Consider the following 115,099-nt stretch of genomic DNA (forward strand, 5'->3'; position numbering starts at 1 on the left):
CCCAAGCGTGCGGTGATCCGCTCGACTTCCTCCTGAGCCACCTGCCGGCGGGCTCGGATCTTGTCGACGACATCGGCCGGCGCCTTGGCCAGGAACGCGTCGTTGCCCAGCTTGGCCGAGGTACCCGCCAGTTCCTTCTGCGCGGCGGCGAGATCCTTTTCGAGCCGGCGCCGCTCGGCGGCCACGTCGACGGTGCCCGAGGTGTCGACCTCGACCACGACCGTGGCATTCGACAGGCGCACCTCCACCGCGGCAGAGGCCGAGAAATCCTCGGTCGGCGGTGTCAACCACGCCAGCGCGCTGACCGCCGGCACGTGCGCGTCCAGGCCTGCCGCGCTGATCTGAGACAGCCGCGCCGGGACCCGTTGCCGGTCGGCCAGGCCCTGGTCGCTGCGGAATCTGCGCACCTCGGTGATCAGCTTCTGCATGTCGGCGATGTGCTGCGCCGCAACGGGATCCAGGCTGATGCCGCTGGGCACGGGCCAGTCGGCGATGACCAACGATTCCACATGTCCCGGCGCTTCGCTCGCCCCGGTCAGGGCCTTCCACAACACCTCGGTGACGAACGGCATCACCGGGTGCAGCAGCTTGAGCAGAGCGTCGAGGACGGCGGCCAACACTGCCGTCGTGTGTGAGATCCCCTCGCCGAGTTGCACTTTGGCCAGCTCGACATACCAGTCGCAGAACTCGTCCCAGGCGAAGTGGTACAGCGCCTCGCACGCGCGGTTGAACTCGTAGGCGTCGAACGCCGAATCCACCTCGGCGCGAACTTCTTCCAACCGGCCCAGAATCCACCGGTCGGCGTCGGTGAGCTGCTCGGCCGGCGGCAGCGGCGCCGGGGCGGCGCCGTTGAGCAACGCGAACCGGGTCGCGTTGAACAGTTTCGTGGCGAAGTTGCGCGAGGCGCGGGCGTGGTCCTCACCGATCGACAGGTCGCCGCCCGGGCTCGCGCCGCGGGCCAGGGTGAACCGCAACGCGTCGGCGCCGAACTTCTCCACCCAGTCCAGCGGGTCGATGCCGTTTCCGCGCGACTTGCTCATCTTGCGGCCGAACTCGTCGCGAATCAGGCCGTGCAGGAAGACATTCTGGAACGGCACCTGCGGGCGCGCGCCGCCGGCGGCACCGCCGGTGATCGCCGGGTCATCACCGACGAACGTGCCGAACATCATCATGCGCGCCACCCAGAAGAACAGGATGTCGTATCCGGTGACCAGCACAGTCGTCGGATAGAACTTCTCCAGTTCCGGGGTGCGCTCGGGCCAGCCCATCGTCGAGAACGGCCACAGCGCCGAACTGAACCAGGTGTCCAGCACGTCGGGGTCCTGCTCCCAGCCCTCGGGCGGCGTCTCGTCCGGCCCGACGCAGACGAACTCGCCGTCGGGTCCGTGCCAGATCGGGATGCGGTGACCCCACCACAACTGCCGGGAGATGCACCAGTCGTGCATGTTGTCGACCCAGCCGAACCACCGCGGTTCCAAGCTGGCGGGGTGGATCACGGTGTCGCCGTTGCGAACCGCGTCGCCGGCCGCCTTGGCCAGGGCGTCGACCTTCACCCACCACTGCAGGCTCAGCCGCGGCTCGATCGGCTCCCCGCTGCGCTCGGAGTGCCCGACGCTGTGCAGGTACGGACGCTTCTCGGCGACGATGCGGCCCTCGGCCGCCAGCGCCTCGCGCACCGCGACGCGGGCCTCGAACCGGTCCATCCCGTCGAACTGCGTGCCGGTGTCGGTGATGCGGCCTTTGGTGTCCAGGATCGACGGCATCGGCAACTGGTGCCGGACCCCGATCTCGAAGTCGTTGGGGTCGTGCGCCGGGGTGACCTTGACTGCGCCGGTTCCGAATTCGGGATCGACGTGCGTGTCCGCAACGACGATGATTTCGCGGTCCAGGAACGGGTGCGGGAGGGTCTGGCCCACCAGATGACGGTAACGGTCGTCGTCGGGGTGCACCGCGATCGCGGTGTCGCCGAGCATGGTCTCCAGCCGCGTGGTCGCCACCACGATGTGGGGTTCGTCGTCGGACAGCGAGCCGTAACGGAACGACACGAGTTCGCCTTCGACGTCCTCGTATTTCACCTCGAGGTCGGAGATCGCGGTCTCGAGCACCGGCGACCAGTTGACCAGCCGTTCAGCCCGGTAGATCAGCCCGGCGTCGAAAAGACGCTTGAAGATGGTGCGCACGGCGCGCGAGAGGGTTTCGTCCATGGTGAACCGGTCGCGGCTCCAGTCCACGCCGTCGCCGAGGCGCCGCATCTGCGCACCGATGGTGCCGCCGGACTCGCGTTTCCAGTCCCACACCTTCTCGATGAACAGTTCGCGGCCGAAGTCCTCTTTGGTCTTGCCGTCTGCGGCGAGCTGCTTCTCCACGACCGTCTGGGTGGCGATGCCGGCATGGTCCATCCCCGGCAGCCACAGCACCTCGAAGCCCTGCATGCGCTTGCGGCGGGTGAGGGCATCCATCAGCGTGTGATCGAGCGCGTGGCCCATGTGCAGGCTGCCGGTGACATTGGGCGGGGGCAGCACGATCGAGTACGCCGGCTTGCTGCTGGCCGGGTCGGCGGTGAAGTACCCGGCGTTCACCCAGCCTTCGTAGAGTCCGGTTTCGACCGCCGCGGGATCCCACGTCTTGGGCAGGGCATCGAGACCGGGGTTGGTGAGAGGCTGGGAGGTCACCGAGCCATTCTAGGAAGGCTGCGGGGTCAGAGCCGAGAGACCTCCAACGACACCCCTGCGGCCGGGAGACGCGTCAGCAGCGCATCGCCCATCGCCGAGGCCGGCGTCAACACTCCGCGCAGGTCAGAGAGCTTGTCGCGGTCCAGCGCCAGCGCGAGACCGCTCTCAGCCAGCAGCACCGAGGTGGCCTTGTAGCCAGGGTCGCCCTGTTGGGACATGGTGGCGCGGTAGCGCGCGCCGCTCGAGGTGGTGGTGTAGGTCTCCACGGTGTAGTGGCCGCGCTCCCGGGTCCGCTCGTCGGGTCCGGTCCCGGGTTTGGGCAGCACCCGCTCGAGCATCCCGCGCGGTACACGGTTGAGGAATCTGCTGCCCAGGCCCATCGTGGCGACGTTGCCGCCGGTGGCCATCGCGGCAGCGACGGGCGCGACCACCGACCGTCCGGTGCTCATCTGTTCGGCGTACTCGAATCGTCGTCCGTACGGGTACTCGAGCAACGCGTTGGTGCGCCGCACGATGCGGGTGTTGGGCAGCGCCATCGGGAAGGCTCCCACCCAGTAGCCGTCGAGTTCGGGCGCGATCTCGCGGCCTCGCCGCCACCGCGCGTCGGGCTGCGCCCCCAGCGGCGGTTCGGCGGCCCGGTCGGGGGTCAGCGTGTACGGGTCTTCGAGCAGCCGCCGCGCTTCCTGGTCGAGCGACGCTTCCCGGGCCAGCTCGGTCATGGAGGCGACGGTTCCGCCCGACACACCGCCGGCGAACCGGCGCACCACGAGGTTGGTGTCCTCGAGTTGCCCGGTGCCGTCGCGCTCGGCCTGGCGGTACAACGCGAAGACTGTCAGGTCGGACGGGATGGAGTCGAAGCCGCACGAGTGCACGATGCGCGCGCCGGTGTCGTGGGCCTGCTTGTGATAGGTGTCGATGCACCGCCGGATGAACAGGGTCTCGCCGGTGAGGTCGGCGTAGTCGGTCCCGGCCGCGGCGCACGCCGCCACCAGCGGTTCGCCGTACCGCAGGTAGGGCCCGACTGTGGTGACCACGACACGGGTACGCGCCGCCATGTCGGCCAGAGTGGACGGCTGCGACGCGTCGGCGGTGATCAACGGCCAGTCTTGGGCCTCGGCGCCCAATGTCTCCCGGACCGCGAGCAGCCGGTCGGCGGAGCGCCCGGCCAGCGCGATCCGCGCGCCGTGCTGGGAAGTCGCGAAGTACTGGGCCGTCAGTTTCCCGACGAATCCGGTCGCGCCGTAGAGGACTATGTCGAATTCGCGTTCGTCAGCAGCCATGTGTTCGACGCTACTCCAGCATTTCCGGCCACCGGCAGTCCTTCTGGCCGAGGACATGGCCGGCCAGAAACGCCAGCACCACCTGGTACCAGAGCTTGGCGTGCTGCGGTTGCAGCACCCAGTGGTTCTCAGACGGGAAGTAGAGGAACCGGTGGGCGGTGGTGCCGTCGTCGGCGGCCGGCAGCCCGGACGCGCTGAGCAGTTCGTACCAGAGCCGCAACGCCTCGCCGATCGGCACGCGGTAGTCCTTGTCGCCGTGGATCACCAGCATCGGGGTCACGATGTCGGCGACATATTGGTGCGGCGAGTTCTCGGCGGCCATCGCCGGTGTCATCTCGCGTGCCCACCAGTAGGCGCTGTCGGTGGTCGGCCCGAATTGGTCGAGCGCCCACAGGCTGGCGTGGGTGACGATCGCGCGGAAGCGGTCGGTGTGACCGGCGATCCAGTTGGCCATGTAGCCGCCGAACGAGCCCCCCATCGCAGCGGTGCGCGTCGCATCGACGCCGGGATGCGCACAGGCGGCGTCGGTGGCGGCCATCAGGTCGTCGTACGGCGCCGCGCCCCAGGCACCCCAGCCGCGCTGGATGAACCGCTGGCCGTATCCGGTCGACAGCGCCGGGTCCGGCAGCAGGACCGCGTAGCCGGCGGCGGCCATCACCCAGGGATTCCACCGCCAGTGCCAGCTGTTCCAGCTGCCCAGCGGTCCGCCGTGGATCCACAGCAACAGGGGCGCTGGTGCCTCGCCGTGCGGCAGCACCAGCCAGGAGCGGACGACGTGTCCGTCGGGAGTTTCGGCGGTCACCTCGGTCAGGCTGCCGGGCAGGGTCGGCGGGTCCACGCATGGAAGCACCGTCACCGAGCCGTCTGCGTCGATGCGCACCGGGTGCGGGGGCGCGGTGTAGGAGCTGCGCAACGCGTACAGCACGCCACCGGGTGCTGCGCGCACGTCGGTGTAGGTGTGGTCGTCGGCGACCAGCGGCTGCACTGCCCCCGTCTGCGGATCGACGGTGAAGATGGGTCCGCGGCCGTACTCGTCAGCGGTGACGATGAGCGACGACCCGTCACTCGACCAGGTCACCGAGGTGGGCCAGCGGTCCCAGTCGCCGGTCAGTTCGACGGGAGCACTGTCATCGAAGCGTTTGAGCCACAGAGTGATTCGCGGGGCCTGCTGCGGGGTCGAGATGGTCTCCCGGGTGTAGGCGACGGCGGCCCCGTCCGGTGATATGGCCGGCGCGGCCATGTCGGCCTCCGGGTCGTCGACCACGGTGACGCGGTCGCCGGTCGCGAGGTCGATGCGGACCAGGATGCTGCGCTGCGCGGCACCCGGCGCGGGTCGGCGCCACGTCGTCACCAGAAATGTGCCGTCACGGCTGACGTCGACGTCCGCCTCCCGCACAGCGTCACCGGCATCCGGTGTCAGGTTCTCGAAGTCCCCGTTGTCATCGGTCCGGAACAGGTGCGCGCGCCCCGGGCCGAGGTCGTGGTCCCAGTACCGCACCGGATAGCCGCTGTGCAGCAGGGCCGAGACCTTGTTGTCTTTGCGCAGCGTGCGCCGCCGCTCGTCGTCTCCGAGGGTTGTCGCGCCAGGAAGCAGCGACGAACCGATCACCAGGGTCGGCGCGGCCTGGGCCGGCAGTGCACGGTCCACACCGCCGGGAAACGTGGCCTCTTCGCGGGCTTCACCACCGGTGGCGGGTAGCCGCCACAGTGAGCGGGGCGGGGCGTCGTCGTCTTCGTCCGAGCGCACCGCCAGGAAGAGCAGGTCGTTGCTGTCGGTGAACTGCGGTGCGGATTCCCCTTTGGCGCCGTAGGTGATTCGGCGCGCGGGTTGCCGTCCTGCGGGGTCGAGCTCCCAGATGGCACTGCGGAATTCGGTGCGCTTGTCGTTGAGTTGCGACACCGTGGTGACCAACCGGCTTCCGTCGGGGGACACGGCCAGGCCCGCCACCCGGGGTAGGGCCAGGAAGTCGTCGAGCTCATGGAACGGGGTGGCGGCGGGATCGTTCGCAGCAGGGGCCATGAGGATTTCGTAACACATTGCCCGGCATCACTTCACACGAAGTTAACGCACCTTGACCGGTGGGACACATTCGCGGGGTTAGCGTCAGCGTCGTACACCGTCAGTACCTCGAGAGCACTGCGGATAAACCGCGCTCTCGGCAAACCCCACAGCCCCGCCGGAGGTCCCCATTGACACCTGAAGTCGAGGACGCCCTTGCGTCCATGACGGCAGTCAACAACGAGTTCTTCTACTGGATGTCCATCGCGTTGATGATGCTCATCCACGCCGGCTTCCTCGCCTACGAGGTCGGGGCGTCGAGGTCGAAGAACGTGCTCGCCACCGCCATGAAGAACCTCTTGGCGCTGGCGACGATCATCGCGTCGTTCTTCTTCGTCGGCTGGTTCCTCTACAACGCGATGCCCAGCGGTTTCATCGAGTTCAACGACGCCGCCAAGGCGGCGCTGCCGTGGAGCGACAACATGGGCCCCAACCTCGAAGACCAGGCCAGCGGCATCTTCTGGGGTGCTTTCGCGTTGTTCGCCGCGACCACCGGTTCCATCATGTCCGGCGCAGTCCTCGAACGTATCCGGACCAGCGGCTTCCTCGTGCTGACGGTGATGGTGGGGTCAGTGACCTGGATCATCGGCGCGGCGTGGGGCTGGCACGGCGCCGGTTGGATGCTGACAAAACTCGGGTTTCACGACGTCGGCGCCGCAGGATGCGTACACATGATCGCCGGTTTCGCCGCGCTGGGCATCCTGATCAACCTCGGTCCGAGAATCGGCCGGTTCCTCCCCGACGGCACCGCAGTGACCATCCGTCCGCACAACCTGCCGCTGACGATGCTGGGCTTGATGCTGATCTTCACCGGCTTCTTCGGATTCCTGATGGGCTGCGTGATCTACGCCGGCGACGGGTTTTCGACCATCTATGCCAGCCCGACGACGCTGAGCGCGTTCGTCTTCAACACCCTGATGGGCTTGGCGGGCGGCATCATCGGTGCGTACCTGACCTCCCGCGGTGAGCCGTTCTGGACGATTTCGGGTGGCCTGGCCGGAATCATCGGCGTGGCATCGGGTATGGACCTCTACCACCCGGCGCTGGCGTTCGTACTCGCACTCGGCGCCGGCGCACTGATCCCCTACCTCGGCAAGCTGCTGGAGAAGTTCCGCATCGACGATGTCGTGGGCGCAGTGGCGGTGCACGGCGGCATCGGGCTGTACTCGGTGCTGATGGCCGGCGTGTTCCTGTGGGGCTACCCCAACACCGGTGGAAATCCGTCGATTTCGCTGTGGGGCCAAGCGGTCGGTGCGCTGGTCTTCGCGGCTCTCGGCTTCCTTCCGGCCTATCTCGTCTCGCTCGGTCTGAAAAAGGTGGGGTTGCTGAGGATTCCGAAGGAAGTGGAGGCACAGGGGCTGGATCTGAGCGAAGTGCCCGCAACACCGTATCCCGAAGGCATCCCGGTGACGGTCATGCCCGTCAACGGAAGCAAGGCGATCGTCGGCATGTTGGAGGTGAAGTAAGTGTTCAGTCCGATCGACAGCTACGAGGATGCCGGCGTCGTGTTCACCTTCGGCGGCCACTCGTTCGGCGTGTGGTTCTGTTTCCTGCTGGCGGCGCTGTTGTTCGTCGGGTTCTTCGTGCGGATGATCATCCACGAGAGCAAGGCGTACAAGGCCATCATCGAGAACCAGCCGGTGGAACCGGGACCGGCGGCCGAAGGAGAGCCGACCACCTACTGAGCAGACGCGAAATCGCCCAGATCTCTTCGGATCTGGGCGATTTCGCGTCTGCTCGCCAGTCAGTCCGGACCGGTGTTGCGCAACCACGCCACCGCCCGGTCGCGGTAGCCGATGATGCCCTTGTACTCGGCCATGTCGTCGGGCAGGTCCGCGAGCACCGCTGCCGTACGCTGCCGCCACGGCTCGTGCAGGGCGAGGTCGGCCAGCGGCAGCAGATAGGTGCGGATGAGAAAGCAGATCGACCCGGACTCCGGCAACCGGATCAGATGCTGGACCTCCACCCGCAGATGCACCAGTTGCCCGAACCGCTCGTCGGACACCGACCGGATCGCCGTCCGGTCCGGGCCCCACTCGGGATAGCGCTCTGTCGAAACATCGAGGCGCCGACCGATCGTCAGGGTCCAATTCGTGCGCCGATAGGTCTCCCCCGGTTGCAGGCGCAGCAGGAACTCCCGCGCGCGGGTGATCACACCCGTCTCCCGCAACCGCGGCACCGGTCCGTGAATCTCCAGGAACGTCATCCCCACGTCGAATCCGAACGACCAGTCGGCCGCGAACGTGACCACCCCAGCATCGCCGAACAGGTCACCGTCGCGCTGATCGAGCAGGACGATGTCCTCCTGAACCTGACCGGCGATGTAGGCCAACGGCGGCGCCGGCAGGGTGTCCTCGTCACCGACGACGAAATCCTGGACGATGCCCAGTCGTTCGTTGCGCCACCGCCATCCTGAACCGTGCCGTTGCAGCGACATGGTGTCCGGATACGCTGCGGCCATCTCCCGCATCAGGTGCAGCATCGTGTCCCAACACGCCGGTCGCATGTGCGGCAGCACCGTGCACCTCGTGGGATCCGCTGCCAGAATTGCTGCACGCTCGGCCAATTCGGTTTCGTATTCGCTGTCGATGTCGACGACCCGCTCTCCCCAGCGCCCAGCCGGGGTGAGTACTGCCGCACCGGCCGGCTCGACATTGGTGCTGTAGCGGTACTGGTCGGCGGTGAAGGGAAACGGGAACGCCTCGCACAGGTCGGCGGCGGAGATCACAGGGCCAGCTCCAGACTGCCGCCGTGCGCCCGGGACACGCAGGCCATCATCACGTTGCCCACCTCCTTCTCGTCATCGGTCAGATACAGGTCGCGGTGGTTGATGACGCCGCGCACCACCGGGATTCGACATTCCCCGCACACACCGCGCCGGCACAGGCTGGGTACGGCGATGCCACGGCTTTCGAGCGCGTCGAGCAGCGACACCCCGGAGTCGACGGTCAGCGCCGTCCCGGTGGACGACAACCTCACCTCGAACGGTTCGCCCGGATCGAGCGCATCGGCGCCGAAACGCTCGACGTGGATGCGGCTCTGCGGCCACCCGTGCATGGTCGCGGCCGCGGTGACAGACTCGATGAAGGCGGCCGGGCCACAGACATACAGGTGGGTGCCCAGCGGTTGATCCCCCAGCTCAGCGGTCAGCTCGGCGAGGAACGATGCGCGGTCGGTGTGTATCGACGCATGCTCGGTGAGCCGGCGAGCCGTATCGGCATGAACCCCACGGCCGGGGCGATGGAGGTAGAGCAGACGTGCGTCGTGTCCCCATCTCCGGGCAAAGCGGAGATGCGAGACCATCGGGGTGATACCGATTCCGGCTGCCACCAAGAGGTGACGGCGGGCGCGGAGCACCGGAGCGAACGCGCTGCGTGGTGGCCGTGCGAGCACGGTGTCTCCCACGGTGAGCTCGTCATGGATCCAACGCGATCCGCTGCGCGAGTCGTCGTTCCCGCTGCGCAGTACCGAGATGACATAGGCCGCTGGCGCGGTCCCGTCACCGGTCAACGAGTACGCGTTCGCGGGGGCACCCGGTCCTCCGCATTCGATGACGATGTGGCTGCCCGGGGCGAACGACGGCAGGGCAGCTTCGTCGGCATGGGTGAGGGTCAGTGTCCGGACTGCGTCGACGGAGTCGTCGATGGCCGCGACGGTGAGTTTCAGAGTGCTCACAGCGCGACCTGCTCTTCGGCGTCGAGCATGTACCCGAGATGGGCGCCTTGCCGACGCGAAACATGGTAGTGCACAAACAGATTGCGAGCGCACCCGTCGCAGACCACGACCTCTTCCACATCGACGACGGCGACGGTGACGGTTCGACAGTGGGCGCACTGGACGGCGCGGCGGTTGGTCTCGGTGGTGGCTACGGTGATCTCGTCGTCGGCCACCCCGGCGGTGACGGCTTCGGCGCGCACCTTCAGGCACGCGTGCGCGGGGCCCGCGACCATCAGCCGCCACCCCACCCGGGCAGCGGATGAGTCGGCGCGCAGTACCTCGCAGGCGGCATCGCCGCCGTCGTCGGCCAGTTCGTATATGCGCCCACGGAAATCGACTGCGCTGTCGCCGATTTCGCGCTGCCACTGTCGCGCCACCTGGATTCCGTCGGCGCCGATCGCGATGATCGTCCAGCTCCGACCGGACAGGTCAGCGGCGGGGCGACTGGTGGTCGTCGCCCAGACGGGCACACTGGTCAGTTCGAGCGCAGGTCTCACGACTCCTCCGGAACACCGACAGTTGACATGGTTGCCGTTCAGGAAACCAGCGGTGCGTTTCGTGTGGATGACCGTGCTGTCTCATCCGTTTGACGGTTCGACTGGATAGGGTCCGTGCCATGGCAGCACGGATTGTCGTCGTCGGCGCGGGCATCGCTGGGTTGACGACGGCGGTGGCGCTGCGTCAGGCGGGCCACGAGGTGTCGGTCCTCGAGCAGCGCACGGACCTCAGCAGCGGAGCGGGGATCAGCATCTGGCCCAACGCGCTGGCCGCGCTGGACGAGCTGGGCCTCGGTGACGCCGTGCGCGACGCCGGCGGACGGGTCAGTGCCGGCGCGCTGCGGTGGCGCGACGGGTCGTGGCTGCGCCGACCGGCTGCGCAGCGCATGGTCACCGCCCTCGGGGAACCGCTGGTGGTGATCCGTCGGGCGGCGCTGACCGACATCCTGCGCGCAGGCCTGCCCGAGGACGCGGTGCGCACCGGCGTGTCGGTCACCGGGGTGACGCTCACCGAATCATCGGTTCGGTTGATCACCGCCGACGGTCGCGTCGAGCATGCGGATGCCGCGATCGGGGCGGACGGCGTCGGTTCGGTTCTCGCAAAGGCACTCAACGGACCACTGCGCAGCCGTTACGTCGGCTACACCGCCTGGCGCGGGGTGGCCGCCCATCCCCTGGATCCCGAGCTGTCCGGGGAGACGATGGGTGCGGGCGCCGAGTTCGGTCACGTGCCACTCGGGGACGAGTACACCTATTGGTTCGCGACCGAGCGGGCGGCGGAGAACAGCAGCGCCCCTGAGGGAGAGCTTCCCTACCTGCGCCGCAAGTTCGCCGGATGGGCCGACCCGATCCCCGCGCTGATCGACTCCACTCCCCCTGCCGACCTGCTGCGCAACGATCTCTACGACCGCGCTCAGGCGCGGCGATGGGCGCGCGGACCGGTGGTCCTCGTCGGCGATGCCGCCCATCCGATGCGACCGCATCTCGGCCAGGGTGGTTGTCAGGGCATCGAGGACGCGGTGATCCTGGCCCGCTTCGCGGCGCCGGGGACCGATCTGCCGGTGGCGTTCGAGCGGTTCGCGCGGTTCCGGCGGCGACGGGTCCTGCCGCTGGTGCGGGAGTCGGCGTTGATCGGACGGGTGGTGAACCTGCGGCCCGCGGCGCTCAGCGGCGCCGCCAGTCGCGCGTCAGCCCTGATTCCCGAGGCGGTGGTGACTACTCATCTGTCGTCCATCGCGGCGCGGAGAGCGTTCCGGCTGCCCACGCCGGCGGTCGTCACCGGGCAGCGCGGGGCATGAAGATCGCGGTGCACATCTTGCGCAGATCCACGATGCCGCCGAACACCGAGGTCGGCATTCCCGCACACCCGTTCGCGCGCACCGGGGTGGTGGCCGGCGCGGGCGCCTGATTCCAGCCTGCGGCGGTCAGGCCTTTCGGACCGCACTTCGGCCAGGCTTTGAGGCCTTGGGTACGCAGGACGTTCTCCGCCACGCGGATCTGCTCGGAGCGCGTGGCCGTCGCAGGGTTGCCCTGGCCGCCGTTGGCCGCCCAGGTGGCCGGCTTGAACTGCAGGCCGCCGTAGTGGCCGTTGCCGGTGTTGACGGCCCAGTTGCCGCCGGACTCGCAGTGCGCGATGGCGTCCCAGTTGACCGAGTCAGCGTGGGCGGTGGCCGTGGAATCCCCGAGGGCCATCGGAACGATGGCGAACGCTCCGGAGAGTGCGGTGGCCATGAGGCCCTTCGTGACAAGCTTTCTGATGTTCATCGTGCGGTCCTTCCCCGACCGTGTGACTCAAGGTCCGCGAGTGAGGTGGTGTTGCGTTCTCACGCTGCGGTTGTCCGGTCTGTCGGGTGACTCACATCACGTGTTACCTGAGGTGCGAAAGTTTTAGGCGTTGCTTATCTGACATAAGAGACCACTGAGAAACAAGAGGCGGTGCCGGCGTGATGCCGGCACCGCCTTCTTGTTCGCGTCCGCTGAAAAGATCAGCCGCGCGAGCCGCAGGTCGGCCATGCACCGATGCCCTGCGTCTGCAACACATTCTCCGCCACCCGGATCTGCTCTTCACGGCTGGCGTTGTGCGGCGAACCCGAGCCACCGTTGGACTGCCAGGTGCTCATGGTGAACTGCAGTCCGCCGTAGTAACCGTTGCCGGTGTTGATGGCCCAGTTCCCGCCGGACTCACACGCGGCCACCGCGTCCCAGTTGACGCTGTCCGCGTTGGCCGTTCCCGCCGCCAGCCCGGTCACCAACGGCGCCACAGCGAGGGCGCCCGCGAAGGTGGCCAGTCCAAGGGTCTTGCGGATGTTCTTCAACTTCGATCCTTTCGCCGAGCGCATGCCAACGAACGGCCGCGCACATACGCGGTCCGCACTGCCTGTCCTCAGGCCTGTGGTCAGGTCGCGCCGTCTCGGTCAGGCGCAACTGGGTGGGTCGGCAACCCGCCGGGCCTTCAGGTCCGACGCCGCGGAGGCTCACAGCCACTCGCGGTGCCCCACACACGCTGGTTCGTGGTTTTGGGTTATTTGCTCTTGTTTGAGCCGGTTTGGACCGTACAAAGCGTTCGAAGCAAAGTCATGTCGGCCTCGACAGGTGTCACGTACAGATCACGGAATGATCACGACCGAAATAGAGACATGTCTCCGCTGGTCATCGCCGGGTTTTACGCGACCGTTCGTTTCGGTACGGCACCCCATCAACGTGACTCAAATCACGGCCGAAATGTGAGCCAGCGCACGCTTGATCATGGCGAAATGCGGCTAGCGGCACCCAAAACACCGTCGTGCACCCGAAAATCACGCGCCAGAGAGCCCCGCTCGGCAGACGATGCGGTTCGCTGAGACTCCATCGATGTCATCGCGAAATCTGTTGCGGGCCATCGCTTCCTCGACGCATGAGAACGAGTTCCGTTGGTGCGCCGACCGTTTCGATATTCCGTTCGCCACATCGGTGGTCATCGTCAACGCGCAATTGCGCTGTCGGGCACGACTTCATCACTCGTCTTGGACTTCCCGGCCTCGCCGAACTCCAGCAGGGCGAGCACGAATCCCATTGCGGTACAGCGGTATTCGACCGTACGCTTAGCTCAGAGGCGGGACCAACCTCCAGACGCTCCGCACGCGGCCTGGAGCAGATTATTTCGGAAACATCTCGACAGTATTTACCATACTAATTCGCAATTTGGATGACCGAATTCCGCCATTATTGAATTTCTAATTTGCTAGGTCAAGCTGGGAGGTTCGACAGCGGCGAGATCCGCCGCGGTGTTGACGTTGGTCAAGGCCGGCTGCTCGGGCAGCACGATGCGTTGGGTGTCGACACGATCGACCAGTGAGCGCATGCTGCGGTGCCCCGCGTCGATGAGGTCGGTCACCGTAGCGCTGAGCGCGGTGCGATAGATTCCGGCCAGATAGTGGTCACGACCGTCCCAGGGCAGCACCGCGTCGACACGCAGGCGACGGGCCGGCTCGCTGAGGACGTCGATGATGTCAGCGCTCAGCAGCGGCATGTCCACGGCGCAGACGAAGGCATACTCGAGACCCGCCTGTTCGGCAGCGCGCAGGCCTGCGCCCGTCGCCAGCAGCGGGCCGACGCCGCGGACCTGATCACGCAAAACAGACGCGGCGGGCAGCTCGGGCAGGGCCTGGCCCGGAGCGGCGATGACGAAGACGGGGCTGCAGCGCGCCGCGACGACGTCGACCACGCGCTCGACCATCGTGACGCTGCCCGATGAGGTGGCCACCGGAAGGGTGGCTTTGTCACGGCCCATGCGCCTGGAGGCGCCCCCGGCCAGCACCACGGCGGCCAATGGCAGCGAGGACGTCACACGGTGACGTTAACCCACCGAACCGCGTTGGGACGTTAGCCGATCAGTCGACCGTCCACGTGTCCTTGCCGCGCAGCAGCGCCTGCAGGGCGCCCTGGTCGTGTGCCCGGGACTCGCGCGCGGTGGCGATCTGCTCGCGGGCGGCGTCATCGTAGGTCGGCTTGCTGACCTGACGGAAGATACCCATGACCATGTGATCGAGGTTCTGCTCGCTCAGCCGCGACAGCGCGAAGGCGTATGCCGGGTCCTCGATGGTGGCGTCGTGCACCACGATCTGGTCGGCCGGCACGTCGGCGGTCTTGGCGATCTCCAGGCCGAACCCGGACTTCACCACGGCGTACGCACCGTCGGTGCCGAACGTGATCGGCTCACCGTGGGTGAGGTTGATCAGCCGGTCCTCGGCACCTTCCTTGCGCAGCGCGTCGAAGGATCCGTCGTTGAAGATCGGGCAGTCCTGCATGATCTCCACCAGGGCGGCGCCGCGGTGCTGTGCGGCACCGCGCAGCACCTCGGACAGGCCCTTGCGGTCGGAGTCCAGCGCGCGACCCACGAACGTGGCTTCCGAACCCAACGCCAGCGACACCGGGTTGAACGGATGATCCAGCGATCCCATCGGCGTCGACTTGGTGACCTTGCCGACCTCAGAGGTCGGCGAGTACTGACCCTTGGTCAAACCGTAGATCCGGTTGTTGAACAACAGGATCGTGATGTTGACGTTGCGACGCAGCGCGTGGATCAGGTGGTTACCACCGATCGAGAGGGAGTCGCCGTCACCGGTGACCACCCACACCGACAGGTCGGGACGCGCCAGCGCGAGCCCGGTCGCGATCGTCGGGGCACGCCCGTGGATCGAGTGGAAGCCGTAGGTCTCCAGGTAGTACGGGAACCGACTCGAGCAGCCGATGCCGCTGACGAACGTGATGTTCTCGCGGCGCAGCCCCAGCTCGGGCAGGAAGTTGCGGATCGTGTTGAGGATGACGTAGTCACCGCACCCCGGGCACCAGCGGACTTCCTGGTCGCTGGTGAAGTCCTTGGCCTTCTGCGGCTGGTCCGTGGTGGGCACCAGGCTGGTCTTCGTCAGAGGCGTCAGACCCAGGTCTCGATGGTCGTGGCCGATCAGGTCAGTCATGCGTTCGCTCCCACACCCGTCGCATCGGCAGCGGCAGCCGGCACCTCGATGGTGGCGGCGGCCAGCCGTGCGAACTTGGCTTTCTCGTTTTCCTTCTCCCCGAGCGTCCCCTCGAGTGCGGCATCGATGATGCCCTCAACCTCGTCGGCAAGGAAGGCCATGCCTTCGACCTTGGTCACCGACTGCACGTCGACGAGGTACCGACCGCGCAGCAGCAGGGCCAGCTGACCCAGGTTCATCTCCGGCACCACGACCTTGGAGTACTTGTTGAGCACCTCGCCGAGGTTGGCCGGGAACGGGTTCAGGTGCCGCAGCTGCGCATGGGCAACCTTGATGCCCTTGCGCCGGGCGCGCCGGCAGGCTTCGCCGATCGGGCCGTAGCTGCTGCCCCAACCGAGCATCAACAGGTCCGCATCGCCGGTGGGATCGTCGACCTCGAGGTCGGCCACCTTGATCCCGGCGATCTTCTCCTGGCGCAACCGCACCATCAGGTCGTGGTTCTTCGGCTCGTAGGAGATGTTGCCCGAGCCGTTCGCCGACTCCAGGCCGCCGATGCGGTGGGCCAGACCGGGTGTGCCAGGCACGGCGAACTGACGGGCCAGCGTCTCCGGGTCGCGGGCGTACGGCGCGAAGGGCTCACCCTCCTTGGCGAAGGTGTGCTCGATGGCCTCGTAGTCCGTGATGTCCGGAATGCGCCACGGCTCCGAACCGTTGGCGATCGCGCCGTCGGACAGGATCATCACCGGGGTGTGGTAGTTGATCGCGATCCGTGCGGCCTCCACCGCGATGTCGAAGCAGTCCGAAGGCGACCGCGGAGCCAGCACCGCGACCGGCGATTCGCCGTTACGCCCGAACATGGCCTGCAGCAGGTCGGCCTGCTCGGTCTTGGTCGGTAGGCCGGTCGAGGGTCCGCCGCGCTGCACGTCGATGACGATCAGGGGCAGCTCGGTCATCACCGCCAGGCCGATGGCCTCCGACTTGAGCGAGATGCCCGGACCCGACGTGCTGGTGACGCCCAGAGCGCCGCCGTAGGAGGCGCCGATGGCCGCGCCGATGCCGGCGATCTCGTCCTCGGCCTGGAACGTCATCACATTGAAGTTCTTGTGCTTGGACAGCTCGTGCAGGATGTCCGACGCCGGTGTGATCGGGTAGGTGCCGAGCACGACCTGCAGGTCGGCGAGCTGTCCGGCCGCGACGATGCCGTAGGCCAGCGCGGTGTTCCCCGAGATCTGGCGGTACTCGCCGGTCTTGAGCCGGGCCGGCGCCACCTCGTAGGTGGTGCCGAACGCCTCGGTGGTCTCGCCGTAGTTCCAGCCGGCCTTCAGCGCCAGCACGTTGGCTTCGGCGATCTCCGGCTTGCGGGCGAACTTCTCGCGGATGAACGCCTCGCTGTGCTCGAGTTCGCGGCCGTACATCCACGACAGCAGACCCAACGCGAACATGTTCTTGGCGCGCTGGCCGTCCTTCTTGCTGGCGCCGATGGACTCGACAGCGCCGAGCGTCAGCGTGGTCATGGCGACCGCCTGCACGACGTAGTCGGACAGCTCATCGTTCTCGAGCGGGTTGGCGTCGTAGCCGACCTTCGCCAGGTTGCGCTTGGTGAACTCGTCGGAGTTGGCGATGATCAGCCCGCCACGCGGCAGGTCGGATACGTTCGCCTTCAACGCCGCCGGGTTCATGGCCACCAGCACGTCGGGGCGGTCGCCCGCGGTCAGGATGTCGTAGTCGGCGATCTGGATCTGGAACGACGAAACGCCCGGCAGTGTGCCCTGAGGGGCGCGGATCTCTGCCGGGTAGTTGGGCTGCGTCGCCAGGTCGTTGCCGAAGAGTGCAGCTTCCGAGGTGAATCGGTCACCGGTCAGCTGCATACCGTCGCCGGAGTCACCGGCGAATCGAATGACGACCTTTTCCAGCTTCTGCCGAGGCGCTCGGGACGCGCCGCCGTTCTCTCCCACTCGCCTGCCTTCCGTTGCTGCTCGGCTCAAGTTTTTGGCAATTGCCCATCGAGTCGCAGTCACTGCGATGCGCCGTCGTGTGGACCGCACCAGAGTTTGGTGTCACTGCCAGTACCGATTATGGCACTTCTTTAAGGCTGCCCTATACCGGACGCGCCCCGGATTCGCCGGTGGCCACTACCCAAACACACTGTTCAATGGGCATCCTGCACAACACAATGAGACAAAAGTGTGTTGTTCGTCACGTCGATGCGACACGTCGTGTGGATGCGCATCTCTTAGAAAACGTTACCTGCCAGTAGGCGGCAGCCGGCGCCTTCCCAGCAGGTCGCAGGCTTGCCGGCCCGTCCTGCCCGGCGGGCGTCGGCAAATCTCAGGACGGATCCGCCTGCTCGACGACCACCGTCCTGCGCTCGTGCCAACGCAGCCGCAGGAGCAACAGTCCGCGGTGCGCACGCCATCCCGCCGACAGCGGATCGCGCCACACGGGCACGTTCGCGGACGAATCGAGGTCGCGGTCCATGCCGTTCATTGTGCCGCGCAGAGGTACGGGCGGCCTTGCGAGCGCGGTCACAGGAGGGTGTCGGACCCATGAACATTCGTCGGTGCGGGCGGACGCCACAATGGACGCATGCTCCCCAGCCACACCATCGAATCCGACGCGAGGATGCGCTAGATGGGCCGCGTGACGGCACGCCGGCGCATTCACCATGTCACCGCCGATACCGCCGTGGCCCGCCCCGAGACACTCGTGGTCGAAGAACCCTTGGAGATCCGCGTCAACGGGGCCCCGATCACCGTCACCATGCGCACTCCCGGGTCGGACGTCGAACTGGCACAGGGGTTCCTGCTGACCGAGGGCGTCGTCGGCCGCCGTGAGGACATCGCGTCGGTGCGCTACTGCCGCGGCGCCGTGGAGGACGGCTCAGGACTGTCCCAGAACACCTACAACGTGCTCGACGTGACGTTGGCGCCCGGCGTGCCCCCACCCGCGGTCGACCCGACCCGCAACTTCTACACGACGTCGTCGTGCGGCGTCTGCGGAAAGGCGTCGCTGGACGCCGTCGAGCTGATCAGTCGGCACTCCCCCGGCGACGATCCCGCGACGGTCACCGTGGAGACTCTGGCCGCCCTACCGGACAAGCTGCGGAAGGCCCAGAAGGTGTTCGCGGCCACCGGAGGCCTGCACGGCGCAGCGCTGTTCACATCCGACGGCACCACGCTGGTCGTCCGCGAGGACATCGGCCGACACAACGCCGTCGACAAGGTCATCGGCTGGGCACTGGAGCAGGGACGCATCCCACTGGCGGGTGCCGTGCTGCTCGTCAGCGGTCGCGCATCCTTCGAGCTCACCCAGAAGGCGGTGATGGCGGGCATCCCGATCCTGGCCGCCGTGTCGGCGCCGTCCTCACTGGCCGTCGACCTGGCGGCTCAGTCCGGTCTGACGCTGGTGGCGTTCCTACGCGGCGAATCGATGAACGTCTATACCCGGGCGGACCGCGTCGCGGTCTGAGGTACCAGACGACGAAAGTGCACCCACCGTCGTCAGCCACCGGGCTGAGCGACGATCAGTGCACCTTCGCCTGAAAAGTCGTCGTCAGGCGGTCTTGTCGCGACGCTCGCTGCGCGACGGCTTGCGCGGCACGATCGTCGGCAACACGTTGTCCTCGACGGTCTCCTTGGTCACGACCACCTTGGCGACGTCGTCGCGGCTCGGGATGTCGTACATCACCGGCAGCAAGACTTCCTCCATGATGGCGCGCAGCCCGCGTGCACCCGTGCCGCGGTGAATGGCCTGATCGGCGATCGCCTCGAGCGCGTCCTGGGTGAACTCCAGCTCCACACCGTCCATCTCGAAAAGGCGGGTGTACTGCTTGACCAGCGCGTTCTTCGGCTTGGACAGGATCTGGACCAGCGAGTCCTTGTCCAGATTCGTCACCGAGGCGACCACGGGCAGACGACCGATGAACTCCGGGATGAGACCGAACTTGATCAGGTCCTCGGGCATGACCTCGGCGAAGTGGTCCTGCGTGTCGATGTCGGCCTTCGAGTGCACCTCGGCGCCGAAGCCCAGGCCCCGCTTGCCGACGCGGTCGGACACGATCTTCTCCAGACCGGCGAACGCCCCGGCGACGATGAACAACACGTTGGTGGTGTCGATCTGGATGAACTCCTGATGCGGATGCTTGCGTCCGCCCTGCGGGGGCACCGACGCCTGCGTGCCCTCCAGGATCTTCAGCAGCGCCTGCTGCACACCCTCACCGGAGACGTCGCGGGTGATCGACGGGTTCTCGCTCTTGCGGGCGATCTTGTCGACCTCGTCGATGTAGATGATGCCGGTCTCGGCGCGCTTGACGTCGTAGTCGGCGGCCTGGATGAGCTTGAGGAGGATGTTCTCGACGTCCTCACCGACGTAGCCGGCCTCGGTGAGTGCCGTCGCGTCCGCGATGGCGAACGGGACGTTGAGCATCTTGGCCAGCGTCTGCGCCAGGTAGGTCTTGCCGCAGCCGGTGGGGCCGAGCATCAAGATGTTGGACTTGGCCAACTCGACGGGCTCCGAGCGGGAGTCACGCGACTTCTCGCCGGCCTGGATGCGCTTGTAGTGGTTGTAGACCGCCACAGCAAGGGTGCGCTTGGCCGTGTCCTGGCCGATGACATAACCCTCGAGGAACTCCCGGATCTCGGCCGGCTTCGGCAGCTCGTCGAGCTTGACGTCGTCGGCGTCGGCCAGCTCCTCTTCGATGATCTCGTTGCACAGGTCGATGCACTCATCGCAGATGTAGACACCGGGGCCGGCGATGAGCTTCTTCACCTGCTTCTGACTCTTGCCGCAGAACGAGCACTTCAGCAGGTCGCCGCCATCTCCAATGCGTGCCATGGTGTTGGGGTCCTACTTCCTGTCGCCGTCGATTGTCCATCGTTTCGGTGGCGTGCACCGGGACGTCTTAGGTGTTGCCTCGACGCTACCTGCTGTCTCCGTCGCTGTGCGACCGATAACCCGAATAGCGCCGGTGGTATTCAGCTGTGGTGGCGACAACATATCGCCTGATCCATCCGGGAGGGTCCTGCAACGCACACCGTGTCTCTGGCGTGTCGCCGCCGTTACCCGACCGAGAGTACCCAAGCGGGCAGCGACCACCCGGCAAACGGTTCTGTGATCGCCGGTGGCCGTCGGCTCGGTCGGCGATACTCTGCGGCATGACCACCCTCGCCGACGCCTTCGCCTTGGCCCGCAACGACAACGGACTGGCCGTGGTGTCGACGCTGCGCGCGGACCTGACCATCCAGTCGTCACTGATCAATGCCGGGCCGCTACCTCATCCGTCGTCCGGCGAGCCGGTCCTCGGATTCGTGACCTACGGCCGGGTGAAGTTGACCAACCTGCGGTCGCGCCCACAGATCACCGCGACGTTCCGCCGGGGCTGGCAGTGGGCCGCCGTCGAGGGCACCGCCGAACTGGTCGGCCCGGACGACCCGCAGCCGTGGTTGGTTTCCGACGACGCGCTGGCCCGCCTGCTGCGGGACATCTTCACCGCAGCAGGCGGCACCCACGACGACTGGGACGCCTACGACCGCACGATGCGCGAACAGCGTCGCACGGCCGTCCTCATCACTCCGACGAGGATCTACAGCAACGGGTGACCGGCGGCGTCAGGCCTTCTGGGCCGACAGCTTGCGGTAGGCGAGCACCGTGTCGATGATCCCGTACTCCTTGGCCTGCTCGGCGGTCAGGATCTTGTCGCGGTCGGTGTCCTTGCGGATCTGCACGGGGTCCTTGCCGGTGTGACGCGCGAGGGTCTCCTCCATCAGCGTCCGCATCCGTTCGATCTCCGCGGCCTGGATCTCCAGGTCGGAGAACTGACCCTGGATGACGCCGCCGAGAGCGGGCTGGTGGATCAGCACGCGGGCGTTGGGCAGCGCCAGGCGCTTGCCCGGTGTGCCGGCGGCCAGCAGCACAGCTGCGGCCGAGGCCGCCTGCCCGAGGCACACGGTCTGGATGTCGGCGCGCACGTACTGCATCGTGTCGTAGATCGCCATCAGGCTCGTGAAGGAGCCGCCGGGTGAGTTGATGTACATCGTGATGTCGCGGTCGGGATCCAGCGACTCGAGCACCAGCAGCTGCGCCATGATGTCGTTGGCCGACGCGTCGTCGACCTGCACCCCGAGGAAGATGATGCGTTCCTCGAACAGCTTGTTGTACGGGTTGGATTCCTTGACACCGAAGCTCGAGTGCTCGATGAACGACGGCAGGATGTACCGGGCTTGAGGCATCATTTCAGGGTTCATTTGTCGAGTCCCGCTCCTGGTCCTTCGCCGTTGACGCTGGCGCTGGTGATGATGTGGTCGACGAAGCCGTACTCGAGGGCCTCCTGCGCGGTGAACCAGCGGTCCCGGTCGGAATCAGCTTCGATCCGTTCGATGGTCTGTCCGGTGAACTCGGCGTTCAGACGGAACATCTCTTTCTTGATCTGGGCGAACTGCTCGGCCTGGATGGCGATGTCGGCCGCCCCGCCGGTGATGCCGCCCAGCGGCTGGTGCATCAGGATGCGCGCGTGCGGCAGGGCGTAGCGCTTGCCCTTGGTGCCCGCGGCGAGCAGGAACTCGCCCATCGAGGCGGCCATGCCCATCGCGTAGGTCGCCACGTCGCACGGCGCGAGCACCATGGTGTCGTAGATCGCCATGCCGGCGCTGATCGAACCGCCGGGCGAGTTGATGTAGAGGTGGATGTCCTTGGTCGGATCCTCCGCTGACAGCAGAAGGATCTGCGCGCACAGCCGGTTGGCGATGTCATCGTCGACCTGGGAACCCAGGAAGATGATGCGCTCAGCCAGCAACCGCTCATACACCGAGTCGACAAGGTTGAGGCCCGATGAGGCGCCACGCATGTCCGTCACGACTGGATACCTGCTTTCTGTGTGTACTTCCGACGCGGTGACCGGTCTTACGAATGACACTAACGAACGCGCGCCGCCGGGGAGTCCCCAGACGTCGCGCGTTCGCTCAGAGCATCACTTGGTGTCGTCGTCTGCCGCGGCGTCCTCGGCGGCGGTCTCCTCGGCCGGCTCTTCCGCGGCAGCCTCGTCGGCAGCCTCATCCTGCTCACCCGACGGGCCGAAGAACTCTGCGGTGTCGATCTCGTTGCCGTCGGTGTCGGTGACGGTCGCACCGTGCACCACCGCAGCGACGGTCAGGCCGCGACGCACATCGGCGAACATCGCCGGCAGCTGATTGTTCTGCTGCAGCACCTGGATCAGTTGCTGGGGCTCGAGGCCGTACTGCCGCGACATCAGCACCAGGCGCTCGGTGATGTCGTTCTGGCCGACCTGGATGTCGAGCTTGTCGGCGATGGCGTCCATGAGCAGCTGGGTCTTGATCGCCTTCTCGGCGTTGGTGCGGTTCTCGGTGTCGAACTCCTCGCGGCTGCTGCCCTGCTCGGCCAGCGCCTCGGCGAACTTGTCCTCGTCATGGTCGAGGTTGTGGATCGCGTTGTGCAGCGTGTCGTCGATCTGCGCCTGCACGACGTTCTCGGGCAGCGGCACCTCGGTCTGAGCCAGCAGCTCTTCGATGGCCTTGTCGCGGATCTCCTCGGCCTGCTCGACCCGCTTGACCCGGCTGACCTTCTCGCGCAGATCGGCCTTCAATTCGTCGATGGTGTCGAATTCACTTGCCAGCTGGGCGAATTCGTCGTCGAGCTCGGGCAGCTCGCGCACCTTGACCGACTTGAGGGTGACGGTCACCTCGGCTTCGCGGCCGGCGTGCTCGCCGGCCACCAGCGTGGTGGTGAAGACCTTGCTCTCGCCCTCCTTGAGGCCGACGAGCGCCTCGTCCAGACCGTCGATCAGCTGCCCGGAGCCGACCTCGTGGGACAGCCCCTCGGTCGCCGCCTCCGGGACGTCCTGGCCGTCGACGGTGGCCGACAGGTCGATCGAGACGAAGTCGCCGTTCTCGGCGGCGCGCTCGACGCCGACGAGGGTGCCGAAACGCTTCTGCAGCGACTCGAGCTCGGCGTCGACGTCCTCGTCGGAGACGCTGATCGGGTCGACGCTGATCTTCAGCGCGGACAGGTCCGGCAGGTCGATCTCGGGACGGACGTCCACCTCGGCGGTGAACACCAGCTCCTCGTTGTCCTCGAGCTTGGTGATCTCGATCTCGGGCTGGCCCAGGGGCTGCAGCGACGACGAGCTGACCGCCTCGCTGTAGCGGCCCGGCAGCGCGTCGTTGACGACCTGCTCGAGCACCGCGCCGCGGCCGACGCGCGCCTCGAGCAGCTTGCGCGGCGCCTTGCCCGGGCGGAAGCCGGGCAGGCGGACCTGCTTGGCGAGCTGCTTGAACGCGCGGTCGATCTCCGGTTCGAGTTCGGTGAAGGGCACCTCCACGTTGATGCGAACCCGCGTCGGGCTCAACTTCTCGACGGTGCTCTTCACGTTGCTTACTCCTCTATGTCTGTATGGCGGATGGTTCCGGTCGGGGTGACAGGATTTGAACCTGCGGCCTTCCGCTCCCAAAGCGGATGCGCTACCAAGCTGCGCTACACCCCGGTCGCCGCTGCGTGCAGCGTTTGACCACCCGGCGATACTACGGCCTGAGCACCGCGCAGCCATATCCAGCCGGGTCGGGACCCTGACTGGATTTGAGTTGAGTCGGCCGGTACAGTCTGCCGGTACTGTCAGCTGGCAGTACATGCGGGCGTAGCTCAATGGTAGAGCCCTAGTCTTCCAAACTAGCTACGCGGGTTCGATTCCCGTCGCCCGCTCCAAGTGGTCGCGTGACTCAGCGACCGCATTTTGCGGCACGTCTGCGCCAAACTCTGCGCCGCGCCCGTCGGCGCACGTCGCGGTGGCCGTCGAAGTTCTCCCGAGCCGGCCCGGTCCGCCGCTGCGTACGGCGTCGCACCACGACCCTGCACACGGTGCCGGCCGAAGCCGAACCAGGGCCGGTCGACCCCGCCCGGAATCCCCGGCCTGACTGCGGGCTGCGTCACTCCCGAACAATTCGACCACCCCGGATGCGGATATGTCGCCCTCGGGTGGGTAACCGGGACCGGACCGAACGCTGCCGAGGGGAGGATGTGTGCACGATCATGTGGCCGAGCTCTCGTTCTTCGGTATCGGCCTACCCCAGCTGATGGCCACCGGCGACGTCGTCTCGGTGCGCTTCGGCCCCGGCGACGTCATCTTCGGCGACGGTGACGACACCGGACGACTGTTCCTCATCGCGGCCGGACGCGTACGCATCGGCCTGCACCGCGCCGACCGCGAGTGCTTGTTCAGCGTGCTCGGCCGCGGCGAGATCTTCGGCGAAGAAGCCGTGTTCGACCCCGGCCCGACGTGCACGTGCGCCACCGCGATGACCGAGGTCTACGCATTCTCGGTGGGCCGCCGGGCGATCATCTCGCTGCTGGTCGCCAACCCCGCTGCCGCGCAACAGATCATGCGGGCCATGGCCCGGCGCGTCCGGCGGCTGTCGGGCAACATCACCGACACCGTCTACGCCGACGTCAGCGCCCGCGTGGCCAAGCAACTGCTCGCACTCGCGCAACGGTTCGGCACCCAGGAGGACGGCGCGATGCGGGTGCCGATGGAGCTGACCCAGGAGCAGTTCGCCCAATTGGTCGGCACCTCAAGGGAATCGGTGAACAAGGCGCTGTGCGAGTTCGTCGAGCGCGGCTGGATCAGCACCCACCGCGACGCCATCGTGATCAAGCAGTCCGAACCTCTGGCCACCCGCATGCAGGGAGCCCGGCGACCCGGTCGACGCAGTCGACAACCCGAGATGGCAGGAAGGTGATCAGGTGCAAATCGAGGTGACGTTCGTCGGCAACGCGACGACGCTGATCCGGTGCGGCGACATCACGTTGCTCACCGACCCGAACTTCCTGCACCAGGGCCAGCACGCTTATCTGGGCTACGGGTTGGTGTCCAAACGACTCAAGGCGCCCGCACTGACGATCGACGAATTGCCGCCGCTCGACGGAATCGTGCTGTCGCACATGCACGGTGACCACTGGGACCGCGTCGCCCAGAAGAACCTCGACCACGATCTACCCATCATCACCACTCCGCATGCGAGAAAGCGTCTCCACAAGAGGGGCTTTCACCGAGCCCATGGTCTGCAGACGTGGCAGGAGCACAAGGTCCGGAAAGGCGACGTCGCCCTGACGATCACCGCGTTGCCCGGACGCCACGCGCCGACGCCGCTGAATCGTCTTCTGCCTCCGGTCATGGGCAGCATGCTCGACTTCGCCTCCGTCGACGGAACCCGCCGGCGCCGCCTCTACATCTCCGGGGACACTCTGCTGATCGACGAACTCGCAGAGATTCCCGTGCGCTTCGAGTCCATCGACGCCGGTGTCCTGCACCTCGGCGGCACCCGACTGCCGGCAGGCAATCGGCTGCCCTTCGGGCTGACCGTGACCATGGACGGCCGCCAGGGAACGGAGCTGACGGCACTGTTGGGGCTGCCCAAGGTGATTCCCGTCCACTTCGACGACTACGGGGTCTTCGCCTCCCCCCTGTCGGATTTCATGACGGCGATGGCCGACCGCGGTCTCGACGACCGCATCGTCGAAGTCGACCGCGGCCAGACCATCACCGTCTGAGACAACTCAGGCGCGCGGCCCCGCGGCGCCCGCGCGCCGGGATGTGGTGTCACGGGTCAACGCCACCCCGAGGCCGATCATCCCGATGGCCAGACCCAGGTGCAGCCAGTTGTCGGCGGTGTTGACCGGGACGAAATTGGCGCTGCTGTCATGGTCGATCACGAGCCCGTAGAGGAAGAGCACGAGATAGATCGCGCCGCCTCCGATGAGGTACAGGCGCGCGGCCGAGAACGTGCGCGCCATCAGGATGCCCGCGACCCCGAACAGCAGATGGACGATGTTGTGCAGCACCGACACCGCGAAGACCCCGAGGAGCATGGCGCCCGAGTGGTGACCGGCGAAGGTCAACTGGTCGTAGTTCGTGGTGATGCCCGGGATGAATCCGAGGACACCGACGAGCAGAAAGACTGCGCCGACGACGAGCGCGGCGGTCTGCACCGGCGTGCGTGCAGTCGCCGCTCCGGTCCTACCGCTGGTTCCTGGTATCGACATATCTCCTCTTTTCGTCGCGTCGTACTGGAACGGTCGTCCAGTCACGCGGCGAGCTACCCACTGTCGGGCTCACGAAACGCGCAGAGCGTCATCGAGGGACGAACGTCGGTACGCTGGCAACCATGAACGGCGTGCTTCTCCTGCTCCTGGTCCTGGTCGTGGCAGCGATCGGTTACGCCGTCTACGCCTCGTCGAAGGCGTCGGCGCGGCGCACGGAGTCGGCCCTCGCCGATGCGAAGGCCGACGCGCGCCGACTCATCGAGCGACTCGGTGGTCAGGTGTTCGCGCTGACGGGCACCGACGAGGCGTCCAAGCAGGCGCTGGCCGACGCTTCGGAGCGCTACACGGCCGCGTCGTCGCAGATCGAGCAGGCCGGCACGGTGCGTCAGGCCGAACTGGCCAAAGAGAGCGCCGTCGAAGGTCTCTATTACATCCGCGCGGCCCGCACCGCGATGGGACTGGACCCCGGGCCCGAATTGCAGGCCTTGTCCGGTCAACGCACCGCCGGCGCGGTCACCGAAGACCGCAAGGTCGAGTTCGAGGGCCGCCAGATCGAGGCCTCCCCGACGCCGTCGCAGCGCACCCCGAACTACTACCCCGGTGGACGCGTCGCGGGCCGCCCGGTGCCTGCAGGCTGGTACTCGGAGCCGTGGTGGAAGCCGGCGTTGGTCGCCGGGGCCTGGGGTGTGGGTTCGGCGCTGCTGTTCAGCAGCCTGTTCGCCGGCATGGCCGGTGTCGGCTACGACGCGCAGGCGTTCGAGAGCGGCTACGGCGACGGCTTCCAGGACGGGCTTGACCAGGGCCAGCTCGACGGAGGCGGAGATGCCGGCGGCTGGGATTCCGGCGACGGCGGCGGCTGGGACGACGGCGGCGGTGGCGATTTCGGTGACTTCGGTGGATTCGGCGACGCCGGTTTCGGCGGCTTCGATTTCTAGGGACTTCTAGGACCTCTGGAATGTAGAGGGCCGCGGCCGCGTCAACTCTGACAGTTGGGGCACCAGAACAGGTTGCGCGCCTCCATGACCGTCGTCCGCACTGGTGTGCCGCAGACACGGCACGGTTCGGTGGCGCGGCGATAGACGTAGGTGCGGGGCCGACCCGGCCGATAGGACGGTGCGCCGTGGTCGTGTTCGGGCTCGACCACCACGATCTTGCCGCGCCGCACCCCGACTTTCATCAGGGCCACGAGATCGTGCCACAGTTCGTCGAACTCATCGGCGGTGATCGTGGTGCCCGGCCGGAACGGATCGATGCGGTGGCGGAACAGCAGTTCGCTGCGGTAGACATTGCCGACACCGGCGAGCACCGTCTGGTCCATCAGCAGGGCACCGATCGGCCTGCGAGACTTGCTGATTCGGCGGAACGCCAACGACGCGTCGGCGTCGGGGCGCAGCGGATCGGGCCCCAGCTTGGCGACGACGTCGGCCACCTCGGGCTCCTCGATGACTTCGCAGACCGTCGGGCCGCGCAGGTCGGTGCCGTACTCGGCGCCCACCATCCGCATCCGCACCTGGCCGACCGGCAACGGTTGGGTCCCGTCCTCCGGTAACGGCCACTCGGTGAAGGATCCGTACAGACCCAGGTGCACATGCACGACGCGGCCACCGTCGTAGTGGTGGAACAGGTGCTTGCCCCAGGCGCTGGCACTCTTGAGCACCCGGCCGTTGACCGCCGCCGCACCGTCGCCGAACCGACCCTGGGGGCTGGACACGATCACCGGCGCGCGACCGAAGCGGCGCTGGTGCAGCCGGGCCAGCCGGTGCAGCGTGTGGCCCTCGGGCATGCCTAGGCGCCGGGCACCGCGGGCGCGACGTGCGTGGTCTCGTACTCGGCCAGGATGTCGATGCGACGTTGGTGACGCTCGGCTTCGGACCACTGCGCGGCCAGGAACGCGTCGACGATGGCCAGCGCCTCCTCGGTGGAGTGCATGCGGCCGCCGATGCCGATCAACTGGGCGTTGTTGTGTTCACGCGCCAGCGTCGCGGTCTCGGTGCTCCACGCCAGCGCGCACCGCGCGCCGGGGACCTTGTTGGCCGCGATCTGCTCGCCGTTCCCCGAGCCGCCGAGCACGATGCCCACGCTGCCGGGATCGGCGACGGTCCTCTCGGCGGCGGCGATGCAGAACGCCGGATAGTCGTCGTCGGCGTCGTAGTCGAACGCACCGCAGTCGACGGGCTCGTTTCCGGTGGCCTTCAGATGCTCGATGATGGCCTGCTTGAGCTCGTATCCGGCGTGGTCGGCTCCCAGGTAGACGCGCATGGCGACACCCTACCCACCCGTGGTGCACGCCCGAGGAGGCGTCCGGCTACTGCGGTACCGAACCCGTCAGTCGAACTGCGGGCGTTCGGTCCTGGTGCGCTTGAGTTCCCAGAAGTGCGGATACGACGCGAAGGTCACCGAGGCGTCCCACAGCTTGCCGGCTTCTTCACCGCGCGGAATCCGCGAGAGCACCGGCCCGAAGAACGCGACTCCGTTGACGTGGATGGTGGGCGTACCCACGTCCTCGCCGACGGGATCCATGCCTTCGTGGTGGCTCTTGCGCAGCGCGTCGTCGTAGGTGTCGGTGGTGGCGGCGTCGGCCAGCTCGGCGGGCAGGCCGACCTCCTCGAGCGACTCTGCGATGACGCGCGTGAAGTCCGGCTCGGAGCTCCCGTAGCCCTGGTTGTGGATCCGGGTGCCCATCGCCGTGTACAGCGATCCGAGCACCTGCGGGCCGTGAGCCTGTTCGGCGGCGATCGCGACCCGCACCGGCGCCCACGCCGCCTTCATCTTCTCCTTGTAGTCCTCGGGCAGGTCGCGTCCTTCGTTGAGCACCGCGAGGCTCATCACGTGGAAGTTGACCTCGATGTCGCGCACCTTCTCGGCTTCGAGGATCCACCGCGAGGTGATCCACGCCCACGGACACAGCGGGTCGAACCAGAAGTCGGCGCGGGATTTCTCAGCCATGCGGGTCCTTTCTGCGAAACACATCGAAACGGGTCTGTGCGGCACAACTCACGGGGCATAACTCACGGGGCCCGTCGTGTCTTCCCGTCAGAGGCTAGTGTTTACGGGCGTGGCACTTCCTAATCTGACGCGCGAACAGGCCGCCGAACGGGCCGCTCTGGTGACCGTCGACCGGTACCGGATCGAACTGGACCTCACCGACGGCGACGGCAAGCCCGGCGAGCGGACGTTCCGCTCGACGACGACCATCGAATTCGACGCGCTCGCCGGTGCCGACACCTACCTCGACCTGGCCGCCGCGACGATCCACCGCGCCACGCTCAACGGCGTTGACATCGACGTTTCCGGTTACGACGAGGCCACCGGCATCCCGTTGACCGGGCTGTCGAAGCGCAACGTGGTGGTCGTCGACGCCGACTGCCTGTACTCCAACACCGGCGAGGGTCTGCACCGCTTCGTCGACCCGGTCGACGACGAGGTGTACCTGTACTCACAGTTCGAAACCGCCGACGCCAAGCGGATGTTCGCGTGTTTCGATCAGCCTGATCTCAAAGCCACTTTCGAGGTGCAGGTGCTCGCCCCGGCGCACTGGGAGGTGGTGTCCAACGGTGCGACCACCGCGGTCACCGACGACGGCCCGGCCAAGCGGCACACCTTCGCCGTCACCCCGCGGATGAGCACCTACCTGGTGGCGCTGATCGCCGGGCCGTACGCGCGGTGGGACGACGTCTACACCGACGAACACGGCGAGATCCCGCTGGGCATCTTCTGCCGCACGTCGCTGGCCGAACACATGGATGCCGAGCGGCTGTTCACCGAGACCAAACAGGGATTCGGGTTCTACCACAACAACTTCGGCATCCCGTACGCGTTCGGCAAATACGACCAGCTGTTCGTGCCGGAGTTCAACGCCGGCGCGATGGAGAACGCGGGCGCGGTGACCTTCCTCGAGGACTATGTGTTCCGCAGCAAGGTCACCCGCGCGTCCTACGAGCGCCGCGCCGAGACCGTGCTGCACGAGATGGCGCACATGTGGTTCGGCGACCTGGTCACCATGCAGTGGTGGGATGACCTGTGGCTCAACGAATCCTTCGCGACGTTCGCATCGGTGCTGTGCCAGGCCGAGGCCACCGAGTACGACCAGGCGTGGACGACGTTCGCCAACGTCGAGAAGTCCTGGGCCTACCGTCAGGACCAGTTGCCGTCGACGCATCCGGTGGCCGCCGACATCCCCGATCTGCACGCGGTGGAGGTCAACTTCGACGGCATCACCTACGCCAAGGGCGCCAGTGTGCTCAAGCAGTTGGTGTCCTATGTCGGCCTGGAGCCGTTCCTGGCCGGGCTGCGGGATTACTTCCGCGACCACGCATTCGGCAACGCCACGTTCGGCGACCTGCTCGGGGCACTGGAGAAGTCGTCGGGCCGCGACCTGTCCGGGTGGGGGCGGCAGTGGCTCAAGACCACCGGCTTGAACACCCTGCGACCCGAGTTCGACGTCGACGAGCAGGGCCGCTTCACCCGCTTCACCATCGAGCAGGGCGGCGCCAAGCCGGGCGACGGAGAGACCCGCGTGCACCGGCTGGCGGTGGGCGTCTACGACCAGGACGAGTCCGGGAAGCTGGTGCGCGTACACCGCGAGGAACTCGACGTCGAAGGACCCAGCACCGATGTGCCGGGGCTGCAGGGCGTTCCGCGCGGCAAGCTGGTCCTGGTCAACGACGACGACCTGACGTACTGCTCGCTGCGCCTGGATCCCGAGTCGCTGCAGACGGTGTTGACGCGCATCGCCGACATCGCCGAACCGCTCCCCCGCACCTTGGCGTGGTCCGCGGCGTGGGAGATGACCCGCGACGCCGAGCTGCGCGCCCGCGACTTCGTCGCGCTGGTCACTTCCGGCATCCACGCCGAGTCCGAAGTCGGTGTCGCACAACGGCTGCTGCTGCAAGCGCAGACCGCTCTGGGCTCCTACGCCGACCCGGAGTGGGCGCGGACGCAGGGTTGGCCCGCCTTCGCCGACCGGTTACTCGAACTGGCCCGCGCCGCCGAGCCCGGTTCGGACCACCAGTTGGCGTTTGTCAATTCGCTGTGCACCTCGGTGCTCGCCCGACAGCACACCGAGGTGCTCTCGGCCCTCCTCGATTCCGATCCGGCCGAAAGCGGCTTGGCCGGCCTGACCGTCGACACCGACCTGCGGTGGCGCATCGTCACCGCGCTCGCCCGGGAAGGCGTCATCGACGCCGACGGTGCCGCGACGCCGACGATCGACACCGAAGCCGACCGGGACCGCACCGCCGCCGGCCGGCGCCAGGCCGCAGCAGCTGCCGCGGCCCGACCGCAGGCCGCGGTCAAGGACGCGGCGTGGGAGCAGGTCGTCGAGGACGACACCCTGGCCAACATCACCGCCCGCGCCATCATCGGCGGGTTCGTGCAACCGGGCCAGGGCGAGCTGCTGGCGCCGTTCCGCGACCGCTACTTCGGCGCCATCTCCGGCGTGTGGCAGCGCAGGTCCAGTGAGGTCGCGCAGACCGTCGTGATCGGCCTCTACCCGTCGTGGGACATCAGCGAGGACGGATTGGCCGCTGCCGATCGCTTCCTGTCGGACCCGGAGGTGCCGCCCGCGCTGCGCCGGCTGGTACTCGAAGGACGCGCCGGGGTGGAGCGGTCGCTGCGGGCCCGGGGCTTCGACGCCGGCTAGTTGTTCCGCGAGAGCGCGCGTCTGCCGGCGACACGCCGCTCCGGCGCCGGCGTCAGCGCGCGCTCGTCACGGTCCCTTACGCTCACGCGGTGGTGGTCAGCAACAGTCGTCGGGCACGCGCCGCACGTCGGCGCAAGCGCCGCGTCGCGGCCGTCGTCAACGACCTCACCGACGACCAGTGGTCGAGAATCAAAACCGCCTGGGACGGGTGCGCCTATTGCGGCACCACGGCGGGGGTGATGCAGCGCGACTGCGTCATCGCCATCTCTCGCGGTGGGCGGTACACGGTGGACAACGTGGTGCCGGCCTGCGGCTCCTGCAACGCGAGCAAGTGCAACGACGAAGTCACCGGCTGGCTGCGCCGCAAGCGTCTCGACGAACGACGGTTCCTGGAGCGCTACGTCCGTATCAGGGCCGAACTCATGACCGCAGACGACGAAGGTGCAGTCCCGGTAGCGCCGCCGTCGGGCCCACTACCGTGACTGCACCTTCGCGAAAACTCAGCGCGGAGCGACGCCTGCCGACAGCACCCGCACGCCGCTGATCAGACCGTCGATCAGGTTGCCCTCCTTGAAGGACGCCGCGGCGGCCGACACGCCCAGCGGAGCGGCCTCTTCGATGCCGCGGCCCTTGACCTCCGAGCCGTAGACGACCTCGATGGCACGCTGGTTCGGCGACACCGCGAGCAGCACGGCGTTCTCCGGCGTGGGCACGCGCGCGAGGATCTCGCGTGCGGTGGCGGCGGTGTCGGCGCCCAGGTCGCCGATGTACACCGCGAACCGGGCCCTGGCCGCGCGCGAACCGAACTTCAGCGCGTTGTCGAGCATCACCAGATCCTTGGTCGGGAACGGGTAGTGCACCGACAGCTCACCCGGTTCGGTGACCGCGGAGATCCGGCCGCTGGTGGTGACCACGGCGCCGTAGGGCAGATCACGCTCCCGCACCTGGGCCGCTGTTGCGGCCGTCGCTACCTCACCACTTGCCACTTGCGCCACCTCCGATGGTCAGATGCGAACCGTGTCCGCCGTGCCCGTGCGCGCGCGGCTCCTCGGCCGCCCACAGGATCGGGTCGTGCGTCCACCGCTCCGACATGTCGTACGTTGCCGGGTGCGGATCCTTCTCGCGCCAGATGAACAGCGCCAGCACACCGGCCAGGGCCAACGGGACCAGCACGAAGCTGGCGTTGATCAGGGCATCGTTCACGAGCAAACCGTATCTCACGGCCCGTTCAGGCCGCGCCCTCACCCAGATATCGCGCCCACGCGGGGTCGAGTTCCTTGATCGTCGACAGCAGCCGCCAGTGCTGGCCCTTCGGCGGCATCGGTGCCGCGCGCAGCGTCCAGCCCAGCTCACTGAGCAATTTGTCGGCTTTGCGGTGGTTGCAGGCCGAGCACGCGGCCACGCAGTTCTCCCACGAGTGGCCGCCCCCGCGGCTGCGCGGGACGACGTGGTCGACGGTGTCGGCCTTGGACCCGCAGTACGCGCACCGGAACCGGTCCCGGTGCATCAGGGCGGCCCTGGTCATCGGAACCCGGGCCCGGTACGGCACCCGGACATAGGTACGCAGCCGGATGACCGACGGGACCACGATGGTGCGGCTGGCCGAGTGGATCACCGGACCTGTCGGGTCGTCATGCACCACGTCGGCTTTACCGCACATGAGCATGACCACGGCGCGACGCATCGGCAGCGCGGTGAGCGGTTCGTAGGTCGAGTTGAGCAGCAGCACGCGCCGACGCCCCCAGACGGAGGGCTCGTGGGTGGGTGCGGTCAGCAATTCGGGAGCAGGGCTGACGCTGTGGAGCGCGCGCGCCGCGGTACCCGCTGTCGGCCTGGATGAGCCCGCCGCGACCCGGTGGTGCCGGTGGCCGCGACCGTTTTTGCGCTGCGCCATACGTCCTCCGCCCGACAGTCCACCACGGATGTCCTGGCTTCGCACGACATTTCTCATCATGTGCGCTGGTCAGTCCGGTGAACTTTTCGTGACCACGTCTTGTCCGGGGGCGATGGCACGCACGTGACGCCGTTGCGGACATGACCCACAATGGTGGCAATGGATGCAGTCGAAACACAGCGATCGTTCTATGAGGCCGTCGGCGGCCATGAGACATTCCGCACCATCGTCGCGCGGTTCTACCAGCTGGTACGGGAAGACGAGATCTTGCGTCCCCTCTATCCGGACGACGATCTCGACGGCGCCGAGGAACGTCTGCGGATGTTCCTCGAGCAGTACTGGGGCGGCCCGCGCACGTACTCCGATCAGCGCGGCCACCCGCGGTTGCGGATGCGTCACGCGCCCTACCGGATCGGTTTCCTCGAACGTGACGCATGGCTGCGCAACATGCACATCGCGGTCGCCGAGATCGATGCCGCCACGCTCGACGACGCTCATCGCCGCGAGTTGATCGCCTACCTGGAGATGGCGGCCGAATCGATGGTCAACTCACCGTTCTGACCGGTCAGCGCAGCACCAGCGCCGGGTCGCCGCGCCGGCGGTAGACGGTGCCGAACCGGGCGTCGACGCGTAACCACGTCGGGGTCACGCGGACCCGTACGACTTCCCGGTCGCGGCCGACCGGGACGAATCCCATGCCGGTCAGCGCGAGCACACAGCGCATCGGGACACCGACGGTGTCGGCAGCCGAACTGACGTGCACCACGTCCTGGTCGAGCAGTGACGTGGGGGGTCCGTGCGGGCCGGCGTGCTCACGGGCCAGCTGGGTGCCGCGCTGGGCGAGTTCGTGCACCACGTCAGCGGGGATGTCGTCGAGGTGGACGAATCCGGAATCGGGCGGCAACGCGCCCCGCCACGCCGAGTCCATCGAGAAGCCGGGGTCGACGTAGCCGTCGGGGGTCATGGCCGCCATCCCGGCCGAGAGGGCGTCGGCACCGACGCACAGATCCGCCGGGCGGACCCGGCCCGCCAGGACGCGGCTCGCCAGCACGTCGAAACCCGTTGCCACCCAAGCCACCAGCACGTCCTCGCCGCGCTGGCGCAACCGGATCACCGCGGCGTCGTCGAGCCGCCGGGCCCGATCGGTGAACGTGGCCAGGTCCTCGCGCTGCGCCTGGGGCGACTGCGGCCCCAACCACAGGCCGCGCTCGCCACCGGTCATCGGGACCAGCGTTGCAGGTATTCCCGCTGACGGTCCGAAAGCCGCTGCAGCCGTTGCTCTTCGATGTGCACCGCAGCCAGCTGGGTGTCGGCGATGACCGCCGGCCGGGAATCCGGAGCCGCCCCGACCGAGCGGACCTCGTAGCCGATGGTGAAGTCGACGGCGCGCACCCGTTTGGCCCACATCGTCACCTGCAGGGGCGAGTCCACCAGCCGGAGTTGCGCCTTGTAGGCGATGTTCACCTCGGCGATCAGCAACCCGATCGTGGTGATCTCGTCGCCGAAAGGTTCACGCAGGAACGGGATCCTGGCCTCTTCGAGGATGGTGACCATCGTCGCGTGGTTGATGTGCTGGTACATGTCGATGTCAGACCACCGCACATGTACCGGCGCTGTGAAACCCTGCTGATCGGTCACCCACTCGTTCCTGTTCCACTAGTCCTGGTCATGCTTCGGATCTGGCGCGCGGCCACGGACAGCGTCGCCAGGTCGTGCTCACCGCCTTCGTACAGCTGGGTCAACGTGCGGCGCGCGCGGGTGATGCGGGAGTTGTTCGTCATCTCCCATTCGGCGATCTTCTCCTCGCCGCTCTCCTCGGGTTCGCCCACCCCGAGCACGTCGAAGGACAACGCGCGCAACGACCCGTAGATGTCGTCACGAATCGCCAACCGCGCCAACGAATGCCACCGGTCGTCACGGGACAGCCGCGACACCGCGGTCAGCAACCCGTCGGTGCCCAGGTGATCCATCAACGCGAAGTAGGTGTCGGCGACTTCAGCGGGATCGCGCTCGAGGATGTCGGCGATGTCGATCACGTCGAGCAGGCTGAACTGGTAAAGACCGCTGGCCACGGTGTAGGCCAGGTCCTCGGGCACACCTTCGGAGCCGAACTCCTCGGCCTCCTTGGTGACGATGGCCTTGTCGTCGCCGCGCAGCCACTGCGGCATCTGCGGCGTGAGCCCGGCGACCTTCTCGGCGAAGCGGTTGATCTCCGCGCCGACGGCCAACGGCTGCGGGCGGTAGTTCAGCAGCCAGCGCGCCGACCGGTCGATGAGCCGCCGCAGGTCCAGCGTCATCCGGTCGGTCACCGCGACCGACACGCCCTCGGCGGCGGTGGCGCGGATCTGCCGCCACACCCGCCCGATCCCGAAGATCGCGTCCGCGGCGACGAAGCTGCGGACCCCGTCGACGGACGTCACGCCGACGTCTTCGGTGACCCGGTAGACGTAGGTGATGCCGGCGGTGTCGACGACGTCGTTGACCAGCATCGTGGCCACCATCTCCCGACGCAGCTGGTGGGTCCGGATGTCGGCGGCGAACTGGTCGCGCAGCCGCTCGGGGAAGTAGCTGGGCAGCCGCGAGATGAACACTTCCTGGTCGGGCAGGTCACTGGCCAGCAGGTCGTCTTTGAGGGCGAGCTTCACGTGCGCCATCAACGTCGCCAACTCCGGTGAGGTGAGCCCCAGCCCGGCCTCGGTGCGACGTTTGATCTCCTTCTCCGACGGCAACGCTTCGAGGTCACGGTTGAGGCCCCGCTCGGCTTCCAGTTCGCGGATCATCCGCGCGTGCACCGACAGCATGCTCGCGGCGTTGGCCCGGCTGGTCCCCATCAGGTCGTTCTGACTCTCGTTGTCGGCCAACACGAGTCGGCCGACCTCGTCGGTCATCGACAGCAACAGATCGGTGCGCTCGTCGGCGTCGACCTTGCCGGAGGTGACCAGCGAGTCGATCAGGATCTTGATGTTGACCTCGTGGTCGGAACAGTCCACTCCGGCGGAGTTGTCCAGCGCGTCGGTGTTGATGCGACCACCGCACAGGTCGAACTCGATCCGGCCCAACGAGGTCACCCCCAGGTTGCCGCCCTCCCCGACCACCTTGGCGCGCAACTGGTTTCCGTTGACGCGCACCGCGTCGTTGGCCCGGTCGCCGACGTCGGATTCGGTTTCGGCCTTGATGTAGGTGCCGATGCCGCCGTTGAACAACAGGTCCGCCGGGGCTTTGAGAATCGATCTGATCAGCGCCGGGGGTGTCAGCTCTGCGGTGTCGCTGTCGATGCCCAGCGCCTCGCGCGCCTCGGGGCTGATCGTGATGGACTTCTGGTCGCGGCGGTACACGCCGCCTCCGGCGCTGATCAGTGACGGATCGTAGTCCTCCCAGCTGGAGCGCGGAAGGTCGAAGAGACGCTTGCGCTCCGCCCACGACGACGCCGCGTCCGGGTCGGGGTCGATGAAGATGTGGCGGTGGTCGAACGCGGCCAGCAGCCGGATGTGGCGCGACAGCAGCATGCCGTTGCCGAACACGTCGCCGCTCATGTCGCCGACGCCGACGACGGTGAAGTCCTCCGACTGGGTGTCGACGCCCATCTCGCGGAAGTGGCGCTTGACCGACTCCCAGGCGCCGCGGGCGGTGATGCCCATCGCCTTGTGGTCGTAGCCGACCGAGCCGCCGGAGGCGAACGCGTCACCGAGCCAGAAGTCGTAGGACTTGGCGACCTCGTTGGCGATGTCGGAGAAGGTCGCCGTGCCTTTGTCGGCGGCCACCACCAGGTACGCGTCGTCGCCATCACGGCGCACGACGTCGTCGGGCGCCACGATGGCTCCCGAGGCCTTGTCGACGTTGTCGGTGATGTCGAGCAAGCCCGCGATGAACAGTCGGTAGCAGGCCACGCCTTCGTCGCGGGTGGCGTCGCGGTCGGCGGCCGCGTCCCCGGTCGGGGTCGGGGGCCGCTTGACGACGAACCCGCCTTTCGCGCCGACCGGCACGATCACCGCGTTCTTGACCGCCTGAGCTTTGACCAGTCCCAGGATCTCGGTGCGGAAGTCCTCGCGGCGGTCGGACCACCGCAGCCCGCCGCGGGCGACGAAGCCGAACCGCAGATGCACACCCTCGACGCGCGGCGAGTACACGAAGATCTCGAATTTCGGCCGCGGCAAGGGCAATTCGTCGATCAACTCAGGGTTGAGCTTGAACGACAACACGTTCTGGGCCCGCGCCGAATCAGGATCGGTGATGAAGAAGTTGGTCCGCAGGGTGGCCTGCATCATCGAGGCGAACGCTCGCAGCACGCGGTCGGCGTCGAGGCTGACCAGCGCATCGATGTCGGCGGACACCGCGGCGGCGGCGGATTGCGCGTCGCGGCGGTTGGCCTCGCTGCGGTCCTGGTCGGCCGGCGCGAACAGCGCCTCGAACAGCTCGATGAGCGACCGCGCCGTGCCGGCGTTGTCGTTGATGACGGTGGCGATGTGTGTCTGGCTGTAGGAGAACCCGGCTTGCTTGAGGTATTTGGCGTAAGCGCGCAGCACTGCGACCTGCTGCCAGTGCAGACCCGCGCGCAGCACCAACTCGTTGAAGCGGTCGATCTCGGCGTGTCCGTGCCAGATCGCGGTGACCGCGTCGGCGAACCGCTGCGCCGTTTCCTGCCGCTGCGGACCCGCCGCGATCTCGGGAATGCCGTGGTGCGGAGAGATGCGGAACTGGTAGATCCAGATATCGAGCCCATCGGGACGGGTCACGGTGAACGGGCGCTCCTCGAGCACCACGACGCCCATCGACTGCAGCATCGGCAGCAGTTGACTCAACGACGCCGAGCGCCCGCCGAGGTACCACACGAGGTGACTGACACCGTCGTCCTCGCTGTCGGTCAGCACCAGTTTGACCGAATCGTCTTCCAGCGCCTCGATGATCGCGATGTCGTCCAGCGCGCGGGCCGGATCGAACGCCTGCTTGTACACCTCCGGGAACGCGTTCGCGTAATGTTCGGCGACCCCTTGGGCGACGGTGCCGTCCTGTACCGCACCCAGCAGCCGATCGGCCCACGTACGGGCGGCTTCGGTGAGCATGCCTTGGATGCGGACCTGGTTGGTGTCCGACATGTCGATGTCGCCGGGACGCGACCCCTCGGGCAGCCGGACCGTGAAATGCACGACCGCCCAGGGCGATTCACTGACCCGGGCGGAGTAGTCGATGCTCTCGCCGCCGAGCTCGCGGACCAGGATGTCCTGCATCTGCAGCCGCACGGCGGTGGTGTAGCGGTCACGCGGCAGGTACACCAGACATGACACGAAGTAGCCGAGCAGATCGGCACGCATGAACAGCAGAGTCCGACGCCGCGAGCCCAGGTCGATCACGGCCATGGCCATCTCGAGCAGGGACCTCGCGCTGAGCGCGAAGAACTCCGACCGCGGGATGGTCTGCATGACGTCGAGCAGCAGTTGTCCGGGGTGCCCGGGTTCGCGGTGGGCCATGGCCAGCGCGTCGTTGACGCGACGCGAAACCAAGGGGATCTCGAGCACATTCGCGTTCATCGCGGCGATGGTGAACAGCCCGACGAAACGGTGTTCGACCGCGACGGCGTCGTCGCCGGCGCGCTGTTCGCGCACGACGACGATCTGCGGGTAGGCGCCGTAGCGCAGAAAGCTCGGGATGGTGGCCTGAGCCAAGGCCAGCAGTTCGTCCTTGTGGGTCAACTGCGGCAGCACGTCTTTACGCATGCGCAGCACCCCCAGCCGGCTGGCGGGGTCGACCGATGCGTCACCGTTGTGGACGTCGCAGCGCTGGTAGCCCAGCAGCACGAAATGTCCGTCGACGAGCCAGCGCAGCAGCGCGGCGACGTCCTTGCGGTCCGGGCTGGGGAACCGGCTGCCGTTGTCGCTGTCGAGTTCGGCGGCCAGGCTGCGCAGCGCCGCGCTCATCTCGGTCGCATCGTGCGCCACCTGGCGGGCGTCGGTGAGCACCCGGGGCAGCAGCCGCTCGGCCTCGGCCAGCGCCCGCCGATCCACCGATCCGGCCAGTTCGACGTGCACCCACGCCTCGTCGACGCCGTCGCCGAGAGCGTCCTGCGACGCCGGCACCGCGTCGATGAGCGCACCATCGGTGTCGCGGCGGACGCGGAACACCGGGTTCATGGTCGCGGTGTAGGCGACACCGATGCGGTGCAGCAGCACCGTCACCGAGTCCATCAGCATGGCGGCGTTGTCGGTGATGATCTGCAGGGCCGGACCGAAGTCCCGCTCGTCGTCGCCCCCGTAGAGATGCACGAGGGTTTCGCCACGCGCGCGGCGCTGTCCGAGGCGGCACTGGGCTGCCACCAGCGCCGGGGCCGCCGGCTCGGCGGCCGTGGCGCGGCGTGCGGATCCGGTGACCGAGGCGTCGGCACCGGGAGCACCGCCGCGCGGTCCCCGGTAGGTGTCGAGGTAGGCCGGTAGCAATCGTTCGACCAGGTTCGGGTCGGCTTCGAGTGCCGACGTTTGGTCAGCGGTTCCGGACTTCAACGACATGCGCCGCTCCTGACTCTGCACGTGCGCACCTGACGTCGTTGTCTGCTACAGCGCCAAAGCGGTTCGCCGTTAGCCCGTGCGCACGACGAGCCTATCCCCGGGTGAGCTTGCGGTGGGTCACCCGGTGCGGACGCGCGGCTTCCGCACCCATGCGCTCGACCTTGTTCTCCTCGTACGCAGCGAAGTTGCCTTCGAACCAGAACCATTTGGCTTCGTTGTCGGAGTCACCTTCCCAGGCGAGGATGTGCGTGCAGGTGCGGTCCAGGAACCAACGGTCGTGGCTGATGACCACCGCGCAACCCGGGAAATTCTCCAGCGCGTTCTCCAGCGAGCTCAACGTCTCGACGTCCAGGTCGTTGGTCGGTTCGTCGAGCAGGATGAGGTTGCCGCCCTCTTTGAGCGTCAATGCCAGGTTGAGCCGGTTGCGCTCACCGCCGGACAGCACGCCTGCGGGCTTCTGCTGGTCGGGGCCCTTGAACCCGAACGCCGACACGTAGGCACGCGACGGGATCTCGTTCTGCCCGACCTCGATGTAGTCGAGGCCGTCGGAGACCACTTCCCACACCGTCTTCTTGGGGTCGATGCCGGCGCGGCTCTGGTCGACGTAGCTGAGCTTGACCGTCTCGCCGACCTTGACCGTGCCGCTGTCGGGCTGTTCGAGCCCGACGATGGTCTTGAACAGCGTGGTCTTGCCGACGCCGTTGGGGCCGATGACGCCGACGATGCCGTTGCGCGGCAACGTGAACGACAGGTCCTTGATCAGTTGCCGTCCGTCGAAGCCCTTGTCGAGGTGCTCGACCTCGACCACGACGCTGCCCAGCCGGGGGCCGGTCGGGATCTGGATTTCCTCGAAGTCGAGCTTGCGTGTCTTCTCGGCTTCGGCGGCCATCTCTTCGTAGCGCTGCAGACGGGCCTTGTTCTTGGCCTGACGTGCCTTGGCGCCCGACCGCACCCAGTCCAGTTCGTCTTTGAGGCGCTTCTGCAGTTTCGCGTCCTTGCGGCCCTGCACGGCGATGCGCTCGGCCTTCTTCTCCAGATAGGTCGAGTAGTTGCCCTCGTACGGATAGGCGCGGCCGCGGTCGAGCTCGAGGATCCACTCGGCGACGTTGTCGAGGAAGTAGCGGTCGTGGGTGACGGCCAGGATGGCGCCCTTGTACTCGGCGAGGTGCTGCTCGAGCCACAGCACGCTCTCGGCGTCGAGGTGGTTGGTGGGCTCGTCGAGCAGCAGCAGGTCCGGCTTGGACAGCAGCAGCTTGCACAGCGCCACGCGGCGTCGCTCACCACCGGAGAGGTGGGTGACCGGCTCGTCCGGCGGCGGGCACCGCAGCGCGTCCATCGCCTGTTCGAGCTGGGAGTCGATGTCCCAGGCGTCTTCGGCGTCGAGCTCCTCCTGGAGCTTGCCCATCTCTTCCATCAGCTCGTCGGAGTAGTCGGTCGCCATCAGCTCGGCGACCTCGTTGTACCGGTTGAGCTTGGCCTTGACGGCCACACCTTCCTCGACGTTCTCGCGGACGGTTTTGGTCTCGTCGAGCTCGGGCTCCTGCATCAGGATGCCGACGGTGGCGCCGGGTTGCAGGAACGCGTCGCCGTTGTTGGGCTGGTCCAGTCCGGCCATGATCCGCAAGACGCTCGACTTGCCGGCCCCGTTGGGACCGACGACGCCGATCTTCGCGCCCGGAAGGAAGTTCAGCGTGACGTCGTCGAGGATGACCTTGTCGCCGTGCGCCTTGCGGACCTTCCGCATCGTGTAGATGAATTCGGCCATTGCCTCGGATGTCGCCTTTCTCGATCCCGCTCATGCAACCGCGGGATCATCTCGGACTCTTGTGCGATCGTCGGGCCCCATCCTAGGCGTGGCCGGCGCTGTGCCGAAGCGGCGGTGCGTGCGCCTACGCGCTGCGCGCCAGCTCGCCCCCGACCTGGTCCGATCCGTCGTCGACGTCCTCGTCCGACACGGTCCCGTCGACGCCGTCGGACGACGAACCGTTCGCAGCCATGGCGGCGGTGTCGTCCTCGGCGGGTTCGGGGTGCCTGCGCCGGTCGATGCTCGCGATGCACCGTGCCAGATCCGGTCCCACCGAGGTGGCCCGAATCTCCAACGAGGACCGCCTGTTGCCGTCGCGGTCCTCGTATTCGTTCGTGTACAGGTATCCAACAACGATGACCGCGTCACCCTTCCCGAGCGCGGCGCCGGCGCCGGTCACCAGCCGGCCCCAGCAGTTGACGGTCGCGTACAGCGTGTTGCCGGGCTCCCAGCTGCCGTCGGCGGCGCGGCGTCGCGAGTTGCTGGCAACGCGGAACTTGAACAACTGCTGTTCGCCGACCCAGCGGCGATCCGGCGTGGTGATGATGGTGCCGACGACGGTGATGGGCGTCTCGAACATGGCGGGTCCTTCCGATCTCTTTGGCAGCGGATCCGGCACGGCGCCCGACCCGTCTATTGACACCTGCCATTGACCCGCACCGCACCGACAGCGGTGGTCACCTCCGCGGTCGCACACGGCGGACCTGTGGATGGCCGCGGCTCTGGGGACAACCGAGCGTGCGGTCAGTGCCCGGCGCGGTCGCGCCGGGCCAGCTCGGCCAGCATGTTGTTGTAGGCCGCCAGGTCGGCGTCCTCGTCGCGGTCGGCGGCACGATCGAGGCGTTTCGCGGTGCGCTGGTCGCTGCGCCGCCACTGCACGAACAACGCGATCAGCACGATCATCAGCGGAGCTTCACCCGCGGCCCAGGCGATGCCGCCGCCCAGCCGCTGATCAGCCAGCAGGTCGGTGTGCCAGGGCAGCTGCAGCGACCGGTAGAACCGCTCCCCCAACACCGTCTGGGTGCCCATCAGCACCACCCCGAAGAACGCGTGGAACGGCAGCGAGGCGAACACCACGGCCAACTTCGCGATCGGCGGCAGCGGACGCGGCGTCGGGTCCACCCCGATCACGACCCAATAGAACAGGTAGCCGCTGAGCAGGAAGTGCACGTTCATCGCGACGTGGGCGGCGTGGCTCCCACCGGTGGCGTCGTAGAGCCCGCTGAAGTACAGGCCGTAGAAGCCGACGATGAACAGCGCCGTCGCGACGAACGGATTCGTCAGGACCTTCGAGAATCGGGAGTGCAGCGCGGCGAGCAGCCATTCCCGCGGACCCGGCGGGTCGTTGCGACCCGCCGCGGGCAGCGCTCGCAACGCCAATGTCACCGGCGCTCCGAGAACCAGCAGGACCGGTGCGAGCATCGACAGCAGCATGTGCGCCACCATGTGCATGCTGAACATCGCCGGCATGTAGCGCCCGATGCCCGACGACGTCGCGATCAGCAGGACCAGGCAGCCCAGCAGCCACGCGGCCGTCCGGCCCATCGGCCAGGAGTCGCCACGCCGACGCAGCCGGCGCACCCCGGCGAGATAGACGAGGGCTGCGACGATGGCCGCGGTCCCGAGCAGCACGTCGAAGCGCCAGTCGGTCACCATGCGCCCCCACGTCGGTGGGCCGGCCAGGTCATAACCGATCTCGACAGCGGGGATCGACAGGTTGAAGTCGGTCGGCGCGGGCGGCGGGGTCCGGCCCAGGGCCACTGCGACACCGAAGGTCAGCGCGAAGAGCACCGCTTCGACGATGGCCAGCCGAAGCAGCGGTCCCCGGGCCTGCGGGTCGCGTTGCACCGCGGCGACCCCGGTGCGGCGCTGGCGCCAGCCCAGGTAGCCCAGCACGGCCAGCGCGGCGACCTTCGCCAGCACCAGTGCGCCGTACCGCGTCGTGAACAGGTCGGCGGGCTCGATCCGAACCAGCGCGTTGATCACACCGCTGAACGCCATCGCCACGAAGCACCACAACGCCACCGCCGAGAAGCGGCGCGCGGCCACGTCGGCGTGCTCGCCGCCCCGCCAGGCATGGGCGAGCAGCGCCAGCAGCCCGCCGGCCCACAGTGCGCCGGCGATCATGTGGATGAGCAGGCTGTTGGTCGCGACGTCGTGAGAGCCGCCGGCTGCCGAGTGCCCGGTCAGCACCAGCGGCAGCAGCGTCACCAGTGACGCGGCGAACAGAATTGGCGTCCAGGACCACCGCAGGACGGGCACGGCGACGACGCAGACGATCGCGGCGAACAATGCCGTCCACCGCCACGCATCGGCGACCTCGATCAGGTCGGCCACCGCCCAGATGTCGGCGGGACTGAGCCGCGCCGACAGCGGTTGACCACTGACGTCGGACACCGTGAGCGCCACCATCAGCACCGCGCACACCGCCCACAGACCCGACGCGACGGTGGCGGTGCGCAGCGCCCGGTACCCGGAGGCGTCGAGCACCCCGTTGGTCTGCGGCGGTACCAGGAACGCAGCGAACAGGAACGAGCCGACGGCTGTGACGGCGGCGATCTCGCCGGCGGCCCGCACGAACGGCAGGCCATAGGTGGTGATGGGGCCGGGGTCGGGCAGTCCGGTCGCGGTCAGCGCGTCGGCGAGCGACAGCGCCGACAGCGCCGCGGCGGTGACGCCGGCGAGCACCGCGACCCCGTAGAGCAGCGTCCACAGCGGGGCTTTGACACCACGCGCTCGCCCCGGCCGGCTGGTCACCTGCCCAGGAGAAGTCATGCTTCCCAGCGTATGGCCTCGGCGGGGGCGTTTTCTCAGACCACCTGGTGGCGCTCCTCACGGCGGCGGCGCTCACGAGCGAAGAACTGCTTGCGCGCGTAGCGGTCGACGGTGTCCATGTCGGTCAGGATCCCGCGCAACTCGCGGCGGAACGCCCTGCGGCGCTCGGCCAGGTCGGCGGCGGGCGCCAGAAGGTCCTGGTCGGCGGCCACCTGCCGGGCGGTCGCGAACAGCAGCGCCGACACCGCCTCGGCGCTCTGGACCAGGCCCTGCGCGATGTACTGCTGCCCCAACCCGAGGGCCTTGGCGGTCAGATCCTTCTCCGAGATGTCGACGTCGGCGTCGATGAGCGCGTCGGCGACGATCTGGTAGGCCTCGAAGAACGGCCGGATGAGTGGCCCGGCGATCGCGGGCCGTTTGGCCCGCAACAGCGCGTCGATGCGTTCACCGCCGGCGGCGACGTCGCTCTCCCAGTGTTCGTAGGCGTCCATCTCGGCGGCGACGTGCTCGCGATACGCGGCGGAGTCGGCGAAGTAGAACTCGAACTTCAACAGATCACGCAGCCGCATTACCTGGTTCCAGAAGGCCTCCACCCGGTCGCCGTCGGCGTGCGCGGCGTACGCGAGCGCGAGTTCGGCCAGCGACGTCTCGAGAAAAGCGTCGATCATGGAGTTGCGGTAGAACGCGGCTTCGAGCTCGTCCTGCGGGGCGATGTGCCACACCGGTTCGCGGCCCCCGTCGACCCGCGTGACGGGGTGCCCCCCGGACAGCGCGTCCAGCGCGGCGCGCACACCCTCGGGCGCGCGCAGCCGCAACGCGCTGTTGGTCATCGGCGTGTGCTTGCGTTCCAGGTAGTCCAGCGAGTCCTGCAGCGTGTGGTGCACCTGATCGAGGGTCAACGCGATGCCGCGGGTGCTCAGCAGCAGCCCCGACACCAACGCCGTGGCGTTGACCGGGGTCACCTGCAGGATCCGCCAGGCCACTTCGAAGGCCATCTTCTGCAGCGCCAGGCGCTTGCCGGCGTCGTCGGTGGTCATCGGGCCGTGCGGTTCGCCGAGGTATTCGCGCATCGACACCGCGGCGGGGAAACGGACGTAGATCTTGCCGTAGTTGCGTTCGCCCTGAGCCTTGATGAAGTTGTAGAGCCAGGACAACCCCTCAGGGGTCTTCTCCCCGCCGCGGGCGTAGGCCGCGTACTCGGCGGTCTCGTGCAGCTGGTCGAAGCTGATGGACACCGGCTGCAGCAGGATGTCGTCACTACGGCCATCCAGATAGGCGTCGGCGACGTAGGCCAACAGACCGAGCTTGGGCGGCAACATCTTTCCGGTGCGGGAACGGGTGCCTTCGATCGACCAGCTGAGGTTGAACCGCTTCTCGACGATGTAGCCGACGAATTGGCGCAGCACGTATTTGTAGAGCGGGTCGTCGAGTTTGCGGCGGATGAAGATGACCCCTGAGCGCCGCAGCAACGGCCCCATCGCGCCGAAGGACAGATTGATGCCGGCGAACGTGTGCACCGGGGGCAGCCGGTTCTCCTGCATGGCGACCGGCACGATCACACCGTCGAGGTAGGACCGGTGGGAGAACAACAGCACGGCGGGATGGTTCTCCAGCCCTCGGCGCATCGCCTCGATCTCGAAGCGCTCATAGTCGATGTTCGGGTCGAACCCCCTGCTGAAGATCGCCCGCCCCAGGGCCGGGATGAGGTCGACGGAGAACCTGCTCCACCCGGTGCTGAGCTCGTCGAGCATCTCGCCGGCTCGTTCGACGGTGGCGTCGGGGATCTTCTCGAGGCCCTCGCGGAACCTCGCCGACGACAGCACCTCGGGCTTGATCAACCGCGGTGACTTGTACTCCGGTCCGAGCAGCCGCAACTCGACCCGCTCGATCGCCAGGACTGCCCTGCGCAGGACGAAACGTGCGAATTCACGGGGATTTTCGGCAACGGTGGTGTCGGCCCAGTGCTGTCGCAGTTCCGAGACCTTCGCCGGGTCACCGGCCACGACACGCGCCCTCGACGGGTCCCTGCGCAGAATGCTGCTCTGCAGTACCGGCGGCGGTCGGTAGGTGTCGCGCCCCGACAACAACGCGACGACCTTCGATCGGGTCGGCAGGCCGCCGGGGACCCAGAACACGCGCACCGGGACCACCCACCGGTCCCGATGGTCCTGCAGCAACTCGACGAGTTGGGCCAGCACGCCGAACGGTGGATCGTCGTCGACGGGAAGTTTGAGGACCTCGATCCGGGCGTCGGGATGCAGGCGGCGCTGTTGCTGCAGCCAATCGCTGAGCAAGCGCTCCTCGGCGGGTGAGGACACCGAAGCCAACACCAGGGTGTCGTCGGTGGCGGTGAACGCCGTGAAGTCGTCCGGCCGTACCTTCATGACGGTCCCGTGCTGCCCGCACGCTTGGCGGCGGGCTTCTTCTTGGCCGGTTTGGGCCGCTTCCCGGGGCGGGTGTACAGGTCCGGGACAGGGAGTTCGTCGTGCGGCCAGTTCTTCAACGTGTCCAGGTAGAGCTGGCGGATCTCCTCGATGCGCTCGGGCAGGTTCTCGTGAGTCCAGTCGTCGACCGGGATGGGCGGGTAGACGACGACGTCGACGGTGCCGGGGTTGAAGGTGCTCGAGTCGCGGGCGGCGATCACCTCGGCGTTACGGATCACGATGGGCACGATCGGAATACCGACCGACATCGCGATGCGGAAGGGACCCTTCTTGAAGGGCCCGACCTCGGTGGTGTCCAGCCGGGTGCCCTCCGGTGCGATGAGAATCGAGATGCCTTGGCGGGCAAGGTCTTCGACTTTTCTGAGGCCTTCCACCGCTTTCTCGGGGTCTTCGCGGTCGATGAACGCGGCGTCGAGGATCTTGCCGATGGTGCCGACGATCGGGTCGCGCTCGAGTTCCTTCTTGCCCACTGTGGTGAAGCCGCTTTCGACCAGTCGGCCCGCGATCAGCGGGTCGGCCTGGTTGCGGTGGTTGAAGAGGAACACTGCCGGCCGCTGCGCGGTCAGGTTCTCTTTGCCCAGGACTTGCAGGTTGATGCCGACCGTGTTGAGCAGCGTGCGCCCGAACATCGAGGTGAAGAAGTTCACGCCGGTGCGCTTGCTGCGGGTCAGCAGCCCGACGCCCAACGCGCTGGCGGCGATGGGCACCATGGAGGCGACACCGGCGGCGGTGCGCAGCTGCGACATCGGGCTGGCGCCGCTTCGGCTGCTGAAGCGCAGCACCGGCCAGCCGCGTTTGGCCGCGACGGCGGCCATCTTGCCTTCCGGGTTGGTGGGACGGGGATGGCCGACCAGATACATCAGCGCGACGTCTTCGTCCCCGTCGGCGTAGAAGTAGCTCTCGGACAGATCGATGTTGTGTGCCGTGGCGAATTCCTGGACGGCACGCGCTTTTCCGGGTCCCCAGATGATCGGGCGCTGCACCTGGCCGGTGATCAGCCCGTCCTCGTCGGTTTCGAATCTGTTGCTCAGCACGTTGTCGATGCCGAGGAACCGCGCGACCGGCCCGACCTGCACCGTCAGCGCCGACGAACTGAGTACCACCGTGTGGCCGCGGGCCATGTGTGCGCGGACCAGTTCCCGCATCTCGGGATAGATGCGGCTGACGATCTTCTGGACGAACAACCTTTCGGCGAGTTCGTCGACGTCGTCCATGGAGTTGCCCCGCAGCATCCGTGCGCCCTTGCCGATCAGATCCTCGAACTCGGCGCGGCCGAGCCGGTGGTTCAGACCCGCCTGCACCATGCCGATGAACTCGCCGACCGACATCTGGCGGCGGCGCAAGCGGTCCTGAGTCATCACCACACCGGTGAAGCCGGCGACGAGCGTGCCGTCCAGGTCGAAGAATGCACCGATCTGAGGCCCTTCGGGGCTGGCCATGATCTCGGCGACCGAACCCGGTAAACGCATCTCGCCGTGAGGCGACGTCATTGCTTGCTTCCGTTCCGTGGCAGGGACGTGGACGACGCGGTGAACGTGGCCGGAACCGCCCGGCCGTCGCCGCCGAGAGCGAGGACTTCATCGAACCCGTCCAGCAGGCACTGGGCGAACAGGTCCGGGTCGATGATCGATGCCCTGTCGTAGCGTGCGGTGATGGTGCAGTACCCGGAGCGCGACACCAGGACCACCATCATCGCCACTCCCGGTAGCGGCCCAAGACCGTACTGACGCAACACTTTCGCGCCCGCGATGTAGGTGTCGCCGGCGTAGACGGGTACGTTGCTGGCCTGCACGTCGGAGTTGACGATCGATCCGGCCATGGTCTCGAGAACGGCGTCGGGCAGCAGGCTGACCAGCGGGGCGATCGCCCCGACGAGGTCAAGGGCCCGCTCGTCCCGTTTGCGCGTCATCTGTGAGCGGATGTCCTGGATCCGGACTGACGGGTCGGCGATACCTATTGGCGCGGCGAGGTTCACTCCGACGAATCGGTTGCCGCCGGCCGGGTCTGCCTCGGAGCGGAGATTGACCGGCACCGCCATCGGCAGCGTCTCGACGGGGACCCCCTTGGCGCGGTGGTAGAGGCGTAGCGCGCCGCACAATCCGGCGAGGTAGGCGTCGTTGATCGACCCGCCGGCGGACTTGGCGGCCCGGTAGAGGTCACCGAACTCGATGTCGATGGCCTCGCTGCGCGACGAGAGGCTGCGCCGGCGCAGGATCGGCGACGGGTCGGCGACCGAGCCGATGACCCGGGCGCCCGAGAATGCGTAGTCGATGGCGCTGCCGACGCGCGAGACAGGGTCGCGCACAACGTGACCCACGGCCTGGGCGGCGCCGAACAACGCGCCGCGCACTCCGCCGGCGAACGTGCTCGGCAGGCGGTTCAGTCCCGCCCGCATCAAATCTGTGGGTGAGAGGTCCGACGGGATCGGCAGCGGCGGCGCAACCTGCGGCTCGGGTTCGCGCTCGAAGTCGTAGAGCGTGGCGAACATCTCCACACCTCCGACCCCGTCGGTGACGGCATGGCTGAGATGCACCATCAGCGCCGCCCGGTCGTCCTGTAGCCCCTCGATGAGCGTGGCCGTCCACAGCGGGCGGGATATGTCCAAGGGCGACTGTGCGGAGACCTCGGCCAGATCCATCACCTGGCGCCATGTTCCCGGGTGCGGCGCGCGCACTCGTCGCACGTGGTAGTCGAGGTTGAAGTCCGGATCGACGACCCAGCGCGGGGCCACCGTCGGCAGTGTCGGCGTGACCACCTTCTGCCGCAGCCGCAGCACCTTGCGTGACGCATGCTCGAAACGGGTGCGCAGCTGGTTCCAGTCCGGTGCGACGTCGAGGAGTTCGACGGTGAGGATCCCCGAGCGGGTGCGCGGGTTGGCTTCTCCGCGATGCAGGATCTGGTCGAGCGGGCTCAACTCCTCCGGAAGTCCGGCCGCGTCCAGCTCCGGCGTGTTGCTCATGCGCACCAAAGTAGTCGGCAGCCGTGTCCTCGGAGGCGGCTTTAGTGCCGTTGCCGCGGCCGTCCCTGGCGAGGCGCGAGATACACTGCTCGGCGCTGCCTCCGTAGCTCAGCGGATAGAGCAGCCGCCTTCTAAGCGGTTGGTCGCAGGTTCGATCCCTGCCGGGGGCGCTCAGACCTCAGCGAGGAATTTCAACAGCACGTCGTTGAACTCGTCGGCATGGCTGACGGGGATGCCGTGGGGTCCCCCGGCGACGACGTGCAGCCGGGAGTCCGGCAGCGCCTCGTGGGTGCGCCTACCCGAGCCGTCGAACGGCACGGTGCCGTCGGCGTCGCCGTGGATGACCAGGCTGGGCACGGTGACCTTGGGCAGATCTTCGCGAAAGTCGGTGCCGCCGAAGGCGGCCATGCACGCCAGGGCGGCCGGTTTGGACGCCTCGGCGCACATGGTCAGCGCTTGTTGCCGTTGGTCCTCGGTCACCATCAGCCGGCCGTCGGCGGAGAACACGTCGGTCATCATCTGCTCGTAGAACGCGTCTTGGTTGGTGGTCAGTGCCGTGGCCATCTTCGCGGCCTGCGTCGCCGTCAGGGGGCCGTCGGGATTGTCCTTGCGCTGGGACATGAACGGCGTGACCGACGACGCGAAGACCACGCTGCGCAGCCGGGCCACCCCGTAGCGTGCGCAGTAACTGGCCACCTCGCCGCCGCCCATCGAGTAGCCGACCAGCGTGACGTCGTGCAGATCGAGTTCGTCGAGGACCGCGGCCAGGTCGTCGGAGAGCATCTCGTAGGTGTAGCCGATCAGCGGCTTGTCGCTGCGTCCGAAACCGCGCCGGTCGTAGGTGATCACCCGGTGGCCGGCCGCACGCAACGCGTCGACCTGGGCCGCCCACGAGTCGGCGTTCCACGGCCACCCGTGGATCAACACGACGGGACGTCCGGATCCGCCGGTGTCGTCGACGTGCAGCTTGGTGGTGCGGAGCAGGCCTCGGTACGCGGTGATCGCGGTCATCGACAGGTGTCCTCTCGGCTCGGGTTCGCAACAGCTGTACCCCGCCGGCCACGATCGCTACCGAGATGCGGCCTCGATCACCGGCGCCAGTCCGTCCAGTACCCGCGCGAGCCCGAACTCATAGGCGTGTTCGGCGCTGTACGCGCTGTCGTGCGCCTGGCCTGCGGCCGCGCCCACGCGGGCAGCCAACGGGTAGCGGTCGGCGTCGAAGACCTTGGCCAACAGTGGTCCGGCACGCTCCCACCACATCTGGTCGGTCATGCCGCTGTCAGTACCGGCCTCTCGCGTGTCGATCGCGATGCGCGCCACCGCCGCGACGAAGCCCAACACATACGTCAGCGCCGCGTCCATCTGCAGGTCGGTCAGGCCGAGCCCGTCGAAGGCCCCCAGCTCGTGGTCGTACTTCGCCATCATCCCGGGGCCCAGCGGCGGGCGGGTGGTCGCCAGCGACGCCACCCACGGATGCTGCTCGAGCATGTCTCGATTTTCGCCGGCGATCGCCGAAACCCGTTGTCTCCATGGCATGTCGCTCAGATCCGAACGCGGCATCTGCGCATAGACCGTGTCGAGCATGAGGTCGAGCAGTTCGGCTTTACCGGGCACGTAGGTGTAGGTGGCCATGGTCGCGATGCCCAGCTGGGCGGCCACGGCACGCATGGTGAGCGCGCCGAGTCCGGCGGTGTCGGCGATCTCGATCGCGGCGCCGACGACCTGATCGACGGTGATGCGCTGCTTCGGCCCCCTGTTCGCGCGTCCTTCGCCGGAAACACGCCACAACAACTCCAGGGTGCGGGCAGGGTCGCCCGCGCTGGTCCGGTCCGGAGTTGCTCCGCGCCTGTTCATCCGGCCGATCGTAGCTCTTCTGGCCACGCCTTCCAGAATCCTGTACGTTGTACACCGTACTTCGTACGTGAAGGAGAGGAAGTTCCTGATGTCCGTTGACGCCGCCTACATTGCGTCCCCCGCTGAGGTCGACGACGTCCTGGCGTGGTTCGCGCGCTACGACGCGCTGACCGTCGCCAAAGACGTCGACGGGATGGCCGAGCAGGCGATGTTCCCGCTCAACGAGGTCACCGACGGCCAGGCCGAGTCGTGCGACCGCGACAGGTTCATCGCTCAGATGACCGAGCAGCTCGGCGGCGCGGACGATGTCGCGATGGAGTCGGTGCGCACCCCGCACTTCATCAACGAGAACCTCGTCTTCGTCATCACCGACGCGACGATCACCGCGGGCGGCCACAGCCAGCACGTCCGGTACGGCGATCTGCTCGTCCGGTGCGGCGGCCGATGGAAATTCCAGACGATGGTGCAGGGCGGGTGGGGCGAGTCCGTCCCGGGCTAGCACGGTTACGCGAGCAGCGAAAACGGCTGTGCCGCGCAGGCACACATGCAAGGGTCGGTGCATGGCGGTACAGCACACGTCGTTGCGGCACGACATCGACGGCTCGAGTTTCGATTCCGTTCTGGTGCAAGACGAAACGGCCACCGAGGCGCCTACGGTGCTGGTCTTCCACGGGATGGAAGGACGCAGCGAAGCGCAGGTGCACTTCGCTGAGCGCCTGACCGAATGGGGATACCGGGCCGTGGCCGTCGATCTGTTCGGCGAGGACGTCAGCCGCGGCGGTCTGGAGTCGACGACGGCGGCCATGGCCGGCTTCCTCGAGGATCGCGCGGCGCTGGCCCGTCGGCTGGACACCGTCTTCGCGACGCTGACCGCGGCGCCGCAGATCGACGCCACCCGCGTGGCGGCCATCGGGTTCTGTTTCGGCGGGTTGTGCGTCCTCGACCTGGCCCGCGCGGGTCACCCAGTGGTCGGCGTGGGCAGCTTCCACGGCCTGTTGACCGCACCGCCACCGAGGGACGCCGAATCCCCGGCCGTCACCGCGAAGATCGCGGTGTTCCACGGCTGGGACGACCCGCACGCCCCGCCCGGGGACGTCGTCGCGCTGGGACAAGAGTTCTCGGCGCGCGGTATCGACTGGCAACTGCACGCCTACGGCAACACCATGCACGCATTCATGGCGCCGTGGGCAGCCGACCCGGCGCGCGGGATCCAATACAGCGAAACCGCCGCCCGGCGCGCGTGGACCTCGTTGGGCCACTTCCTCGAGGAGTGTTTCGCCTCCGAATAGCGAGCACACCGACCAATACTCGCCCCGCGCACCCTATTCGCGATACGGTACTGCCCGACGCGTCGGGGAGGGAACCGGACGGATGAGCAAATTCAGCGGTGCGGCCGCGGGCATGACCGCGCTCGGTGTGGCTGCCGTCTTCGCGGCGACCACCGTCACCCCCACGACCACGATCACCTCACGGCCGGTGGACCCGGCCGCGCTGATCGTCGTCGGCAGCTCGACGCGACCCGACCCCTCCGGAAACGAGGACTTCTTCGGCGGCCTGTTCAACCAGGCGCCGTACAACCCCGGCGGAGCCGCGGGACCTGATCTGGTCGGCGTGAACTTCCTCGGCGGTACGGCGGCCATCCGCGACGCCCTGCTGGCCCGCCCCGACGACGCCAACGCCGTCTTGTCCTCCGGATGGGGTGCCGCACACGCCAGTCGGGTCCTCAGCCGGCTGGACCGCGAAGACGCCCCGGTTCTGTCGAACACCGTGTTCATCCTCGACAACAACGTCTCCCGACCCGATGGCGGCTTCGGGACTCGTTACCCGCTGTTCGCGCTGATCGGAGTGAACCCGTTCCCGTCTCCGGCGCTGAGCGCCGCGGCGGCCGTCGTCGACATCGCCTACCAGTACAACTACAACTCCAACGCACCCGCCGACCTGCTGAACCTGGTCGCGCACGTCAACTCACTGGTCGCCTATCTCTACGACTACCGCGACCAGACCCAGATCGAGCTGCCCGTCGATGTGGCGGGCCGACCGACAGTCACCTGCGGCACCGCCAACACCTGCGCGCTCCTGGTCGGCGAAGCCGAGGCTCTCCCCTGCCCCGACGCCCGCTGCGACACACCTGAGGGCGAACGCGTCGCGGCGTACGTGACCACCCGCGGCAACACCACCTACGTCACCTACACCACCGACGAGCTGCCGCTGACCCGGTTGATCCGACAAGTCCTGGGCGACACCATCGCCGATGTCTCGGCGCCCCTGCTCAAGGTCATCGTCGACTCCGCGTACTACGACGGCAACCCGATCCCGTCGGACCCGAGCCGATACCGTCCGGCGCGACTGATGCCGTCGTGGGGTGAGCTGGCCCAGACCGCGGCCAAGGTGCCCACCGCCATACGCGAAGGATTGGACACGTTGCGGGACAATGATTCTCAAGGATCCGTAGGCATCGACACGACCAGCCCGGACCGCGAGGAGCAGGCCGACGCTTCCGACGACGAACGTGCTGCCGAGGATGACGTTCCCGAAGAGGCGCCGGCGCAAGAGGTGGACGGGAAGACTCCGGAGCCGACCATCGGCGTCCGCGCTTCCTCGGCCGAGTCCGAGTCGGCCTCCTCGGGTGCGACTCAGCGCGACAGGCGCCCCTCGAGGAACGGGTCGGACCGGTCAAGCCGATGACCCAGTGCACCCGTGGATGACTACTGGAATCACAACACCGCCTACCACCCGTGGCTGATCAGCATCGCCGAGGAGCATCGCGGCGATGTGCTGGACGTCGGATGCGGCGACGGCCTGCTGGCCCAACGCCTGGTACCGGTGTCACGTTCGGTCACCGCCATCGACCCCGACCCGGCTCCCCTTCGTCTGGCGCGGACCCGGCTGGCGGGACGGGCCGACGTACGTCAGGTCTCGTTCCAGGAATACGGGCCGGTGCAGCCCCGATTCGATCTCATCACCTTCGTCGCCACCGTTCACCACATGGATTTGCGGGCGTCGCTGTGCAAAGCCCGCGACCTCTTACGGCCCGGCGGGGAGCTCGCAATCGTCGGGCTCAGCGCGAATACCTCAGTCGCTGACTGGGTCTGGTCGGCGCTGTGCCTGCCAGCGGTCCGCCTGGGCTCTCGGATACACGGCGAAACCCGCGACATCGGGGTGGCCGTCGCACGACCAGCGGAGAGTCTGAGGGAAATACGGCGAATCACCGATGATGTCCTCCCCGATGCTGCCGTGCGCCGTGGTCTCTACTACCGCTACCTGCTGCGGTGGCGGAAAACCGCGTGCGGGCACATGGCCCGTCCGTAGGCTCGCCTGCGATGCCCACGAACCCCGCCGAGGACCGCCTCGCCGCCATGCCCGAATCCGGCTACGTCTACCGCACTGCGTGGCGGGTGGCCACCGGCGACATCGGCGGTGACCTGAATCTGCGACTGGACGGCGTCGCCCGCTACATCCAGGAGGTCGGGGCGGAGAACCTCGTCGACGCCGGCGAAGCCGAAGCACACCCGCACTGGCTCGTGCAGCGCACCGTCATCGACGTGATCGAGCCGATCGAGTTCCCCAACGAAGTGTCGTTCAGCCGGTGGTGCTCGGCGCTGTCGCTGCGCTGGTGCACGATGCGCGTCGATCTCGTCGGCAGCGACGGCGGCCGCATCGAGACCGAAGGCTTCTGGATCGCGATGAACGCGAAAACCCTGACGCCGCAACGCGCCACAGACTCGTTGATCGAGAAGTTCGCCACCACGACCGACGAACACCGCCTCAAGTGGCGACCGTGGCTACACAATCCCGACGACACCGATCAGGCGCTCCCCTTCGCATTGCGCCGCACCGACATTGACCTCTTCGAACACGTCACCAACACGGCCTACTGGCACGCCATCCACGAGGTGATCGCCGCCACCCCCGAGGTGTGCACGCCGCCATACCGTGCCGTGATCGAGTACCGCAAACCGATCAAGTACGGCGAGGACGTCACCATCCGCTGGGTGCGCCGCGCAGGTCCGCGCTCCCCCGAGGTGCACATCGCGCTTGCGGTGGGTGACGACGTGCGGGCGGCGGCTCTGCTGTGCAGGCTGCCGATACGCTGAGCGGGTGTCCGAACTCGTACTGACAGAGGTCGCCGACCGCGTCGCGCTGATCACCATCAACGCCCCCGACCGGCGGAACGCGGTGACCGCCGAGATCTCCGCGGCGTTGCGCGCGGCGGTCGAGCGCGCCGAAGCCGATCCCGACGTGCACGCGGTGATCGTCACCGGTGCCGGCAAGGCGTTCTGCGCCGGAGCCGACCTGACCGCGCTCGGCGCGGCGACCGAAGACGGGCTGCGGGTCATCTACGACGGATTCCTGGCGGTCGCCAACTGCGCGCTGCCCACCATCGCCGCGGTCAACGGACCGGCTGTCGGTGCCGGACTGAACCTGGCGCTGGCGGCCGACGTCCGCATCGCCGGACCGGGCGCGACGTTCGACCCCCGCTTCCAAAAGCTCGGTATCCATCCCGGCGGCGGTGCGACCTGGATGCTGCACCGGATCGTCGGGCCGCAGGCGGCCCGCGCGGCGCTGCTCTTCGGCATGCGCTTCGATGCCGAGGCCGCGGTGCGCCACGGTCTGGCACTGGAAGTCGCCGACGACCCGGTGGGCGCCGCCCGGGACCTGGCGGCCGGCCCGGCCGCGGCGCCGCGCGACGTCGTGGTGAACACCAAGGCCTCGATGCGGGCCACCGCCAATCCAGGCACCGTCGACACTGAGCAGCACCGGATCGCCGTCGACATCGAGATCGTGCCGCAGGCCCGCTCGATCGAGTCACCGGAATTCGCGGCACGTCTGGCCGCAGCCAAACGCAAGTAGCTCAGAGATCGAGGAGCGCCAACTGCGGCGCCTCGACGAGTTCGCGTAGCTCTCCGAGAAACCCGGCCGCCTGAGCGCCGTCGGTGACCCGATGGTCGAACACGCATGTCAAGCGCATCGTGGGGCGCGCGACGACTGCTCCGTCGACGACCACCGGCCGCGGTTTCAATGCGCCGACACCCAGGATCGCCGCCTCGGGATGGTTGATCACCGGGACGCCGTCATCCAGGCCGAGCGCACCGAAATTCGACACGGTGAACGTCGAACCCTGCATCTCACCAGGTTTGAGGCTGCCGTCCCGGGCTGCGGCCACCAGGCGGGCCACCTCGTCGGCGAGCCGACGGGTGGTGCGGGCCTGTGCGTCGGTCACGACCGGAACCAGCAGGCCGCGCGGCGCGGCAACGGCCACACCGAGGTGCACCGCGTCGTGGATGTCGACGCGAGGACCGTCGGCGGTCTCCGACCAGGTGGCATTGAGCACGGGGTGCCGGCGTAACGCGACGACGAGCAGTCGCAGCAACAGCACGAAAGGCGTGACCTGCGCGTCTGATTCGACGAGTCGGTCACGCAGTAGCAGAAGTTCGGTGCCGTCGACTTCCACCGAAGCCGTCGCATCCGGGATTTCGCGGCGGGACAACGACATCCGGCGAGCCATCTCGAGGCGGGCTCCGCTGACCGACTGTGCGCGCGCCGTTGTCGCGGCGGTGAGCACGTCGTCGCGGGTGACGATGCCGTCCGGGCCGGACGGAGCGACCTGACCGAGGTCGACATCGAGGTCGGCGGCCAGTTTGCGCACCGCCGGTTTGGTGCGAGCGCGTCGCCGGCTGCCATCCATGGTGTCGTCGGCGCCGTAACCGACGAGCACCGGATTGCGCGCGGGTGCTCCCCCGCTGTCGGCTGCCTGTTCAGTTTGGATACGCACCAGCACCGAGCCGACCGGCAGCGTGCGGCCTTCGGGGGCGCCGAGTTCGGTGACGTGCCCGGCGTACGGGCTCGGAATCTCCACCTGCGCCTTGTTGGTCTCCACGGTGCACAACGCCTGGTTCAGTTCGACGTCGTCACCGACGGCGACGTGCCATTCGATGATCGTCGCGTCCTCGAGACCTTCACCGAGGTCTGGGACCAGGAACTCCCGCGGAGAGCTCATGGCTGGGCCATCGCCTTCTCGACACAGTCGAGCAGCCGGTCCGCCCCGGGTAGCCAGAGCTTCTCCAGCCGTGCCGGTGGATATGGTGTGTCGAATCCGGTGGCGCGCAACACCGGAGCTTCCAGCTCGTAGAAGCACTCCTCCTGGATGCGCGCGGCCAGTTCGGCACCGAAGCCCAACGTGCGCGGTCCCTCGTGCATCACGACAGCCCGGCCGGTCTTGCGCACCGACGCCGCGACGGTGTCGAAGTCCAACGGGTTCAACGAGCGCAGATCGACGACTTCGAGACTCGCGGAGCCGATCTCGGCGGCGTTGAGCGCCGTCGCGACCAGCGGTCCATAGGTGATCACGGTGACGTCGTCGCCGCTTCGACGGATCTCGGCGCGCCCGATTCCCGGCGCGGGGTTGTCGAAGTCCACGATGTCTCTGGCCCAGTAGCGGCGCTTGGGTTCGAGGAAGATGACCGGATCGGGACAGGTGATCGCGTACCGCAACAGCCAGTACGCATCCGTGGGTGTGGCCGGTGTGACCACCTTCAGGCCGGCGGTGTGCAACCAGTAGGTCTCGGTCGATTCCGAATGATGTTCGACCGCACCGATTCCGCCGAACGACGGGATCCGCACCGTCACCGGCATGTCGACGTCGCCGTGGGTCCGCATCCGGTATTTGGCGAGGTGACTGACGATCTGGTCGAACGCCGGCGCGGCGAACCCGTCGAACTGGATCTCCGGCACTGGGACCATGCCGCGGATCGCCATGCCGACGGCGATTCCGATGATCGCCGATTCAGCGAGCGGAGTGTCGAAACACCGTTGCGAGCCGAAGCTTTCGGCCAGTCCTTCGGTGACGCGGAAGACGCCGCCCAGAGTGGCGACGTCCTCACCGAACACCAGCACGCGTGCATCGGCGCGCATGGCGTCGTGCAGTGCGCGGTTGATGGCCTGCGCCATGGACAGGGGCGCGTCCTCGGGTACGTCGTCATCGAAGCCGGAGGAGCGCTCGATCAGCTGGGTCATCGCTCACGCCTCCTTCGCCAGCTCGGCGAGCAGCTCGTCGCGCTGCCGCGCCACCTCTGGGGTGATGTCGTGGTAGACGGTGTCGAACACCTCGCCGACGTCGAGGTCGGGCGCACCGATCACCGCGTCGCGCAACTCGGTTCGCAGCCGCTGCGCACGGTGGCGCACCCGTTCCTCCAGCCGCGAGGTCCACACGTCGCTGCTCTTTAGGTAGGTGCGAAAGCGCGTGATGGGATCCCGCGCGCGCCAACGCTCGACCTCGTCGTCGGCGCGGTACCGGGTCGGGTCATCGGAGGTGGTGTGCGGCCCCATCCGGTAGGTCACCGCTTCGACAAAGGTGGGGCCACCCTCTCCGCGTGCCCGGATCGCTGCCTGTTCGGCCACCGTGTAGCAGGCCAGCACGTCGTTACCGTCGACCCGCACGGCAGGCATGCCGTAGCCGGCGGCGCGGTGAGCCAGTGTCGGACCGGCGTGTTGCCGCTCGACCGGGACCGAGATGGCCCACTGGTTGTTCTGCACGAAGAAGACACACGGGACACGGAACACCGCCGCGAGGTTGAGCGCCTCGTGCACGTCGCCCGTCGAGGTCGCACCGTCGCCGAAGAACGCCACGGTGACCGAGTTCTCGTCCAGCCGTTGGGCGGCCATCGCGGCGCCGACCGCATGCAGCGCGTGCGTGCCGATCGGTATCGCCACCGGTGCGACGCACTTGTCGGTGAACCCGAGACCGCCATGCCAGCGGCCCCGCCACAGCGCCGCGAGTTGCGCCGGCGGGATCGCTCGCACCAGGAATGCGCCCAGTTCCCGGTACTGGGGAAACAGCCAGTCGGTTTTGCGCAGGCACGCTGCCGCGCCGACCTGGGCCGCCTCCTGACCACGGCACGAGGCGAACAACGCCAGCTCGCCCTGTCGCTGCAGATTCACGAACTCGGTGTCGAGTTCGCGGGTGACGACCATCGACTCGTAGAGCCAGGCCAACGTCTCGGGTGGGAGGTCTCTTCGGTATCTGTCTTCGCTGGTCGGGGCGCCGTCCGGCGCGATCAGTTGTATCGGCTCACCGACTTCGGCGAGCGTCGACAATCCAGCCATACCGCCTCCTGTGGTCACAGACGGCGGATCGCGCCGTCGGGCGACTGAGGTGCTCAGCGCGGCGACGTGAGAAGCTGTCCCCCGGGTGTGGGGGGTCGGCCGGGTTGCCGGGTGTGGCGCCGGCTCGACGTGCGCTTTGCCCGTCGGAGCGCTGGGGCACCCCCAGTATGCCGATGAACTGTGAACTAGGCCACAATGCGGGCCCGCGTGCCCCTCTTCAGTCCATTCGGCGTGCGACGATCGCGAAGTTCAGCGGAATGCGTGGAGCGCCCGCCGGTAGTGCCCATCCTCGCGGATCCCGGATCAGACCTTCGAAGGCGGGCCAGTCCATGTACGGCAGCTCGTGGACTGCCTCGATGCACAGATTCGCTTCCAAGAGTGCGGTGATGACTTCGCTCAGGTCGTGACGCCACTCGCAATTGGTCGTCTGGCGGATCGTCGGTCCACTGTTCTCGGTGTAGGTGCCCGCGTCTTCATATGCCCTCATGCCGCCACCCGAGAGGTAGTCATCGCTGATCTGCCAGGGCCGAAACTCCATCGCCGCCAATAACGGGTGGTCGTCTCGGATCAGGAAAAGACCACCGGGTACGAGGAGGTCGTGGATGGACCGAGCCCACGCCGTCAACTCCGGCAACCAGACGATCGTCCCGACACTGGTCACGACGACGTCGAAGCGATCGTCCACCAATGACGAGGCGAACCGTGCGTCGCCTTCAACCCACGTGATCGTCTGACCGTCCGCCTCCGCGATGCGCCGGGCGTGACGCAGAGAGTTGGGCGACAAATCCAAGCCGGTGACATTGACCGCGCCGAGTCGCGCCCAGGAGACCGTGTCCGTGCCGATATGACATTGCAGGTGCAGCAGGGACCGGCCGGCCACACTCGACGAGGAAAGGTGCGGCTGCAAAACCGACAAGTCGTTTCGGACCACCGACGAGATCATCGACCTGTCGGCCAGAAAGCCTTCCACGTCGTACATCTGAGACCGTGCGTGGATATCGGCGCGCTCATCCCAGTTCGCCTTGTTGAGGTCAAGGGCAGCAGCATCATTCATCACAAACCTCGGTCTCGACTCAGCGGCCTAATTGGTGACTCTTTTTATCACAGGTGTGATAGAAAAACGGAAGTCTCGTTACACTTCGACGATGCCACCGCGTATCGATGCCGCTGAGCGTCGCCGGCACATCACCGAGGCGGCGCTCCGTCTGGTGATGCGGGAAGGGCTCGCCGCTGCGACGTTTCGCCGGGTCGCCTCTGAATCGGGCCTGAATGTCGGATCAGTGCGCCACTACTTCACGGACCACGAATCTCTCGTCGTTGCCGTGGCCACCGAGGCCGGCGACCGCATGGGTCGGCGCCTCATGAAGCACAGACCGCCCGAATCGGGCGACGGCGCAACACTACGGCGTCACCTGCTCGCGCTCCTGGCGGAACTGGTGCCGCTCGACGACGAACGTCACAGCGAGGCGGTGATCCTCATGGAGCTCATCACAGCGTCCCGGACCACCGATGCCTTCCGGCCGGTCACGACGCAGATGGCTGCTGATCTGCACACCGTCCTGCTCGGGGCGCTCGAAGACCTGGGTGTGCCGGAACCGAGCCTGGAAGCCCAGCGGCTGGCCTCCCTACTGTCTGGCCTGTCGCTCGATGCGGTGACCGCTCACGGCCCCCGAACGGCATCCACCATCAGGAGAATCCTTCGACTGCACGTGAATTCGCTGGTCACGAGTCGTTGAAGAGGCTGCCGGCGATGACTACGGCGCCAACGCCATGATTCGTTCGGCGCGGCGCAGCACCGGCATGTCGACCATCTGGCCTTCGAACTGGAACACCCCGCGCTGGTTGCGTGCGGTGTCCAAAACGCGCCGCGCCCAGTCGATCTGTTCCTCGGTCGGGGCGTAGGCGGACCGGATCACCGCGACCTGGGACGGATGGATCGCCACCTTGGCGTCGAAACCGACCGCCACGGCGTCGTCACTCTCTGCGCGCAGACCGTCGAGATCCTTGATGTCGATGTACACCGAATCCAGCGCCAACCGACCATAGGCCTTGGCAGCCAACAGACTCTGCGAGCGCACATGCTGAGCGACGTCGCGGTAGCTGCCGTCCGGCCACCGGTTGGCCGTTCCGCCGGTGACCGCGAACAGATCCTCCGCACCCCACATCACCGCGAACGCGTTCTGCACGCTGGCCGCGTCGGCCACCGCCAGCGCGCCCAGGGGTGTTTCCACCAGGATCACGACCTCGCGCGGAGCCAGCGACGCCACCTGTTCGGCCGATTCGGTCTTGGCCAGCATCACCTTGGTGTACTTGGTGGCGTCGAGGGCCTCGAGGTCCAGACGGTGATCGTCGGTGGTGACGGGGTTGACCCGCACCACGGTGCGGTCAGGGTCGAGCGGAGTGTCGATCAGCGCCTTGCGGGCGGCTTCCCGGTCCTTGGCCGCGACACCATCCTCGAGATCGAGGATGACGACATCTGCTGCCGCTGCGGCCTTCTCGAAGCGCTCAGGCCGGTCGGCAGGACAGAACAGCCAGCCGGGACCGCTCGCGAACGTCACTGGTCTTCCTCCTGGGGGCGCTTGCGGACCATGGTCTTGCGCGACGCCGTGGCCACGATGTCACCGTGCTGGTTGCGTCCGGTGTGGGCGAAGGTGACGATGCCCTCACCGGGCCGGCTCTTGGATTCCCTCTTGTCGGTGATCTCGGTTTCCGCGTAGAGGGTGTCGCCGTGGAACAGCGGCTTCGGGAACGCGATCTCGGAAAATCCGAGGTTGCCGACGATCGTGCCCTGCGTCAGCTGCGCCACCGACAGACCGACCAGAGTCGACAACGTGAACATCGAGTTCACCAGACGCGCGTTGAAGGGCGGCAGCGCATCGGAGAACGCCGCATCCAGGTGCAGCGCCTGGGTGTTCATCGTCAGCGTGGTGAACAGCACGTTGTCGGCCTCGGTGATCGTGCGCCCCGGCCGGTGCTGATAGAGCACTCCGGTCTCGAACTCCTCGAACCACAGACCGCGCTGAACGACGATCTTCTTCGGCGTCTCGTCACTCACAGGCCGAGCTCCCTTCCGATCAGCATCAGCTGGACTTCGGTTGTGCCCTCACCGATTTCGAGGATCTTGCTGTCGCGGTAATGCCGGGCGACGGTGTACTCGTTCATGAAGCCGTAGCCGCCGAAGATCTGGGTGGCGTCGCGCGCGTTGTCCATCGCCGCCTCGCTGGCCACCAGCTTGGCCACCGCCGCGGCCTTCTTGAACGGTTTGCCGGACAGCATCAGCGCCGCGGCGTCGTAATACGCAGCGCGTGCGGTGTGTGCGCGTGCCTCCATCCGTGCGATCTTGAACGCGATCGCCTGGTTCGTGCCGATCGCCCGGCCGAACGCCTCGCGTTCCTTGGCGTACTTGACGCTCTCGTCGACGCAACCTTGCGCGGCACCCACCGACAGGGCCGCGATCGCGATGCGGCCCTCGTCGAGGATCCGCAGGAAGTTCGCATAGCCGCGGCCGCGCTCACCGAGCAGGTTCTCCTCGGGGACGCGCACGTCGTCGAAGCTGAGCGGATGGGTGTCGCTGGCGTTCCAGCCGACCTTGTTGTAGGCCGGTTCGGCGGTGAACCCGGGCGTGGGCACGGGCACCAGGATCGACGAGATCTCCTTCTTGCCGTCGCGCTCACCGGTCACCGCGGTGACGGTGACCAGCTTGGTGATGTCGGTGCCGGAGTTGGTGATGAACTGCTTGGAACCGTTGATGACCCAGTGTCCGTCGTCCAACTTCGCGGTGGTCCTGGTCGCCCCGGCGTCGCTGCCACCGCCGGGTTCGGTCAGGCCGAACGCGCCGAGCGCCTTGCCACTGGCCAGCAGCGGCAGCCACTCCTGCTTCTGTTCCTCGGTGCCGAACCGGTACACCGGCATGGCACCCAGCGACACCCCGGCTTCGAGGGTGATGGCCACGCTCTGGTCGACCTTGCCGAGTTCTTCGAGCGCCAGGCACAGCGCGAAGTAGTCGCCACCCATGCCGCCGTACTCCTCGGGGAACGGCAGGCCGAACAACCCCATGTCGGCCATCCCCGCCACGACTTCGTACGGGAAGGAGTGCTCTTCGTCGTGTTTGGCCGACACCGGGGCGACGACGCTCTGCGCGAAGTCGCGGACCGTTTTGGCCAGCTGTTCGTAGTGGTCCGGGAGTGTCCCGGTGGCCAAAAAGTCCGTCATGCCTTCGGCTCCTCGCTTGCGGTGATCCGGGCCAGTACCTGGCCCACCTTGACCTGCTCGCCGGCGGCAACGAGCAGTTCCACCACGCCGTCGACGGGCGCGGAAAGTGCGTGTTCCATCTTCATGGCTTCGACGGTCACGACGACCTCGCCGGCGGTTACCGTCGCACCGTTCTCGAAGCCCACCGCGACCACTGCGCCGGGCATCGGACTGGTCAGTTCGGCGTCACCGCTGTGCGCGTCGTCGGGCCGCACCGGGGCTTCGCGGACCTCTTCGACCATGGTGACACGGCCGGCGCCGGCGAGCCAGAGCTGCTCGTCATGCGCGGCGGCCAGATACTCCGTGCGCAGTCCGTCGAGGACGATGACGAGCTTGCCACCCTTCAAACCGGCGGTCAGAGAACGGGATCGACCGTCCTCGATCGTCACCGAGGCATCGTCGGGGGTTCCGGTGAGGAAGACGTGATCGGTGCGGTCGCCGGCGCGTAGCCGGACGGAGATCGGTGCACGGCCTGCGATGCGCCATCCCGAGGGCACGTCCCACGGGCTGTGCGGCGCGCTCGGCCAGCTGTTCAGCCAGTGGTATGCCGCGGCGGCGATCAGTTCCTCGTCTTGTGCGGGGGTGGGCGCGAAGTCGGGCATGCGGCGGTCCAGCAGACCGGTGTCGAGGCGCCCGGCCGCCACATCGGCGTCGGCGAGCAGAAACCGCAGGAACTCGACGTTGGTGGTCAGACCCAGCACCGCGGTGTCGGCCAGCGCGGTGTCGAGCGCACGCAACGCGGCGCGACGGTCGTTGCCGTAGGCGATGACCTTGGACAGCATCGGGTCGTAGTCGCTGCCCACGACGGTGCCTACGCGCAGACCGGAGTCGACCCGGATGCCGGGCCCGGCGGGTTCGCGCAGCCCGACGACCTGACCTCCGGTGGGCAGGAACTGCCGACCGGGATCCTCGGCGTACACGCGGGCCTCGATGGCGTGCCCGGTGAGCACGATGTCGTCCTGCCCGATGGGCAGCTTCTCCCCCGCGGCGATGCGCACCTGCTGCTCGACGAGGTCATATCCGGTCACCATCTCGGTGACCGGGTGTTCGACCTGCAGCCGGGTGTTCATCTCCATGAAGAAGAACTCGTCGGGCTGATCGGCGGACACGATGAACTCGACGGTGCCCGCGCCGGTGTAGTCGACGCTGCGGGCGGTGTCGCAGGCGGCCGCGCCGATCCGGGCGCGCGTGGCCGCGTCCAGCAGTGGGGACGGTGCCTCCTCGATGACCTTCTGGTGGCGGCGCTGCAGACTGCATTCACGTTCACCGAGATGCACCACGTTGCCGTGCCGGTCGGCGAGCACCTGCACTTCGATGTGACGCGGGTTGAGCACGAAGCGTTCGATGAACAGCGTGTCGTCGCCGAACGCCGACGCTGCCTCGCGCCTCGCCGAGGCCAGAGCGGCCGGAAGCTCGCCGGCGTCGTGAACCACGCGCATACCCTTGCCGCCGCCGCCGGCCGACGGTTTGACCAGTACCGGGAACCCGACCTCGGGGGCACCGGCGATCAGTTCGTCGTCGGTCAGTCCCGGACGCGAGATCCCGGGCACGACGGGCACTCCGAACTGCGAGACCGCCGCCTTGGCCGAGATCTTGTCGCCCATGGTGCGGATGGCCGCGGCGGGCGGGCCGATGAAGCTCACCCCCGCCCTGTCCAGCGCCTCGGCGAATTGCGCGTTCTCCGACAGGAATCCGTAGCCGGGGTGGACTGCCTGGGCGCCGGTGCGTTCGATCGCCGACAGCAGTGCCTCGATGGAGAGGTAACTCTGCCGCGCCGGAGCCGGACCGAGGCGCACCGCCACGTCGGCTTCGGCGACGTGGCGGGCGTCGGCGTCGGCGTCGCTGAACACCGCCACCGAACGGATGCCGAGTCGCCGCAGGGTGCGGATCACGCGCACCGCGATCTCGCCGCGGTTGGCCACCAGCACGGTGTCGAAGAGGTTGTCAGACATCGCAGATCACATCCTGAAGACGCCGTAGGACACCGGTTCCAGCGGCGCCTGCGCGGTAACCGAGAGGGCCAGCCCGACAACGGTTCTGGTGTCGGCGGGGTCGATGACGCCGTCGTCCCACAGCCGCGCGGTCGAGTAGTACGGGTTGCCCTGCTCTTCGTACTGGGCGCGGATCGGGGCCTTGAAGGCTTCTTCCTCCTCGGCGTTCATGTCACCGCGCACGGTGGCCAGGACCGAGGCGGCCTGCTCGCCGCCCATCACCGAGATGCGCGCGTTGGGCCACATCCACAGAAACCGCGGTGAGTACGCCCGTCCGCACATCGAGTAGTTGCCCGCACCGTAGGACCCGCCGATGACGACGGTCAGCTTGGGTACCCGCGCGCAGGCGACGGCGGTGACCATCTTGGCGCCGTGTTTGGCGATGCCGCCGGCCTCGTAGTCGCGACCGACCATGAAGCCGCTGATGTTCTGCAGGAACAGCAGCGGCACCAACCGCTTGTCGCACAGCTCGATGAAATGCGCTCCCTTGACCGCGGATTCACCGAACAGCACTCCGTTGTTGGCGATGATCCCCACCGGGTGACCGTGGATGCGGGCGAACCCGGTGACCAGCGTCGTGCCGTAGTTCGCTTTGAACTCCGAGAAGTCGCCACCGTCGACGATCCGGGTGATCACCTCGTGCACGTCGTACGGCACCCGCGAATCGACCGGGACGACGTCATAGAGCTCGGTCTGATCGGCGATGGGGTCGACCGTGGGTGCGACCTCCCATGGGGGCGCGGAGCGCGGCGCCAAGGTGGCCACGATGTTGCGGACGATCCGCAGCGCGTCGCGGTCGTCGTGGGCCAGGTGGTCGGTGACACCGGAGACTTTCGAGTGCAGATCGCCCCCGCCGAGGTCCTCGGCGCTGACGACCTCACCGGTGGCGGCCTTCACCAGCGGTGGGCCGCCGAGGAAGATGGTGCCCTGGTTGCGCACGATGACGGCTTCGTCGCTCATGGCGGGCACGTAGGCTCCACCGGCCGTGCAGGAGCCCAGGACCGCCGCGATCTGGGCGATACCGTCGGCGCTCATGGTGGCCTGGTTGTAGAAGATCCGGCCGAAATGCTCGCGATCCGGGAACACCTCGTCCTGGCGGGGCAGGAAGGCACCGCCCGAGTCGACCAGATAGACGCAGGGCAGCCGGTTCTGCGCGGCGATCTCCTGGGCGCGCAGGTGCTTCTTCACCGTGATCGGGTAATAGGTGCCGCCTTTGACCGTCGCATCGTTGGCCACGATCATCACTTCGCGGCCGGACACCCGGCCGATACCGGCGATCATCCCGGCGCCGGGACATTCGTCGCCGTACATGCCGTCGGCGGCCAGCGCGGAGATTTCCAGGAACGGGCTGCCCGGGTCGAGCAGGCCGTTGACGCGGTCGCGCGGCAGCAACTTGCCGCGACTGACATGTCGCTCCCGCGCCCGTTCCGGTCCGCCGAGCGCCGCCACGGCCAGCTTGGACCGCAGCTCTTCGACGAGTGCGACGTGATCGTCACGGTGTGAGGCCCGCGCTGCCATCCGGTCACCCATTCTGATTGAGTTAATGACGACTAACCGGGTGGTAAGTTAATCAGGGTTAACTGTGAATGTCCACCATCAGTTGGAGGCGCTCCATGAACACCGCGGACACCGCCTCAGCGCGCAGCAGGGCCAAATCGGACCGCCGAGGACAGCTGATCGCCGCTGCCGAGCGGCTGATAGCCGAATATGGTTATCTGGCTGTGCGTTTGGAAGACATCGGAGCTGCGGCCGGAGTCAGCGGTCCGGCCATCTACCGGCACTTCCCCAACAAAGAGGCGCTTCTCGCCGAACTGCTCGTCGGCATCAGCACCAGGCTGCTGGCCGGCGCCCGCGACGTGATGACGCGCGCCGCAGATGCCGAGACCACCCTGGCCGCGCTCATCGACTTCCATCTGGACTTCGCGCTGGGCGAGTCGGACCTCATCCGCATTCAGGACCGCGACCTGGGCAATCTGCCGCCGGGCGCCAAACGTCAGGTGCGGCGTGCGCAACGCCAGTACGTGGAGATCTGGGTCGACGTGCTGCGGCGGCGCGACCGCACGCTCTCGGAGACCGACGCACGCCTGATGGCGCACGCTGCGTTCGGCCTGCTGAACTCCACGGCGCACAGCGTCAAACCCGGTATGACAAAAACAGCCGAGGCCAGCTCCCGGACCGTCCTGCGAGCAATGACGGTCGCGGCGCTGACCTCGGCTGAATTACCTAGCCAGAGGGGCTAATACCAGACTTTTCTGCCGCCGACGGGACGGCCGACCGAGCCGAGGATCCAGAACACCGCACCGATGACCAGGAGCACGACTCCGATGTAGGTGAGGATCGAGATACCGAACAAGAGACCCAGGATCAACAGGATCGCGCCCAGGACGATCATGGTCACTCCATTCTTTGGTTTGATCCAGTCAGCGGATTACTGACTGGGTTGCGGGACCTGACAATCGGTGACTTTCGGATTGACACCCGCGTAGTTCAGCGGCCCGGCAACCACGGTCAACGCGATGCTCCCGGCGGTGGCGCAGTTGGCTTGCCCCTCGGCACCACCGAAGTAATCACGCTGATAGGCCGCGAACACGCCGATCAACAACCAGACGAGAACAATGATGCCGAGAATTCCTCGCATGCCGTGCCTCCTCCGTCGTGCACGTCGTGAGCGACGCGCAGCAAGGTTTTACCCGGCAGCTAATTTCGGTAAACCAAGATCACTCAACAAGATCAGGAGCGTCGTCGAAGGCGTCGCTCAGCCAGGCCGTCATCTCCTTCAGCAGTACCGCCCGATTTTCGCGCTTGTCGATCTCGTGTCCGTCGTCGTCGAACAACAGCAACGACGGGTGTCGCCCCAATTCGACCAGGGCGTCGTACATCTGCTGCGACTCGGTGGGCGGCACGTTGGTGTCGTTGAGACCGTGCACCAGCAGCAACGGCGCGGTGATCGCGGCGGCGCGCGGCAACGGCGACAACTCCTCGAGCAGGTCCCGGTCGCTGACCGGGTGACCGTAGATCGGGTAGGCCGCTGCGGCGATCCACTGCTCGGTGGTGCGGTACCAGGTGTTCAGGTCGCTCATCCCGCAGATGCTGATGCCGGCCGCGAACTCGTCGGGATGGAACGCCAGCGCGGCCTGGGTGAGATATCCGCCGTAGGACCAACCGCAGCACGCGACGCGCCCGGCCGGGGCGTGACCGTTGCCGACGAGGAACTGTGCCGCATCGGCGACGTCGTCGATCGCGGCGAACCGCTTCTCCCGATCGTCGGCGTGCATGAACGTGCGGCCGAAGCCGCCTGAGCCGCGCACATTCGGCAGGAAGACGACGATGCCGGCGTCGAGCAGTCCGGGGAAGAACTCGTTGTAGCCGGGTCGGCCCTGCCCTTCGGGTCCGCCGTGCAGGAACAACATGGCACCGATCGTCGGCACACCCTGCGGCGGGCGGAACAACCAACCGGTGATCTCCAGACCGTCGCGCGCCACCACCGTTTCCAGCGTGGGGTCCCCGGACACCGGTCCGCTGCTGGGTTCCCGATCGATGGGCTCCCATTCACCGGTCCGCGGATCGACCAGTTCCACCGTCGGCGGCTTGGACGGCCCCTCCACCGTCAGCGCGAGCATGTTTCCGCCTGCGCTGATGCTCAGCTCGCTGGCCACCATGCCGCCGGGCAACGGGATCGGATCGTGCAACGTGTTGTCGACGAGGTCGAGGATCTGTAATTCACTGGCGCCCTTGAGGTTCCACAACAGCGCCACCGTGGAGAGATCGTCGGAGACCGTGAACTCGTCGAGCTCGTACCCGGGACGCTCGGCCACCACGTGGTAGGCCACACCGTCGGCGGTGACGGTGACCTCCAGCAGACGCGCATGCTCGGTGCCGTTCTCGCTGCGGATCAGTGCACGCACGTAGCCCTCGGTGCTGTCGTGCGGGTAGTCACGCGCCGGGTGGTACAGCTGAGTGGTTTCGCCGTCCGGCCCCGAACGCAGCCGGCGCGGGCTGTGGTCGTCGAGGATGAGGCCGGTGTCGGTGGTCGAGCCCGGGTCGAAAGGCAGCAGTGCCGTCTCGGTCAGTGCGCGCAGCATGATCAGCTCGCGATAGCCCCGTGGGCCCACCCGCACCAGCGACGCCCCGCCCCACGCGTCGACCAACCGCCCGCCCGAACGACGATCGAGCACGGTGGTGGTGCCGTCGGCGGGATCGATCAGACACGAGCTACCGACACCGTCGGCGCCGGTCAAGATGGCCGCGACGAGCGTGCCGTCCCAGTTGATCAGTTCGGCGGTGCCCTCCACGCCCGTCGGCCAGTAATCGATACGGCGGGCATCACGATCATCGGGATCTGTTGTGACAACCCAGATCTGGGTGCGGGTACCGCCGTCGGGGGCCACCTGGCAGGCCAGCCAGTGGCCGTCGGCCGAGTGCATCACGCGCGTCACGGGCCCTTCGACCGGCAGCTCGACGTCACGAGACGAGCTCGCGCGCCACCCCCGCAGGAACCGCTGCACCGCACGCGGGAAGCCGCCGTCGTCGACGAGGTGGGCGAATGCGGTGGCGTCTGGCGACATCGACGCTCCGTAGACCCGGCGAACCTGCTGTGCCACGGTCTCCGATTGTGCCCGGTTCAAGTTGTGGGCGCCGCCCGGCCCGGCGTGCGCCCAGCCGGTCCGCGGCGCACGGGTACCCTGCACGCATGAGGTGGATATGACGGATTCACCCTCGCGCGGGGAACAATGGGGACCTCACGGACGCCAGGACCCCCCGGTGCCGCCGTACGGGGCCTACCCGGGCTATCCGGACCCGGCGTACGCGAGCCAAACGCCCTACGGCTCCCCCTACCAGCCGCCGCCCACCGAGCAGATGCCGTACCCGCCCTACGGCTACGACCCGTACGCGACCAACCAGTATCAGCCCGGCCCGGGCTCCCAACCGCCCGAACCCGACGGCCCGAAGTCGCCGCGGTGGCTGTGGGTGGTGGCCGGCGTGGCGGTGGTGACCGTCGTCGGTCTGGTCATCGCCCTGGTGATCGTCAACAGCTCGCGGCAAGACACCATGGTGGCGCCGGTGCCGTCGCCGCCCGAGCCGAGCTTCACCACGCCCAGCCGGCCCGCGCCGACGACGACGACCTCGCCGCGGCGACCGACCACGCCGGCGCTGCCCCCGCCTACCGTGCCGACCAGTCCCCGGACGACGGTGACGGCGCCGCCGGGACCGACCGACACCGTCGTCTACACCGTCAGCGGCACCGGACGCGCGATCAACATCAGCTACGTCGACTCCAACGGCCTGCTGGGTACCGAGTTCAACGTGATGCTGCCGTGGAGCAAGGAGGTCGCCCTGCCCCAACCCGGTGCCGACGCCGCCAGTGTCAGCATCATCAACGTGGGGCGCGAGGTGACCTGCTCGATCACGGTCGACGGTGTGGTCGTGCTGGAACGCACCGGGGTGGGGCTCACCATCTGCACCGGGGGCCGTTAGCCGCCGCTGCGATGCGGGGCCCGGACGCCGACCAGGGCCACCAGGCCGAGCACCAAAACGAGCACCAGCCCGCCCAGGCCTGCGCGTTCGCTGTCGAAGATGTCGATGAACAGCGAGAACAGCCACGGCGCCAGGAAAGTCGCGGCGCGGCCCGCGGTCGTGTACAACCCGAAGGCCATCCCCTCCTTGCCCTGCGCGGACATCCGCAGCATCAGCGTGCGCGCCGACGACAGCGTCGGGCCGATGAACAAGCACAACAGCAGGCCGCACACCCAGAAGGCCAAGACACCCGACAACGCGCCCAACGTCACACCGATGAGGATCATCGCCGACAACGACGCGACGATCACCCGCTTCGAGCCGACGCGGTCGTCCACCCGGCCACCGACGAGCGCGCCGATCGCGGCCACCACGCTGGCCGCGACGCCGAACAGCAATACGTCGGCTTCGGACACGCCGTAGACCGTGACGCCCAGCACCGCGCCGAAGGTGAAGACACCGGTCAGCCCGTCACGGAAGATCGCACTGGCGCCGAGGTAGTAGATGACGTTGCGGTCGCGACGCCATTCGGAGCGCACGTCGCTCCACAGCTTGCGGTAGGCGTTGAGGACACCGCGTGGCTGCTCCGGCTCCGAGACAGCCGGCGTGGGCGGAGGCTTCGAAATCAGCAGCGGCAGCGCGAACAACGCGAACCACGCCGCGACCAACAACATGGCCGCCCGGATGTTCTGCCCGTCGGCGGCTGGCAGCGCCAGCAGTCCGCGGGTCTCGCCGTCGCCGGAGACGAAGCCGAGGTAGACCACCAGCAGCGCCAGCACGCTACCGAAATAGCCCAGGCCCAAACCGAATCCGGAGATCCGTCCCGCATTCTGCGCGTCCGAGAGCTGACGCAGCATCGCGTTGTAGGGCACGGTGGCCAGTTCGCTGCACGCCGCGGTGCACGCCAGCAGCACCAGCCCCGGCCACAGGTAGCGGTGGTCGTCGCGGATCAGGCTCATCGAGGCGGTGAAGGCCACCACCAGACCGGTCAGGACGGCAAGCACCTGCCGCCGACGGGCGGGCGCGTTGACCCACACGCCGGTCACCGGAGCCAGCACGGCGACCACGAGACCGGCCAACCCCAGGGTCCGGCCGAGCCAACTCGCCGGGCTGGTGTCGCCGGGCAGATCGTCGCCCACACCACGGGTCAGGTACACCGAGAACACGAAGGTCACGACGATCGCGTTGATCGCGGTGGCACCGAAATCCCATAGCGCCCAGGACAGGATGCGGGACCGCATCCCGTCGCCGACGAACGGCCGGACCGGACGCGGTTCGCTCATGGCAGCCCACGATATAGTCCGCCCATGCCAGTACCCGCTCCCAGCGCGGAGGCCCGCGCAGTGGTCACCGGTGCGTCGCAGAACATCGGCGAGGCCCTGGCCATCGAGCTCGCGGCCCGCGGTCATCACCTGATCATCACCGCGCGCCGGCAGGAGGTGCTCGAGGATCTCGCCGCACGGCTGCGGGAGCAGTACGGCGTGACCGTCGAAGTACGCGCGGTGGATCTGGCCGACCCAGCAGACCGTCAGTCCCTGTGCGACGAGTTGGCCACCCGCAACATCTCCATCCTCTGCGCGAATGCCGGCACCGCGACGTTCGGTCCGGTGGCCGCCCTGGATCCCGCCGAGGAGCGCAAGCAGGTGCAGCTCAACGTGCTCGGCGTGCACGATCTGGTGTTGGCGGTCCTGCCGGGCATGGTGGAGCGACGCGCCGGCGGCATCCTGATCTCCGGCTCGGCGGCCGGGAACTCCCCGATCCCGAACAACGCGACCTACGCGGCCACCAAGGCGTTCGTCAACACGTTCAGTGAATCGCTGCGCGGGGAGGTGAAATCGGCCGGGGTCCACGTGACGGTGCTGGCCCCCGGGCCGGTGCGCACCGAGCTGCCCGATCCCGACGAGCAGTCGCTGGTCGAGCGGGTCATCCCTGACTTCCTCTGGATCGACACCCACTACACCGCGAAGGTGTCTCTGGATGGCCTGGACCGCAACAAGATGCGCGTGGTGCCCGGACTGACGTCGAAGGCGATGTCGGCGGCCAGCGGCTACGCGCCGCGGGCCGTCGTCGCGCCGATCGTCGGCGCGGTGTACAAGAAGCTTGCCGGCGACTGACGCGCGCTCCCCGCCGAAATTGCATTCCACGCGCGTCAAGTCGCCCTAAACCCCACGCTGAGCGCAAGTTCGGCGGACGGGGACGGACGAATTAGCAGGTGTCCAGCGTCCCTGTCCGGCGGCTGCCTTACTGTTGAGCGCTGTGCGCGATGAACTGGTGTGGATCGACTGCGAGATGACCGGGCTGGACCTCAAGTCCGACCGGCTCATCGAGATCGCGGTACTGGTGACCGACTCGGATCTGAACATCCTCGGCGAGGGCCTCGACGTGGTCATCCATGCCCCTGAGGACTCACTGTCGTCGATGATCGACGTGGTCGCCCAGATGCACGCCAAATCCGGTCTGGTCGACGAGGTGCGGGCCTCGACGGTCGACGTGCCCACCGCCGAGGCCATGGTGCTCGACTACGTCCAGCAGCACGTCAAGCAGGCCAAGACCGCTCCGCTGGCGGGGAACTCGATCGCCACCGACCGCGGCTTCATCGCCCGCGACATGCCCAAGCTCGACGACTATCTGCACTACCGGATGATCGACGTCAGCTCCATCAAGGAGTTGTGCCGCCGCTGGTATCCGCGGATCTATTTCGGCCAGCCCGAGAAGGGTCTGGCGCACCGGGCGCTGGCCGACATCCACGAGTCGATCCGTGAGTTGCGTTACTACCGCCAGACCGCATTCGTCGCCCCGCCAGGGCCGTCCACCAGCGAAATCGCGGCGGTCGCGGCCCAGTTGGGCCCGACGTCGGCGCCGGAACCCGATACTGATTCGGTTTCCGAGGACAACAACCGCTAGTATGACCAAGCCGCTTCTGCGGCGATGGTGGCTGTAGTTCAGTTGGTAGAGCACCAGGTTGTGATCCTGGCTGTCGCGGGTTCGAGTCCCGTCAGCCACCCCGCAGGTGGGAGAGGGTTTTCGACTCTCCCACCTTCTGCGTTTCGGCAGTAGCTGCACCCTTATTGCAACCTTCAGACTCGCGTCACAGCGCGCCCGACGATTACCTGGGTTCGTAAGATCGTCCTGGGAGAGTCAACTTGAGGAGCAGACGCACGTGGCGAGTGTCCGTAGAAAGTTCCAACTCGCTACTGAGGCACCTGCTGATCAACTCTTGACGGTTATCCGTGCTCTTGAACCACACCTTGTGATTGGGACCAAGTCCATCCCGCAGCTACAAGCCAGGGGTTACTACGTATCGTCAGAACACGAGTCCGTTCATGGCGTGACTTCCGACGAACTAGAGGACACGGTCGCACACACGGATAGTGTCGACGGCATCAGCATCGAGTACACGAATCTGTACTCCCCTGGGTCTGACCTTCGTCACACAATCGCCCTAGATGTGTCCAACTTCCTGTCTAAGACGGTGGAGGTGACGTGCGAAGTCGCCACTCCGACCTCAAGCGAAACGGCGGGCATCATCGAAACTCTGAAACGGCGCTTCGAAGTCGAGATCACGCGGCAGAACGCAGCCAGCTGGCAGGCGCGGCCGATTCAACTTCCGAACGCACCGACGGACAACGGCGGCGAGACCGCGCCCTCCTCTGCACCAGTTGCATCGACCGGACCATCGGGAGCGAAGAGCGCGCCACCTCTGAGTAAAAGCAGGGCCTTCGCGAAGGCGGGTGGACAAGCGTCCTTCTGGCATACCTTGGCAACCAAACCATTGCCGGTCGCTGTCATAAGTTCGATCGTTGGCGGCGGCGTGATTTTCCTAATTGGATTGGCTGTCGTGAAGTGGCAGCCTAATCAATCTCCCTCTCCTACAACAACAATCACGGTCACGGTCACGGCACCAGCGACAACAGGACCGCCGACAGCTTCGGGGCCGACACCTACGACAACCGCTCCCGGCGCGACCAGCCCTGAACCCACCTCAAGATCAGAAACCATACCCCCAGACGGGCCCCGCACACCTTGAGGGGCACGTGGGACTCCGCGCGGTGCCTCCGCCATGCCGAAGCGACCCCAAAACGGTGGTTGATCATAGATACACGCCACCCCCAGCTCAACCGTCCCCAGAGAGATGTGAAGAGAGGGGGACGGGAGCTAGGGGTGTGTGTGGGCGGTTTCCTAGTCCGCCCCGCTTGCGCTGGCTCTAGCCGACCAGCGGGCGTTGTCTTAGGAGGTGCTTCGGTATTCGACCCAATAGTGGGTGGGCGGGGTGCCTGTCAGGGTGTTTTCGTCCGTCCACTGAGGGTCGCTGGTGATCGCATACTGTGTCGACCCGATGAGCAGCCGGTCATGCTGACGCACACTGATACCGCTCGTCTGTGCGTACGGAATGCCCAGCATGCCGGAAGTGTCCACGGTGCCCGGAAACTTCGCCAACGGCTGCACAGACGGGCCCCCGACGATGACACCGGCCACCTCCCCGAGGTATCCGTCACCGCCGACATTCTCGCCTCTCCAGTTGCGTTCTGGGCGAAACACCTTCGCGGTAGCCACTACTCTGCACGCTTCCGATAACGGTTGAGCACATAGGTTTCCGCGACAGTCCACGATCCGAATGCGCCACGGAAAGCAGCAGACTCGGGCCCCTTCGCCTCAGTGATCTCGATGCCACGAGGATTCGAGATGACCCTGGCGCTCGCTCCCAGCACCACGGCCTCAATCTCCGAATTAGGCTCGCCCGCAACGAAGCCTGAGGATCGCGTGTATGCCTCAGCCAGTGCGGTGACCATGCCGATCACAGCCTGCGCCTGCGCCGAGTTGACCGGACGGTTCAAGAATGCCTCCAACTGGGCCGGTGTCACCGCTGCCATGTCTCACGCCTCGGTCAGAAGCGTTACAGCCTTGGCTTGCAGCACGGCAACGTCGAACCTTGCGACACAACGGATTCCAATCGAATCGTAGTCGCCGAAGGTTTGGTCGAGAATCTTGACCTCGGCGTTGACGTCGCGAGCCACGACCACCATGCTCATGTCGGCCAGTGCCACGCGTGCCTTACCCGGTGCCGTGCCAGTGTTCGGGATGAAATCGGTGATGATGACCGGTAGCCCGAAGAGCTGGAAACCAACGCCGTTGGCAATGGTGTTCGGTTCGATTACGTAACGGCGGTCATCAGTACCGACGTGAATCTTGCGGATGGCGGCGAAGGACGCAGGGGTCATCACCCAATGTGTCGGGTTGACGTGGTTGCCCTGCGCAGCGGCCAAACCGTCAATCAGCGAGTCAGGATCGGCCAGGTCCAGGACGCCGGTCTGGATACTGAGTCGCGAGCTTCGACATAGCATCAGCGATCTTCGCGTCACGCTCCTGCGCGGCAATCTGGTATCGCATCGCCATACCTGGCGTCGTGTGGCCAAGCCGACTCATCAGCTCTTTCGTAGTCGCCCCAGCCTGCGCGGCCAAGGTTGCCCCCACGTGCCGCAGGTCATGCACACGCATATCCGGCTTCCCTACGCCTGCGAATCCTCGTTTGACGGCCTTCGTGAACGCAGTAGTCGACAACCGCTGACCCCGCGTCGTCGTGAACAGGAACGCTTCCGGCCCCCTGCCAGTGTGCTTCTTCATGTGTTCACGAAGCTCATCGGCCACATGCGGCGGCACCGTCACGTCGCGGATACCGGCATCCGTCTTGGGCCGACCAACCTCAAGTTTGTTCTCGACACGAGTCGCCGCCCGTCGCACCTTCAACACCATGCGGCCATCAACGTCGGAGACATCCTTGCGGCGCAGCTCGATGAGTTCACCAAACCTCAGACCGCACCACGCGGCCACCGGGACAGCGACCCGGTATGCCTCGGGTACCGACGCCGCCACCTTCACCAGTTCTGCCGGTGTCAGAGGTTTCACGTCGCGGGCCTTCGGCGGCTTCCCTGCCGCTTTGATCTGACACGGATTCTCCGACGCCGCCTTATCCGCGACAGCGGTATTGAAGATCGCCTTTAGGAGTTGATAGGCGTGCGTGTTCCTCGTCGGGGTGTCCTTCCCCAAGCCGACCCACCACGCTCTCACCGTTGCCGGGGTGATGGCCCTCAGGATCTGATTGCCGAACGTCGGCAGAATCCGGCTGTCGAGGAGCTGACGGTACAGGGCATGAGTCTTGGGTGTGAGGTCGCGTTGCTTCAACCACTGCTCCGCGTACTCCCCGAAGGTGATACCGGCGACAGCCTTCAACGCCGCCCTGGACTCGGGCGGCGACCACTCACCGAGTTCGATCAGCTTGCGTTCACTGGCCAACCACCCCTCAGCGTCGGTGCGGTTGTCGTACGTGTGTGTGGCGTAGTACCGGCGTCCGTCGTCGTAGACGTAGCTAGCCTGAACGCGACCGTTTCGCATAGTGCGCAGGGTGCCGAAATTACGTCTCCTGGCTGTCCTCTGTGTGGCCATGTTTGCAACCTTAGCGCAACGCTAACGTGTCCGTCCGTGTCTCTGAACAGGCATTTTTGTCCCGACTAAGGTTGCAGATGCGCCCTTAGTAAATATGGTCTGAGCTGCGCCAATGTGACATTTCTACAGACAGGTTGTGATCCTGGCTGTCGCGGGTTCGAGTCCCGTCAGCCACCCCAGCTGAGAACGATGCCCCGCCTGTATGTACGCAGGTGGGGCTTCGTTCGTTGTGGAGGCTGTACAACTGCCGCGGTACCGACGTCATTGCTCCGTACCCTGGCGAACATGCCGGATGTCGTTTTCCCTCTGGACCCCGACAAGCGCTTCGACGAGCAAGACCTGCTCGGCCACACCCGCTGGCACCCGGACATTCCACCGGTCGCCACGGTCAGGCGCGGCGACACCTTCCGGGTGCACTGCCGCGACTGGTTCGACGGCGACATCCGCAACACCGAATCGGCCGACGACATCCTCAACGCGCCATTTCACCAGGGCCACAAGCTCAGTGGTCCGTTCGCGGTGGAAGGCGCCAAGCCGGGCGATCTGCTGGTCGTCGACATCGTCGACATCGGCCCGACCACCGAAGGCGAATCGGGGCCGTTGCCCGGCGAGAGCTGGGGCTACACCGGTATCTTCGCCCGGCGCCACGGCGGCGGATTCCTGCAGGAGGAGTTCCCCGACGCCTACAAGGCGATCTGGGAGTTCGCCGACGGTCACGCGACGTCGCGACACCTTCCGGGTGTGCGGATCGGCGCCGCCCCACATCCCGGGCTGATGGGCACGGCGCCGTCATCCGACCTGCTGGCGGCGTGGAACAAGCGGGAAGCCAAACTCATCGCCACCAAGCCGTTGCGCGTGCCGCCGCTGGCGTTGCCACCCATGCCGAAAGGGGCGCTGCTGGGCCAGGCGTCCGAGGACGACGTGGCCCGCCTGTCTCTGGTCGCCGCGCAGACCGCACCGCCGCGCGAGAACGGCGGAAACCAGGACATCAAGAACCTCACCAAAGGCAGCCGCATCTTCTATCCGGTCTTCGTCGACGGCGCCCATCTGTCGGTCGGGGACCTGCACTACTCGCAGGGCGATGGCGAGATCACCTTCTGCGGCGCCATCGAGATGGGCGGCTACATCGACCTGCACGTCGACGTCATCCCCGGCGGCATGGACACCTACAAGGTCCGCGACAACCCGATCTTCGTCCCGGGCGACGGCACCCCCACCTACGACAGATGGGTGACCTTCTCGGGCATCTCGGTCACCCGCGACGGCAAACAGAAGCACCTCGACCCCTACGTCGCCTACCAGCGCGCCTGCCTCAACGCGATCGACTACCTCACCGCGTTCGGCTACTCGCGCGAACAGGCGTACCTGCTGCTCGGTGCGGCGCCGATCGAAGGACACCTGTCCAGCGTCGTCGACATCCCGAACGCCTGCGCCACCGTGTACCTGCCGACGGCGATCTTCGACTTCGACATCGAGCCGAGCACCGACGGGCCGCACCAGGTGGTGACGTCGACGCCGCCGCCGCGCGCCGACGCGTCGAACCTCCCCGACGACGCGGTGTTCCGCGCAATCCCGAAGGACAAGCGCGCCCTGCTGCCGACCGCGCAGCAGCTCGGTGGCCGGGCCGCGCGGCCCCTGCGTGCCGCACTGCGAAAGCTCTTGCGGTAGACCGAGTCCGGCGCAACGAGCCACGTTGCTTCGGTGTGGATCAGGCCTCGGGCCGAAAACAGAACGCCGTCTACTTTCGTAGACGGCGTTCTCGCTTTCCGGCTCGGTCACACGTTGGCGTTTCCGGCCTTCCACTGTTCCCAGGGGATGTTCCAGTCGCCCAGCCCGTCGGTGCCCGGCAGGGTGGTGCCCACCGTGTTGACGATCTCGACGATGTCACCGCGCTTGGAGTTGTCGTAGAACCACTTGCCGTTGCTGGTGCTGACGTTGATGCAGCCGTGGCTCACGTTGCTGCTGCCCTGGCTGCCCACCGACCACGGTGCGGCGTGGACGTAGATGCCGCTGTAGGAGATCTGGGTGGCCCAGTCCACCTCCGTGCGGTAACCGTTGGGTGAGTTGACCGCGACGCCGTAGGTCGACGAGTCCATCACCATGTGCGAGCGACGGTCACCGACGAGGTAGACGCCGTTGTTGGTCGGTGTGCTGTTCTTGCCCATCGACACCGGCATGGTCTTGACCACCTCGCCGTTGCGGCGCATGGTCAGCGTCTTGGTGTTGTCGTCGATGGTCGTGATCACCTGGTCACCGATGGTGAAACTCGTCGACACGTTGTCCTGACCGAACAGACCGTCGCCGAGATCCACCCCGTAGGTGTCGACCTGCACGTCGACCTTGGTGCCCGGCTTCCAGTACTCGGCCGGCCGCCAGCGAACCTCGCGGTTGTTGAGCCAGTAAAAGGCGCCCTCCACCGGCGGTTCGGTCTTGACTGTGATGGCCCGCTGTGCGGCCAGCCGGTTGGGGATGTTCTCATCGAAGCGAATGGCGACCGGCTGTCCGACACCGACGACCTCGCCCTGCGTGGGTGAGACGTACGGCATCGTGAGGTTCTCCGGCGAGTGCGTCTCGAACGTCATCTCGCGGGTGGTCACGCCCCCGAGGCCGAGCGACTCCGCGGTCAACGTGTAGCTCTTGTTGTAGCCGAGCGGTTCTGCGGTCTCCCACGTCAAGCCGTCCTTGGACAGCTTGCCTTTCACGTCCTTACCGTTCTCGTTGACCATCGACACAGCGCCCAGCACACCGAATTCGGCGCTCACGCTGACCGGCGAGTCGACGCTGACGCCGACCGCGCCGTCCTCGACCGAGGACTTCAACCGCGGAACGAGCAGATCCCCGTACGGGGTCCCCTTGTCGCTGATGGTCTGCGGTTCATCAGTCTGCGTGCCCGATCCGCAGGCCGTCAGGCCCAGGAGCATTGCCGGAATCACGGCCATGGTCGCCAACCACGCGCGCCGTCGCCGACTCGCTGTCTTGACCTGCCACATACTTCGTCACCCCTCGCATACGCAAACACGCCCAACGCAATCGTTGGCGTCGATTCTACGGTTGATTTCGGACTGGGCGTGCGACCGCGATGTCGCCGGCGCTACCGCGCGACTAGGCGATTTCCGCTCACGCCGCGAGGCCTGTTATTGTCTCACACGCGCGCCGTTAGCTCAGTTGGTAGAGCAGCTGACTCTTAATCAGCGGGTCCGGGGTTCGAAACCCTGACGGCGCACCACACGAAAGCCCTGCTTAGGCAGGGTTTTTGTCGTTTCAGGGCATTTGCTGACTGTGACAGATGTGGCAGATGAGGCCAAAAGGTCTCCACATTGTCTCCACGCTGCGGAAACCGGCCCACCACAGCAAACGGCGTGTTGTGCCACTTTGTCGGTGCGGCCGAATACCGTTCAACCATGACGATCGTTAAAACCCCAGACGGCACCGTGCTCGACCAGGTGCCAATCGAGCACATCGAGACCGGCGACACGCTATGGACGTTCCTGCCTGACGGATCGCCCACAACTTTCGTTGTCGACGTGAAGCGTTTTCACATCGACAAGAAGACCGGAACTAAGACGATCGGCCTTCAAGCTGCACCCGAAACCGACACTCACGGCGTCGGGCTGGTCGCAACCGTTGAAGGTCCGGCCGGAACACTCGTGCATCGCCTTCCCCGGTAGGGCCGCGTCAGTTGACACGGAAGTTCTCGCAGTGGTGGCCGATGGTCGTTCTGCTCATCCTCGGCGGCTTCTCCGCGCTCGATATGACCCGCCGACTCGATCCAATCGTCATGAACCTTGTCGGCAGATCGTCGGATTTCTGGTCAGCGCTCGCGGCGTGGGTGGCGGTTCTCGTCGGAATCGCGACAGTCGCCGTCGCCGGTCGCTACGCCAAACATCAGGTGGACGAAGCGCGGCGCACCCGCGAAGAACAGGCACAGCCGAACGTGGTCCTGTACAGCGAGCCGAATTCGGACGTTCCCAACATCTTGGAAATCGTTCTAAAGAACTTCGGCACGACCCCGGCCTATGCCGTACATGTCGACGTAGACCCGCCGATCACATCGACGCCGAACCTTCAAACCGGTGACCAACTGGCAGCTGTGCCGATCCCTGATATGCCGATCTTGGCACCTGGCCAAGAATGGCGAACCGTTTGGGATTCAGCGCCGCAGCGCAATCAGCACAAGCGTCAGCTTCAACAGCGGATCGGTATTGACGGGTTCAGCGATGGTGACGTTCAAAGACTCACGCCCACAAGCAAACACAGCGCGACCGTAAGCTATTCGGACAGTCGCAAGCGCCGCCACGAAACGCCGTCTGTGCTCGATTTCGACCAACGTGAAGGCACGACATGGGTCGACATCAAGACGGTCCACGATCTCACGAAGATGCTGGAAAAGAAGCTTTCGACGCAGAACGATGCACTGGCGAAGATCTACAAAGAGGTTCGCAACTTCGGCACCGAGCACGGTGGTGTATGGATCTACGGCAGCGGCGACGATGGCGAGCGCGAATACCGGCGACAGGCCGCAGAAGCGCAAGAAGCTGAGAACCGCCGAATCATGAACTTGCTAGAGGCACGTAGGCAGGGATACCACCCGCCGGAGCAAGCGGGCGAAACTCGAGATTGATTAATAGAACAGAGAATACGTATGACCGCTGAGAACGCCGATCCTAACTTTCAGCATCCCAAGTGTTACGCCAACCTGCATGGGGGATGTTCCAAAAAGATCTCCGGCGAGCACTATTTCTCTCATTCGATGATCAAGCTTTACACCTTCGATGATCCGCAAGTGAAGATCATGCACAATCACGGTTTCGGCATCCCGAAGGGCGTAAGCCCTAAGAACTTCGTTGTCAATGCGTTGTGCGTCAATCACAATACTGCTTTGAGTGGCACCGACGCGGCAGCGCTGCAGTTTGCGACCTTCGTTCGACGGATCGCACTAGATTTTTTGGGCGGCGCAGGTGAGTGGGGCGGACCCGAAGAAATCACGATTTCGGGTGACAACTTCGAGCGTTGGGCACTAAAACTGCTGCTCAATCACGCCGCAGGTAAAGCCTTCTCAGCGAATCAGGGAAAGATCCACAGTCCGATCCCGCCGGCTGCAATCGACTACCTCTTGGGGAAACAGGTCTGGCCGAAGGGTTTGGGGCTGTGCGTCGCCGGTGATCCGAAGAACGAGAGCTTGAAATTCGATCCGTTTACGAAACTCGAACACACTCTCACGGATTTTTGGGGCGCTTATCCCATTCTTTGGAATTCGGATAAATTACCCGGCAGTGGCATCGCTGATCATACATTTGGCGGCGGTATTGTCGAACTCAACGGCTTCAGCTTTGGGCTGTCGGTTCTTCCGATTTACCGTGGTTATACAGAAGCCAATGGGGTCAAGAACTGGTTCCGCGGTTGCGTCGAACGTCCTGACTACATTGAATGGAATCTTGATGGAGTCGGTAAGCGGATAAACTTCACGTGGAACAATCCATCCGATCACCTATACATCGTTTACACCATGTTTAGAAGTAAACAGCCCTAACCCGGTCTACGCATCTGAACCACGTTCGCGCTCAACCCGCCAGCGGTCGGGCGACGCAGCGGCGCAGCCTTGCCGCCGTCGCCTTCGGTGATGTAGTCGGCGTAGACGGTGAGCGTTGTCACGAAAGAAGCGTGACCGAGCATCTTGGAAACGCTCATATAGTGCTCCCCCGCTGACAAGCTCATCACGGCGAAAGCGTGCCGCAGATCGTGCCAACGCACATGGCCCAAACCGAGTGCCGCCAACGCGGGGTCGAAATAGTGTTTGGCGATCCCGGCCGGGTTGACCGGAACCGACCATTTATAGCCTTGCGACGGCGCGCATTTGGTCGCAGGGGCGTGCGGATCGGGACGGGTGAAACGTCGATCCGGTGCGCCGGATCGACTCAACCGCGCGTCAGCGTCAACGATCATCGGCCGAACCGGCTCGATTTCGTCGCGGCGCAGATGTTCTGGCAGCGCTTCGGAGCGACCATATCGACCGGGAAACAGCGGGGCGTTCGGATCGAAACCCGCCAAGGCGGGGTTGCCGTGCGGATGATCGTTGGCGAGATAGTTGCGCAGATCATCGGCCAACCATCCGTCGATCGGCACCACCCGACGCGACTTCGCCGATTTGGGCGTTCCCGTCTCCCAACCGCCTTTGACCGCGCGGCGGGTTCGCGTCACCGACACCGACCCGGCCGAACCGGGAATCTGCGGCAACATCAGATCACCGACATTCAAGCCCGCCAACTCCCCCGCACGTAGCCCGGTGAACGCGGCGAACAACACCACCAAACCGTAGATCGGGTGGCCCTGCACCCGGCCGATATGGTCGGCCACCGCCGCTATCTCGGCAGCGGAAAGCGGTTTGGCCGAAAACGGTTCGGCGTCGGGATCGCTGTTTCGTATCTTCGGCACCGACGCACACGGGTTGGCGGTGATCGCGCCGTCCACCACCGCAACGTCGAGGATTCGACGCAGCGTCTCGAAAGCGTGTTTCACCGTTGATCGGCTCAACGTCACCAACTCGACATCGGCATCAGCGGCATTTTTTGGCCGAGCGTGCGCCGGTCGTGGGCGCGGTGCCATTAACTCTGCCCGCCAGCGCCGAACATCGGCTGCAGTAATCGAGGCCACCGCGCGATCGGCGAAAACCGGTCCAACGTAGCGGCGGTAGTTGGCTTGGTAGTCGCTCAAAACGCGCGGCTTCACCTGACCTGACAATCCGTCAATCCATGCTTGGGCGTACAGCGACAGCGGCCGGTTTCCGGCGTCGCGCTGGGCGGCTGGCGATTGGCCGCGCGCGATTTTGGGCGCGATCTCGTCAACACGGTCTTGGGCGGCTTGGCGGGTGTCGAACGTTTCTCGTCGCCGCACCCGCTTGGGTGGGCTGTCGGCCCGGTTCGGGTATCGCGGGATGGGAGCGCCGTCGTCGTCGCGGGCGTCTTCGTACCATTCGACGCGGTAGCGTTTCATTGGTCGGCCGCGCTCGTCGCGCCGGTTGCTATCAACAGCGGTGACCCATGCCATGTTCACGAAACCCCTTCGTGCGAAACATCTTCTGTTTTGGCCGGCTGGCGGTTGAGAATGCGCGAGACGGTTGCTGACGACCACGCTCCCCCGCGCTTGGTGGGATGCCCTTCGGCGCTCAACGTCGCCGCGATTTCGCGCGTGGAAGCTCCCGAATCACGAAGCTCGGTCATGCGTCGCAACGCGGCCTGTTCGGCGGGCACCGGCACCAGCGCGCCGTTGGGGTTGTCGGCGCTGCGCTTACCGGATCGCCACCCGTAGGGCGTCGCCCCGGTGGCGTGTCCACCGGCAGCGGCTTTGGCGCGGCGACCGTCGCGCAGCCGTTTCGCCACCAGCATCCGTTCCAGTTCACCGAAAACGCCGGCCATTTTTCGCATGGCGGTGCGCATCGGGTCGTCGGGATCGTCGCGCGGAACCTCTTGCGGCGGAACAGAAGTGAACACACCGGCGTGGTCGAGCAACCACACATGGCCGATCACCGCCTCTTGCACGGTGATTTCACGCGCCAGGCGGTCAAGGTCGCGCACGATCAGCCCGTCAGCGTCGCCGTTGTCGATCATCGCGAGCGCTTCGGCCAAACCGGGGCGGGCGTCGACACCGAGCGCACCCGACTTGCCTTCGTCGGCGCACCACGCCGCCACGCGGGCGTCGAGCGCTTTCGCCGCGCTGCGGATCGCGGCGCGCTGCGAGTCCAGCCCGAAACCGTGCGCGGCTTGCTCAATCGTGGAGACGCGCAGATACGCCACAAGACGACGCTTGCGATCTGCCATTCAAAACCCTTCTAGCTGCGGTGCCGCTAGACCTTTAGGTCTAGATGCACTCTATCTGTCGGACCGGCCGGGTGGAAGGGCGCGCACCGGTCGGTGCACGACGGCGCGGCGCGTCTCCGACATGTCGTCGCGAGCACGCTCGATGGCGCGCCGACGCAGTTCGGCCACAATCTCAGCGCCGCGCTCGGTGGTGACCAGCCCGCCATCGGGTACCGGCAGATCGACCCCGGCCAATTGCGCCGCGAACTCGTTCGGCCCGCCAGAAACCTGGGTTCCCGCCTCTGAGCGGCCGAACGGCTGACGTTCACCGTCGTCTGGTGTCGGCCGATAGGAGTCGTCGCTGACATCGACCAAAATCGCGTCGATTGGCTCGTCATCGTCACGCCTGGCCAATTCCGCCAAGGCGGGTGGGTGGTCACTGTCGTCTTCGATGCCCTGCGATCGCCGCCATTCTGCGCGCGAACCACCGACCTCCAATCGCTCGAAAATCTGTTGGATCGGCGAAGCGACCAACTCGACTTCGACCCCGGTTTTAGCGGTCAACCCGGCGCGATCGAGGGCATCACGAATCGCGCGTAGTGCGGTGGGATCGTCCACGTCGCCGTCGAGCGCGAATTGCAACAATCGCTGAACCAGCGCGTCGGCGGCTTGCTGTAAACGTCGCTGCGCTTTGGCGCGTGTCTGCGGTGCTGCGCCACCATGCACCCGGCAGACGTTTCCGCCCAACATGGGCGGCAGCTTGCAGCGTTGCCCGGTGGCTTTGGATCGCGCCGTGCATCGCAATTCACCGGCAGCAAGGTCTGTCTTGAGGTCTGACCGTCCATGCGGTTTGTCGCCGTTGGCTTCACGCATCGCCGATCCTCTCGTCGGTGCCCTTGTTTTCGCTGTCGTCGTTGGCTTCGTCGGCGTTGTCGCCTTCACCGGCTTCGTCGGATTCGTCGGTTTCGTCGTCGCCATCCATGCCCGGTTCAGCGAAATCGATGGGGCCACAGAAATCGGTTTCGTCGGTGACCACCCACCAGAATCTGACGCGCCATCGTCCCGCCGTGTAAGTGATCGGTGCGCAGTTCCAAGCCATTTGGGCGCCAAACTGCGTTCCGACCAAAAGAGCCAACCCGCGCGCAAAGCACTCGCCGGCCTGTCGTATCGCGTCGGCTTGGCCGTATTCAGCCGCAATCGGTGCGCGACGCAAGAATGCGAAAAGCGCATCCGAGATTGCAGCGGTCAGCGCCAGTCCGAGCCGATGGGCTGCACACATTCCCGCTGTCTCGATCGGGTTGCCGCAGCGATACGCCCGACAGCGCAGCGAGCGCGGAACCCTCACAGTTGTTCGTTCGACGCCCGTCACTTCGGTTGTCATCGCGTCACCTTTCGTTCGCGTCGTAACACCGTGCTCAACTGCTCGTCTATCCGTCTGGGGCTCGGGACAGCCGGTCCCCCTTATAGGGGGGACCGGCGCTGACCCTCTTGAGCCGGTGGCGGGACTGTCCTGAAACTGTCCGGGACAGTCTGACCAGCGCAAATCTGGGTTTGTCCTGTCCTGTCCCGGACAAAAAGCTGTCCCGGCGACCTGTCCCAGCAAACCCCGAAAAAGAGTGTTTTCGCAGGTCAGACCTGTCCCGGACAGAAACCCCGTTCCGCGGCTTCGCCAGGACAGTTTTCGGGACTGTTTGGGGCGGCGTTTCGAGCCCGATCACGACGACTGACCACCGTTCCCGGCCTGTGCCTGCGCGTTGCTCTTGCGCACTTTGACCGCTGCGTTCCATCGCTGATTGGAACCGGTCAGCGTGCCACCAGCAGCGCCATACGCCTTCTGCGCGGCCGCACGGCCCAATGTCGGGTCAACGCCGAGACTGTCCAGGTCGTCCACTAAACCGGCCACTTGCTGATCAACCGCCGCGACCGTTCCGTCTGACCGTTGCGTTGTCAGCCCAGCGGCCAGGCTTCGGTGTTCGTGCCGTAGCGGATTGTCGATTCGCCGCAAGCGCACCGTTTCGGCGAAGTGCGGTCGGCGGCGCTTTCCGAGGGTCAACGCCAGATCGTTGCTTCCCGGTGTCGGCGTGGTCAGCCGAAAGTCGGCGTCGACGTCGGACAGTTTGTGCGAGCTTCCGCGCGGACCGAGGTCGGCGTTTTTGCCTAAATGGTCGAGACGCAGAATGGCGATCTTTTGATCGCGTAGCGGTTGAATTGCGTTGCGATAGAACTGACTCCAGGTGTCTGCGTCATTTTCACCACCTGCGATGAATCGGCTCACCGTATCGAACACCACCAGATCACAACCACCGAGATTCTTCGACAGTTCGGAAACTAACTGTAGGAACTCGCGCGCACCGTTGGCGGTATCCAAACCGGCCAAATCGGGGTAACACACCACGGCCAGATTCGGCAGATCTAATGGCGCGTTCATCGCGTTGAGTCCATCGCGCCACCAATCCTCGCCGTTTTCGGCGTCGAGGTAGATGACCCGCGCCGGGTTGAAGCGCTCGGGGCGATCGGTAGATGTGTGGTCGGTGTGAATTTGACCGAGCGAGGCGTCGACGGCGATTCCGCGCGCGAGCACTGATTTACCGGTACCCGGTGCGGCCGACAGTGATATATAGCTGTCGCGCGCCAGAACGTCGGGGAGAAGCCATTGCACTGGTTTCGCTGGTTCGGTCCGAAGTCGGCGCAAATCGACCGGTGCGTTTCGTCGGATCTGGGTTTGGCCGGCAGTTTGGGGAGAATCGGTGTCGTCATTGTCGAGTCCGGACAGCCACCCGTCGAGCGCACGCGCTGCGCGGGTGTTGTCGCGGTGATCGGTGCCAAAGTCGCGCCGTCCACGGTTGACCAGATCGGCCATCTGCCCCGGATCGTCGTCAGCTGGTGCGACTGCACCAATAGCCGTTCGCAGCATTGCGGCGAAGTCACCACGTTTCGGAGCGCTGCCAGTTGCGCGATAGGACGCATTCCAATCGGCGTGCAGATCGTTGAAAACGGTCGCAGCGATCAGTCCGGGCGCGACTTCGCGTGCCGCCCATCCGAGAACGGCCATCATCGCGTCATGTCGGCTTTCGCCGCGTTCGACACGTTTGGCATAGTTGTCACGCAACGTCTTTCGTCGCCACGGATCACGTTCTTCGGTGTGGCGCTCGCACCAAGATGTGACGGCTTCGTCGCTTACCGGCAGTGGGCGATCATCAGCACCACCCGCCCTGGTGGAAAGTACGGCCAAGGCCGTGCACCCTTCGGCGGGTAGGTCGGGCACTTCGCCGGTTGTCTGCCAGATGTACGCGCCACCGTCATCGACTTTTGGGTGGGCTGACGGTTCGGCCATGATGACCGCGTTGCCGGTTTTGATGTCACCGACTTTGTTTCCGTCGCACAGCTTCACATCGACATTGCGGAACGTCTCGGCAGTAGCAAAGACGTAATGTCCGCGTTCGCCGCGACCTCCCCGCGAGGACTGAAACAGACCTTTTCGGAGCCACGCCATTTCGTCCGGTATCGCATCGATATCGAGGTCGACGGCCACCAGTTGGGACCGACCCAAGTGGATCGCGATACCTGGCGCGTTCGTGCGGTCCCAGTACGCCTCTATCAGTTCAGGGTCGCGCGTGCTCAAGTTGGGCCAGTCGCGTCCAACGACCGATCCGGGATGCTTGCCGGTGGCGACCGGCAATACGAACAAACCGGCGTCGGCGTAGGCCAGCGCGGCATTCAAAGCCGATAGGCCCGTCACGTCGGGAATACCCACGGCGTTGTTCTCGTGGGCCTCGGGGAACGGTCCCCGCGCGATGGTCGATGTTGCCGCGCAAAACCCAAGATTCAGGGTGCGGCGTTTCAATTTGCGGGCTGGTACCATTTCTCTAGATTCTTTCGGCGAATCTGTGGCGGGTCGGCTTTTGTGGGGTCGGCCCGCCAATCATTTGGATATGAATTTACGCGGCTTTCGTTGTCGAATTCGTGTACGCCGCGCGGTAACATCGACATTGGCTAGCGCTGCCACGCAGAGCCTCCGGACCGGGTGTCAACGGCACCGGGGGCTCTGCCTCGGGAAGCGGCGCCACCTAGATCCTGCTGCGACACAATGCAATTCAGACCCGTCTTAGTCGATCACATCGTCGGGATCGATGATGTCGCCGCCCTTGAACCCTTGTTGCTTCAGATATTCTTTTAGACAACTTGAGCAGGTTGAGACGCAGACAATTACGTCAGATTGAAAGAATGGAAGGACCGCGCTATCTGACACTTTCGAGCGATCGCAAAAACCACTCCGCAAGGTCAAATCGCAGAATCTCTCGGCCTGAGTGTCTTCGATGAATTTTCGCAATTCATCTGCGGTCGAAACAGGGATTCGTTCAATATTCGCCCATCGAGGCACAATCGCATACACACGGGTATCAGGGACGTTGCCCGGAGTCGGAAAGACCCTCTCGACGGTGTAGCCCGTTAGCTGCCGCATCGGGTCGCGGGTGGAATCTCCGAAGCCGTCAGGCCGGTTATATTGCCCGAAAGCGTCATCAACGATTCTGCGCAGCTTCCGGAACTTCGCAAACCCACGAAGTCTGCCCAATCCGCGCAGCCCCTCCACCGCATCTAGAAGCGCTTGCGCGTCTCGCGACAGGAAACGGCGCTTGTACTCCTCGACAATCTGTTCCGCTGCCTCTAACGCTGCCTCGAATTGGTCAGAAGTTGGCGAGTGATCATCGACGCCCTGCGCGACCGCAACCGCCTTCGCCAACATGCGCTTGGCGCGTGCGCGCAGGTCACGATCAGCCGGGTACCGCGCCGTAACGCGTTCATCGAGGTCGGCGTCTAGAGCGGCGAGCCGTTTCGTTTCTTCGCAACGCCTCTCGATGAGACGCTGTTGGGCGTCACGTTGCACTTTGGCCCGCTGCTCATCGGTCAGTTCAGGGTCGAATGGATTGAAGACGTTCATGCGCTTTCCTCAGTTCGCAGACCTTCCATCAACCAGCGAACCAGCGCGCGGGGCGAGAAGTACAGGGAACCAGCACGCTTGACGTGTTCAACTTCGCGGTTCGCGACAGCGGTCACTATCCCGTATTTCGAAACGTCAGTTCCGAGCTGAGTTTTGAAGAATTGAACGGCCGCATCGGCGGTGCGAATTGTTGCGATCGGAGAATATTTCAGAATCTCCGATTCGATTTCGTCGGGAAGTCGTCGCGCGCCTGGCGCAACCTTGGTAACGGACACTGCAAGCCCTTTCGGGTCGAGTCCCACACCTGGCCCCGGCGTGGTTGGGGGTGTCCGTTTCAAGGCAATTCTAGGCGCATCAAGCCCGGCCTGTCCAGGCTTATACCGGCGCCAAAGTCACTGTTGGGCAACACTTCTGGTAGGCTTCGATCTGAATTCGAATGGCGAGCGAAAGCATGCAACCTTGAAGCAATTTCTGATTGGTTCCAGTTCCGAAACTTGAAATGGACGATTTCACGGGTCCCATGTCAGCGGCTCAACCGCACCGCCGACCACGCGACAGGCGTTAACACGGCGGTGAAGTGGACGCAGCCAGGCTCACTCAAGCGCAGGCACAACCAGACGGTCGAAACACGCAAATAGATTGCGTCACAACCGATTTACGGGTCATCGTGCGCGTAAGCTGAGCCCAACGCACCCTGAACTGTGAGGCACAAATGATTGCGACGCTGACCTACGATCCCCACGGACTCCCATTACTCGACGGAATCCCGCTGTCACCTGTCTTCGGTGGAACCGTTCCCGGTGGACAATATGGGATCGTCCCTGCCGCAGATGCTTTGGTTTCTCGCACGTCTGACGGGTACGACATCAACGATATTTGGGACGATTTTCGGGATGCCGTGGCACTTCTCAACACCGAACGCAACCAAGTTGCCGATCTGTTGAGTTTCCGAACTTTGAACGCAGCTGATGTTGTCGCCCAAAACATCACCCCGCCGAATTTCGAATTGGCGACAGAATTCGGCGTGCCACTGTCGGCCGGGTCGCCCGCCGAGGCGTTGCCGCTCGGGTACACCTACAAGCATCATTCGCTGCGATCGTCACTGACGTGGCAAGCCTTGCGCGTGATGGATCGCCGTCAGGTCGAGGGAATCCTGAATTCGATTCTCGAAGCGGACAATAAAAACCTCAACGGCCAGATTCTTCACCGATTGTTTGATCCGACGGTTGGCAAAAACGAAATCGGAACCAACTGCTTCGGATTGTGGAGCAACGACGGCATCGCCAGTCCGCCGCCGTTCATGGGAACCCACTTCCCGGCCAACACGTCGCACTACATCGCGACCCAAAACGCGACGCTGGATTCTCAGGATCTTGAAGACGCGTATCACATGATCCGATCGAAGGGTTACGCGATTGACGGCCGATCTCAGATCATTGTGCTGTGCAACCACGCCGAAGCCGAGAAAATCGCCACTTGGCGGGCCGGTGAGGAAAGCCGAACAGACGGACCGATCGCGAAGTACGATTTCATCGCTTCCAAGAAAGCTCCGCCATTCTGGACTGGTGAGTCGGTGGTCGGCAACGTGGCACCCGACGAGTACCACGGGCACGACGTTTTGGGAACCTACGGTTACGGGTGGATCATGGAAACCCCGACGATTCCGCAGGGCTATTTGGCGGTGGTCGCCACCGGTGGCCCGAACTCGGAACGCAATGTGGTCGGACTGCGCGAAGCCGCAGGCTACGAAGGACTGCTGACGATGCCGGGCAACTGGCGCGAATTCCCTTTGGTAGAAAGCTTTTTCGTGCACAGCTTCGGCACCGGTGTGCGGCAGCGGGGCGGGGCGGTCTGCCTTCAGGTCACCGCATCGAGCACCTACACCGCGCCGGCCAAAGAACTGTTCGGCATCAAGTAGCGCCGATCGCCGCAGTCAGATTCGGATCACCAGCGATGAGCATGCAAATCCCCGAATGGGTCGAGTCAGCGATGGCCGACGCGAAACGTCGCCAGCCGAACACGCGCGACAGCGAATTTGGCCGACCGGTCGGTGACGTGTCACCGCCCACGCCGGGACGGTTCGTCCCGCCGCCTGCGCCGACAACCGACGTGAGCCACATTGGACCTCGGCCCGCCGTTGGCGGGCGTTGACCGACTGCGATGACTTCTCGACGCCGATACGTGCGAGACGATCGCGGACGGTTCGCCCGCACACCTGGCGCGCCGTCAACGCCTCAGCCTGCCCCGGCAGTGGGTTCGACCGATCCGGTGAGGCTGGCAGCGTTGCGGCGGCAGCGGGCACGACGGGCCACCGCAGCGACCGTGAGGCGGACCGCCAAGGCGGGTGTGGTGGCCGTCGCGGCGGTCGCCGTCGCGAGCCAAGGCCATCCGGCCAGCCGCACCCGCACCGCGCCAACCCGACGCCGCATCGAACGCGCCCACGTCGCGCGAGCGCGCTCCGATCACGCCCGCCTGACCAGTTTGCGCGCATCGGCGTTTCCCACGTCCGTGATGAATGCACCCGCGTTCAACGCGCGGTCCGCGAAAGCCGAAGCGCGCGCCTTGACGCGCGGCCATCGCGGCCAGATGGGATCGGCGCGCCGGGTTCGCCGCTGACGTAGACGCCAAGCCGCTGCGTTGAGCGCCAGAGGTCAGTTCGGCGAAACCGCCGGTCAGCTAGACGGTGCCGAGACAGCCGTTCGTGCAGTCGGCCTCGATCACCTTTTCTTTAAGAAATCGGCCGCTCGGCGTCGTCCACGTTCGGATAACGACGTGTACGGGGTGGCCGCACTGGATGCAGCGTTCGGCGCGTTCGGCGTATCGATCGTTTTGAGGCATGTTCCGTCCATTCGATAAATCAAGTGGAGGGGCCTACTCGTAGATTACGCCGGTTTATGCCACCCGCTGTGGCGGCTCGCCGCGTGGTCCCGAAACCAGCAAACGTCTCGAGGGTCTCCACATTGTCTCCACGCGTGGGAGAGTTACAGATAACTGAGACGGATTCAGACGGGTTCCAGACGAACGCAGCCAGACGCAAATGCTACTCTGACCTGTATCAATTCGGGCTAGCCCAAATCATCGCCGCAGGCCAGAGATTAGCCGGTACCGTTCTCTTAATCAGCGGGTCCGGGGTTCGAAACCCTGACGGCGCACCACACGAAGAAAACCCCGTTCACCTGAACGGGGTTTTCTTGTTTCCGGAGGATCAGATCCGCATGGAACCCGGACCCTGCTGCCCCAGCAGCGGATTGACCGCCGGTCCGCCCTGCGGGGTGTGCTCGCGCTGGTGCTGCTGGATGGCCTGCATCAGCGGGTTCTGCTGCATCAGGGCGCGGCGGTCTTCGTCGGACAACTCATAGAAGGTCCACATGCCCCACGTCGCCGGCCGGATGTAGAGGGTGACCTTCTGCTTCTTGCGGGCGTTCTGCGGCAGCATCGCCGGGACCGGGACAACCCTGTCCAGTGAGACGGCGCTGACGAGATCCTGGGCAAGCTGGTCTATGTCGGTGGAGTCCTGCAGCTCGTAGACCGATGCCTGGTGGCTCGCCTGCGACGGTCCTTGCAGGGCCAGAAACCACGCCATGGCGTGTCTCCTTTGCTCGTCGGGAAGATCAGCCGCCAGAGTAAAGGAAGGACCAGGTCGTGACGCCAGCGACCATCCACGGCCGCATTATTGACTCCTGCGATGAAATGCCGTGTTATCGTCGGCAAATTCTGTCACCTGTGCTGGAAGCCACACGTCGACGCAGGCGTCGGGAGTGCGGAAGGGCGCATCGGTCGGTAACGGTCTTCGCCGAGATGAGAGATTCAATACCCGTTGCGCTGGGTACCAGCAGGGAGCAGTGCTAAGGTCGAAGTTAGCTGACGGGCTCCGCGACAGTAGTCGACAGAGCGCAGTGCGAGGAACGAGGAAATTAGCTGATGGCAGGGCGCGGCGATCTGGTCCCATCGACGGTCACCGGTGACGAGCCGATTGACGGCGGCGCGGGGCAACGCCCGATCGCAGTGCACAACTGCAGTCGGCTCGGTCGGGTGGCCAACCCACCCGGGTTTTCGATCTCGTCCTGGCTCCGAGCGAGCCGGCGCCGCTGACTCAGCCCCGGCGCGAGCGCACGCTCAACAGCAGGACCAGAACGCCCACCCCGGCCAGCGAAAGCGCCACCGGCGGTTGCTTGACGAACCGCAGTACACCGGCCTTCACGTCGGCGACCACGCGTTGCGGGTTGGCTCGGGCAGCGAGACTGTCGACGGTCACCGCCAGTTGTTCACGCGCCTGATCGATCTCGGCCTTGATGGTGTCGGGATCTCGATCCGCCACGTTCGCCTCCACGTCGGTGTTCACCAGTGCTGCCGAACTACCCTAGATCAGCCGGCGCGCATCGCGGCGCCCGGCCGACAGATCGGAGGACACGCACCATGCCGCAGACCCCTCGGCTCGAAGCCGGCGACAAGGCGCCGGAGTTCAGCCTCCCGGATGCCGACGGCAACACCGTCAAGCTCTCTGACTACCGGGGACGGAAGGTGGTGGTGTACTTCTATCCGGCCGCATCCACGCCCGGGTGCACGAAGCAGGCGTGCGACTTCCGCGACAATCTCACCGAACTCAACGAAGCCGGCATCGATGTCCTCGGCGTCTCCCCCGACAAGCCCGAGAAGCTGGCCAAGTTCCGCGACAAGGAGCAGCTGACCTTCCCGCTGTTGAGCGACCCTGAGCGCACGGTGCTCGAAGCCTGGGGCGCCTACGGCGAGAAGACGATGTACGGCAAGACCGTCCAGGGTGTCATCCGCTCCACGTTCCTGGTCGACGAGGACGGTCGAATCGAGGTGGCACAGTACAACGTTCGCGCCACCGGGCATGTGGCCAAGCTGCGGCGCGACCTGAAGGTCTAGCGACCGCGCTCCGCCAGTTCGGCCAGCAGCAGCGCCTCGGCCGTCGCCGCGCGTTCCAGCACGCCCAGATGCAGGCTCTCGTTGATGCTGTGCGCCTGGGTGTCAGGGTCCTCGACGCCGGTGACGAGGATCTTGGCTTCGGGGAACGCACGCGCGAACTCGGCGATGAACGGGATCGAGCCGCCCACACCGGTGTCCACGGCGTCGTGGCCCCACGCCTCCCGAAACGCCTCGCGCGCGGCGTCGTAGACGGGTCCGGTGGCGTCGATGGCGTACGGCTGTCCCAGATCACCCGCGGTGACGGTGACCTGGGCGCCCCAGGGTGCGTGGTCCTGCAGGTGACGGGTCAGCGCGGCCAGGTGCTCGGCGGCGTCACCTCCGGGCGCGACGCGCATGCTGATCTTGGCGCGTGCGCGCGGGATCAGCGTGTTGGACGACTGCGCGATCGACGTGGTGTCGATGCCGATCACGGTGATCGCCGGTTTGGCCCACAACCGTTGCGCCACTGAGCCGGAACCGATTTCGCGGACCCCGTCGAGCAGGCCGGTATCGGCCCGGACCCGCTCCGGGGAGTAGTCGACGTCGGCTGCGGTGGCCTCGTGCAGTCCGGCGACGGCGACGTCGCCGTTGTCGTCGTGCAGACTCGCCAGCAGACGCACCAGGACGGTGAGCGCGTCGGGCACCACCCCGCCCCACATCCCGGAATGCAGGCCGTGGTCGAGGGTGGCCACCTCGACCACGCAGTCGGCGAGGCCGCGCAGCGACACGGTCAGCGACGGGATCTCGGTGCTCCAGTTGTCCGAATCGGCGATGACGATGACGTCGGCGGCGAGCAGGTCGCGATGCGCGTCCAGCAGCCGTGACAGGGACGGCGAACCGGACTCCTCTTCTCCCTCGACGAACACGGTTACACCGACCGGCGGTGCGCCACCGTGGGCGCGGAAGGCAGCCAGATGTGTTGCGATGCCGGCTTTGTCGTCGGCGGTGCCCCGGCCGTAGAGCCGCCCGTTGCGCTCGGTGGGCTCGAACGGCGGCGAGTGCCACTGGGTCGCGTCACCCTCCGGTTGCACGTCGTGGTGGGCATACAACAGAACGGTGGGCGCACCTGCAGGCGCGGGGTGGCGCGCGATGACCGCGGGAGCTCCACCTTCGGCGACGATGCGAACGTCGTCAAAGCCGGCCTGCGCCAACAGTTTCGACACCGCTTCGGCGCTGTGTTGCACCTCGGGGCGGCGTGCCGGGTCGGCCCAGACGGATTGGATACGCACCAGGTCCTCGAGGTCGGCGCGCACCGAGGGCAGCACGTCGCGGACCTTGGCGATCAGATCGGTCATACCGACGAGGTTAGCGCCGGCGAACCTCAGCGCTCCTCGAGGACCGCGACGGCCGCGGCGGTGTCGGCCTCGTGGGTCAGCGACAGATGAATCGTCACTTCTTTGAGGTGCTCGGCCACCGCGCCGGACAGTCGCACCCGCGGTCGACCCCACATGTCGGTGATCACCTCGATGTCGCGGTGGATGGCCTCGGGCAGCACCGGCCGCTTGGCGAACCGCGATCCTGACCACGCTTTGATCACCGCCTCCTTGGCCGCCCAGCGCGCCGCGAGGTGGCGCGCCGCCGACGAACTCTTGTCGGCGGCGTCGCGCCGCTCCCCGGGGGTGAACGTCTCGGCGAACACCGTCCCGGGGCGGTCCACCTGTTCGGCGAACTCGGGGATGGAGACGAGGTCGATGCCTATGCCGACGATGGCCATGGGCAGCAACCTATCTCACCGTTCACCGCCGATACACGCCGTCCTCGCCGAGCCGCGACGACGCATCCAGCAGCATCGCGGCTTCCTGGGTCTTCTCCGGCAGGTCATCGGCGAAGCGCCGATCGGCGGGACGCTCGAACAACGGACGTCCGCCGGCGATCGCCGAGGCCAGTCGCCGCTGACCGGCCAGCGCGCGCTCCTGCGCCTGTGCGGTGTAGGCCTCGCGCTGCTCAGGTGTCAGCGTCGCCAGGAACGCCTGCGGATGCACCAGGGCGATCAGCCCGGACACGTGCCCGAACCCGAGGCTGGTCACCAGACCGGCCTTGAGCGGGTACTTCTCCCCCATCCGCAGCGTCTCGCGCGGCCACACGAAGTGCGTGGACGTCGCAAGCTCGTCGTCGACACAGTCGAGGCTGCGGTTGGGCGGGATGACCCCGTCGCGCAACACCTGGCACAGGCCCATCATCTGGAAGACCGCGGCACCGCCCTTGGCGTGACCGGTGAGGCTCTTCTGGCTGATGATGAACAGCGGTGCACCGTCCGAGCGGCCCAGCGAGTCCGCGAGCCGTTCGTGCAGCTCGGTCTCGTTGGGATCGTTGGCCAACGTCGAGGTGTCGTGCTTGGAGATCACCGCGATGTCGTCGGCGCCCACACCGAGCTTGGCCAGCGAGCGGGCCAGCAGCGAATCCTTGCCGCCGCGACCGGCACCGAGCGCGCCCAGCCCGGGTGCCGGGATCGAGGTGTGCACACCGTCGGCGAACGACTGCGCGTACCCGACGACCGCGAGCACCGGCAGACCCATCTTCAGCGCCAGATCGCCGCGGGCCAGCAGCACCGTGCCGCCGCCCTCGGCTTCCAGGAACCCGAGCCGGCGCCGGTCGTTGGCACGCGAGAACTTCGAGTCGCTGATGCCCTTGGCCCGCATCACCTCGGTGTCGGCGGTGGCCGCCATGTCACCGAAGCCGATGATGGCTTCCAGCGTCAGATCGTCGAAGCCGCCGGCGACCACCAGCTCGGCCTTGCCGAGGCGGATCTTGTCGACGCCTTCCTCGACCGACACCGCCGCGGTGGCGCACGCTCCGACCGGGTGCACCATCGCGCCGTAGCCGCCGACGTAGGACTGCATCACATGCGCGGCAACGACATTCGGCAGGACCTCCTGCAGGATGTCGTTGGGCTTGCTGCGGCCCAACAGGTTGCCGTGGTACATGGTCTGCATCGACGTCATGCCGCCCATGCCGGTGCCCTGCGTGGAGGCCACCAGGCTCGGGTGCACCCACCGCATCAACTCGGCGGGAGTGAAGCCCGAGGACAGGAACGCGTCCACCGTGGCGACGATGTTCCACAGCGCCACCCGGTCGATCGAGTTGGCCATGTCCGGGGTGATTCCCCACACCGTCGGGTCGAAGCCGGTCGGGATCTGAGCACCCACGGTCCGCGACAGCTTGGTCTTGCGCGGCACGCGAATCTCGGTGCCCGCCTTGCGGATCACCTCCCAGTCACCCGAATCCGGCAGCGGCCGGGCCACCGTGTGCTCAGGATCGAACTCCACGAACGCCCGCGCGTCGGCCTCACTGGACACCACGAACCGGAAGTCCTTGTCCAGGAACACGCTGACCAGCAGCGGTGACGCGTGATCGGGATCGATCGCGCCGTCGTCGACGAACTCACGGATACCGCAGCGGCTGACAACCTCGTCGTGGTACCGCTCCACCAGCTCGGACTCGTCGACCAACTCGCCGGATTCGGTGTCGTACCAACCCGGTTGAGGATCGTCCTCCCACTTGATCAGCCCGGTGGTCCACGCCAGTTCCAGCACGCCGGCCGCAGACAGCTCGTTGTCGATCTCCATCTCGTAGCGGGTGCGCGACGACCCGTACGGGCCCAGTTCGGCACCGCCGACGATGACGACCAGATCGGCCGGGTCGACGTCCAGATCGGCCCACTCCGGTGCAGGCGCCGAAGCCGCAGGACGCGGCGGCGAGGGCAACGCGGCGATCAGGTGATCGGCGGCTGCGTCGTCGTCGGCCTCGTCTGCCGGGGCGGACGTCGCCTCCTCGCGGGCCTTGGTGGCCAGCGCGGAAAGGTCGAGCTCGACCTCGGCCAACCCACCGGTCAGGTCCGCCAGCACGGGTTCGCGGGCCGCGGCCACCTTCGTCTCGACATCACACAGGTCGAGCAGCATGCTCGCCATCTGCTCGGTCGAATAGGTGGTCACACCGGCTTCCTCGACCGCGTCGACGATGACGTCGTTGTGCCCCATCAAGCCGGTGCCGCGGGTCCAGCCGATCAGTGCGTGCGCCAGGCTGACGCGCTGCGCCCACGAGGTCTCGGCCTTCCACCGGGACACGACGGCATCCAAGGCGGCCTTGGACTCGCCGTAGGCGCCGTCACCACCGAACATCCCGCGGTTCGGCGACCCGGGCAGCACGACGTGCAGTCGTGCGGCGATGTCGCGGTCCACGCTGGTGTGCGACAGACCGCCGATGAGCCGCTGCACGGCCCACAGCAGCACCTTCATCTCCATCTCGGCACGCGAGCCCGCCTCCGAGAGGTCCCCGCCGACGCGCGGCGCGGCGAACGGGAACAGCAGCGTCGGGGTCAGCGCGTCCTTGAGGTGGATGGACTTGGGCCCGAGACTCTCGGTCTGCTCGGTGCCGACCCATTCGACCAGCGCGTCGATGTCGCTGTAGGAAGCCATGTTCGCCGGCAGCACCCACAACTTGGCGCCGAAGCGCGCGTTGTCGCGGTAGAGCTGACGGTAGAAGGCCAGCCTGGAGTCGTCGAGCTTGGAGGTGGTGGCCACCACCGTGGCGCCACCGTCGAGCAGCTGCCCGACCACCGAGGCGGCGATCGAGCCCTTCGACGCGCCCGTCACCACGGCGACCTCGTCGTGGTAGCGACCCTTCCCCGGGTTCTCCGCGCCGGCGGCGGCACGCGCATACAGCGATGCGTGGATGTTGCGGCCCGCGGCCAGCGCCTTGCCCTGCCAGTACGTGGCCTGGGTGCCGACCACATGGCCGGTGCCCTCGAAGCGGTCCGCCAGACGCGCCCAGTCGGCTTCCAGGTCGTCGTCGTCCATCAGCCAGATGCGGACCAGGTCCTCGCGTGCGCTGGCCCACCGGTCGTCGAGCAGCACGGCCTTGCGCCCGTCGAAGACGGGAGCCACCAGACGCGGCCAGTCCGAACCGAGTTCGGCCGTCACCAGATCGATCAGCTCAGCGTCGGTCGATGCGTCCGGGGTGACCAACGGTGCGCCCAGACCCAGCTGGTCGAGGATGGTGCGGGCCGCCGACGCGAGCACGCCGTCGGGACCGGTCACCTTCTCGGCGAACTCGCCGAGCGCGGCCGAATCCACCACGCCGCCACTGCCACCGGCGGCCGACGGCATCGAGACCGGCACACCGCGGCGGGCCCCGACCGCGGACACCGCGGCGTCGATCACCTTGTCGACGGACGCGGCGTCGGCCAGAGCACCGTCGTGCAGACCGCCGAGCGCCCCGCCGCGGACACTGGAACCTTCGCGGGTGCCCAGGGCGACCTCGACCGTGACGTGCTTGACCCAGCCGTCACCGAGTTCCCAGGTCTTCTTGATCCGCTCGCCGATGTAGGCCGGTCGCTTGCCGGACGGCCCGAAGACCGTACGCAGCTGGTCGTTGATCGCGTCGGAGAGCACCGGGCCGAACGGCTTGTAGGTGCGCGCCAGCTTGGTGACCTGTCCCTTGAGTCCGGCCAGGTCGGCTTCTGCGGCACCGTCGATGGCGCCGAGATTGAGCTCGGAGCCGAGGTCCACGAGCATCTGGTTGCGTCGCGAGGACGCGCCGTCGGTGATGGACTCGATCGAGTCCAACGCCTCGATCTGGTCGATGCGGATCTTGGCCGACAGCGCGATCAGCGCCATCGTGGCGTCGGCCGCGTCGAAGGCGATGTCGTCGGGACGGGGTCCACCGCTGGGCGCAGCGGCCGGCGCGGCGGGGGCTGCCGGAACCGCTTCTGCCGGAGCGGCTTCCGCGGCCGGCGTGGAGTCCTCGGCGGGCTCGTCGACGTCCGGTTCGGGATCGGTGTCGGTGGCGAACAGCACCGCCGCGTCGCGCTCGGCGTTGAGCACCTCGGTGGTGTTGTGCGAGTACTCCGGCAACTTGAGCGTGTTCTGCGCCAGTCCCGCGACGGTCGGGGCCGACTTCACGCCGATCTCGACGAAGCGCTCGATGCCGAGACCGCCGGCGGCCTCCTCGATGAACAACAGGTCCTGGGTCTCGATCCAGCGGACCGGGCTGGCGAACTGCCAGGCCAGCAGCTCGATGACCAGCTTGCGGCACAGCTCGTGCGACCGCTCGTTCCGCCAGGTGTCGTAGTCGGCGAGGATCTCGTCGAGCGGCTCGGCGGGCACCAGATCACGGATCTCCTGGATGAAGTCGCGATCGAGGGTGAACGGCCGAGGCACCAGGTTCGGGATGTAGCGGCCGATCAGCAGCTCGGGATCGGCGTCGGTGGGCATGACACGTTCGAGGGCACGCCGGAAGTCGGCGACGCCGACCCGCAGCACGCTGGAGTGGAACGGCACGTCGATGCCGGGCACCAGGATGAACGACCGCTTGCCGCCGGAGATCTCACGGCGCCGCTCGACCTCTTCCTCCAACGCTTCCAGACCGGCGACGGTCCCCGCGATCGCGTACTGCGAACCGCGCAGGTTGAAGTTCACGATCTCCAGGAACTCACCTGTGCGCTCGGAGATCTCGGCGACGAACCCCTTGACGTCGGCGTCGTCGAGGTCGATCTGCGACGGGCGGATAGCCGCCAGACGGTAGTTCGAGCGGCCCTGCGCGTCGCGCGGGACGATGTCGTGCATCTTGGAGCCGCGGTGGAACACCACCTCCAGCAGCGCGGGCAGCTCGTAGAGCCCGGACACGCAGGCGAGCGCCGTGTACTCGCCGACGGAGTGGCCGCAGGCGATGGCGCCCTCGACGAACGCGCCCTGCTCGCGCATCTCGGCGACCTGCGCCGCGGCCACCGTCGCCATCGCGACCTGGGTGAACTGCGTCAGGTACAGCACGCCCTCGGGATGGTGGTAGTGCACACCGGAGGCGATCAGCGACGTCGGGTTGTCCCGCACCACATGCAGAACCGAGAACCCCAGCGTCTCGCGGGTGAACTTGTCCGCGGTGTCCCAGACGGCACGGGCGGCCTTGGAGCGGGCGCGCACATCCATGCCCATCCCCTTGGACTGGATGCCCTGGCCGGGGAACGCGTAGACGGTCTTCGGGGCGGCCAGCTGCGCGGTGGCCGACATGACCAGCTCGCCACCCACCTTGGCCGTCACCTCGATGATCTCCGCACCCCGGTCGATACCGACGCGGTCGACCCGGAACTCGACCTCGTCGCCGGGTAGCACCATCCCGAGGAACCGTGACGTCCAGCCGACCAGGCGGGCCGGCGGGGTCGCGCGGCCGTCGGTCGCGGTGACGGCGTGCTGGGCAGCGGCCGAGAGCCACATGCCGTGCACGATGTTGGATTCCAGACCCGCCAGCAGTGCAGCGGCACGGTCGGTATGGATCGGATTGTGATCCCCGGAGACCACCGCGAACGCGCTCATGTCGACGGGGGCGTCGACCACGACGTCACGGCGACGACGGCGCGGCGTGTCGGTGGCGTTGTCGGTGATCGCCCCGCCGGCGCGCGGCGGGTCGGTCAGCTCGACAGGACCGGTGCGGCCGCGGATCGCGAAACGCTCGCCCAACGTGGCCAGCACGGTGCCCTCGGAGTCGGCGATCGTCACATCGACCGGCACGACGCGACCGACCTCGGTGTCGGTGGCCGCCGAAGCTGTTGCGGTGACGGTCAATTCGGACTTGGTCTTCGGCATCGACTGCAGCAGATGCGCCGCGTGGTCGAGGTGCACGAGGCTCAGCAGACCTTCGACGACCGGGAAACCGTCGTCGGTGACCGCAGAACCGATCGCGGCGAACACCGCGGGCCAGCACAGCCCGACCAGCGCGTCGGGCACGAGCGTCAGGCCCGGCGCCAACGGCGCCCCGAAGGTGGCCGTCACACCGGTGTGGTCGGCAACCTTCTCCGGATCCCATTCGACGGTGACGGTCGAGGTGTTGTTCTGCACCGCCGGAAGCGAGTCCGGCCCGTCCACACCGGCGGCAATGGCGAGCACCGCACGCATCGCCGCCGACGCGTCCTCGACGGTGACGATGGGGGCACCCCCGTCGACGGTGGTTTCGGGCAGCGTGAAGCGGATGTCGATCCAGATGTCAGACAGCGGCACGCTCAACGCGACCGAGACATTTCCGGAGCCGTCCACCGCTTGTTCCAGGCGCGCACCGGTGTTCGGGTGCGTCGCGCTGGGCTTGCCCGGCACGTCGTTGACCTGCCACTCGCTCGGTGCGCCGATGCGGTGCACCGGGTTGATGGCGGTCCGTCCGGCCCACAGCACGTCGGGCGAGTCCAGCACCACCGCCAGCGGACCGCTGACGTCGGCACGGGCTTGCCGACGCGACACCACGGGCACCGGTTCGGCGCCGGCGGCCAGGATCCGGTCGACGATTTCCTGCTCGAACCGGTCGAGCAGCTCACCAACCGGTTCGTCGACGCGGGTGATGCCCGCGACCGCCTGGGTACCGGGGATGATGCAGACCTGATCGGCGGTGTAGCGGGCGTCGTGCGCCTGCCACAGCGAGTCGCTGCGCCACCAGCGCCGGACGTCCTTGTCGATGACCGGCACGAAGTTCACCGGCTTGCCCGGCTTCTTGCACAGCGTCACGAAGAAGGGCACGTCTGCCGGATGCAGCTTCACCGTCTCGGCGTCGGGGTAGCGGGTCAGCAGCGCGGCGATCGCGGCATCCGGCTGGTCCAGCAGCGCTTCGCCGTCGCCGGCGAAGAGTGACTCGATGGGGCCGGAGTCCTTCTCGTGCAGGCGGGCCTCGGCGCGCTTGAGCATCTCCTCGAAGCGGTCGCGCCAGGTGTCGGCCAGCCATGGGCTGCCCGGGGCGGCGGTGTCGGCGGTGCTGTCCCCGTCCCCGATGGCCAGCTCGATGTAGCGCTGCAGCCATTGCTGGTAGGTCATGTCGTCGACGTCGCCGAAGTAGGGCTTGGCGGTGTCGGCCATGGCGGCGATCAGCTCGTCGCGACGCTTGGCGACGGCGTCGGCGTCGCCGGCCACCTCGTCGAGCAGGCGTCCGCAGCGGGACGCGGTGTTGTCGATCTCGTGGATGTCGGCGCCGAGCTGGCTGCGGCCACTGGCCATGCCGTTGATGGCCTTGCCCGCCCCGACCCAGGTCTCGGTGCCGGTGGTGTCGACCAGCAGCTGCTTGACCGCCGGTGAGGTGGTGGCTTCCAGCGTGGCCATCGCGGCGGTGCCGACCAGGATGCCGTCGACCGGCATCTCCGGGAAGCCGTAGGGCTTGGCCCACTCACCGGACAGGTACTCGGCGGCACGCTCGGGCGTTCCGATGCCGCCGCCGACGCAGATGGTCACATTGGGGTATTTGCGCAGCTCGCCGTACGTGCTCAGCAGCAGGTCGTCGAGGTCCTCCCACGAATGGTGGCCGCCGGCGCGGCCGCCCTCGATGTGGACAATGACGTCGCGGGTGGGGACCTCGGCCGCGATCTTGATGACCGACTTGATCTGGTCGACCGTTCCCGGCTTGAACACGACGTTGCTGATGCCGACGGTGTGGAGTTCCTCGATGAGGTCGACGGCCTCTTCGAGATCCGGGATGCCGGCGGTGACGACCAGACCGTCGATCGGCGCGCCGGACTGGCGCGCCTTCTGCACCAGACGCTTGCCGCCGACCTGCAGCTTCCACAGATACGGATCGAGGAACAACGAGTTGAACTGCACGGCGCGCCCCGGCTCGAGGAGCTGGGTCAGCTCGGCGATCCGCGCGTCGAAGATCTCCTCGGTGACCTGGCCGCCACCGGCCAGCTCGGCCCAGTGGCCGGCGTTCGCTGCCGCCGCGACGATCTTGGCGTCCACGGTCGTCGGCGTCATGCCGGCGAGCAGTATCGGCGAACGTCCGGTCAGGCGGGTGAACTTGGTCGAGGCCTTCACCGAGCCGTCGGGCAGCGCGACCGGCTTGGGCGCGTAGCTGGACCAGGCGGGGGCCACGGTGGGGGCGGCGCCGACGGTGAACAGGCTCCGCTGACCGCCACGGGTGGCGGCGGCGACGATGCCGATGCCCAGACCCCGGATCACAGGTGCGGTCAACCGGGTGACGGTGTCGCTGGGACCGAGGTCGACGATCCACTTGGCGCCGGCCGCGGCGAGCCCCTCGACTTCGCTGACCCAGTCGACGGGCTTGACGAAGATGGCTTCGGTGAGTTCGTGGGTCAGCTCCCGGTCCAGGCCGGTGCGCGACGCCCACTCGTCGACGAGTTCGATGCCGCTGGCCAGGCGCGGGGTGTGGAACCCGACCTCGACGTTGAGCTGGTTGAAGACCGGGCGAAAGATCGCGCCGCCGCGGACCTTGTTCTTTCGCTCGGCCTCTTCTTTCTCGGTGATCTTCTCGCAGTACAGCTCGAACCGTGCCAGCTGCTCGGGCGTGCCGGTGATGACCACCGAGCGACGACCGTTGCGGATCGACAGCGCCGGCGCCAGCACCGTGCGCACATCCTGGGCGAACTCGTCGAGCAGCTCGGCGATGCGGTCGGGGTCGACGTTGGTGACCGAGACCATCGGAGACTTGTCGCCGCGGCCGACCATGCCGCAGCGGCGCGACACCAGCGAGCCGGCAGCGCCGATGAGCTGACCGATGGCGAGCAGCTCGACGTCACGGGCGCCGCCGGCCTTGAGCGCTTCGACCGCGGTGACGCCCTGGGAGTGCCCGGCGATCGCCACGGGCGGGTGGCCGTCCAGATCGAGTCCTTGGCGCTTGAGCGCGCGAATGGCGGCCATCTGGGTGAGCAGGATGCCGGGCCCGGAGATGGCCGCGGTGGTGAGATCCTTCTTCGACGGCAGCGGCTCTTCCGCGGCCAGCGCGCGGATCCACTTCATGGGTTCGAAGCCGATCGGCCGGACCACCACGAGCTCGCGTGCCAGCGGCTCGAGCAGCAACTCGGCCTCGGCGACGAGGTTGGCGATCTCGGACTCGATGCCGGCCGAGTTGACGAGCTCCTCGAGGTTCTCCAACCACGGACCGCCCTGACCGCCGAAGGCGACCGCATAGGGTTCGCCGGAGTGCAGCAGGTCGACCAGTGCATGGGAACCGGCGAGCGGCTGGACCGCCTGTCCGTTCTCGGTGGCGGAGCCGGTGGTCGCACGCTGCTGGTCGTTGATCGTCACGTCTTTTGTTCTCCTCGGTCCTTCGTCGGCGCTGCACTCACTGGTCGCAGCGCTGTCCGTCGGGGCAGTCTGTGGGGCACGTCCGCCGTCTGGCGCGGGCATGGCGATTCGGCGTCGAATCCGGCTGGTCTGCTACGCGGATGGCCGCGGTGACTTTTCAGCCGTTGTAAGAGTGTCATAAGAGACGGCTTCAGTTTGACGCCCGAAATGGTTACTGGCGAGTTCTACGCTTCGGTAACCAAACCTTCCGTAACGTGCTCGATCGGAGCGCGCGGTCCCGCCGTGACCAAACCTGCTGCGTGCAGGTGGTTACGGCGGAGTAGGGAAGAATCGCAGTTCAAAGCAGTTTTGTTATCAAATCGTTATCTGGAAGTTCGGGTTCGCACAATGTCACGGCGAGGCCAGGTCCGACCGGACACCATCCACGGAAATGTCGCGTCGAGTCTTCGCAAAGTGGATAAGTGTTTGCTAGGAAACCCTACTTCTCAGTAAGTACCGACTCTGTCGGCCCATCCCTGCCCAGATTGGACGAGCAGAGCGGATCAAGCCTGACGCTGATACGGCCGATCAGGCTCCCAGGCACCGGTCAGCAGGATGCCGGCGATGTAATCCGACGATTCGGCGACGAGATAGCGGCGGCTGACCTCCTTGAACCGGGTGGCCATGGTCGCCGCGCCGATGGCCTGGTAGTCCTGCAGCATGTGACGGATCCCGTCGGTATCCGAGGCTTTGGGCAGTTCGGTCCCCACTCGGGCGTAGTACAGATCTGCCAGCGTCTGGATGAATGCCTTCGCCAATGCGTCCAGGTGAGCCTCGGCCGCGTCGAGGAACTCGAGCAGCGCCTTGATGTACAGCATCGGCTGAGATGACCGCGCCAGGATGTCGGCGACGGCTCCGTCGGTCATGACCATTTCGTGGTCGACGATCTTGGCCAATCCGTGGGCCACCAGGGCGCGCGCCTCTTCGGACTCGACGTCGATGTCGAGGGCTTCCTGCGGTCGATCATCGTCGTCTTCGGCCGCACGGGATCCCAGCACCGCACGCTGGAGCCCGAGGATGTCCGCGAGATCCGTGCCATGCCGCATGCTGTCGAAGAACTCGGCGATATGGGTGGAGTTGAAACCCTTGCGCAGCAGTTGACTGATGGTGTTGAGCTGCGACAAGTGGTAGTCGTCGTACAGCGCGGAGCGCCCCACTCTCCGGGGCGGGTCCAACAGCCCTCGCTCGCGGTATGCGCGAATGTTCCGCGCGCTCACCCCCGAGACCCGGGCCAGATCTTCGAGCCGGTACTCAGCCAACGCCGTGCTCCCCACCGAGCGGGGCGAAGTCGACCGGGCCGGTATGGCCAAGACGGTTCATGAAACCACTGTAACGCCGATCTGCAATACGAGCGAAGGAATGCTTTCTGCTCTGGCAAATCGTCAGGACGCCCCCTCAGCCCGCTAGCCTGCGTCGATGATGAGACTGTCCCGGGATTTTCGACGCCGAAGTGCATTTTCAGCCAACATGTGGCCAGTATCGGTGTTCGCTGCCGCGACCGAGATCACGCCCGCGTTGCTGGCACTCTCGCCCCGCGACGCGTGAAAATCGGACCGCCACTGGTAACTACTGAAGTTCCGCCGGAGGTAGCTGCACGGCTACTGCACGCCGGCTCGACAAGCATTGAGGGGTCAGCGTGCGTCCGTGGATCGTCTGGGCCACCGGCCTCCTCGCGTACATCATCGCGGTGCTCGACCGCACCACTCTCGGCGTGTCCGGACTGGCCGCTTCAGAACGCTTCGCCGCGAGTCCCGGCGTGCTGTCGACGTTCGTCGTCCTGCAGGTGGTCGTCTACGCGGGCGCCCAGGTGCCCGCCGGACTCCTCCTGGACCGGTTCGGCTCGAAGGCGCTGATAGTCACGGGCGCCACCTTGATGGCCGGCGGTCAGCTGACCCTCGCGTTCACCGAGTCACTGCCCACTGCGATCGCCGCCCGAGCGGTCGTCGGCCTCGGCGATGCGGTCACCTTCATCTCGGTGCTGCGGCTCGTGCCGCACTGGTTCACGCCACGACGCATCCCGCTCGTCACTCAGCTGACCGGCATCTGCGGCCAGCTCGGGCAGGTGCTCTCCGCGGTCCCGTTCCTGGCCGTGCTGTCGGCTTCAGGGTGGACGACCGCATATGCGTCGGTGGCCGCCTTCGGCGCGTTGTCGATCATCCTGATCCTGCTGGTGGTCAAGAACGCCCCGGAGGGGGTGGTGACGACGCGGGACGCGATGTCGGTCAGGCACACACTCGCCAGTGTCAAAACCGTATGGCTACGACCGGGGACCCGGCTGGGGTTCTTCACTCACATGGGCACCCAATTCTCCGTCACCGTCTTCGCGCTGATGTGGGGTGTGCCGTACCTGACCGTGGCGCAGGGGCTGACCCCCGGCGCGGCGGGGGCGCTGCTGACGCTGTCGGTCGTCGCCGCGATCGGAGCCGGCGTGATGATCGGGATCTTCACCGGCCGCCACCCGCACCGACGTTCGCGTCTGGTCTTGGCGATCATCGCCAGCAACGCGGCGGTCTGGACTGTCGTCCTGGCGCTCCCCGGCCAGGCGCCGCTGTGGTTGCTCGTGGTGCTGATCGTGGTGATCTCGGTGGGCGGCCCGGGTTCGATGGTCGGCTTCGACTTCGCGCGGACGTTCAATCCCAGTGCCACCCTCGGCACCGCGCAGGGCATGGTCAACATGGGCGGGTTTCTGGCGTCCCTGCTCGTCATGCAGGCGATGGGGCTGGTGCTCGAGGCCGCAGGCGGATTGTCGGTCGAAGCGTTCCGGTGGGCATGGACCGTCCAGTACGTCATCTGGGTCGTAGCTGTCACCGGGATCCTGATCACCCGGCACAAGACACGCAAGCTGCTGCGGGCTCAGGACGACGACATGCTGATCGAGGGCTTCCGCAACTGAGGAGCCCGACCACCCTGCCGCTAGTGTGCGCACATGGGCATTGCGGTGGCGGTGGTGTTGGCCGCCGGGCTCGGCACCCGGGTGGGCGCCGACGGGAACAAGGCGTATCTGCCGTTGGCGGGGCGGTCCATGCTCGTCTGGGCGCTCGACACCGCCGCGCATGCACCGTCGGTCGACCGCACGGTCCTGGTCTTCCGCCGCGGCGAAGGCGATCTCGCCGCCGAGACGCTACGCCGTGAATTGCCCGGGGTGAGAGTCGATCTGGTCGAAGGTGGGGACAGCCGGCACGCCTCCGAACTGAACATGCTCTCGGCACTGGCACCCGAGATCGATACTGGCGCAATCGAAGTCGTCGCCATTCATGACGCGGCGCGCCCGCTGGCCGACGCGGCCATGTTCGACACGGCGATCAGCCTTGCCCGCCGACACGGCGGAGCCCTGCCCGCGCTGCCGCTCGAGAACGTCGTCGAGGTCGGCCCCGACGGCCTGCAACCGACGACGGGTGCTCTGACCCGAGTACAGACGCCGCAGGCGTTTCGGGCCCCGGAGCTGCTGTACGCGTACCGCTGCGCCGACCGCGACGGGTTCGAGGGAACCGACACGTCGTCGTGCGTGGAGCACTACACCGATGTCGAGGTCCAGACGTTCCCCGGCCGCTCGGACAACCTGAAGGTCACCTACGCCGGCGACGTCGCGGTGGCTCACCGGCTGCTCACGCCTCGGGGCGCTACGCCTCGATGACGGCGCTCAGAAAGGCAGCATCGCGGGGCAGGTCGACGCGGGCGGCGTGATCGTCACCGTCGATCTCGGTGACCGGGACACCGGCCCGCAGAGCGGCGAGGAGCTCGTCGAACGGTTCGCGACCCGTCTCGAGCAGCATCTCGAGTGTGGCTGCGTCGAAGCCGCGCGGGTACTGCGCGGCGCGCAGACGGGACCGGTCTACTGTCCCGGTCACCACGCCGCGTCCGTCGACGCGTTTGACGCTGTCCGTGACCGCGCGCATCGGTGCGACGACGAGCGCGCCCGCGGTCAACGCCGAGATGACCCGTTCGGTGGTGGCTGGGCTGAAGACCGGCCAGCTCAGGTGGTGCACCAGCACCGGACCAGCCGCACACGCACCCAGGCCGGCCGACAAACACGCGACGCGCCGCCCATCGCCCGTCGCGGCGACGACGCCGATGTCCGCACCGATGGACGCGGATAACGCGCCGCGCACAGCGTCGACGAACTCGGCAGCGACCGCGACGACAACTGGCGCCGAGGTCCGCAAGGTGTCGACGATGCGGTCCAGCGCCGACCGTCCGGCAACAGGTCTCAGCACGGCGTCGAAGCGCTCGATGTCGCAGACCGGAACCGGAACGATCGCCGTCATCTCCACGGCGGGCAGGCTATACGGGGTCGAAGGACTCGATGAGCCAGGAGCCGTCGATCTTCTTCATCCCCACCCGCACACTGCTGGCCGCGAACGCGCCGTCCGGGTTCTCCTTGCTGGTGGTCGTCTGGTTGATGAAGACCAGGACCTCGGCCTTCTCCGGCGCCATCTGCGACACCCCGGACCGCACGACCGACGCGGCGGTCTTGACCTGCTTTTCCTTTGCTGCCGGGGTGACGATCTGCTCGGTGAACTGGGTGTAGTAGGACAGGAAGTCGCCGGTCAGACGTGTCTTTGCGGCTGCGAAATCGGCGTCCAGCGATTCCGGTGAATACGACAACAGCGCGACAGTGCCGCTGGTGGCGGCATCGAGTACCACCTTCTGGGCGGCCTCGTCGGTCTGCTGGTCGAACCGGTACTGCGTGGTGTAGAGCCAGGTTGCCAACCCCGCCGAGGCCAGCAGGGCCACCGCCAGGATCGCGGAGGTCACCAGTACCTTCATCGATCGTCGCGGCCGGGCCGGCGCGGCCACGGCAGCGTCGGTGTCCGGCGCCTCGTCGACCAACACCGCGCTGGACGTCTCCTCGACCTCGGAGGTGTCGGCGGTCTCGGGGGTGTCGGTGCCCTCCGGGGTCTGCCCGTTGGGGGACGTCTTCTCACTCACGGAACGAACTCGACTTTCGACATCTTGATCTGCCCGTTCTCCTTCTGGAGACTGACACTCAACCGCCAGGTGCGCGGATCGCCGTCGGCGCCGGCGGTGTTGGTCACCCGGGACGACGCGGCCACCAGCACCTCGGCGGTGTTGTCGTCCATCTCCTGCACGGCGGTCGAATTGACCGTGACCTCGGTGACGACCTTCGAGTCCTGCGCGACCTTGACGAAGTCCTTGGCCTGCTGCTCGAAGTCGCTCTTGAACTGGCCGGTCGAGTTGTCGATGATGCGCTGCACGTCGGCTTCGGCGTTGTTGAAGTCCAGCGACATCAACGTGACCACGCTCTGGCGTGCGGCCGCGGCGTACTCCGCGTTCTGCTGCCGGAGCTGTTCGGCTTCGCGGTGCTTCCACACCATGAAGCCGCTGAGCCCGAGCAGCGCGAGCGTCGCCACGACCACCAGCGAGGCGGCCACCTTCGCCCAGCTCGGTCGTGGCAGCCGGAGACGGCGTTTGGTCGGCGCCGCCTCCTCGGCGTCGGCGGCTTCCGCGGCGACGACCTCGGAGTCTTCGGACCCTTCCGGCTCGTCGTCGGTTGCCTCGACGGCCGGCTCTACGACCTCGGTTGCCTGGGCCTCCTGTCGCAACCGAATGGCCTTGGCTCGGGCCCGCGCCGCCTCGGCGCGCGCTTCGGCCTCGGCGGCCTCGGCCTCCGCTTGTTCTGCCAGCGCCCTGGCCTGCTCGGCGTCGACATCCCGCTCCGCAGCCGGCGAACTCCCGACGCGGTCGGTGTCGATCACCGACTCGCGTCGTCTGAAAGACGGCACACCGACCTCCTGTCTTCCTCGATGCTGTTCCTGGCGATACGCACGGCGAACGAGAACGTCATTCTTCATTTCTGCGCATCGCCTTGACGATACTCTTTGTTTTGCCCACCTAGGCAACGGTCCTGACTGCGGAAATGGCGTTCAAGTACCGGGCGGGTGCCCAGCAGAGGAAGCCTCCAGCTTGTCCTTCATGACCTTGCCCGTGGCGTTCAACGGCAGCTCGTCGAGGAACTCTACATACCTCGGCACCTTGAATCCCGCCATTCGGTCACGACACCATGCGATCAACTCGTCGGCGTCACATTCGCCGGCCTGCGCGGACCGCACGATGAACGCCTTGCCGACCTGTCCCATCCGTTCGTCCGGCACGCCGATCACGGCGGCCTGCGCCACGGCAGGATTCTGCAGCAGGAAACCCTCGATCTCGGCCGGGTAGGCATTGAAACCGCCGACGATGAACATGTCCTTCTTGCGGCCGACGATCCGGAGCCGACCGGCTTCGTCCAATGTGCCGAGGTCCCCGGTGTGCAGCCAACCGTCCGCGTCGATCGTCTCCGCGGTGGCGACCGGATCGTCGAGATACCCCTGCATGACCGTGTAGCCGCGAATCAAGACCTCGCCATCCTCGGCGATCCGCAGCTCGACCCCGTCGCACGCCACGCCCGCGGTGGTCGCGATGTCCTCGAACGAGTCTCCCGGCCTCGACAGCGTGGCCGTTCCGGCTTCTGTCAGGCCGTAGCCGGTGGCCAGTGTCTTGAACGGCAACTCTTCGTGGACGCGACGGATGAGTTCGACCGGGATGTCGGCAGCGCCGGTCACCCCGGCGCGCAGGGTGGCGAGTTTGGATTTGTCGGCCACATCGAGCAGCGAGTGGTAGAGCGTCGGAGGGCCGGGCAGCATGGTGACCTGCTCAGTGGCGATCAGGTCGACGACACGGTCGACATCGAAGACCGCCACCGGCAGCATCGTCGCGCCACGGATGAACGACGCGATCAATCCGGCCTTGTAACCGAAGGTGTGGAAGTACGGGTTGATCATCAGATAGCGGTCACCGGTGCGCAGATCGGCCAGATCGCACCACTCTTCGTACAACCGGAGGTTCTGTGCGTGGTTCATCATCACACCCTTCGGGCGACCAGTCGTGCCGGAGGTGAAGATGATGTCCGAGATGTCTTCTGCAGCGATGTCTCTGGCAAACGGTTGACCGCTGGACAGAAAGTCCGACTTCAGGTCGACCACCGGCACTCCGGCCGGCGCCTGGTAGTCCACCCAGAGGAAGCCCTGTTGCACCAGAACAGCTTTGGCACCACTGCGGCCGATGATGTCGGCGGCTTCGTCTTCCTTGAAGCGGGTGTTCACCGGGACGAGCACGCCACCGGCGGTGAGCAGACCGAACGCTGCGATGATCCACTCTGCGCTGTTGGGAGCCCAAATCGCGGCGCGGTCGCCCTTGTCGATACCGAACTCGGCGAAAGCGCCTGCAGCGCAGTGGATGCGATCAACGAGCTCAGTGAAGGACAAGCGCAGCGGACCGTCGACGACCGCTTCCGCGTCGCCGAAGCGGTCCGCCGCGCTTGCGACCATCTCGGGGATGGTCGACCACTTGGGTGAGTAACTCACACCGTGACGAGACGACCCAGGTTGCCGCCCATGATCTTGGCCTGGTCCTCCACCGAGAGGTGTTCCAGGGCAGTCACATAGTGGGTCGGCTCGGCCAGGCCCTCCGGGTGCGGCCAGTCGGAGCCGTAGAGCACCTGGTCGACGCCGATCAGGTTGATCAGATCGTCGATCCCCTCCTCGTAGAACGGGCTGACGTAGATGCGGCTCTTGATCTCTTCCATCGGGTTGCCGAGGAATGCTTCCGGTGCCTTCTTGTAGACCTCGGCCATCGAATCCAGCAGCGGGAACATCCACTTCGAGCCGGCCTCGACGATGCCGACCTTGAGCTTCGGATGCCGGAACAGCGCACCGTGGATCACCCACGAGGCCACCGCGTCCTGAATCGGGCGCCACTCGTTGAGGATCGACATCGCGTTGGTCTGGAACGGCAGCATCTCCTGGGCGACGCCATCCCATTCCGAGGTGTAGCGCGAGTAGCCGCTGTCCGACGAGTGCATGCCGACGAACACGTCGTACTCGACGCACTTCTCCCAGAACGGGTCGAACTCGGGCAGCGCGAAGGACCGCGGGCCGCGGAAACCGGGGACCGGTGCCGGACGGACCAGGATCGCGCGGGCACCGCGCTTGACCGCCCAGTC

100 protein-coding genes, 5 tRNA genes and 1 pseudogene (2 of these 106 only partly in view) are annotated in these 115,099 nt (G+C 66.6%); 35 read left to right on the forward strand and 71 right to left on the reverse strand.

Going from position 1 to position 115,099, the window contains the following annotated elements; genetic code table 11:
• The 3 genes in view from ACQI46_RS13990 to ACQI46_RS14000 are tightly spaced (at most 26 nt apart) and all read right to left on the reverse strand, a layout consistent with a single transcriptional unit that may run on beyond the window.
• On the reverse strand, positions 1-2,672 hold the 5' portion of the coding sequence (locus ACQI46_RS13990) for a valine--tRNA ligase (protein WP_427094610.1). The gene continues 22 nt to the left of window position 1, outside the view; 2,672 of the gene's 2,694 nt are visible here — the first part of the coding sequence; the start codon lies at positions 2,670-2,672; its stop codon lies off the left edge, out of view.
• 26 nt (positions 2,673-2,698) lie between these two features.
• Positions 2,699-3,952 carry a saccharopine dehydrogenase family protein gene (locus ACQI46_RS13995; RefSeq protein ID WP_427094611.1) on the reverse strand — a complete coding sequence of 418 codons (1,254 nt, stop codon included), beginning with the start codon at positions 3,950-3,952 and terminating at the stop codon, positions 2,699-2,701.
• Positions 3,953-3,962: 10 nt separating this feature from the next.
• Positions 3,963-5,972 carry a prolyl oligopeptidase family serine peptidase gene (locus ACQI46_RS14000; protein WP_427094612.1) on the reverse strand — a complete coding sequence of 670 codons (2,010 nt, stop codon included), beginning with the start codon at positions 5,970-5,972 and terminating at the stop codon, positions 3,963-3,965.
• Positions 5,973-6,142: 170 nt separating this feature from the next.
• Here ACQI46_RS14000 and ACQI46_RS14005 point away from each other — a divergent pair, with 170 nt between their 5' ends.
• Both ACQI46_RS14005 and ACQI46_RS14010 read left to right on the forward strand, forming a co-directional pair.
• Positions 6,143-7,477, forward strand: coding sequence for an ammonium transporter (locus ACQI46_RS14005; RefSeq protein WP_427094613.1), 1,335 nt, complete (start codon positions 6,143-6,145; stop codon positions 7,475-7,477).
• The gene (locus ACQI46_RS14010; RefSeq protein ID WP_427094614.1) at positions 7,478-7,696 is read left to right on the forward strand and encodes a hypothetical protein; all 219 of its coding nucleotides are present in this window, start codon (positions 7,478-7,480) and stop codon (positions 7,694-7,696) included.
• A gap of 59 nt (positions 7,697-7,755) precedes the next feature.
• Here the strand turns inward: ACQI46_RS14010 and ACQI46_RS14015 are convergent, their stop codons facing one another.
• From ACQI46_RS14015 to ACQI46_RS14025, 3 genes are read right to left on the reverse strand one after another with little or no spacing between them, the layout of a single operon-like run.
• Entirely contained in the window at positions 7,756-8,739 is a 984-nt protein-coding gene (locus tag ACQI46_RS14015; RefSeq protein ID WP_427094615.1) for a heme-dependent oxidative N-demethylase family protein, read from the reverse strand.
• A complete protein-coding gene (locus tag ACQI46_RS14020; RefSeq protein ID WP_427094616.1) occupies positions 8,736-9,686 on the reverse strand; it encodes a PDR/VanB family oxidoreductase in 951 nt (316 codons plus the stop codon). Before ACQI46_RS14020 ends, ACQI46_RS14015 begins: the two co-directional genes overlap by 4 nt.
• The gene (locus ACQI46_RS14025) at positions 9,683-10,225 is read right to left on the reverse strand and encodes a dimethylamine monooxygenase subunit DmmA family protein (protein WP_427094617.1); all 543 of its coding nucleotides are present in this window, start codon (positions 10,223-10,225) and stop codon (positions 9,683-9,685) included. The genes ACQI46_RS14020 and ACQI46_RS14025 overlap by 4 nt, the downstream gene beginning before the upstream one ends.
• 119 nt (positions 10,226-10,344) lie before the next feature.
• Between ACQI46_RS14025 and ACQI46_RS14030 the strand changes: the two genes are divergently transcribed.
• Positions 10,345-11,523, forward strand: a complete 1,179-nt coding sequence (locus ACQI46_RS14030) for an FAD-dependent oxidoreductase (protein WP_427094618.1) — start codon at positions 10,345-10,347, stop codon at positions 11,521-11,523.
• Here the strand turns inward: ACQI46_RS14030 and ACQI46_RS14035 are convergent.
• The 6 genes and pseudogenes from ACQI46_RS14035 to ACQI46_RS14060 all read right to left on the reverse strand — a co-directional run bounded on the left by ACQI46_RS14035 (position 11,501) and on the right by ACQI46_RS14060 (position 17,658).
• Complete coding sequence (locus ACQI46_RS14035; RefSeq protein ID WP_427094619.1) at positions 11,501-11,989, reverse strand: transglycosylase family protein; 489 nt, start codon at positions 11,987-11,989, stop codon at positions 11,501-11,503. The genes ACQI46_RS14030 and ACQI46_RS14035 overlap by 23 nt on opposite strands.
• A gap of 221 nt (positions 11,990-12,210) precedes the next feature.
• Positions 12,211-12,444: pseudogene (locus ACQI46_RS14040) on the reverse strand (transglycosylase family protein); the annotation flags it as partial.
• A gap of 1,001 nt (positions 12,445-13,445) precedes the next feature.
• A complete protein-coding gene (gene mobA, locus ACQI46_RS14045; RefSeq protein ID WP_427094620.1) occupies positions 13,446-14,051 on the reverse strand; it encodes a molybdenum cofactor guanylyltransferase in 606 nt (201 codons plus the stop codon).
• A gap of 43 nt (positions 14,052-14,094) precedes the next feature.
• The gene (locus tag ACQI46_RS14050) at positions 14,095-15,180 is read right to left on the reverse strand and encodes a 2-oxoacid:ferredoxin oxidoreductase subunit beta (protein ID WP_427094621.1); all 1,086 of its coding nucleotides are present in this window, start codon (positions 15,178-15,180) and stop codon (positions 14,095-14,097) included.
• Positions 15,177-17,135 (reverse strand): 2-oxoacid:acceptor oxidoreductase subunit alpha, encoded by a 1,959-nt coding sequence (locus ACQI46_RS14055; protein ID WP_427094622.1) that lies wholly within the window; start codon positions 17,133-17,135, stop codon positions 15,177-15,179. Before ACQI46_RS14055 ends, ACQI46_RS14050 begins: the two co-directional genes overlap by 4 nt.
• A 373-nt stretch (positions 17,136-17,508) precedes the next feature.
• Complete coding sequence (locus tag ACQI46_RS14060; protein WP_427094623.1) at positions 17,509-17,658, reverse strand: hypothetical protein; 150 nt, start codon at positions 17,656-17,658, stop codon at positions 17,509-17,511.
• Positions 17,659-17,811: 153 nt separating this feature from the next.
• Between ACQI46_RS14060 and fdhD the strand changes: the two genes are divergently transcribed.
• On the forward strand, positions 17,812-18,648 hold the full coding sequence (gene fdhD / locus ACQI46_RS14065) for a formate dehydrogenase accessory sulfurtransferase FdhD (protein ID WP_427094624.1): 837 nt from the start codon (positions 17,812-17,814) through the stop codon (positions 18,646-18,648).
• 84 nt (positions 18,649-18,732) lie between these two features.
• Here the strand turns inward: fdhD and clpX are convergent, their stop codons facing one another.
• Entirely contained in the window at positions 18,733-20,013 is a 1,281-nt protein-coding gene (gene clpX / locus ACQI46_RS14070) for an ATP-dependent Clp protease ATP-binding subunit ClpX (RefSeq protein WP_427094625.1), read from the reverse strand.
• A 320-nt stretch (positions 20,014-20,333) separates the two neighbouring features.
• Between clpX and ACQI46_RS14075 the strand changes: the two genes are divergently transcribed.
• On the forward strand, positions 20,334-20,777 hold the full coding sequence (locus ACQI46_RS14075; RefSeq protein WP_427094626.1) for a TIGR03618 family F420-dependent PPOX class oxidoreductase: 444 nt from the start codon (positions 20,334-20,336) through the stop codon (positions 20,775-20,777).
• A gap of 9 nt (positions 20,778-20,786) precedes the next feature.
• Here the strand turns inward: ACQI46_RS14075 and ACQI46_RS14080 are convergent, their stop codons facing one another.
• The 4 genes from ACQI46_RS14080 to ACQI46_RS14095 form a co-directional block, all read right to left on the reverse strand.
• Positions 20,787-21,422: an ATP-dependent Clp protease proteolytic subunit gene (locus ACQI46_RS14080; RefSeq protein WP_427094627.1), complete on the reverse strand. Its 636-nt coding sequence runs from the start codon at positions 21,420-21,422 to the stop codon at positions 20,787-20,789.
• Positions 21,419-22,021 (reverse strand): ATP-dependent Clp protease proteolytic subunit, encoded by a 603-nt coding sequence (locus ACQI46_RS14085; RefSeq protein WP_427094791.1) that lies wholly within the window; start codon positions 22,019-22,021, stop codon positions 21,419-21,421. Before ACQI46_RS14085 ends, ACQI46_RS14080 begins: the two co-directional genes overlap by 4 nt.
• Positions 22,022-22,144: 123 nt before the next feature.
• On the reverse strand, positions 22,145-23,560 hold the full coding sequence (gene tig / locus ACQI46_RS14090; RefSeq protein WP_427094628.1) for a trigger factor: 1,416 nt from the start codon (positions 23,558-23,560) through the stop codon (positions 22,145-22,147).
• A gap of 40 nt (positions 23,561-23,600) precedes the next feature.
• Positions 23,601-23,674 (reverse strand) — tRNA-Pro (locus ACQI46_RS14095).
• 144 nt (positions 23,675-23,818) lie between these two features.
• On the opposite strand from ACQI46_RS14095, the gene ACQI46_RS14100 reads away from it, so the two are divergent.
• The 3 genes from ACQI46_RS14100 (at position 23,819) to ACQI46_RS14110 (ending at position 25,734) form a co-directional block, all read left to right on the forward strand.
• Positions 23,819-23,892 (forward strand) — tRNA-Gly (locus ACQI46_RS14100).
• Positions 23,893-24,206: 314 nt separating this feature from the next.
• Positions 24,207-24,923, forward strand: a complete 717-nt coding sequence (locus tag ACQI46_RS14105; protein ID WP_427094629.1) for a Crp/Fnr family transcriptional regulator — start codon at positions 24,207-24,209, stop codon at positions 24,921-24,923.
• 4 nt (positions 24,924-24,927) lie between these two features.
• The gene (locus ACQI46_RS14110) at positions 24,928-25,734 is read left to right on the forward strand and encodes an MBL fold metallo-hydrolase (RefSeq protein WP_427094630.1); all 807 of its coding nucleotides are present in this window, start codon (positions 24,928-24,930) and stop codon (positions 25,732-25,734) included.
• 6 nt (positions 25,735-25,740) lie between these two features.
• On the opposite strand, the gene ACQI46_RS14115 is transcribed toward ACQI46_RS14110, so the two are convergent.
• Positions 25,741-26,226, reverse strand: a complete 486-nt coding sequence (locus ACQI46_RS14115; RefSeq protein WP_427094631.1) for a DUF4383 domain-containing protein — start codon at positions 26,224-26,226, stop codon at positions 25,741-25,743.
• Positions 26,227-26,348: 122 nt separating this feature from the next.
• On the opposite strand from ACQI46_RS14115, the gene ACQI46_RS14120 reads away from it, so the two are divergent.
• Positions 26,349-27,161, forward strand: a complete 813-nt coding sequence (locus ACQI46_RS14120; protein WP_427094632.1) for a DUF1542 domain-containing protein — start codon at positions 26,349-26,351, stop codon at positions 27,159-27,161.
• 41 nt (positions 27,162-27,202) lie between these two features.
• Here ACQI46_RS14120 and ACQI46_RS14125 read toward each other — a convergent pair whose 3' ends face one another.
• The 3 genes from ACQI46_RS14125 to ACQI46_RS14135 form a co-directional block, all read right to left on the reverse strand.
• A complete protein-coding gene (locus ACQI46_RS14125) occupies positions 27,203-28,009 on the reverse strand; it encodes an Fpg/Nei family DNA glycosylase (RefSeq protein ID WP_427094633.1) in 807 nt (268 codons plus the stop codon).
• Between the two features lie 2 nt (positions 28,010-28,011).
• On the reverse strand, positions 28,012-28,485 hold the full coding sequence (locus ACQI46_RS14130; protein ID WP_427094634.1) for a ribose-5-phosphate isomerase: 474 nt from the start codon (positions 28,483-28,485) through the stop codon (positions 28,012-28,014).
• A gap of 66 nt (positions 28,486-28,551) precedes the next feature.
• Complete coding sequence (locus ACQI46_RS14135; protein ID WP_427094635.1) at positions 28,552-29,172, reverse strand: DsbA family protein; 621 nt, start codon at positions 29,170-29,172, stop codon at positions 28,552-28,554.
• Positions 29,173-29,281: 109 nt separating this feature from the next.
• Between ACQI46_RS14135 and pepN the strand changes: the two genes are divergently transcribed.
• Positions 29,282-31,867, forward strand: a complete 2,586-nt coding sequence (gene pepN, locus ACQI46_RS14140) for an aminopeptidase N (protein ID WP_427094636.1) — start codon at positions 29,282-29,284, stop codon at positions 31,865-31,867.
• 89 nt (positions 31,868-31,956) lie between these two features.
• Positions 31,957-32,349: an HNH endonuclease gene (locus ACQI46_RS14145; protein WP_427094637.1), complete on the forward strand. Its 393-nt coding sequence runs from the start codon at positions 31,957-31,959 to the stop codon at positions 32,347-32,349.
• 18 nt (positions 32,350-32,367) lie between these two features.
• Here the strand turns inward: ACQI46_RS14145 and ACQI46_RS14150 are convergent, their stop codons facing one another.
• From ACQI46_RS14150 to ACQI46_RS14160, 3 genes are read right to left on the reverse strand one after another with little or no spacing between them, the layout of a single operon-like run.
• Entirely contained in the window at positions 32,368-32,853 is a 486-nt protein-coding gene (locus ACQI46_RS14150) for a DUF5130 domain-containing protein (protein WP_427094638.1), read from the reverse strand.
• Complete coding sequence (locus ACQI46_RS14155; protein ID WP_427094639.1) at positions 32,840-33,070, reverse strand: hypothetical protein; 231 nt, start codon at positions 33,068-33,070, stop codon at positions 32,840-32,842. The genes ACQI46_RS14150 and ACQI46_RS14155 overlap by 14 nt, the downstream gene beginning before the upstream one ends.
• A gap of 25 nt (positions 33,071-33,095) precedes the next feature.
• Positions 33,096-33,761 (reverse strand): HNH endonuclease, encoded by a 666-nt coding sequence (locus tag ACQI46_RS14160; RefSeq protein ID WP_427094640.1) that lies wholly within the window; start codon positions 33,759-33,761, stop codon positions 33,096-33,098.
• Between the two features lie 159 nt (positions 33,762-33,920).
• Here ACQI46_RS14160 and ACQI46_RS14165 point away from each other — a divergent pair, with 159 nt between their 5' ends.
• Positions 33,921-34,322, forward strand: coding sequence for a globin (locus tag ACQI46_RS14165; protein WP_427094641.1), 402 nt, complete (start codon positions 33,921-33,923; stop codon positions 34,320-34,322).
• 4 nt (positions 34,323-34,326) lie between these two features.
• Here the strand turns inward: ACQI46_RS14165 and ACQI46_RS14170 are convergent, their stop codons facing one another.
• From ACQI46_RS14170 to ACQI46_RS14210, 9 genes are all read right to left on the reverse strand, one after another.
• A complete protein-coding gene (locus ACQI46_RS14170; RefSeq protein WP_427094642.1) occupies positions 34,327-34,983 on the reverse strand; it encodes a hypothetical protein in 657 nt (218 codons plus the stop codon).
• Complete coding sequence (locus ACQI46_RS14175; RefSeq protein WP_427094643.1) at positions 34,980-35,399, reverse strand: acyl-CoA thioesterase; 420 nt, start codon at positions 35,397-35,399, stop codon at positions 34,980-34,982. Before ACQI46_RS14175 ends, ACQI46_RS14170 begins: the two co-directional genes overlap by 4 nt.
• Positions 35,396-40,258 carry an NAD-glutamate dehydrogenase gene (locus ACQI46_RS14180; RefSeq protein ID WP_427094644.1) on the reverse strand — a complete coding sequence of 1,621 codons (4,863 nt, stop codon included), beginning with the start codon at positions 40,256-40,258 and terminating at the stop codon, positions 35,396-35,398. The genes ACQI46_RS14175 and ACQI46_RS14180 overlap by 4 nt, the downstream gene beginning before the upstream one ends.
• Before the next feature lie 91 nt (positions 40,259-40,349).
• Complete coding sequence (gene ettA / locus ACQI46_RS14185; RefSeq protein WP_427094645.1) at positions 40,350-42,023, reverse strand: energy-dependent translational throttle protein EttA; 1,674 nt, start codon at positions 42,021-42,023, stop codon at positions 40,350-40,352.
• Positions 42,024-42,147: 124 nt separating this feature from the next.
• On the reverse strand, positions 42,148-42,642 hold the full coding sequence (locus tag ACQI46_RS14190; RefSeq protein ID WP_427094646.1) for a single-stranded DNA-binding protein: 495 nt from the start codon (positions 42,640-42,642) through the stop codon (positions 42,148-42,150).
• A gap of 164 nt (positions 42,643-42,806) precedes the next feature.
• A complete protein-coding gene (locus tag ACQI46_RS14195; protein ID WP_427094647.1) occupies positions 42,807-44,837 on the reverse strand; it encodes a cytochrome c oxidase assembly protein in 2,031 nt (676 codons plus the stop codon).
• 35 nt (positions 44,838-44,872) lie between these two features.
• Positions 44,873-47,221: a glycerol-3-phosphate 1-O-acyltransferase gene (locus ACQI46_RS14200; protein ID WP_427094648.1), complete on the reverse strand. Its 2,349-nt coding sequence runs from the start codon at positions 47,219-47,221 to the stop codon at positions 44,873-44,875.
• Positions 47,218-48,750 carry an HAD-IB family hydrolase gene (locus ACQI46_RS14205; RefSeq protein WP_427094792.1) on the reverse strand — a complete coding sequence of 511 codons (1,533 nt, stop codon included), beginning with the start codon at positions 48,748-48,750 and terminating at the stop codon, positions 47,218-47,220. Before ACQI46_RS14205 ends, ACQI46_RS14200 begins: the two co-directional genes overlap by 4 nt.
• Positions 48,751-48,767: 17 nt before the next feature.
• Positions 48,768-50,240, reverse strand: coding sequence for a wax ester/triacylglycerol synthase family O-acyltransferase (locus ACQI46_RS14210; RefSeq protein ID WP_427094649.1), 1,473 nt, complete (start codon positions 50,238-50,240; stop codon positions 48,768-48,770).
• A 97-nt stretch (positions 50,241-50,337) separates the two neighbouring features.
• Here ACQI46_RS14210 and ACQI46_RS14215 point away from each other — a divergent pair.
• Positions 50,338-50,410: transfer RNA gene (locus ACQI46_RS14215), tRNA-Arg, on the forward strand.
• A gap of 1 nt (position 50,411) precedes the next feature.
• Here ACQI46_RS14215 and ACQI46_RS14220 read toward each other — a convergent pair.
• Together ACQI46_RS14220 and ACQI46_RS14225 are read right to left on the reverse strand one after the other, a co-directional pair.
• Positions 50,412-51,251: an alpha/beta fold hydrolase gene (locus ACQI46_RS14220; protein WP_427094650.1), complete on the reverse strand. Its 840-nt coding sequence runs from the start codon at positions 51,249-51,251 to the stop codon at positions 50,412-50,414.
• A gap of 57 nt (positions 51,252-51,308) precedes the next feature.
• Positions 51,309-52,094 (reverse strand): TetR/AcrR family transcriptional regulator, encoded by a 786-nt coding sequence (locus ACQI46_RS14225; protein WP_427094651.1) that lies wholly within the window; start codon positions 52,092-52,094, stop codon positions 51,309-51,311.
• Between the two features lie 88 nt (positions 52,095-52,182).
• On the opposite strand from ACQI46_RS14225, the gene ACQI46_RS14230 reads away from it, so the two are divergent.
• The 6 genes from ACQI46_RS14230 (at position 52,183) to ACQI46_RS14255 (ending at position 56,945) form a co-directional block, all read left to right on the forward strand.
• Positions 52,183-52,593 carry a nuclear transport factor 2 family protein gene (locus ACQI46_RS14230; RefSeq protein WP_427094652.1) on the forward strand — a complete coding sequence of 137 codons (411 nt, stop codon included), beginning with the start codon at positions 52,183-52,185 and terminating at the stop codon, positions 52,591-52,593.
• A 61-nt stretch (positions 52,594-52,654) separates the two neighbouring features.
• Positions 52,655-53,383, forward strand: coding sequence for a dienelactone hydrolase family protein (locus ACQI46_RS14235; protein ID WP_427094653.1), 729 nt, complete (start codon positions 52,655-52,657; stop codon positions 53,381-53,383).
• 82 nt (positions 53,384-53,465) lie between these two features.
• On the forward strand, positions 53,466-54,779 hold the full coding sequence (locus ACQI46_RS14240) for a PE-PPE domain-containing protein (RefSeq protein WP_427094654.1): 1,314 nt from the start codon (positions 53,466-53,468) through the stop codon (positions 54,777-54,779).
• 12 nt (positions 54,780-54,791) lie between these two features.
• A complete protein-coding gene (locus tag ACQI46_RS14245; protein ID WP_427094655.1) occupies positions 54,792-55,403 on the forward strand; it encodes a class I SAM-dependent methyltransferase in 612 nt (203 codons plus the stop codon).
• Between the two features lie 11 nt (positions 55,404-55,414).
• A complete protein-coding gene (locus tag ACQI46_RS14250) occupies positions 55,415-56,188 on the forward strand; it encodes an acyl-[acyl-carrier-protein] thioesterase (RefSeq protein ID WP_427094656.1) in 774 nt (257 codons plus the stop codon).
• 4 nt (positions 56,189-56,192) lie between these two features.
• The gene (locus tag ACQI46_RS14255) at positions 56,193-56,945 is read left to right on the forward strand and encodes an enoyl-CoA hydratase (RefSeq protein ID WP_427094657.1); all 753 of its coding nucleotides are present in this window, start codon (positions 56,193-56,195) and stop codon (positions 56,943-56,945) included.
• Between the two features lies 1 nt (position 56,946).
• Here ACQI46_RS14255 and ACQI46_RS14260 read toward each other — a convergent pair whose 3' ends face one another.
• From ACQI46_RS14260 to ACQI46_RS14275, 4 genes are all read right to left on the reverse strand, one after another.
• Complete coding sequence (locus ACQI46_RS14260) at positions 56,947-58,092, reverse strand: dihydrolipoamide acetyltransferase family protein (protein WP_427094658.1); 1,146 nt, start codon at positions 58,090-58,092, stop codon at positions 56,947-56,949.
• Positions 58,089-59,108, reverse strand: a complete 1,020-nt coding sequence (locus ACQI46_RS14265) for an alpha-ketoacid dehydrogenase subunit beta (protein ID WP_427094659.1) — start codon at positions 59,106-59,108, stop codon at positions 58,089-58,091. Before ACQI46_RS14265 ends, ACQI46_RS14260 begins: the two co-directional genes overlap by 4 nt.
• A gap of 3 nt (positions 59,109-59,111) precedes the next feature.
• Positions 59,112-60,197, reverse strand: a complete 1,086-nt coding sequence (gene pdhA, locus ACQI46_RS14270) for a pyruvate dehydrogenase (acetyl-transferring) E1 component subunit alpha (RefSeq protein ID WP_427094660.1) — start codon at positions 60,195-60,197, stop codon at positions 59,112-59,114.
• A 217-nt stretch (positions 60,198-60,414) separates the two neighbouring features.
• On the reverse strand, positions 60,415-61,251 hold the full coding sequence (locus ACQI46_RS14275; protein WP_427094793.1) for a class I SAM-dependent methyltransferase: 837 nt from the start codon (positions 61,249-61,251) through the stop codon (positions 60,415-60,417).
• Between the two features lie 91 nt (positions 61,252-61,342).
• Between ACQI46_RS14275 and ACQI46_RS14280 the strand changes: the two genes are divergently transcribed.
• Complete coding sequence (locus ACQI46_RS14280) at positions 61,343-61,933, forward strand: TetR/AcrR family transcriptional regulator (protein ID WP_427094661.1); 591 nt, start codon at positions 61,343-61,345, stop codon at positions 61,931-61,933.
• 18 nt (positions 61,934-61,951) lie between these two features.
• Here ACQI46_RS14280 and ACQI46_RS14285 read toward each other — a convergent pair whose 3' ends face one another.
• Genes ACQI46_RS14285 through ACQI46_RS14305 form a run of 5 tightly spaced genes read right to left on the reverse strand, consistent with a single transcriptional unit; the run spans position 61,952 to position 67,957 of the window.
• Positions 61,952-62,755 carry an HpcH/HpaI aldolase/citrate lyase family protein gene (locus tag ACQI46_RS14285; RefSeq protein WP_427094662.1) on the reverse strand — a complete coding sequence of 268 codons (804 nt, stop codon included), beginning with the start codon at positions 62,753-62,755 and terminating at the stop codon, positions 61,952-61,954.
• The gene (locus tag ACQI46_RS14290) at positions 62,752-63,252 is read right to left on the reverse strand and encodes a MaoC family dehydratase (protein ID WP_427094663.1); all 501 of its coding nucleotides are present in this window, start codon (positions 63,250-63,252) and stop codon (positions 62,752-62,754) included. The genes ACQI46_RS14285 and ACQI46_RS14290 overlap by 4 nt, the downstream gene beginning before the upstream one ends.
• Positions 63,249-64,409, reverse strand: a complete 1,161-nt coding sequence (locus ACQI46_RS14295; RefSeq protein WP_427094664.1) for an acyl-CoA dehydrogenase family protein — start codon at positions 64,407-64,409, stop codon at positions 63,249-63,251. The genes ACQI46_RS14290 and ACQI46_RS14295 overlap by 4 nt, the downstream gene beginning before the upstream one ends.
• Complete coding sequence (locus tag ACQI46_RS14300; RefSeq protein WP_427094665.1) at positions 64,406-66,400, reverse strand: biotin carboxylase N-terminal domain-containing protein; 1,995 nt, start codon at positions 66,398-66,400, stop codon at positions 64,406-64,408. The genes ACQI46_RS14295 and ACQI46_RS14300 overlap by 4 nt, the downstream gene beginning before the upstream one ends.
• Before the next feature lie 6 nt (positions 66,401-66,406).
• Positions 66,407-67,957: a carboxyl transferase domain-containing protein gene (locus ACQI46_RS14305; RefSeq protein ID WP_427094666.1), complete on the reverse strand. Its 1,551-nt coding sequence runs from the start codon at positions 67,955-67,957 to the stop codon at positions 66,407-66,409.
• Between the two features lie 95 nt (positions 67,958-68,052).
• On the opposite strand from ACQI46_RS14305, the gene ACQI46_RS14310 reads away from it, so the two are divergent.
• Positions 68,053-68,679: a TetR/AcrR family transcriptional regulator gene (locus ACQI46_RS14310; protein ID WP_427094667.1), complete on the forward strand. Its 627-nt coding sequence runs from the start codon at positions 68,053-68,055 to the stop codon at positions 68,677-68,679.
• Here ACQI46_RS14310 and ACQI46_RS14315 read toward each other — a convergent pair.
• The 3 genes from ACQI46_RS14315 to ACQI46_RS14325 form a co-directional block, all read right to left on the reverse strand.
• Complete coding sequence (locus ACQI46_RS14315) at positions 68,676-68,831, reverse strand: hypothetical protein (RefSeq protein WP_098003404.1); 156 nt, start codon at positions 68,829-68,831, stop codon at positions 68,676-68,678. The genes ACQI46_RS14310 and ACQI46_RS14315 overlap by 4 nt on opposite strands.
• A gap of 36 nt (positions 68,832-68,867) precedes the next feature.
• Positions 68,868-69,077 carry a hypothetical protein gene (locus ACQI46_RS14320; protein ID WP_427094668.1) on the reverse strand — a complete coding sequence of 70 codons (210 nt, stop codon included), beginning with the start codon at positions 69,075-69,077 and terminating at the stop codon, positions 68,868-68,870.
• A 79-nt stretch (positions 69,078-69,156) separates the two neighbouring features.
• Positions 69,157-71,004, reverse strand: coding sequence for an alpha/beta hydrolase family protein (locus ACQI46_RS14325; RefSeq protein WP_427094794.1), 1,848 nt, complete (start codon positions 71,002-71,004; stop codon positions 69,157-69,159).
• A 136-nt stretch (positions 71,005-71,140) separates the two neighbouring features.
• On the opposite strand from ACQI46_RS14325, the gene ACQI46_RS14330 reads away from it, so the two are divergent.
• The gene (locus ACQI46_RS14330) at positions 71,141-71,914 is read left to right on the forward strand and encodes an MmpS family transport accessory protein (protein WP_427094669.1); all 774 of its coding nucleotides are present in this window, start codon (positions 71,141-71,143) and stop codon (positions 71,912-71,914) included.
• Here the strand turns inward: ACQI46_RS14330 and ACQI46_RS14335 are convergent.
• Positions 71,911-73,236, reverse strand: a complete 1,326-nt coding sequence (locus ACQI46_RS14335) for an MFS transporter (RefSeq protein WP_427094670.1) — start codon at positions 73,234-73,236, stop codon at positions 71,911-71,913. The genes ACQI46_RS14330 and ACQI46_RS14335 overlap by 4 nt on opposite strands.
• Positions 73,237-73,260: 24 nt before the next feature.
• Here ACQI46_RS14335 and cmrA point away from each other — a divergent pair, with 24 nt between their 5' ends.
• The 3 genes from cmrA to ACQI46_RS14350 all read left to right on the forward strand — a co-directional run bounded on the left by cmrA (position 73,261) and on the right by ACQI46_RS14350 (position 74,957).
• Positions 73,261-74,067 carry a mycolate reductase gene (gene cmrA / locus ACQI46_RS14340; protein ID WP_427094671.1) on the forward strand — a complete coding sequence of 269 codons (807 nt, stop codon included), beginning with the start codon at positions 73,261-73,263 and terminating at the stop codon, positions 74,065-74,067.
• Between the two features lie 142 nt (positions 74,068-74,209).
• Positions 74,210-74,857 (forward strand): oligoribonuclease, encoded by a 648-nt coding sequence (gene orn / locus ACQI46_RS14345; RefSeq protein WP_427094672.1) that lies wholly within the window; start codon positions 74,210-74,212, stop codon positions 74,855-74,857.
• Between the two features lie 27 nt (positions 74,858-74,884).
• Positions 74,885-74,957 (forward strand) — tRNA-His (locus ACQI46_RS14350).
• A 1,223-nt stretch (positions 74,958-76,180) separates the two neighbouring features.
• Here the strand turns inward: ACQI46_RS14350 and ACQI46_RS14355 are convergent.
• From ACQI46_RS14355 to ACQI46_RS14370, 4 genes are read right to left on the reverse strand one after another with little or no spacing between them, the layout of a single operon-like run.
• Positions 76,181-76,507 (reverse strand): hypothetical protein, encoded by a 327-nt coding sequence (locus tag ACQI46_RS14355; protein WP_427094673.1) that lies wholly within the window; start codon positions 76,505-76,507, stop codon positions 76,181-76,183.
• The gene (locus ACQI46_RS14360; RefSeq protein WP_427094674.1) at positions 76,507-76,824 is read right to left on the reverse strand and encodes a hypothetical protein; all 318 of its coding nucleotides are present in this window, start codon (positions 76,822-76,824) and stop codon (positions 76,507-76,509) included. The genes ACQI46_RS14355 and ACQI46_RS14360 overlap by 1 nt, the downstream gene beginning before the upstream one ends.
• A 3-nt stretch (positions 76,825-76,827) precedes the next feature.
• Complete coding sequence (locus tag ACQI46_RS14365; RefSeq protein ID WP_427094675.1) at positions 76,828-77,295, reverse strand: phage major capsid protein; 468 nt, start codon at positions 77,293-77,295, stop codon at positions 76,828-76,830.
• Positions 77,234-78,394, reverse strand: a complete 1,161-nt coding sequence (locus ACQI46_RS14370) for a tyrosine-type recombinase/integrase (RefSeq protein ID WP_427094676.1) — start codon at positions 78,392-78,394, stop codon at positions 77,234-77,236. The genes ACQI46_RS14365 and ACQI46_RS14370 overlap by 62 nt, the downstream gene beginning before the upstream one ends.
• A 285-nt stretch (positions 78,395-78,679) precedes the next feature.
• Between ACQI46_RS14370 and fmdA the strand changes: the two genes are divergently transcribed.
• Complete coding sequence (gene fmdA, locus ACQI46_RS14375; RefSeq protein WP_427094677.1) at positions 78,680-80,062, forward strand: formamidase; 1,383 nt, start codon at positions 78,680-78,682, stop codon at positions 80,060-80,062.
• A 107-nt stretch (positions 80,063-80,169) separates the two neighbouring features.
• On the opposite strand, the gene ACQI46_RS14380 is transcribed toward fmdA, so the two are convergent.
• Positions 80,170-81,384 carry a L,D-transpeptidase gene (locus ACQI46_RS14380; RefSeq protein WP_427094678.1) on the reverse strand — a complete coding sequence of 405 codons (1,215 nt, stop codon included), beginning with the start codon at positions 81,382-81,384 and terminating at the stop codon, positions 80,170-80,172.
• Between the two features lie 160 nt (positions 81,385-81,544).
• Between ACQI46_RS14380 and ACQI46_RS14385 the strand changes: the two genes are divergently transcribed.
• The 4 genes from ACQI46_RS14385 (at position 81,545) to ACQI46_RS14400 (ending at position 83,924) form a co-directional block, all read left to right on the forward strand.
• Positions 81,545-81,620 (forward strand) — tRNA-Lys (locus tag ACQI46_RS14385).
• A 175-nt stretch (positions 81,621-81,795) separates the two neighbouring features.
• Complete coding sequence (locus ACQI46_RS14390) at positions 81,796-82,062, forward strand: hypothetical protein (protein ID WP_427094679.1); 267 nt, start codon at positions 81,796-81,798, stop codon at positions 82,060-82,062.
• Between the two features lie 41 nt (positions 82,063-82,103).
• Positions 82,104-83,015, forward strand: coding sequence for a hypothetical protein (locus ACQI46_RS14395; protein WP_427094680.1), 912 nt, complete (start codon positions 82,104-82,106; stop codon positions 83,013-83,015).
• A 21-nt stretch (positions 83,016-83,036) separates the two neighbouring features.
• Positions 83,037-83,924, forward strand: a complete 888-nt coding sequence (locus ACQI46_RS14400; protein ID WP_427094681.1) for a hypothetical protein — start codon at positions 83,037-83,039, stop codon at positions 83,922-83,924.
• On the opposite strand, the gene ACQI46_RS14405 is transcribed toward ACQI46_RS14400, so the two are convergent.
• The 7 genes from ACQI46_RS14405 to ACQI46_RS14435 form a co-directional block, all read right to left on the reverse strand.
• Positions 83,921-85,438, reverse strand: a complete 1,518-nt coding sequence (locus ACQI46_RS14405; protein ID WP_427094682.1) for a tyrosine-type recombinase/integrase — start codon at positions 85,436-85,438, stop codon at positions 83,921-83,923. The two genes, ACQI46_RS14400 and ACQI46_RS14405, sit on opposite strands and share 4 nt — an antisense overlap.
• A 2-nt stretch (positions 85,439-85,440) precedes the next feature.
• Positions 85,441-86,208: a recombinase family protein gene (locus tag ACQI46_RS14410; protein ID WP_427094683.1), complete on the reverse strand. Its 768-nt coding sequence runs from the start codon at positions 86,206-86,208 to the stop codon at positions 85,441-85,443.
• Between the two features lie 51 nt (positions 86,209-86,259).
• Positions 86,260-87,060 carry a hypothetical protein gene (locus tag ACQI46_RS14415; protein ID WP_427094684.1) on the reverse strand — a complete coding sequence of 267 codons (801 nt, stop codon included), beginning with the start codon at positions 87,058-87,060 and terminating at the stop codon, positions 86,260-86,262.
• The gene (locus tag ACQI46_RS14420; RefSeq protein ID WP_427094685.1) at positions 87,053-87,568 is read right to left on the reverse strand and encodes a hypothetical protein; all 516 of its coding nucleotides are present in this window, start codon (positions 87,566-87,568) and stop codon (positions 87,053-87,055) included. Before ACQI46_RS14420 ends, ACQI46_RS14415 begins: the two co-directional genes overlap by 8 nt.
• Positions 87,569-87,901: 333 nt before the next feature.
• Positions 87,902-90,031, reverse strand: coding sequence for an AAA family ATPase (locus tag ACQI46_RS14425; RefSeq protein ID WP_427094686.1), 2,130 nt, complete (start codon positions 90,029-90,031; stop codon positions 87,902-87,904).
• Between the two features lie 261 nt (positions 90,032-90,292).
• On the reverse strand, positions 90,293-91,126 hold the full coding sequence (locus ACQI46_RS14430; protein WP_427094687.1) for a hypothetical protein: 834 nt from the start codon (positions 91,124-91,126) through the stop codon (positions 90,293-90,295).
• Positions 91,123-91,428 (reverse strand): hypothetical protein, encoded by a 306-nt coding sequence (locus tag ACQI46_RS14435; protein WP_427094688.1) that lies wholly within the window; start codon positions 91,426-91,428, stop codon positions 91,123-91,125. Before ACQI46_RS14435 ends, ACQI46_RS14430 begins: the two co-directional genes overlap by 4 nt.
• A gap of 410 nt (positions 91,429-91,838) precedes the next feature.
• Here ACQI46_RS14435 and ACQI46_RS14440 point away from each other — a divergent pair, with 410 nt between their 5' ends.
• Positions 91,839-93,044 (forward strand): hypothetical protein, encoded by a 1,206-nt coding sequence (locus ACQI46_RS14440; protein ID WP_427094689.1) that lies wholly within the window; start codon positions 91,839-91,841, stop codon positions 93,042-93,044.
• A 431-nt stretch (positions 93,045-93,475) separates the two neighbouring features.
• Positions 93,476-93,742 (forward strand): hypothetical protein, encoded by a 267-nt coding sequence (locus ACQI46_RS14445; protein ID WP_427094690.1) that lies wholly within the window; start codon positions 93,476-93,478, stop codon positions 93,740-93,742.
• A 589-nt stretch (positions 93,743-94,331) separates the two neighbouring features.
• Here ACQI46_RS14445 and ACQI46_RS14450 read toward each other — a convergent pair.
• Complete coding sequence (locus tag ACQI46_RS14450; protein WP_427094691.1) at positions 94,332-94,709, reverse strand: hypothetical protein; 378 nt, start codon at positions 94,707-94,709, stop codon at positions 94,332-94,334.
• A gap of 510 nt (positions 94,710-95,219) precedes the next feature.
• On the reverse strand, positions 95,220-95,444 hold the full coding sequence (locus ACQI46_RS14455; RefSeq protein ID WP_427094795.1) for a DUF3618 domain-containing protein: 225 nt from the start codon (positions 95,442-95,444) through the stop codon (positions 95,220-95,222).
• Between the two features lie 98 nt (positions 95,445-95,542).
• On the opposite strand from ACQI46_RS14455, the gene bcp reads away from it, so the two are divergent.
• Positions 95,543-96,016 carry a thioredoxin-dependent thiol peroxidase gene (gene bcp / locus ACQI46_RS14460; RefSeq protein ID WP_427094692.1) on the forward strand — a complete coding sequence of 158 codons (474 nt, stop codon included), beginning with the start codon at positions 95,543-95,545 and terminating at the stop codon, positions 96,014-96,016.
• Here the strand turns inward: bcp and ACQI46_RS14465 are convergent.
• From ACQI46_RS14465 to ACQI46_RS14480, 4 genes are all read right to left on the reverse strand, one after another.
• On the reverse strand, positions 96,013-97,350 hold the full coding sequence (locus ACQI46_RS14465) for a dipeptidase (RefSeq protein ID WP_427094693.1): 1,338 nt from the start codon (positions 97,348-97,350) through the stop codon (positions 96,013-96,015). The genes bcp and ACQI46_RS14465 overlap by 4 nt on opposite strands.
• 26 nt (positions 97,351-97,376) lie before the next feature.
• Positions 97,377-97,769: a holo-ACP synthase AcpS gene (locus ACQI46_RS14470; protein WP_197420393.1), complete on the reverse strand. Its 393-nt coding sequence runs from the start codon at positions 97,767-97,769 to the stop codon at positions 97,377-97,379.
• A gap of 22 nt (positions 97,770-97,791) precedes the next feature.
• Complete coding sequence (locus ACQI46_RS14475; RefSeq protein WP_427094694.1) at positions 97,792-107,058, reverse strand: fatty acid synthase subunit beta domain-containing protein; 9,267 nt, start codon at positions 107,056-107,058, stop codon at positions 97,792-97,794.
• A gap of 542 nt (positions 107,059-107,600) precedes the next feature.
• Positions 107,601-108,356: a MerR family transcriptional regulator gene (locus tag ACQI46_RS14480; RefSeq protein ID WP_427094695.1), complete on the reverse strand. Its 756-nt coding sequence runs from the start codon at positions 108,354-108,356 to the stop codon at positions 107,601-107,603.
• A 377-nt stretch (positions 108,357-108,733) separates the two neighbouring features.
• On the opposite strand from ACQI46_RS14480, the gene ACQI46_RS14485 reads away from it, so the two are divergent.
• A complete protein-coding gene (locus ACQI46_RS14485) occupies positions 108,734-109,990 on the forward strand; it encodes an MFS transporter (protein WP_427094696.1) in 1,257 nt (418 codons plus the stop codon).
• A gap of 33 nt (positions 109,991-110,023) precedes the next feature.
• The gene (locus tag ACQI46_RS14490; protein WP_427094697.1) at positions 110,024-110,731 is read left to right on the forward strand and encodes an IspD/TarI family cytidylyltransferase; all 708 of its coding nucleotides are present in this window, start codon (positions 110,024-110,026) and stop codon (positions 110,729-110,731) included.
• Here ACQI46_RS14490 and ACQI46_RS14495 read toward each other — a convergent pair.
• The 5 genes from ACQI46_RS14495 to ACQI46_RS14515 form a co-directional block, all read right to left on the reverse strand.
• The gene (locus tag ACQI46_RS14495; protein ID WP_427094796.1) at positions 110,718-111,362 is read right to left on the reverse strand and encodes an IspD/TarI family cytidylyltransferase; all 645 of its coding nucleotides are present in this window, start codon (positions 111,360-111,362) and stop codon (positions 110,718-110,720) included. The two genes, ACQI46_RS14490 and ACQI46_RS14495, sit on opposite strands and share 14 nt — an antisense overlap.
• 16 nt (positions 111,363-111,378) lie before the next feature.
• Entirely contained in the window at positions 111,379-112,026 is a 648-nt protein-coding gene (locus ACQI46_RS14500; protein ID WP_427094698.1) for a hypothetical protein, read from the reverse strand.
• On the reverse strand, positions 112,023-112,841 hold the full coding sequence (locus tag ACQI46_RS14505; protein WP_427094699.1) for a hypothetical protein: 819 nt from the start codon (positions 112,839-112,841) through the stop codon (positions 112,023-112,025). Before ACQI46_RS14505 ends, ACQI46_RS14500 begins: the two co-directional genes overlap by 4 nt.
• Positions 112,842-112,982: 141 nt before the next feature.
• Positions 112,983-114,425 (reverse strand): FadD3 family acyl-CoA ligase, encoded by a 1,443-nt coding sequence (locus ACQI46_RS14510; protein WP_427094797.1) that lies wholly within the window; start codon positions 114,423-114,425, stop codon positions 112,983-112,985.
• Positions 114,426-114,457: 32 nt separating this feature from the next.
• On the reverse strand, positions 114,458-115,099 hold the 3' portion of the coding sequence (locus ACQI46_RS14515) for an amidohydrolase family protein (RefSeq protein ID WP_427094700.1). Its footprint extends 549 nt past the window's final position; the window shows 642 of its 1,191 coding nt (coding positions 550-1,191); the start codon falls outside the window, past its right edge — the gene reads right to left on this strand; its stop codon occupies positions 114,458-114,460.

The organism is Mycobacterium sp. SMC-4 (assembly GCF_050205565.1).
Classification (GTDB): Bacteria; Actinomycetota; Actinomycetes; order Mycobacteriales; family Mycobacteriaceae; genus Mycobacterium.

Bases quoted from the DNA above. Each gene is read 5' to 3' on its own strand.
- ACQI46_RS14190 (WP_427094646.1), bottom strand. From the start codon at position 42,642: ATGTTCGAGACGCCCATCACCGTCGTCGGCACCATCATCACCACGCCG.
- ACQI46_RS14135 (WP_427094635.1), bottom strand. From the start codon at position 29,172: ATGGCTGAGAAATCCCGCGCCGACTTCTGGTTCGACCCGCTGTGTCCG.
- ACQI46_RS14395 (WP_427094680.1), top strand. From the start codon at position 82,104: ATGGTCGTTCTGCTCATCCTCGGCGGCTTCTCCGCGCTCGATATGACC.
- ACQI46_RS14050 (WP_427094621.1), bottom strand. From the start codon at position 15,180: ATGACTGACCTGATCGGCCACGACCATCGAGACCTGGGTCTGACGCCT.
- ACQI46_RS14060 (WP_427094623.1), bottom strand. From the start codon at position 17,658: ATGGACCGCGACCTCGATTCGTCCGCGAACGTGCCCGTGTGGCGCGAT.
- ACQI46_RS14220 (WP_427094650.1), bottom strand. From the start codon at position 51,251: ATGACCGCGATCACCGCGTACCGAGGCCTGCTCCGCACCACCAAGCTG.
- ACQI46_RS14170 (WP_427094642.1), bottom strand. From the start codon at position 34,983: ATGACCGGTGGCGAGCGCGGCCTGTGGTTGGGGCCGCAGTCGCCCCAG.
- ACQI46_RS14415 (WP_427094684.1), bottom strand. From the start codon at position 87,060: ATGCGTGAAGCCAACGGCGACAAACCGCATGGACGGTCAGACCTCAAG.
- ACQI46_RS14280 (WP_427094661.1), top strand. From the start codon at position 61,343: ATGCCACCGCGTATCGATGCCGCTGAGCGTCGCCGGCACATCACCGAG.
- ACQI46_RS14330 (WP_427094669.1), top strand. From the start codon at position 71,141: ATGACGGATTCACCCTCGCGCGGGGAACAATGGGGACCTCACGGACGC.
- ACQI46_RS14495 (WP_427094796.1), bottom strand. From the start codon at position 111,362: ATGACGGCGATCGTTCCGGTTCCGGTCTGCGACATCGAGCGCTTCGAC.
- ACQI46_RS14390 (WP_427094679.1), top strand. From the start codon at position 81,796: ATGACGATCGTTAAAACCCCAGACGGCACCGTGCTCGACCAGGTGCCA.
- ACQI46_RS14000 (WP_427094612.1), bottom strand. From the start codon at position 5,972: ATGGCCCCTGCTGCGAACGATCCCGCCGCCACCCCGTTCCATGAGCTC.
- ACQI46_RS14180 (WP_427094644.1), bottom strand. From the start codon at position 40,258: ATGTCGTTGAAGTCCGGAACCGCTGACCAAACGTCGGCACTCGAAGCC.
- ACQI46_RS14205 (WP_427094792.1), bottom strand. From the start codon at position 48,750: ATGCGTTTACCGGGTTCGGTCGCCGAGATCATGGCCAGCCCCGAAGGG.
- ACQI46_RS14275 (WP_427094793.1), bottom strand. From the start codon at position 61,251: ATGAATGATGCTGCTGCCCTTGACCTCAACAAGGCGAACTGGGATGAG.
- ettA (WP_427094645.1), bottom strand. From the start codon at position 42,023: ATGGCCGAATTCATCTACACGATGCGGAAGGTCCGCAAGGCGCACGGC.
- ACQI46_RS14295 (WP_427094664.1), bottom strand. From the start codon at position 64,409: ATGACGGACTTTTTGGCCACCGGGACACTCCCGGACCACTACGAACAG.
- ACQI46_RS14370 (WP_427094676.1), bottom strand. From the start codon at position 78,394: ATGGCCACACAGAGGACAGCCAGGAGACGTAATTTCGGCACCCTGCGC.
- pdhA (WP_427094660.1), bottom strand. From the start codon at position 60,197: ATGGCTGGATTGTCGACGCTCGCCGAAGTCGGTGAGCCGATACAACTG.
- ACQI46_RS14400 (WP_427094681.1), top strand. From the start codon at position 83,037: ATGACCGCTGAGAACGCCGATCCTAACTTTCAGCATCCCAAGTGTTAC.
- ACQI46_RS14300 (WP_427094665.1), bottom strand. From the start codon at position 66,400: ATGTCTGACAACCTCTTCGACACCGTGCTGGTGGCCAACCGCGGCGAG.
- ACQI46_RS14200 (WP_427094648.1), bottom strand. From the start codon at position 47,221: ATGAAGGTACGGCCGGACGACTTCACGGCGTTCACCGCCACCGACGAC.
- ACQI46_RS14265 (WP_427094659.1), bottom strand. From the start codon at position 59,108: ATGACCCAGCTGATCGAGCGCTCCTCCGGCTTCGATGACGACGTACCC.
- ACQI46_RS14405 (WP_427094682.1), bottom strand. From the start codon at position 85,438: ATGGCATGGGTCACCGCTGTTGATAGCAACCGGCGCGACGAGCGCGGC.
- bcp (WP_427094692.1), top strand. From the start codon at position 95,543: ATGCCGCAGACCCCTCGGCTCGAAGCCGGCGACAAGGCGCCGGAGTTC.
- ACQI46_RS14305 (WP_427094666.1), bottom strand. From the start codon at position 67,957: ATGGCAGCGCGGGCCTCACACCGTGACGATCACGTCGCACTCGTCGAA.
- ACQI46_RS14490 (WP_427094697.1), top strand. From the start codon at position 110,024: ATGGGCATTGCGGTGGCGGTGGTGTTGGCCGCCGGGCTCGGCACCCGG.
- ACQI46_RS13995 (WP_427094611.1), bottom strand. From the start codon at position 3,952: ATGGCTGCTGACGAACGCGAATTCGACATAGTCCTCTACGGCGCGACC.
- ACQI46_RS14440 (WP_427094689.1), top strand. From the start codon at position 91,839: ATGATTGCGACGCTGACCTACGATCCCCACGGACTCCCATTACTCGAC.
- ACQI46_RS14360 (WP_427094674.1), bottom strand. From the start codon at position 76,824: ATGGCAGCGGTGACACCGGCCCAGTTGGAGGCATTCTTGAACCGTCCG.
- ACQI46_RS14130 (WP_427094634.1), bottom strand. From the start codon at position 28,485: ATGCGCGTCTACCTGGGAGCCGACCACGCCGGATACGAGCTCAAGCAG.
- ACQI46_RS14335 (WP_427094670.1), bottom strand. From the start codon at position 73,236: ATGAGCGAACCGCGTCCGGTCCGGCCGTTCGTCGGCGACGGGATGCGG.
- ACQI46_RS14075 (WP_427094626.1), top strand. From the start codon at position 20,334: ATGACCACCCTCGCCGACGCCTTCGCCTTGGCCCGCAACGACAACGGA.
- ACQI46_RS14225 (WP_427094651.1), bottom strand. From the start codon at position 52,094: ATGAACAGGCGCGGAGCAACTCCGGACCGGACCAGCGCGGGCGACCCT.
- ACQI46_RS14085 (WP_427094791.1), bottom strand. From the start codon at position 22,021: ATGCGTGGCGCCTCATCGGGCCTCAACCTTGTCGACTCGGTGTATGAG.
- ACQI46_RS14165 (WP_427094641.1), top strand. From the start codon at position 33,921: ATGGATGCAGTCGAAACACAGCGATCGTTCTATGAGGCCGTCGGCGGC.
- ACQI46_RS14380 (WP_427094678.1), bottom strand. From the start codon at position 81,384: ATGTGGCAGGTCAAGACAGCGAGTCGGCGACGGCGCGCGTGGTTGGCG.
- fdhD (WP_427094624.1), top strand. From the start codon at position 17,812: ATGGGCCGCGTGACGGCACGCCGGCGCATTCACCATGTCACCGCCGAT.
- ACQI46_RS14430 (WP_427094687.1), bottom strand. From the start codon at position 91,126: ATGAACGTCTTCAATCCATTCGACCCTGAACTGACCGATGAGCAGCGG.
- ACQI46_RS14240 (WP_427094654.1), top strand. From the start codon at position 53,466: ATGAGCAAATTCAGCGGTGCGGCCGCGGGCATGACCGCGCTCGGTGTG.
- ACQI46_RS14125 (WP_427094633.1), bottom strand. From the start codon at position 28,009: ATGCCCGAGGGCCACACGCTGCACCGGCTGGCCCGGCTGCACCAGCGC.
- ACQI46_RS14230 (WP_427094652.1), top strand. From the start codon at position 52,183: ATGTCCGTTGACGCCGCCTACATTGCGTCCCCCGCTGAGGTCGACGAC.
- fmdA (WP_427094677.1), top strand. From the start codon at position 78,680: ATGCCGGATGTCGTTTTCCCTCTGGACCCCGACAAGCGCTTCGACGAG.
- ACQI46_RS14315 (WP_098003404.1), bottom strand. From the start codon at position 68,831: ATGATCGTCCTGGGCGCGATCCTGTTGATCCTGGGTCTCTTGTTCGGT.
- cmrA (WP_427094671.1), top strand. From the start codon at position 73,261: ATGCCAGTACCCGCTCCCAGCGCGGAGGCCCGCGCAGTGGTCACCGGT.
- ACQI46_RS14470 (WP_197420393.1), bottom strand. From the start codon at position 97,769: ATGGCCATCGTCGGCATAGGCATCGACCTCGTCTCCATCCCCGAGTTC.
- ACQI46_RS14465 (WP_427094693.1), bottom strand. From the start codon at position 97,350: ATGACCGATCTGATCGCCAAGGTCCGCGACGTGCTGCCCTCGGTGCGC.
- ACQI46_RS14420 (WP_427094685.1), bottom strand. From the start codon at position 87,568: ATGACAACCGAAGTGACGGGCGTCGAACGAACAACTGTGAGGGTTCCG.
- ACQI46_RS14160 (WP_427094640.1), bottom strand. From the start codon at position 33,761: ATGGCGCAGCGCAAAAACGGTCGCGGCCACCGGCACCACCGGGTCGCG.
- ACQI46_RS14235 (WP_427094653.1), top strand. From the start codon at position 52,655: ATGGCGGTACAGCACACGTCGTTGCGGCACGACATCGACGGCTCGAGT.
- ACQI46_RS14035 (WP_427094619.1), bottom strand. From the start codon at position 11,989: ATGAACATCAGAAAGCTTGTCACGAAGGGCCTCATGGCCACCGCACTC.
- ACQI46_RS14365 (WP_427094675.1), bottom strand. From the start codon at position 77,295: ATGCTATGTCGAAGCTCGCGACTCAGTATCCAGACCGGCGTCCTGGAC.
- ACQI46_RS14410 (WP_427094683.1), bottom strand. From the start codon at position 86,208: ATGGCAGATCGCAAGCGTCGTCTTGTGGCGTATCTGCGCGTCTCCACG.
- ACQI46_RS14030 (WP_427094618.1), top strand. From the start codon at position 10,345: ATGGCAGCACGGATTGTCGTCGTCGGCGCGGGCATCGCTGGGTTGACG.
- ACQI46_RS14450 (WP_427094691.1), bottom strand. From the start codon at position 94,709: ATGGCGTGGTTTCTGGCCCTGCAAGGACCGTCGCAGGCGAGCCACCAG.
- ACQI46_RS14325 (WP_427094794.1), bottom strand. From the start codon at position 71,004: ATGTCGCCAGACGCCACCGCATTCGCCCACCTCGTCGACGACGGCGGC.
- ACQI46_RS14120 (WP_427094632.1), top strand. From the start codon at position 26,349: ATGAACGGCGTGCTTCTCCTGCTCCTGGTCCTGGTCGTGGCAGCGATC.
- ACQI46_RS14510 (WP_427094797.1), bottom strand. From the start codon at position 114,425: ATGGTCGCAAGCGCGGCGGACCGCTTCGGCGACGCGGAAGCGGTCGTC.
- ACQI46_RS14250 (WP_427094656.1), top strand. From the start codon at position 55,415: ATGCCCACGAACCCCGCCGAGGACCGCCTCGCCGCCATGCCCGAATCC.
- ACQI46_RS14195 (WP_427094647.1), bottom strand. From the start codon at position 44,837: ATGACTTCTCCTGGGCAGGTGACCAGCCGGCCGGGGCGAGCGCGTGGT.
- ACQI46_RS14115 (WP_427094631.1), bottom strand. From the start codon at position 26,226: ATGTCGATACCAGGAACCAGCGGTAGGACCGGAGCGGCGACTGCACGC.
- ACQI46_RS14080 (WP_427094627.1), bottom strand. From the start codon at position 21,422: ATGAACCCTGAAATGATGCCTCAAGCCCGGTACATCCTGCCGTCGTTC.
- ACQI46_RS14260 (WP_427094658.1), bottom strand. From the start codon at position 58,092: ATGAGCTCTCCGCGGGAGTTCCTGGTCCCAGACCTCGGTGAAGGTCTC.
- ACQI46_RS14210 (WP_427094649.1), bottom strand. From the start codon at position 50,240: ATGAGCAACACGCCGGAGCTGGACGCGGCCGGACTTCCGGAGGAGTTG.
- clpX (WP_427094625.1), bottom strand. From the start codon at position 20,013: ATGGCACGCATTGGAGATGGCGGCGACCTGCTGAAGTGCTCGTTCTGC.
- ACQI46_RS14310 (WP_427094667.1), top strand. From the start codon at position 68,053: ATGAACACCGCGGACACCGCCTCAGCGCGCAGCAGGGCCAAATCGGAC.
- ACQI46_RS14320 (WP_427094668.1), bottom strand. From the start codon at position 69,077: ATGCGAGGAATTCTCGGCATCATTGTTCTCGTCTGGTTGTTGATCGGC.